This window comes from Frankia sp. AvcI1, assembly GCF_001420875.1.
In the GTDB taxonomy this organism is placed as follows: Bacteria; Actinomycetota; Actinomycetes; order Frankiales; family Frankiaceae; genus Frankia; species Frankia alni.
The window spans coordinates 1-115343 of sequence record NZ_LJFZ01000006.1; the positions used below are offsets into that span (position 1 = coordinate 1).

General features: G+C 72.4%; 52 protein-coding genes, 1 tRNA gene and 85 pseudogenes (1 of these 138 running past the window's edge). 70 read left to right on the forward strand and 68 right to left on the reverse strand.

What is annotated here, in order from left to right:
- Positions 1-3785 precede the first annotated feature (3785 nt).
- The gene (locus UK94_RS08100; protein WP_041939874.1) at positions 3786-4712 is read right to left on the reverse strand and encodes a hypothetical protein; all 927 of its coding nucleotides are present in this window, start codon (positions 4710-4712) and stop codon (positions 3786-3788) included.
- 790 nt (positions 4713-5502) lie between these two features.
- On the opposite strand from UK94_RS08100, the gene UK94_RS08105 reads away from it, so the two are divergent.
- The 15 genes and pseudogenes from UK94_RS08105 to UK94_RS44230 form a co-directional block, all read left to right on the forward strand.
- The gene (locus tag UK94_RS08105; RefSeq protein WP_050997270.1) at positions 5503-5757 is read left to right on the forward strand and encodes a hypothetical protein; all 255 of its coding nucleotides are present in this window, start codon (positions 5503-5505) and stop codon (positions 5755-5757) included.
- A 201-nt stretch (positions 5758-5958) separates the two neighbouring features.
- Positions 5959-7434 (forward strand): MobF family relaxase (mobF, locus tag UK94_RS44180; RefSeq protein WP_235487026.1); only part of this gene is annotated, 1476 nt, incomplete at its 3' end.
- Between the two features lie 3349 nt (positions 7435-10783).
- Positions 10784-11071, forward strand: a pseudogene (locus UK94_RS73105) (helicase); the annotation flags it as partial.
- 1 nt (position 11072) lies between these two features.
- Positions 11073-11335 (forward strand): annotated as a pseudogene (locus UK94_RS44185) (hypothetical protein); the annotation flags it as partial.
- Between the two features lies 1 nt (position 11336).
- A pseudogene (locus tag UK94_RS44190) lies at positions 11337-11516 on the forward strand (hypothetical protein); the annotation flags it as partial.
- Position 11517: 1 nt separating this feature from the next.
- A pseudogene (locus UK94_RS73110) lies at positions 11518-12345 on the forward strand (C-terminal helicase domain-containing protein); the annotation flags it as partial.
- Positions 12346-18448: 6103 nt separating this feature from the next.
- A partial coding sequence (locus UK94_RS44200; RefSeq protein WP_235487130.1) for a DEAD/DEAH box helicase occupies positions 18449-20372 on the forward strand: 1924 nt, incomplete at its 3' end.
- Between the two features lie 836 nt (positions 20373-21208).
- A partial coding sequence (locus UK94_RS44205) for a helicase-related protein (RefSeq protein WP_268761255.1) occupies positions 21209-21671 on the forward strand: 463 nt, incomplete at its 3' end.
- A gap of 737 nt (positions 21672-22408) precedes the next feature.
- Positions 22409-22935 (forward strand): annotated as a pseudogene (locus tag UK94_RS73115) (hypothetical protein); the annotation flags it as partial.
- A gap of 1 nt (position 22936) precedes the next feature.
- Positions 22937-23428, forward strand: a pseudogene (locus UK94_RS44210) (DUF1998 domain-containing protein); the annotation flags it as partial.
- A 690-nt stretch (positions 23429-24118) separates the two neighbouring features.
- A partial coding sequence (locus tag UK94_RS44215) for a hypothetical protein (protein WP_235487028.1) occupies positions 24119-24619 on the forward strand: 501 nt, incomplete at its 3' end.
- A 68-nt stretch (positions 24620-24687) separates the two neighbouring features.
- Positions 24688-25185 (forward strand): annotated as a pseudogene (locus UK94_RS44220) (hypothetical protein); the annotation flags it as partial.
- 2407 nt (positions 25186-27592) lie between these two features.
- Positions 27593-27787 (forward strand): hypothetical protein (locus UK94_RS44225; RefSeq protein WP_235487030.1); only part of this gene is annotated, 195 nt, incomplete at its 3' end.
- Positions 27788-32356: 4569 nt separating this feature from the next.
- Positions 32357-32472 (forward strand): annotated as a pseudogene (locus tag UK94_RS73120) (hypothetical protein); the annotation flags it as partial.
- A gap of 1 nt (position 32473) precedes the next feature.
- Positions 32474-32586 (forward strand): annotated as a pseudogene (locus UK94_RS44230) (hypothetical protein); the annotation flags it as partial.
- 1507 nt (positions 32587-34093) lie between these two features.
- On the opposite strand, the gene UK94_RS08155 reads toward UK94_RS44230, so the two are convergent.
- Both UK94_RS08155 and UK94_RS08160 read right to left on the reverse strand, forming a co-directional pair.
- A tRNA-Ala gene (locus tag UK94_RS08155) sits at positions 34094-34167 on the reverse strand.
- A 95-nt stretch (positions 34168-34262) separates the two neighbouring features.
- Positions 34263-35009, reverse strand: a complete 747-nt coding sequence (locus tag UK94_RS08160; RefSeq protein WP_235487032.1) for a hypothetical protein — start codon at positions 35007-35009, stop codon at positions 34263-34265.
- A gap of 1181 nt (positions 35010-36190) precedes the next feature.
- Between UK94_RS08160 and UK94_RS73125 the strand changes: the two genes are divergently transcribed.
- The 3 genes and pseudogenes from UK94_RS73125 to UK94_RS08170 all read left to right on the forward strand — a co-directional run.
- The coding region (locus UK94_RS73125; protein ID WP_268761256.1) for a hypothetical protein at positions 36191-36279 on the forward strand (89 nt) is incomplete at its 3' end.
- A 1-nt stretch (position 36280) separates the two neighbouring features.
- Positions 36281-37776, forward strand: a pseudogene (locus tag UK94_RS08165) (phosphoribosyltransferase family protein); the annotation flags it as partial.
- A gap of 146 nt (positions 37777-37922) precedes the next feature.
- Entirely contained in the window at positions 37923-38909 is a 987-nt protein-coding gene (locus UK94_RS08170) for a DUF1918 domain-containing protein (protein ID WP_055749335.1), read from the forward strand.
- A 24-nt stretch (positions 38910-38933) separates the two neighbouring features.
- Here the strand turns inward: UK94_RS08170 and UK94_RS08175 are convergent, their stop codons facing one another.
- The 4 genes and pseudogenes from UK94_RS08175 to UK94_RS44235 all read right to left on the reverse strand — a co-directional run.
- Complete coding sequence (locus tag UK94_RS08175; RefSeq protein ID WP_041939866.1) at positions 38934-39668, reverse strand: ATP-binding cassette domain-containing protein; 735 nt, start codon at positions 39666-39668, stop codon at positions 38934-38936.
- A complete protein-coding gene (locus tag UK94_RS08180; RefSeq protein ID WP_011607360.1) occupies positions 39665-40618 on the reverse strand; it encodes an ABC transporter permease in 954 nt (317 codons plus the stop codon). Before UK94_RS08180 ends, UK94_RS08175 begins: the two co-directional genes overlap by 4 nt.
- Before the next feature lie 72 nt (positions 40619-40690).
- Positions 40691-41033, reverse strand: a 343-nt coding sequence (locus UK94_RS08185) for a TOBE domain-containing protein (RefSeq protein ID WP_235487033.1), incomplete at its 5' end; no start/stop codon positions are given.
- Position 41034: 1 nt separating this feature from the next.
- A pseudogene (locus tag UK94_RS44235) lies at positions 41035-41098 on the reverse strand (MerR family transcriptional regulator); the annotation flags it as partial.
- A gap of 238 nt (positions 41099-41336) precedes the next feature.
- Here UK94_RS44235 and UK94_RS08190 point away from each other — a divergent pair.
- The 4 genes and pseudogenes from UK94_RS08190 to UK94_RS44240 all read left to right on the forward strand — a co-directional run.
- Positions 41337-41846, forward strand: coding sequence for an NUDIX domain-containing protein (locus UK94_RS08190; protein WP_011607358.1), 510 nt, complete (start codon positions 41337-41339; stop codon positions 41844-41846).
- Positions 41847-41992: 146 nt separating this feature from the next.
- The gene (locus tag UK94_RS08195) at positions 41993-42973 is read left to right on the forward strand and encodes a zinc-binding dehydrogenase (RefSeq protein ID WP_011607357.1); all 981 of its coding nucleotides are present in this window, start codon (positions 41993-41995) and stop codon (positions 42971-42973) included.
- Between the two features lie 290 nt (positions 42974-43263).
- Positions 43264-44607, forward strand: a complete 1344-nt coding sequence (locus UK94_RS08200; protein WP_268761249.1) for a crosslink repair DNA glycosylase YcaQ family protein — start codon at positions 43264-43266, stop codon at positions 44605-44607.
- Between the two features lie 17 nt (positions 44608-44624).
- Positions 44625-44897, forward strand: a pseudogene (locus UK94_RS44240) (hypothetical protein); the annotation flags it as partial.
- A gap of 2851 nt (positions 44898-47748) precedes the next feature.
- On the opposite strand, the gene UK94_RS44245 reads toward UK94_RS44240, so the two are convergent.
- On the reverse strand, positions 47749-48255 hold a 507-nt coding region (locus UK94_RS44245), incomplete at its 5' end, for a TetR/AcrR family transcriptional regulator C-terminal domain-containing protein (RefSeq protein WP_235487035.1).
- A gap of 36 nt (positions 48256-48291) precedes the next feature.
- A pseudogene (locus UK94_RS73130) lies at positions 48292-48636 on the reverse strand (helix-turn-helix domain-containing protein); the annotation flags it as partial.
- A gap of 58 nt (positions 48637-48694) precedes the next feature.
- Here UK94_RS73130 and UK94_RS44255 point away from each other — a divergent pair.
- The 4 pseudogenes from UK94_RS44255 to UK94_RS44265 form a co-directional block, all read left to right on the forward strand.
- A pseudogene (locus tag UK94_RS44255) lies at positions 48695-48870 on the forward strand (MFS transporter); the annotation flags it as partial.
- 1 nt (position 48871) lies between these two features.
- Positions 48872-49995 (forward strand): annotated as a pseudogene (locus UK94_RS08220) (MFS transporter); the annotation flags it as partial.
- Between the two features lies 1 nt (position 49996).
- Positions 49997-50055, forward strand: a pseudogene (locus UK94_RS44260) (hypothetical protein); the annotation flags it as partial.
- Between the two features lies 1 nt (position 50056).
- Positions 50057-50353 (forward strand): annotated as a pseudogene (locus UK94_RS44265) (MFS transporter); the annotation flags it as partial.
- Positions 50354-50498: 145 nt separating this feature from the next.
- Here the strand turns inward: UK94_RS44265 and UK94_RS08225 are convergent.
- Positions 50499-51233: a thioesterase family protein gene (locus UK94_RS08225; protein WP_313949466.1), complete on the reverse strand. Its 735-nt coding sequence runs from the start codon at positions 51231-51233 to the stop codon at positions 50499-50501.
- 646 nt (positions 51234-51879) lie between these two features.
- Here UK94_RS08225 and UK94_RS44270 point away from each other — a divergent pair.
- From UK94_RS44270 to UK94_RS44285, 4 pseudogenes are all read left to right on the forward strand, one after another.
- Positions 51880-52004, forward strand: a pseudogene (locus UK94_RS44270) (cysteine hydrolase); the annotation flags it as partial.
- A 1-nt stretch (position 52005) separates the two neighbouring features.
- Positions 52006-52332 (forward strand): annotated as a pseudogene (locus UK94_RS44275) (isochorismatase family protein); the annotation flags it as partial.
- Between the two features lies 1 nt (position 52333).
- Positions 52334-52599 (forward strand): annotated as a pseudogene (locus tag UK94_RS44280) (isochorismatase family protein); the annotation flags it as partial.
- A gap of 51 nt (positions 52600-52650) precedes the next feature.
- Positions 52651-52851, forward strand: a pseudogene (locus UK94_RS44285) (regulator); the annotation flags it as partial.
- Positions 52852-54647: 1796 nt separating this feature from the next.
- Here UK94_RS44285 and UK94_RS73135 read toward each other — a convergent pair.
- From UK94_RS73135 to UK94_RS44350, 19 genes and pseudogenes are all read right to left on the reverse strand, one after another.
- Positions 54648-54788 (reverse strand): annotated as a pseudogene (locus tag UK94_RS73135) (YceI family protein); the annotation flags it as partial.
- Position 54789: 1 nt separating this feature from the next.
- Positions 54790-54976: pseudogene (locus UK94_RS44290) on the reverse strand (YceI family protein); the annotation flags it as partial.
- Between the two features lies 1 nt (position 54977).
- A pseudogene (locus tag UK94_RS44295) lies at positions 54978-55135 on the reverse strand (YceI family protein); the annotation flags it as partial.
- 1 nt (position 55136) lies between these two features.
- Positions 55137-55328 (reverse strand): annotated as a pseudogene (locus tag UK94_RS75885) (YceI family protein); the annotation flags it as partial.
- Between the two features lie 180 nt (positions 55329-55508).
- Positions 55509-56357 (reverse strand): family 43 glycosylhydrolase (locus UK94_RS08245; protein WP_235487037.1); only part of this gene is annotated, 849 nt, incomplete at its 5' end.
- Between the two features lies 1 nt (position 56358).
- A pseudogene (locus tag UK94_RS44300) lies at positions 56359-56723 on the reverse strand (glycoside hydrolase); the annotation flags it as partial.
- A 188-nt stretch (positions 56724-56911) separates the two neighbouring features.
- Positions 56912-57096, reverse strand: a pseudogene (locus UK94_RS44305) (sodium-independent anion transporter); the annotation flags it as partial.
- 1 nt (position 57097) lies between these two features.
- Positions 57098-57187 (reverse strand): annotated as a pseudogene (locus UK94_RS73145) (hypothetical protein); the annotation flags it as partial.
- Between the two features lies 1 nt (position 57188).
- Positions 57189-57509 (reverse strand): annotated as a pseudogene (locus UK94_RS44310) (sodium-independent anion transporter); the annotation flags it as partial.
- 1 nt (position 57510) lies between these two features.
- Positions 57511-57852: pseudogene (locus UK94_RS44315) on the reverse strand (SulP family inorganic anion transporter); the annotation flags it as partial.
- A gap of 1 nt (position 57853) precedes the next feature.
- Positions 57854-57992: pseudogene (locus UK94_RS44320) on the reverse strand (hypothetical protein); the annotation flags it as partial.
- A 1-nt stretch (position 57993) separates the two neighbouring features.
- Positions 57994-58448 (reverse strand): annotated as a pseudogene (locus UK94_RS44325) (SulP family inorganic anion transporter); the annotation flags it as partial.
- A 363-nt stretch (positions 58449-58811) separates the two neighbouring features.
- On the reverse strand, positions 58812-59711 hold the full coding sequence (locus UK94_RS08255; protein ID WP_235487039.1) for a DUF305 domain-containing protein: 900 nt from the start codon (positions 59709-59711) through the stop codon (positions 58812-58814).
- 93 nt (positions 59712-59804) lie between these two features.
- Positions 59805-59998, reverse strand: a 194-nt coding sequence (locus UK94_RS44330) for an FHA domain-containing protein (RefSeq protein WP_235487042.1), incomplete at its 5' end; no start/stop codon positions are given.
- A 1-nt stretch (position 59999) separates the two neighbouring features.
- A pseudogene (locus tag UK94_RS08260) lies at positions 60000-61343 on the reverse strand (FHA domain-containing protein); the annotation flags it as partial.
- A gap of 235 nt (positions 61344-61578) precedes the next feature.
- Positions 61579-62079 (reverse strand): glycoside hydrolase family 15 protein (locus UK94_RS44335; protein WP_235487044.1); only part of this gene is annotated, 501 nt, incomplete at its 5' end.
- Between the two features lies 1 nt (position 62080).
- A pseudogene (locus tag UK94_RS44340) lies at positions 62081-62345 on the reverse strand (glycoside hydrolase family 15 protein); the annotation flags it as partial.
- A gap of 1 nt (position 62346) precedes the next feature.
- A pseudogene (locus UK94_RS44345) lies at positions 62347-62718 on the reverse strand (glycoside hydrolase family 15 protein); the annotation flags it as partial.
- Between the two features lies 1 nt (position 62719).
- Positions 62720-63350: pseudogene (locus UK94_RS44350) on the reverse strand (trehalase-like domain-containing protein); the annotation flags it as partial.
- Between the two features lie 427 nt (positions 63351-63777).
- Between UK94_RS44350 and UK94_RS08270 the strand changes: the two are divergent.
- Entirely contained in the window at positions 63778-64341 is a 564-nt protein-coding gene (locus tag UK94_RS08270) for a hypothetical protein (protein WP_011607342.1), read from the forward strand.
- An 18-nt stretch (positions 64342-64359) separates the two neighbouring features.
- Here UK94_RS08270 and UK94_RS08275 read toward each other — a convergent pair whose 3' ends face one another.
- From UK94_RS08275 to UK94_RS08280, 5 genes and pseudogenes are all read right to left on the reverse strand, one after another.
- Positions 64360-64560: a hypothetical protein gene (locus UK94_RS08275; protein ID WP_009741926.1), complete on the reverse strand. Its 201-nt coding sequence runs from the start codon at positions 64558-64560 to the stop codon at positions 64360-64362.
- Positions 64561-64940: 380 nt separating this feature from the next.
- Positions 64941-65295 (reverse strand): annotated as a pseudogene (locus UK94_RS44355) (phospholipid carrier-dependent glycosyltransferase); the annotation flags it as partial.
- 1 nt (position 65296) lies between these two features.
- A pseudogene (locus tag UK94_RS44360) lies at positions 65297-65421 on the reverse strand (hypothetical protein); the annotation flags it as partial.
- A gap of 1 nt (position 65422) precedes the next feature.
- Positions 65423-65552 (reverse strand): annotated as a pseudogene (locus tag UK94_RS44365) (hypothetical protein); the annotation flags it as partial.
- Between the two features lies 1 nt (position 65553).
- Positions 65554-66743: pseudogene (locus UK94_RS08280) on the reverse strand (phospholipid carrier-dependent glycosyltransferase); the annotation flags it as partial.
- A gap of 40 nt (positions 66744-66783) precedes the next feature.
- On the opposite strand from UK94_RS08280, the gene rsmI reads away from it, so the two are divergent.
- Positions 66784-67911: a 16S rRNA (cytidine(1402)-2'-O)-methyltransferase gene (rsmI, locus tag UK94_RS08285; RefSeq protein WP_055749350.1), complete on the forward strand. Its 1128-nt coding sequence runs from the start codon at positions 66784-66786 to the stop codon at positions 67909-67911.
- Positions 67912-67985: 74 nt separating this feature from the next.
- Here the strand turns inward: rsmI and UK94_RS08290 are convergent, their stop codons facing one another.
- Complete coding sequence (locus UK94_RS08290) at positions 67986-68540, reverse strand: hypothetical protein (RefSeq protein ID WP_055749351.1); 555 nt, start codon at positions 68538-68540, stop codon at positions 67986-67988.
- A 168-nt stretch (positions 68541-68708) separates the two neighbouring features.
- Positions 68709-69833: an ABC transporter substrate-binding protein gene (locus tag UK94_RS08295; protein WP_041939864.1), complete on the reverse strand. Its 1125-nt coding sequence runs from the start codon at positions 69831-69833 to the stop codon at positions 68709-68711.
- 114 nt (positions 69834-69947) lie between these two features.
- On the opposite strand from UK94_RS08295, the pseudogene UK94_RS75890 reads away from it, so the two are divergent.
- From UK94_RS75890 to rsmA, 5 genes and pseudogenes are all read left to right on the forward strand, one after another.
- Positions 69948-70100: pseudogene (locus UK94_RS75890) on the forward strand (AraC family transcriptional regulator); the annotation flags it as partial.
- Between the two features lie 20 nt (positions 70101-70120).
- Positions 70121-70322: pseudogene (locus UK94_RS44380) on the forward strand (TatD family hydrolase); the annotation flags it as partial.
- Position 70323: 1 nt separating this feature from the next.
- Positions 70324-70527 (forward strand): annotated as a pseudogene (locus UK94_RS44385) (TatD family hydrolase); the annotation flags it as partial.
- A gap of 42 nt (positions 70528-70569) precedes the next feature.
- Positions 70570-70772: pseudogene (locus tag UK94_RS44400) on the forward strand (TatD family hydrolase); the annotation flags it as partial.
- Between the two features lie 50 nt (positions 70773-70822).
- Positions 70823-71704 carry a 16S rRNA (adenine(1518)-N(6)/adenine(1519)-N(6))-dimethyltransferase RsmA gene (gene rsmA / locus UK94_RS08305; protein WP_256788006.1) on the forward strand — a complete coding sequence of 294 codons (882 nt, stop codon included), beginning with the start codon at positions 70823-70825 and terminating at the stop codon, positions 71702-71704.
- Between the two features lie 113 nt (positions 71705-71817).
- Here rsmA and UK94_RS44405 read toward each other — a convergent pair.
- The 12 pseudogenes from UK94_RS44405 to UK94_RS44460 all read right to left on the reverse strand — a co-directional run.
- A pseudogene (locus tag UK94_RS44405) lies at positions 71818-72205 on the reverse strand (tryptophan--tRNA ligase); the annotation flags it as partial.
- A 1-nt stretch (position 72206) separates the two neighbouring features.
- Positions 72207-72250, reverse strand: a pseudogene (locus UK94_RS44410) (hypothetical protein); the annotation flags it as partial.
- A 1-nt stretch (position 72251) separates the two neighbouring features.
- Positions 72252-72552 (reverse strand): annotated as a pseudogene (locus tag UK94_RS44415) (tryptophan--tRNA ligase); the annotation flags it as partial.
- Between the two features lies 1 nt (position 72553).
- Positions 72554-72843 (reverse strand): annotated as a pseudogene (locus UK94_RS44420) (tryptophan--tRNA ligase); the annotation flags it as partial.
- A gap of 118 nt (positions 72844-72961) precedes the next feature.
- Positions 72962-73172 (reverse strand): annotated as a pseudogene (locus UK94_RS44425) (ribose-phosphate diphosphokinase); the annotation flags it as partial.
- A gap of 1 nt (position 73173) precedes the next feature.
- Positions 73174-73546: pseudogene (gene prs, locus UK94_RS44430) on the reverse strand (ribose-phosphate diphosphokinase); the annotation flags it as partial.
- A 1-nt stretch (position 73547) separates the two neighbouring features.
- Positions 73548-73936, reverse strand: a pseudogene (gene prs, locus UK94_RS44435) (ribose-phosphate diphosphokinase); the annotation flags it as partial.
- 202 nt (positions 73937-74138) lie between these two features.
- Positions 74139-75062: pseudogene (glmU, locus tag UK94_RS44440) on the reverse strand (bifunctional UDP-N-acetylglucosamine diphosphorylase/glucosamine-1-phosphate N-acetyltransferase GlmU); the annotation flags it as partial.
- Position 75063: 1 nt separating this feature from the next.
- Positions 75064-75223: pseudogene (gene glmU / locus UK94_RS44445) on the reverse strand (bifunctional UDP-N-acetylglucosamine diphosphorylase/glucosamine-1-phosphate N-acetyltransferase GlmU); the annotation flags it as partial.
- Position 75224: 1 nt separating this feature from the next.
- Positions 75225-75605 (reverse strand): annotated as a pseudogene (locus tag UK94_RS44450) (sugar phosphate nucleotidyltransferase); the annotation flags it as partial.
- A 1-nt stretch (position 75606) separates the two neighbouring features.
- Positions 75607-75699 (reverse strand): annotated as a pseudogene (locus UK94_RS44455) (hypothetical protein); the annotation flags it as partial.
- Position 75700: 1 nt separating this feature from the next.
- Positions 75701-75826: pseudogene (locus tag UK94_RS44460) on the reverse strand (hypothetical protein); the annotation flags it as partial.
- Positions 75827-76813: 987 nt separating this feature from the next.
- Here UK94_RS44460 and UK94_RS75895 point away from each other — a divergent pair.
- From UK94_RS75895 to UK94_RS44485, 4 pseudogenes are all read left to right on the forward strand, one after another.
- Positions 76814-77051, forward strand: a pseudogene (locus tag UK94_RS75895) (acyl-CoA desaturase); the annotation flags it as partial.
- A gap of 30 nt (positions 77052-77081) precedes the next feature.
- Positions 77082-77210 (forward strand): annotated as a pseudogene (locus UK94_RS44475) (acyl-CoA desaturase); the annotation flags it as partial.
- A 1-nt stretch (position 77211) separates the two neighbouring features.
- A pseudogene (locus tag UK94_RS44480) lies at positions 77212-77363 on the forward strand (acyl-CoA desaturase); the annotation flags it as partial.
- A gap of 1 nt (position 77364) precedes the next feature.
- Positions 77365-77683 (forward strand): annotated as a pseudogene (locus UK94_RS44485) (acyl-CoA desaturase); the annotation flags it as partial.
- 51 nt (positions 77684-77734) lie between these two features.
- Here UK94_RS44485 and UK94_RS44490 read toward each other — a convergent pair.
- The 3 genes and pseudogenes from UK94_RS44490 to UK94_RS08340 all read right to left on the reverse strand — a co-directional run.
- A partial coding sequence (locus tag UK94_RS44490; RefSeq protein WP_235487047.1) for an ABC transporter C-terminal domain-containing protein occupies positions 77735-78176 on the reverse strand: 442 nt, incomplete at its 5' end.
- A gap of 1 nt (position 78177) precedes the next feature.
- Positions 78178-79702 (reverse strand): annotated as a pseudogene (locus UK94_RS08335) (ABC-F family ATP-binding cassette domain-containing protein); the annotation flags it as partial.
- Positions 79699-80745, reverse strand: a complete 1047-nt coding sequence (locus UK94_RS08340) for a 4-(cytidine 5'-diphospho)-2-C-methyl-D-erythritol kinase (RefSeq protein WP_095212614.1) — start codon at positions 80743-80745, stop codon at positions 79699-79701. The pseudogene UK94_RS08335 and the gene UK94_RS08340, both read right to left, overlap by 4 nt.
- 665 nt (positions 80746-81410) lie before the next feature.
- On the opposite strand from UK94_RS08340, the gene UK94_RS08345 reads away from it, so the two are divergent.
- From UK94_RS08345 to pth, 12 genes and pseudogenes are all read left to right on the forward strand, one after another.
- The coding region (locus UK94_RS08345) for an Asp23/Gls24 family envelope stress response protein (protein WP_235487049.1) at positions 81411-81791 on the forward strand (381 nt) is incomplete at its 3' end.
- A 1-nt stretch (position 81792) separates the two neighbouring features.
- Positions 81793-81935, forward strand: a pseudogene (locus UK94_RS44495) (Asp23/Gls24 family envelope stress response protein); the annotation flags it as partial.
- 20 nt (positions 81936-81955) lie between these two features.
- Positions 81956-82546 (forward strand): hypothetical protein, encoded by a 591-nt coding sequence (locus tag UK94_RS08350; protein WP_235487051.1) that lies wholly within the window; start codon positions 81956-81958, stop codon positions 82544-82546.
- A gap of 538 nt (positions 82547-83084) precedes the next feature.
- Positions 83085-83273, forward strand: coding sequence for a DUF2273 domain-containing protein (locus UK94_RS08360; RefSeq protein ID WP_011607321.1), 189 nt, complete (start codon positions 83085-83087; stop codon positions 83271-83273).
- Positions 83270-83701 (forward strand): Asp23/Gls24 family envelope stress response protein, encoded by a 432-nt coding sequence (locus UK94_RS08365; RefSeq protein WP_011607320.1) that lies wholly within the window; start codon positions 83270-83272, stop codon positions 83699-83701. The genes UK94_RS08360 and UK94_RS08365 overlap by 4 nt, the downstream gene beginning before the upstream one ends.
- Before the next feature lie 199 nt (positions 83702-83900).
- A pseudogene (locus UK94_RS44500) lies at positions 83901-84224 on the forward strand (hypothetical protein); the annotation flags it as partial.
- Position 84225: 1 nt separating this feature from the next.
- Positions 84226-84680, forward strand: a pseudogene (locus tag UK94_RS44505) (hypothetical protein); the annotation flags it as partial.
- Positions 84677-85270, forward strand: coding sequence for a hypothetical protein (locus tag UK94_RS08375; protein ID WP_055749361.1), 594 nt, complete (start codon positions 84677-84679; stop codon positions 85268-85270). The pseudogene UK94_RS44505 and the gene UK94_RS08375, both read left to right, overlap by 4 nt.
- A 178-nt stretch (positions 85271-85448) precedes the next feature.
- Positions 85449-85585, forward strand: a pseudogene (locus UK94_RS44510) (50S ribosomal protein L25); the annotation flags it as partial.
- Between the two features lies 1 nt (position 85586).
- A pseudogene (locus UK94_RS08380) lies at positions 85587-86072 on the forward strand (50S ribosomal protein L25); the annotation flags it as partial.
- 69 nt (positions 86073-86141) lie between these two features.
- Positions 86142-86314, forward strand: a pseudogene (locus tag UK94_RS44515) (aminoacyl-tRNA hydrolase); the annotation flags it as partial.
- A 1-nt stretch (position 86315) separates the two neighbouring features.
- A pseudogene (gene pth / locus UK94_RS08385) lies at positions 86316-86735 on the forward strand (aminoacyl-tRNA hydrolase); the annotation flags it as partial.
- A gap of 45 nt (positions 86736-86780) precedes the next feature.
- Here the strand turns inward: pth and UK94_RS08390 are convergent.
- Both UK94_RS08390 and UK94_RS44520 read right to left on the reverse strand, forming a co-directional pair.
- A partial coding sequence (locus UK94_RS08390) for a glycosyltransferase family 4 protein (RefSeq protein WP_235487053.1) occupies positions 86781-87680 on the reverse strand: 900 nt, incomplete at its 5' end.
- A 1-nt stretch (position 87681) separates the two neighbouring features.
- Positions 87682-87874: pseudogene (locus UK94_RS44520) on the reverse strand (glycosyl transferase family 1); the annotation flags it as partial.
- A gap of 416 nt (positions 87875-88290) precedes the next feature.
- Here UK94_RS44520 and UK94_RS08395 point away from each other — a divergent pair.
- The 3 genes and pseudogenes from UK94_RS08395 to UK94_RS08400 form a co-directional block, all read left to right on the forward strand.
- Entirely contained in the window at positions 88291-89538 is a 1248-nt protein-coding gene (locus UK94_RS08395; RefSeq protein WP_011607313.1) for a glycosyltransferase family 2 protein, read from the forward strand.
- Between the two features lie 85 nt (positions 89539-89623).
- Positions 89624-89848: pseudogene (locus UK94_RS44525) on the forward strand (glycosyltransferase family 2 protein); the annotation flags it as partial.
- Position 89849: 1 nt separating this feature from the next.
- Positions 89850-90535, forward strand: a pseudogene (locus tag UK94_RS08400) (glycosyltransferase); the annotation flags it as partial.
- A gap of 72 nt (positions 90536-90607) precedes the next feature.
- On the opposite strand, the gene tyrS reads toward UK94_RS08400, so the two are convergent.
- From tyrS to UK94_RS08410, 3 genes and pseudogenes are all read right to left on the reverse strand, one after another.
- Positions 90608-91424, reverse strand: an 817-nt coding sequence (gene tyrS, locus UK94_RS44530) for a tyrosine--tRNA ligase (protein ID WP_235487056.1), incomplete at its 5' end; no start/stop codon positions are given.
- Between the two features lies 1 nt (position 91425).
- A pseudogene (locus UK94_RS44535) lies at positions 91426-91897 on the reverse strand (tyrosine--tRNA ligase); the annotation flags it as partial.
- Between the two features lie 9 nt (positions 91898-91906).
- On the reverse strand, positions 91907-93580 hold the full coding sequence (locus UK94_RS08410) for a S8 family serine peptidase (protein ID WP_235487057.1): 1674 nt from the start codon (positions 93578-93580) through the stop codon (positions 91907-91909).
- Between the two features lie 562 nt (positions 93581-94142).
- Between UK94_RS08410 and UK94_RS08415 the strand changes: the two genes are divergently transcribed.
- The 13 genes and pseudogenes from UK94_RS08415 to UK94_RS44585 form a co-directional block, all read left to right on the forward strand.
- Positions 94143-96320, forward strand: coding sequence for an HAD-IIIC family phosphatase (locus UK94_RS08415; protein WP_011607309.1), 2178 nt, complete (start codon positions 94143-94145; stop codon positions 96318-96320).
- The gene (locus tag UK94_RS08420; protein ID WP_041939858.1) at positions 96320-96556 is read left to right on the forward strand and encodes an acyl carrier protein; all 237 of its coding nucleotides are present in this window, start codon (positions 96320-96322) and stop codon (positions 96554-96556) included. The genes UK94_RS08415 and UK94_RS08420 overlap by 1 nt, the downstream gene beginning before the upstream one ends.
- Positions 96546-97214: a serine acetyltransferase gene (locus UK94_RS08425; protein WP_235487060.1), complete on the forward strand. Its 669-nt coding sequence runs from the start codon at positions 96546-96548 to the stop codon at positions 97212-97214. Before UK94_RS08420 ends, UK94_RS08425 begins: the two co-directional genes overlap by 11 nt.
- A 598-nt stretch (positions 97215-97812) precedes the next feature.
- Positions 97813-98048: NAD-dependent epimerase/dehydratase family protein (locus UK94_RS44540; RefSeq protein ID WP_268761250.1), on the forward strand; the 236-nt coding region annotated here is incomplete at its 3' end.
- A gap of 1 nt (position 98049) precedes the next feature.
- Positions 98050-98357: pseudogene (locus tag UK94_RS44545) on the forward strand (SDR family oxidoreductase); the annotation flags it as partial.
- Position 98358: 1 nt separating this feature from the next.
- A pseudogene (locus tag UK94_RS44550) lies at positions 98359-98841 on the forward strand (NAD-dependent epimerase/dehydratase family protein); the annotation flags it as partial.
- Positions 98838-99395 carry a dTDP-4-dehydrorhamnose 3,5-epimerase family protein gene (locus tag UK94_RS08435; protein WP_041939856.1) on the forward strand — a complete coding sequence of 186 codons (558 nt, stop codon included), beginning with the start codon at positions 98838-98840 and terminating at the stop codon, positions 99393-99395. The pseudogene UK94_RS44550 and the gene UK94_RS08435, both read left to right, overlap by 4 nt.
- 152 nt (positions 99396-99547) lie before the next feature.
- Positions 99548-99954 (forward strand): annotated as a pseudogene (locus UK94_RS44555) (methyltransferase); the annotation flags it as partial.
- Position 99955: 1 nt separating this feature from the next.
- Positions 99956-100207 (forward strand): annotated as a pseudogene (locus UK94_RS44560) (methyltransferase); the annotation flags it as partial.
- 1 nt (position 100208) lies between these two features.
- Positions 100209-100867: pseudogene (locus tag UK94_RS44565) on the forward strand (methyltransferase C-terminal domain-containing protein); the annotation flags it as partial.
- A 1828-nt stretch (positions 100868-102695) separates the two neighbouring features.
- Positions 102696-102938, forward strand: a pseudogene (locus UK94_RS44570) (hypothetical protein); the annotation flags it as partial.
- Between the two features lie 2448 nt (positions 102939-105386).
- On the forward strand, positions 105387-105803 hold a 417-nt coding region (locus tag UK94_RS44575), incomplete at its 3' end, for a Wzz/FepE/Etk N-terminal domain-containing protein (RefSeq protein WP_235487064.1).
- A 670-nt stretch (positions 105804-106473) separates the two neighbouring features.
- Positions 106474-106958 (forward strand): annotated as a pseudogene (locus UK94_RS44585) (lipopolysaccharide biosynthesis protein); the annotation flags it as partial.
- 270 nt (positions 106959-107228) lie between these two features.
- On the opposite strand, the pseudogene UK94_RS44590 reads toward UK94_RS44585, so the two are convergent.
- The 3 genes and pseudogenes from UK94_RS44590 to UK94_RS08465 form a co-directional block, all read right to left on the reverse strand.
- Positions 107229-107531 (reverse strand): annotated as a pseudogene (locus UK94_RS44590) (O-methyltransferase); the annotation flags it as partial.
- Position 107532: 1 nt separating this feature from the next.
- Positions 107533-107912, reverse strand: a pseudogene (locus tag UK94_RS44595) (class I SAM-dependent methyltransferase); the annotation flags it as partial.
- A 67-nt stretch (positions 107913-107979) separates the two neighbouring features.
- Positions 107980-109273, reverse strand: a 1294-nt coding sequence (locus UK94_RS08465) for a hypothetical protein (protein WP_235487066.1), incomplete at its 5' end; no start/stop codon positions are given.
- Between the two features lie 690 nt (positions 109274-109963).
- On the opposite strand from UK94_RS08465, the gene UK94_RS08475 reads away from it, so the two are divergent.
- The coding region (locus UK94_RS08475) for a glycosyl hydrolase (protein ID WP_313949467.1) at positions 109964-110874 on the forward strand (911 nt) is incomplete at its 3' end.
- 442 nt (positions 110875-111316) lie between these two features.
- On the opposite strand, the gene UK94_RS44605 is transcribed toward UK94_RS08475, so the two are convergent.
- The 9 genes and pseudogenes from UK94_RS44605 to UK94_RS08500 form a co-directional block, all read right to left on the reverse strand.
- Positions 111317-111656, reverse strand: a 340-nt coding sequence (locus UK94_RS44605; RefSeq protein ID WP_235487071.1) for an SDR family NAD(P)-dependent oxidoreductase, incomplete at its 5' end; no start/stop codon positions are given.
- 1 nt (position 111657) lies between these two features.
- Positions 111658-112090, reverse strand: a pseudogene (locus UK94_RS44610) (SDR family NAD(P)-dependent oxidoreductase); the annotation flags it as partial.
- Positions 112087-112758: hypothetical protein (locus UK94_RS08485; protein WP_235487073.1), on the reverse strand; the 672-nt coding region annotated here is incomplete at its 5' end. The gene UK94_RS08485 and the pseudogene UK94_RS44610, both read right to left, overlap by 4 nt.
- A gap of 217 nt (positions 112759-112975) precedes the next feature.
- On the reverse strand, positions 112976-113830 hold the full coding sequence (locus UK94_RS08490; RefSeq protein WP_055749372.1) for a 2-C-methyl-D-erythritol 4-phosphate cytidylyltransferase: 855 nt from the start codon (positions 113828-113830) through the stop codon (positions 112976-112978).
- A partial coding sequence (locus UK94_RS44615) for a DUF4910 domain-containing protein (protein ID WP_235487075.1) occupies positions 113823-114194 on the reverse strand: 372 nt, incomplete at its 5' end. The genes UK94_RS44615 and UK94_RS08490, both read right to left, overlap by 8 nt.
- 1 nt (position 114195) lies before the next feature.
- Positions 114196-114666, reverse strand: a pseudogene (locus tag UK94_RS44620) (DUF4910 domain-containing protein); the annotation flags it as partial.
- A 79-nt stretch (positions 114667-114745) separates the two neighbouring features.
- Positions 114746-114817 (reverse strand): annotated as a pseudogene (locus UK94_RS44625) (DUF2172 domain-containing protein); the annotation flags it as partial.
- A 1-nt stretch (position 114818) separates the two neighbouring features.
- Positions 114819-115281 (reverse strand): annotated as a pseudogene (locus UK94_RS44630) (DUF4910 domain-containing protein); the annotation flags it as partial.
- Positions 115282-115304: 23 nt separating this feature from the next.
- A protein-coding gene (locus UK94_RS08500) for a sugar phosphate nucleotidyltransferase (RefSeq protein WP_011607290.1) crosses the window boundary here: on the reverse strand, positions 115305-115343 show its final stretch. Its footprint extends 792 nt past the window's final position; the window shows 39 of its 831 coding nt (coding positions 793-831); the start codon falls outside the window, past its right edge; the stop codon is at positions 115305-115307.

Sequence of the window (115343 nt, forward strand, 5' to 3'; positions counted from 1 at the left end):
GTCGTCGGGCAGCGGCACCACCGCCAGGGCGTTCACCCGGCCGGTATGGCCGGTGAGGGTGGCGGTGATCGGATCCCACAGCCGAACCGACCCGTCGGACCCGGCGGAGGCGAGCAGCGTCCCGCCGTCGGGCAGCGGCACGGCCGTCAGGGCGTTCACCCAGTCGGTGTGGCCGGTGAGGGTGCCGGCGGGGGNGCCCTCAATCGGATCCCACAACCGCACCGCTCTGTCGTCCCCNGCGGTAGCGAGCAGCGTCCCGCCGTCGGGTAGCGGCACTGCTGTCACCGCGCGCACCCAGTCGGTGTGGCCGGTAAGAGTGCCGGCAAGGGTGCCGGCGACCGGATCCCACAGCCGCACCGCCTTGTCGGCCCCGGCGGAGGCGAGCAGTGTTCTGCCGTCAGTCAGCGGTACCACGGCCAGCGAGAATCCTCCGACGGTGTGGCCGGTGAGGGTGCCGGCGGGGGTGCCCTCGATCGGATCCCACAACCGTATGGATCCGTCGTCGCCAGCGGAGGCGAGCAGCGTCCTGCCGTCACGCAGCGGTACCACGGCCAGCGCGAACACCCTGGCGGTGTGGCCGGTGAGGGTGCCCGCGGGGGTGCCCTCGATCGGATCCCACAACCGTATGGATCCGTCGTCGCCAGCGGAGGCGAGCAGCGTCCTGCCGTCACGCAGCGGTACCACGGCCAGCGCGAACACCCTGGCGGTGTGGCCGGTGAGGGTGCCCGCGGGGGTGCCCTCGATCGGATCCCACAACCGTATGGATCCGTCGTCGCCAGCGGAGGCGAGTAGCGTCCTGCCGTCACGCAGCGGCACTGCCGTCACCGCGCGCACCGTTTTGGTGTGGNCGATGAGGGTGCGGTGGCTGTTACCTGTCCACATGGCCCGGATTGGATGCCAGGTCTCGTCGACGAGGGACGCGGCGCGGTCAGCAAACGTGTCGGCGCGCATCTTGCGGGCAGACACCTCTATCCATCGCAGCCACAATGCGTCATCGTTGTTATGGCCGGCTGCCAGTTCCAGTGCGGCAAGTGNCTTCTTGGCCTCGGCTGTGGTCAGGTGCCGGCGCTGACGCAGCAGGCATGCCACACCAACAAAAAGTCCGAACTGCGGGTCGGTGATGAGCTCGTCGAGTTGGCCGCCGAGCGCGGCATGTTCGGCGAGATACGTCCGGGCGTACCGGCCCGCGACAGCCCAGTCCCGTCGCCCCACCGGACCCGACGGTTCCACCGCCACGGCGATACGACGATGGGCCGCACGAGTCGCTGCAGCCAGATCGTAGGCCAGCTCCCGCAATCCATCGTCGTCGCTGTCGAGCAGGGACGTGCCGTCGCAGAAGTCTCGGAGGCTTTGATGCCGCGGTACGTACAGGTCTGGGTCACCGCCGCGACGGACCGCTAGAAAAGGTTTCAACATTCCTCGAAGGATCGTGCGCGTCATTGCCGGAGGAACATCGGCCCATGCGGCGATCCGCGCCACGGACATAGGCTCTCGGATTGCCGTGACCGTTGTCAGTACCGGTAATCCGGCAGTTTCCCACAGATGGTCACCAAGTTCATCTTGCCAGCGTCGCACGTTTTCTGCATAATACCCCGCTAGGCTCGCTGGCAGCCGGTCCACTCCCTTAGGCGACCGGCCGTGGTCCCGGATCTGATCGAGGATCGATAGAGCGTAGATCCACACTCCGCCGGACCTCTCCACCAAGGTCCGGCAGAACCGGTGAGAATCCATCTGGGCACGATTCAGTGGCTCGGAGAGCAGCGGATCCCGTGNGGTCACCACAGTCAGATAGTCTAGTAGATCCGTCCGGTTCGCCTCACTTTCCACATCGATGCGTTCCNCCNCCCGGGATCCGGCCGGTATCCGTATCGACTTCGGTCGGGTCGTCGCCACGATCACCGTGCCCGCCGGCAAGTTCGGCGGCAACCCCAACGGGAGCTCACCACCCACCGAGACCGGTGCCTCGTCCAAGCCGTCGATAAGCAGTACCACCGGTACGCCGGGATCGTCTCGGTCCCGCGCTGTGGCCGAGTCGCACAACCGGCCGTGCAACCACCCCGTAGTCCCCGCGCCCTCGGGAAGAACCCCGCCCGGCGCCGCATCTGTCAGCTTCCACCGCGCGATGAGCTGTGCGGCCAGGTTCCGCCGCGCCGTCGCCGAATCTCGCCCCTCTGCCAGCCGGGTGAAATGCGCCGGCCACGCTCGAGTGAATGCCAGATAGGCCGCCAGGGCTGACTTCCCCATCCCCGCCTCGGCCTCGACTAATAGGAATCCNCCCCGCCGCCGCTGTACACACAAGGCCAGGAAGGCGTCGATCTTCCCGATCAGCTTTTCCCGACCCCGGAACAAGCCTACTGGGTTAGTCGGCTCCTCGGGATCGACGAGCCGTAGATCACCTGGTAGCGGATCAAGGTCGATCACGGCCTGTCGTAACAACCGGAATGGCCCCTGGAAATATTGCTGAACCGCCGTGCCGTAGTTGATGCCGACAGCCTGCCCGCCACCTGGTGCCGACAGGTCACCTACCTTGATCTGAGCATCGTACTGCGACGCCCGGTCATCGCCCGAAGCCGTCGAGAAATGCTGCGGCGTCTGCGTCACGAGCCAGCACCATCTCGATGTTGGATCATTTGCCCGAAGTTCACTCCCGCAACCTGACCGCCATCTGACGCCGACACGCCACCGATCCGGACGTCCCCGACGCGCGGGCTACCTGACGGCGGCGGAGACGGAGGATCGTCCGGCGGCGGGACAGGATCCGGATCCGTCGTCCGCCACGCCACCCACCCTGTGACCACGCCACCGACGAGCACGGCGACTAGCAGGCACACCCACGCCCACAGTGCATGGCCGCCGAGCTGGCCGCCCGCGGCCCCCGCCGCGCCCGCCATCGCGAATGTGATGCCACCACCGACCGCCGCGACCTGCCGACGTGACATTCCCGCCCCCGTATAACTATCAGGCACACACGCTGACGGCTACGATCGTAACCCCTCACACGAACCCACCGATCTCCCGCACGCTTGCGGAAGCCAACAACACCAGGCCTCACTGGCCGTTGAAGAGTCTCCTGCGGTCCGGTGATCGCCGAGTGGTACTGTTCGCCTCGAAAAACGCCGCCGTCTCGAGATGCGGTAGAGATCGTCTGGGTCATGATCGGATTGCTATATCGGCGGCAACACAGGCCGGTGTAGCTCGCCAAGAGTCCACGGGGAAACACTAAAACTAACTCTCTGACCTGGACGTTCTCCATATCAGCTGATCGGAGGATCGCCAAGTTAGGGTTCAAGTTCTATCGCCCGGCGCCGGTCGGGCAGCTACCTCGGCCGGAGAGTCTCGGCCCAAAAGCCGCGGGAACGCTCGCGGCGCTCCTGTCAGGGTAACCGGCGGGGCTCGCGTGGCCGTTGACAGCGATCAACGGGGTGGGTGACCGGCGCCGCCGAAGAGGTTCACTGACGGACTCTCCCANCCGGACAGGCGCGAGGTCGCGCCCGGGAAGCCGGTGTCGTCCGACAGTGATTCATCTGTCCGACATCCATCACAGTCTTGCTTTGGCGCCGCCCCAGTCCTCCCGGTCGAGTAGCCACAGCAGCAGGCGGGGGCGGTGAGGCTGGCCCAGCTCAGACGCGGGGGCCACGTGGCCCCCGCGTTTCCGATCTTCCCTGAAGGTTCTCGGCCGCGTCAGCGGCGGGAACCTTCCCATGTGCCTACACGAATCATCTACACGATCGGTGGCGCTCGACGGGTCGGAGTGATCACGATGCCGTTCCGTCGCGTGCTGGACGTCAGCCCTCCCGGGGCGCTGGTGAAGAGATGGCCGCATGCGCATCAGCTGAGGAATCGGGCACGGAGTCGCTGCTGGGGGCACCGGGAGCGCCATTGTCGTCGCCGGAGAGGCTGCCATCCTGGGGCCGCGCCTGCTCGGCCCGCAGCGTATCGAGCTGGGCCCGGAGCCGATCAACCTCGGTATGCAGGCGGGTGTTGTCGGCCGCCAACGAGTCGGCGTGGGCTTCGGCCCGTTCGGCGCGGCCACGAGCATCCGCCCGCGCCTCGGCGGCTGCCTGGCGTTCCGTTGCCAGCACGGCTGCGTGATCGACTCGGAGGTCAGCGAGGGCCTGCGCGTGGTCGCGGTACAGGTCGTGCAGTTGCGCGGCGTGCTCGGCGCGCAACTCGGCCAAGGCGTGTGCGTGGTCGCGTTCGAGGGAACTGACCCGACCCGATGTCTCGGCCTGGACACGGTCGCGGTCGGCCTGCGCTTCGGTGGCCGCGCGGTCGGCATCGTCGGCGCGGTTGGTCGCCTCGACGGCGCGGTGCTCCGCGGCTTCCGCAGCCTCGGCGGCGGAGGCCGCGTCGGTGTCGGCTTCATCGCGGGCACGCAGCGCGGCGCGCAGCTCGTCCTCGGTGTGCCGCAAGGTTTCGCGAGCCTGGCGGGCCTGGTTCTCGGCGGCTTCGGCGCGACCGGTGGCCTCGGCGGTCACTGCCTCGATCCGCCGGAGAACGGTGTCCTCGTCGAGCGCGGCAGCGCGGCGCCCGACGAGGGCCGCCAGCCCCCCAACGTCCCCGGCCAGGACGGCAAGCCGTTCCGCGAGTCCGATGACCGGGGCGTCGGCCAGCCCGAGGCGCGCAAGCAGGTCCTCGGCGGCGCCGTCCTCGCGTTCGCCGTCGGCGTTCGCCCGGCGGCGGGAGTATTGGGCGCGGGCCCGATGCCGCATGCGCTCCGTCTCCCCGGCCCCGGCGTAACGACTCCCCTGACCGGCTGGCTGGCCGCACCCACAGACACACGGGTCCTCTGACTGCTTCTCCACCACAACCTCCGTCCCACAGTGCATCGCTTACGTAGTCTATGTCTACGTAGATTCTACGTCTATGTAGCGATGAGGTTGGGCTCGCTGCGTAGCCGAATGGCAGCTCATGGACGCCGGAACCAGGCGACGTGCTCGTGCCAAATTTCTGCCGCGTATCGAGGACGCTCGTCGTGACCCCCGCGGCGGGGATCGGCCGAAGCCGACCGGCTGGGCCGCAGTGCCGGACGGCGGGTTGAGCCGGNGGCGCGTCCCGCGTTCTCACCTGTCCGGTGGGCACGGCCGACGCCGTTTTCGGCGACGTGGCGGTGCGGGGAACGTTTCCCGGCTCTCCGGTCGACCTTCCCGGAGTTCTTCCCGACAAGGTTCCCCATGGCTGGTCAGCCGCTGATCGCCGGTGACATCCCGAGCCGCCGCCTTCTTGGAGTGGAACGACGGATCGGACCCGCTACCGAGAGACTCTGCGCAGGGNGGATGGCGTCCGCGATGGCCTCGACGATGACCTGTCAGATGTGCGGGACGCGCCGCCGGCCGGGGCTATCCGGGACCGAAAAGGCGGTCTCGACGAGGCGACGGGTTGGAGCGTGACGGATCCCGCCAGGTCAGCGGTGGTGTCCGCTTCCGCTGGCGTGCTCCGCGGCACTCCAGCGAGGTGACGGCACGTCCGGCTCTCCGGAGGGGTTGCCCCATGGGATCAAGCATGTCGCGGGATGAGGTGCTGGCGCTGCCGGCGACGATCGATGTGCCGACTGCCTGCCGTGCGCTGGGCCTGGGTCGGACTCTGGGCTACGAGCTCGCTCGGCGGGGCGAGTTTCCCTGCCCAGTGCTGCGCGTGGGCCGGCGGTACGTGGTGCCCACCGCCGGCGTGCACGCCTTGCTCGGTCTGGGTTCCGCTACCCGGCCGCACGGATCGGCGGCTGTCGACGGCGGGGTCGAGCCGACGCAGGGTGCGTGAGCTTCATGTCTTTGGTGAGCCGGACGGAAAAGCAGCCGACGACATTCAGCGGAATTTCCAATCACCGAGACGGACGGGCCGGCCGGAAATGATACCCGGTGGCCTGGAAGTAGCCCGTTGCTTTCCTTCTTGGTTGAGCGGATAAACGGAGTCGGGTGCATCCCGGGTTTGGGTTGGAGGCCGCGTCCGGTGATTGTCACGGTGAAGGTGCTGGGTTTGCGCGCCGCCGCCGGGACGACGGTGGCGGGCGCGGTGTGGCGAATCGTCGACTACCTGCACGGCGGCACGCCCGGTGAGGCCGCCCGGTTCGCCGCGGTGGGCGGTACGCAGTCGGCCAAGAGTTCCGGCCTGGCGCGCTACTACACGGGCGGGGTCGCGCGGGGTTCGGCGGCTGCGCTGGTCGGCCTGCGGCCGGGAGCCGCTGTGCCGCGCGAGCGCCTCGCCCGGTTGCTCGCTGGTCAGCACGCCACGAGCGGGAGACCGCTCGTGCCGGCGACCGGATCGGCCGGCCGCGCCGCTCACAGCAGGCGCCTTGACGGCGGCCGGGGATCCGGCGAGTGGTTGTCGCTGGCGGAGGCTGCCCGGATCGCCGGTGTCAGCGCACGTTACCTGCGGCGGCTCGCGGCGCGGACCAGCCGCGATGACGCTGGGACCGTCGACGCCGGAGCATCGGACACGGCGGGCCGTCCGGCGGCCGACGACGACGGGACCGACGCTGGGTCGGACCGGGATCGGCTGGCGGCGGCGAAGGACTCCGCCGGCCGGTGGCGGGTGCACCGCGACGAACTCGCCCGCTTCCTCGAGGAACGCGAGCCGCCCACGGTGGTGCTTGGATTCGACGTGACCGCCTCGGCGCCGAAATCAGTGAGCCTGCTCTGGGCATTCGGTGACGATGACCTGCGGCGTGACCTCGCCGAGGCGATGAATGTCGCGGTGGATGCGGCGATCGGCTATCTGGAGCGGCAGGCCGGAGTCGGGCTGGTCGACGGCCATAACCGGCCTGGGGTGGGCCTGGCCGGGGTGTCTTTCCTGCACGACATTTCCCGGGCCGAGGAACCCCATCTGCACATCCACACCGTGCTGGCGAACGCGGTTCCCATCCCGCTCCTCGACGAGGACGGCGAGCCGCTGCGAGATGGCGCCGGACGACCTCGGATGGTGTGGCGGACGGTCGACAGCGAGCTGCTGCACGCACACGTGAAGACCGCCGGCTATGTGGCGGCGGCGGTGCTGCGCCACGAACTGTCGGCCCGTCGGGGGCTGCAGTGGGGACCGGTCCGGAACGGAGTCGCCGAACTGGCCGGGCTGCCGGCGGACCTGCTGGCGGTGTTCTCCTCGCGGCGGGCGCAGATCGACGCGGAACTCGCCGAGCTGGTCGCCAGCGGCGCAACCGACGGCCCGGCTCTACGCGAGGCGGTCCAGAGGGGGACCCGGGCGCCGAAACGGGCGCAGGCCGACGCGGAGATCCGCACCGCCCAGCACGCCCGGCTCGAAGCCGCGGGATGGACGGCGGCGGACGTCCTGGCAGCCGGCGCGCGGACCGACTACCGGCCGACGGCCATCGGCCCCGACGATCTGGCCGAACTCGCCGAGCTGCTCACCGGACCGGACGGACTCACCGCGCGGTCCGCGACCTTCACCGCCCGTGATGTTGCCCAGGCTGTGGCCGCCTGGGGCNTGGACCGGCTCGACGCCACCGACATCGACCGGCTCACCGCCCACATCCTCGCCGATGCCCGGCTGGCCATGGTCGACGAGGACNCCCCCCGTCGGCGCCGCGATCCCGAACCCATCTACACCACGCTCGATCTCCTCGACGCCGAGGACAACGTGCTCGCCCTCTGCGAGGCCGGGCGCACCGCCTACGCCGGCCGGGAGCATCGGCTCATCGGACCGGACGAGCTGGAAGCCGCCCTGGCGGGGCACCTCGACCCGCGCCGCGAGTACGGCGCGGGGCACGTCGAGCCGGCGGTGCTGGCTGTTGAGCAGGTGGACGCGGTCCGGGCGCTGCTGACCTCCACCGATCTGGTTCGGGTGCTCGTCGGACCGGCGGGCTCGGGCAAGACCGAGGCGATGCGGCTCCTGGTCGCCGTACTACGGGACGCTGGGCGGACCGTGCTGGGAGCGGCGCACGGCGGCCGGCAGACCGAGGAACTCACCGGCCGGCTTGGCATCGACGGTCGGGTGGTCGCCGGCTGGCTCACCCTCCTCGACCACGCCGACCGGCCGGCAGACATCTGGCCGCCCGGCACGATGCTCATCCTCGACGAGGCCACCCACGTCACCACCCGCAATGCCGCGCGCCTCCTGCGCTACGCGACCGACACCGGCACGGTCATCCTCGCCCTGGGCGACCCCGCCCAGCTCGGCGCGATCGGCCCGGGCGGCTGGTTCGCCCATCTCGCCGCCACCCTGCCCGACGTCGCGACCCTGACCACCGTGCATCGCCAGGCCGGAGCGGGCATGAACGGGGTGCGCGCCGCCCTGGCCGGCCTGCGCGCTGGAGCACCCGACCAGGTGCGCCGCGCCATGGCGCGGCTGGCCGCCGACGGCCGGCTCCACCGCTTCCACGACCGGCCGAGCCTGCTCGCCGCCATCGTCGAGGACTGGCACGACGAACGAAGCACCGTCCGCAGCGCGGCCACCGGCGCGAACCGCGCCAGAGTCGACGCGAACCGCGCCAGAGTCGGCGCGGCATCCGGCGCGGACCACGCGCCGGGGAGGAGCCGGCGCGGCGCTGACCACTCGCGGCACGTCGATCTGCCGCGGATGATGGCGGGCGATCACGGGACGGTCGAGTGGCTCAACCGGGCCGCGCAGCTTCGCCGGATGCAGGCCGGTGAGCTCGACCCGGACCTGTTCCTGGAGGTCGCCGGCCGCCGGTTCCACGTCGGCGACGAGGTCATCACCCTCACCCAGGCCGGCCACACGCTCATCCCCGCCGGCAGACCGGCGTCGGCCTACATCCGCACCGGCACGATCGNGACGGTCCTCGCCATCGACTCCGGGCCGGCTACGGACGACCGGCCGGAGGGCCGGACGCTGACTGTCGACTTCCCCGGCAAGGGCGTCGTGAGCATCGGCTGGGACTACCTCACCCACGTCTTCCCCGACGGTCGCGACGGCGGGCTGACGCACGCCTACGCGATCACGGCGCACAAGGCGCAGGGCAGCACGATGGCCACCGCCCGACCGGTCGTCACTGACCGCACGAGCCGACCCGGCCTGTACGTCATGCTTTCGCGCGCCCGCACCGACCTGGCCGCCTACCTCATCGACAGTGACGAGCTTGCTGCGCCGGGCGACACCGAGGATCTGCTGCCCGTCGTACCCACCCGCGGTGACCCGCTCGACCGGCTCGCCGGCCGCCTGGCCGCCTCCCGGACCGACCGGCTCGTCCAGGCCCTCGACCCGGCCGCGGCGGCCGTCGCCCAGCTGCGCCGTGAGTACACCCTGGCCGAGCTGACCGCCCTGCGCCGCCAACTCCGCCCTGCCACCGGCGGTGGGCAATCCAGCAGGACCCCGTCGTTCAGGTCGCGCCCCGGCGCGCACAACAGCGGTCTCCTCGGCGCGGATGGCGATCCGATCATCGGCGCGGTCAGTGCAGGGCGCGGCGCGGTGGAGGTGGATCGTGGCGCGAACGGCGCGAGACCCGGCGCGAACAGCGCGGGTGACTGGCCCTCGAGGGCGCTTGACGGGGACGGCAAAGAGATCGATCCGGTGGTGCTCGCGCGGGCGGAGCGGTCCGCGGAGGCCGCCGTGGCCGCCGCGTCGCTCGCCGATCCACCGGCCATCCTGCTCGAACGCATCGGACCTCGTCCCGCGGGTGGACCGGTCCGCCGGGCCTGGGACGACGCCGTGGCGAGTCTCGCGATCTACCAGGTGCGCCACGCTGCTCACCTCGAACCGGGAGATCCCGGACCGCCACCGCCCGACGACCACGACGGCGACGTTCGCCACCGCTGGGAGGAACAGCACGACCTCGCCGCCGCTCTCGTCGAGGCATGGGCATCGGCGCTGCACCCCACCGGCCGGCCGGACATCCGTGGTCCGGCGGCCGAACGCGCAACCGCAGCAATCCACGCCTTCCTCGACGCCGGATCGACCCCCGCCGCCCTCAGCCGGGCCCTGGCGGCGATCGACCATGGTGCCATCCGCGACGGTCTCGCCATCGTCGACCATCGGCTCGCCCGGCTCTGCGAGACCGCCGACGTTGACCCGGCTGCCTACGCCGATCCGCCGTCGCCCGGAGCCCGCCACGACTGGCAGCGCACCGTGCACCTCCTCGACCGCGCCGAGATCCACCACCTGGCCAGCCGACCGAACGCTGAGCTGGCCTTCGAGCTACGCACGCTCCGGGCGGCGGGCGGACTACCCGCGTCCACAGAGCCGGACTGGGCTCAGGGCAGACGAGCACGGCTCCTCGGCGCCGCCCTCGGCCTGCAAGCTGACGCCGCGACCCTCCACGCCGAGCTCGGACCGCCCACCGACCCGTCCGGCCACGCGGGCGCAGCTACGCACTTCGAGCTCTGACTCACCGATTCACCCGCCTTGAGCTGGGCTTAGTCGAAGTTGGACAGGGTAGCGCCCGTTGCCGCGCCACACGACGCATCGTGATTTCGAGGTCGAACAAACGTTCCCGCCTTGAACGATTCTGAATTCTCTACTGACACCCGCTATTTGAAAAATGCGCAGTTCAGGCCATCTTTTCGGGCGTGNTGGCCCCAAGCGGGCGCCGCCATGCCCGCCGGAGGGGTCGCGCGGCGGCGGGAACCCCTGGCGTCTCGCGGATCGCGGGTTCGGGCTCGTGCGCGGACCGGATGGAGCGATCCGCGTACAGAAGGGATTAGGCAGGCGAATATGGTCGTTGCTCGCGGATAGTCGCTCAGCCGGGGGGCAGCAGATGCCGTCGTTGATCACGCCGGGCACGCAGGNCGTCGTTCGTGACGAGGAATGGCTGGTCAAGGCGGTCGTGGATACCTCCGCGGACGGCCAGCGAATCGAGGCGATCGGCGTCTCGGAGTTCGTGCGGGAGACCGAGGCGGTCTTCTTCACCGGGATCGACGACGTCGTCCCGCTGGATCCCGCGCAGACCGAGCTGGTCGCGGACGACAGTCCGGGCTTCCGTCGCTCGCGGCTGTGGCTGGAGGCGCTGCTGCGGCGGACGCCGCTTCCGCTGGACGACGCGCGGATCGCGGTCGGGCACCGGGCCCTGCTGGACGACCTGAGCTACCAGCGGCGTCCCGCCGAGCGGGCCCTGTCGAACCTGCGTCCACGCATCCTGGTCGCGGACGCGGTCGGGCTCGGCAAGACGNTGGAGATCGGCATCATCCTCGCCGAGCTGATCAAGCGCGGCCGGGGTGAACGCATCCTGGTCGTCACGCCGCGGGCCATCCTGGAGCAGTTCCAGCGGGAGCTGTGGACCCGCTTCTCGATCCCGCTGGTCCGGCTCGACACCCCGGGTATCCAGCAGGTTCGGCAGAAGCTGCCGGCGTCGCGCAACCCGTTCAGCTACTACCGTCGGGCGATCATCTCGATCGACACATTGAAGAACCCGGACCGCTACAAGCATCACCTGNCCGGTCAGCGCTGGGACGTGGTCGTCATCGACGAGTGCCACAATCTGATCAACCGGGGTACCCAGAACAACGAGGTCGCCCGCCTGCTCGCGAAGCAGGCCGACGCGCTGATCCTCGCCAGCGCCACCCCGCACAACGGCAAGCCGGAGTCATTCGCCGAGCTGATCAACCTGCTGGACCNGACAGCCGTAGCCGATCCGACGGCCTACACCGAGCAGGACATCGCGCATCTCTACGTCCACCGCCACCGCGGCTCGGACGACGTCCGCCTGGAGGTCGCGCACAACTGGAAGAAGCGCGAGCCGACAGACGTGCAGGCGGTGCCGCCGACGGCCGCCGAGGAGGCGGTGCTCGACGAGTTGGCCGCGGTGTGGCTGCGGCCCGAGGGCGGACGGTCGCCCGTGTCGGGCGCGGGCCGGTCGCTGGTGCCCTGGAACCTGTTCAAGGCGTTTCTCTCTTCGACCCCGGCACTGCGGGCGAGCATCGACGCCCGCCGGCGCACGCTGCGCAGCGCCACCGCGACCGACCCGGCGGTGAGTCGCGAGCGAGACGCCCTCGACCGGCTCGACGAGCTGGCCGCGAAGGCGGAGGAGGACGGCTCGTCGAAGCTCGCGGCCCTGGTCGCCCACCTGCGCAAGATCGGGGTCGGGGCCGGTTCACCGACCCGCGCGGTGGTGTTCTCCGAGCGGGTGGACACCCTCGAGTGGCTGCGGGACGAGGTGCCGGGCCGGCTGGGGATCCCGCCGAGCGCGGTCGCGATCATGCACAGCAAGGTCCCGGACAAACTCCTACAGGACACCATCGAGGACTTCGCCCTGGCCGGCGGCACGACGCGGCTGCTGCTCGCCGGCGACCTGGCCTCGGAGGGCATCAACCTGCACCGCCAGTGTCACGACCTGATCCATTTTGATCTTCCCTGGAGTCTGATCAGGATCCAGCAGCGCAACGGTCGCATCGACCGGTACATGCAGCTGAGCACCCCGCGGATCGCAGCGCTGGCGATGGCCTCNGACAACCCCGACGTGCTCAGCGACATCCGGGTGCTGACCAAGCTGCTGGCGAAGGAACACGCCGCGTACACGGTGCTCGGCGATGCCGGCTCCCTGCTCGGGGTGCACGACGAGGACATCGAGGAGGACCGGGTCCGGGACGTGCTGCGCAGCCGGGCGGACATCGACACGGTGGTCCCGGATCCCGAGCCGGCGGCGCTCGACCCGTTCGAGCAGCTTCTCGCCTTCGGCGGGACGCACGCGGCCGAGGCGCCGCCGCCGCTTGTCACCGAGCGGACGCTGTTCGACTCGGACGCTGCTTACCTCACCGAGGCGCTCGCCGAGGTGTCCGACGGACCGCCCGAACAGGTCTACGACCTGCGCCACGAGGCGGACACCGGCCTGCTGGCGTTCGCGCCACCGGAGGACCTCAAGCGTCGACTCGACGATCTGCCCGCGGACTACCTGGCGGACCGGGCGGTGACCACCCGGCTGAAGGTGACGACCAGCCGCCGCTTCGCCGATGCCAGCCTCGCCGCCGCCCGGGACGACGACCGGATCGAATGNCCCGAGGTGCAGTACCTCGCCCCGCAGCATCCGGTGCTGGAATGGGTCACCGACCGGGCGCTGGCGCAGCTCGGCCGCAACGAGACGCCGGTGCTCGCCGGCACTGTCGAGACCCCGGTGTTCCTGACCCAGGGCGTCTGGTGCAACGAGCGCGGCCAGCCGGTGATCGTGCACTGGGGTGCGGTCTCCGGGCTGCCGGACGCCCCCGTCGTGGGCGACGCTACCGGCGTGCTGGAGGCCGCCGGCATCCGGGCGGGCACGACCAACTCCGGTCGGGCGAGAGCCTGGATAGCCCAGCTGCAACCCCTGGTACCCGCCGCTTTGGACGCCGGACGGAGGCATCTCGAGGCGCTGCGGGCCGAGCGGGACGGGCGGATCGCGGACCGGATCGCGCAGCAGAAGGCACGTCTCGGCCAGTGGGCGGACCAGGCCGAGCAGCTCACGTTGGAGCTGACCTCCACCGGACGCCAGCGGCTCNCCCGCGAGCGCATCGCAGGTGAGCGTTCCGAGGCCGAGCGCCTGATCGATTCCCTGACCCCGAGCGGCGACCCGTTGGTTCGCGTCGTCGCCGTGATCGTCCCCCTGGAGCGCTGAAGCCGTGTTCGACTCGATCCACAACGTCGGCGAGTTCCTGTCGGACCACTGGCTGGCTTCGGTCTTCCCGGGACAGCTGCGCACCCTCACGAAGGAATGGTCCGAGCGGGACGCGCACGGCAAGCCCAGCCCGCTGCGGGGGCTGGTTGCCGCGTCCGGCCCGTTCGCCAAGGCGAAGGGTCGGCTCCCCGAACCGCGCCAGGACGCCGAGGCCCGCGTCTCGCGGGCGCGGGCGGTGGCGGGCGCGGCCGAGCTGGTCGAGGCGGCCGGGGCGCTGCACGACCTGCTGCTGACGGCGGCCGGCTTCGATGTGAAGCGCCAGGAGCTGACGACCGAGCACGGCGGCCTGGAACTGGCAGNCCCCCTCACCGTCCGCGCCCAGAGCCACAGCGGCGAGGCGCTGCACATCCTNGAGGCCCTCCCTGCGGCCGGCGAGGACGACCTGTTCGACCGCGACGGCGCGGGACGGCTGCTGCGGCCCCTGCGGGTGATCCGCAGCGCGGAGAACGTCCAGGAGATCGCCGCGGTCACGGAGGCGCTCTCCACGCTGTTCCTGTCGGCGAGCCCACCGCGTTACGCGATGGTCGTCGCCGGCGGGTGGCTCCTGCTGACCGATGCCGCACGCTGGAGTGAGGGCCGCTACCTGGTCTTCGACGCCGACACGGCGCTGGCCCGCCGGCAGGACACGGCCAGTGGCGAGCTGGCCTGGCACGCCGGGCTGTGGTCGGCGGACGTCCTGCTCCCCGCCGGGGACGAGCCGGCCTCCCGCCTCGACGGCTACCTCGACGAGTCGGTGAAGCACGCGGTCGGCGTCAGCAAGGACCTGCGGGAGGGCCTGCGCGAGTCCGTCGAGATCCTGGCGAACGAGGTCGTCGCCCAGCGGCGCGCCCAGGGCCTGCCGGTGGAGGACCTCCCGGAGCTGCCGCGGGAACTGGTCGCCCAGAGCCTGCGCTTCCTCTACCGGATCCTGTTCCTGCTGTATGCCGAGGCCCGGCCCGAGCTGGGGGTNCTGCCGGTCGGCGCGCCGGAGTACGGCGCCGGCTACGGCCTGGACCGGCTGCGGGACCTCCTCCAGGTCAAGCTGACCTCCCCGGCCATGCGCGACGGCCGCCACCTGCACGAGTCGCTGAAACTCCTGTTCGGCCTGGTGAACAACGGCCACCGCTACCGCAACGGCGCCGGTGACGACCGGGCCGACGACGGGCTGCGCTTCGAGCCGCTGAAGTCGGACCTGTTCGACCCGGGGCACGCGCCGCTGGTCGACTCGCTGCCGCTGCGCAACGAGGCGCTGCAGCAGATCCTCGCCCTGCTGCTGCTCTCCAAGGAACGCAAGGGCCGCGACCGCGGCTTCGTCTCCTACGCGCAGCTCGGCATCAACCAGCTCGGCGCCGTCTACGAAGGCCTGATGTCCTACAGCGGCTTCTTCGCCGAGCGGGACATGATCGAGCTGGCCAAGGACGGGGAGCCGGACAAGGNCTCCTGGTTCGTCCCGGCGGAACGCGCCGGNGAGTACGACGAGAAGCACCTCGTGATNCGAGTCGACCCGGTGACCGGNCATCGTCGGAAGATCACGCACCGGAAGGGCAGCTTCGTCTTCCGGCTCTCCGGCCGCGACCGCCAGCGCAGCGCCTCCTACTACACCCCCGAGGTGCTGACCCGCTGCGTCGTCAAGNACTCCCTGGCCGAGCTGCTGCCCGACGACAGTGCGGACTGGGACGCGCAGCGGATCCTCGACCTGACCATCTGCGAACCGGCGCTGGGCAGCGGGGCCTTCCTCAACGAGGCGATCAACCAGCTCGCCCGCAAGTACCTGGAGCGCCGCCAGGAGGAGCTGAAGACCTCCATCCCGCCGGACCAGTACGCCGACGAGCTGCAGAAGGTCAAGGCCCACCTCGCCCTGCACCGCTGCTACGGCGTCGACCTGAACCGCACCGCGGTCGAGCTGGCCGAGGTCTCGCTGTGGCTGAACGTGATGCACCCGGGTCTGCAGGGCCCGTGGTTCGGCCTGCACCTGCGGCGCGGCAACTCCCTCGTCGGCGCGCGCCGCGCCACCTACGACTTCACCGCTCTCAACAAGGCGAAGCAGAGCTGGTTGAAGACGCNGCCGACCGACCGGCATCTCGCCGAGGGCGACATCGAGTTCGGCGAGATCCACCACTTCCTGCTGCCGGCACATGGCTGGGGGGCGGTCGCCGAGACCAAGCAGGCCAAGGAACTCGCCAAGGACGCAGCCGACGCCCTGAAGTCGTGGTCGAAGGAGATCAAGAAGAAGCCGGCGACCGGCCAGCTCGGCCGGCTGCGCGCCCTGGCCCGCCGGGTCGAGCGGCTGTGGGAGCTGACGATCCGCCGGCTGGAAATCAGCGAACGCGAGATCGCCCGTCACATTGACGTCTGGGAGGCGGAGCGGCTGCCCGAGACCGCCGGTGCCGTCTCCCGCCAGGAGGTCGAGAGCGCCCTCAACGACCCGGAACGGCCCTATCAGCGGCTGCGCCTGGTGATGGACGCCTGGTGCGCCCTGTGGTTCTGGCCGCTGAACTCGGACGCACCGCCACCGAGTCTCGACGAATGGATCGCCACCCTCGAGGACCTGCTCGGCACAGAGCCGAAGGCGGCCCCGAAGGCGAAGGGCGACCGGCTCGGCCTGTTCGGCGAGATCGAGTCCTTCGCCGACCTTCAGGACGCCGACGACAACGAGCAGATCATGCACCAGATGAAGCCGGTGCTCCAGACGATGCTCGCCCGCCCCTGGCTCGGCGTCGTCCGCGAGATCGCCGACCGCGAGGGCTTCTTCCACTGGGAACTCGACTACGCCCACATCTTCAAACAGGGCGGCTTCGACCTCCAGGTAGGAAACCCCCCCTGGGTCCGCCCCACCTGGGAAGACGACACCGCCCTAGCCGAGTTCGACCCCTTCTTCAAACTCGAAGACCGAATCCCCGAAAATACTCTTCGTGACCGTCGGAGGCTGGTCTTGGCCTCCCATAGTAGAACGNCCCGCTACCTCGCCGACGTCACATCCTGGTCGGGTCTTCTGGAGGCTCTGGACTCCTCGGTCGAGCATCAGATTCTGGCGGGGATGAGACCGAATCTCTACACTAGCTTCATTGAAAGGGTGTGGCGTTCGCAGAGTGAGCATTCAATTGCATCACTTCTTCATCCCGAAAGTCATTTCACGAATCCTGAAGGTGGTCGATTTCGCGCCGAAGTCTATCGGCGCCTNCGTCGACACGGGCAGTTTGGAAATAACCTTCTCCTTTTTAATGAGATCGACAACAATGTAACTTTTGGTCTTAGTGTATACGGAACCTTTGGTCGAATCAATTTTCTTAATGTTGCCAGTGTTCTGCATCCTTCTGTCTTGGATGGATCGTTGGTGCATGATGGCTCAGGCGAGGTTCCGGGGGTTCAGTTCGAATCTGGTGGATGGGATTTAAGGCCGCACGCCACGCGGGTTCTTCAGATCGACGAAATGACGTTGACCGCCTGGGCGCAACTCTTTGACGCGCCAGGGACTCCCGGTGCTCATGCGAGGCTTCTTCGGCCGCTGACCGTTCAGCACCTTGCGGCAATCGCGAAGGTGGCGGAAGGGGCTGACAGAATGGGCGATTTCGACTATCACTGGACCCGGGGTTGGAACGAGCGAGATGCGAAGNCTGTCGGTGACATTGTGTGGTCAACGCGGACGGTCGATGACTGGCGGGATGTAGTCCTTCAGGGGCCTCATTTCTCTGTTGGTACGCCTTTCGCCTCTCAGCCTAACGTGCCGTGTCGAAGCAACAAGGACTACGAGTCTTGGGACCTCGAATCTCTACCGGAATCGGCCGTGCCGCGAACCAATTATATCCGATCCGGTCGCGCTAAAGATCTCGATGAGAGTGTTGTCTCCTGGGAGGGGATGCCATATACGCGGTATTGGCGCCTTGCGTGGAGAAATATGATCACCGTGAACACGGAGAGATCGNTTCAGGCTGTCANATTTCCGCCAGGCCCNACTCACGTCCACACTGTCCACACACTGAAAATGGATTCTGACAGAAATATAGCGGTGACTGTCGGCCTATGGTCTTCGTTGCCTTTTGACTACCTCGTAAGAATTAGTGGAATGAACAAGGTCAACAAGGAGACTGTCGACCATTTCCCTGCACCCTTGCGTCATCCGGCTGCACCTTTTCTTCTGCTACGGGCACTGCGGTTGAACTGCCTAACGCGGGACTATNCACCGCTGTGGGAGGAGCTGCACGAGACAGGGCATGCCGAAGACGGGTGGACGCCGCCGTTTGCGGATCGGCCGGGGCTTGGGGTGGCGGAGCGGGAGTGGACGATGGGGACGCCGTTGCGGTTGGACTTTGATCGGCGGGCGGCGTTGGTGGAGATCGACGCGCTGGCGGCGTTGATGCTCGGGCTGACCGCGGAGCAGTTGTGTCTGATGTACCGGGCGCAGTTCGCGGTGCTGCGCAAGTACGAGTACGCGATGTACTTCGATGCCCAGGGTCGCAAGATCGCGAAGGATCACCACGCGATGGGGGTCAAGCAGCAGAAGGACGACTACAAGATCCTGCATGCCTGGGTTGCGGATCGTGGGTTGGCCTGTGAGGCGCCGCCGGAGTTGGCGGATCGGTATCGGGGGCCGTTCCGGAAGCCGGATCGGGAGGCGGAGATGCGGGCCGCCTACGCCGAGTTCGCGCGGCGGCTCGGGCTCGACCCGGAGACCGGGGCGGAGTTGGCGGAACCACCGGGTGGGGTGAAGTTGACGGGGACGCCGGTCGGGGCGGTCGAGCGGGCCGGCGCGTGATTCCGTCGTTGTTGGCGGGGGAGACGCGGGCCGGGGNCCTCGAATACCTGACGACGACGTTCGCGCTCGCGGACGATGAGGCCAGGGCGGCGCTACGGCAGTTCCTGGAGGACCGCGAGCACGGCATCTTCCGCGGTCCGTACCTGCGGCTGCGCACACCGTTCCGGTCGGTGGACGAGCACTGGCGCTCGCCGCTGGGCTGGTTGCCTCGGGACTTCCGGCCGCACATCCACCAGGCCCGGGCGTTCGAGCGGCTGTCCACCGACAGTCACAACGCCCAGCCGACGATCGTCACCACCGGGACCGGCTCGGGGAAGACGGAATCGTTCCTGATCCCGATCCTCGACCACTGCCGCCGGGCCCGGGAACGCGGCGAGGACGGGATCAAGGCGATCCTGCTGTACCCGATGAACGCCCTGGTCACCGACCAGGCCCGCCGCATCGCCCGCCTCCTGCACGACGAGCCGGCGCTCACCCGGGTGACCGCCGGCGTCTACATCGGCGGCACGGGAACGCACGCCGCCAGCTCACCGGAGCATCTCGTCGACCGGCGGGACGTCCTGCGGGAACACCCGCCGGACATCCTGCTCACGAACTACAAGATGCTCGACTTCCTGCTGCTGCGCCGCGAGGACGCGACGCTGTGGCAGCGGTCGGCGGCGTCGCTGCGGTTCGTCGTCCTCGACGAGTTCCACACCTACGACGGCGCCCAGGGTACCGATGTGGCGATGTTGTTCCGCCGGCTCGGCGCGACGCTGCGGGTCGCGGAACCAGGCCGGCCGCTGGGCCGGGTCGTCCCGGTGGCGACGTCGGCGACGCTCGGTAGCGGCACCCGGCGCGAGGACATGCGCGTCTTCGCCGAGCGGGTGTTCGGCACCCCGTTCGACGCCGACGCGCTGATCGGCGAGGATCGCCTCGACCCCGCCGAGGTCGTCGACCGCATCGACTTCACCCTGCCGGTGCCGAAGCCCGACGAGGTCGTCGCCGTCACCGAACCGGCCGCCGACGAGCCGGCGAGCTGGGCGGAGCTGGCCGCGGTGTTCGCCGGCCACGAGGACAGCGGCGCCGGCGCCCCCGGCGCCCCCGGCGCCCCCGGCCCCTCCGGCCCTGCCGACGGGGGCGGACTCGACCTCACCGACCCGGTGGTGCTCGGCGAGCGGCTCCGGACCCACTTCATCACCCGGGCCGCCCTGCAGGCGCTGTCCGCCACCCCGCTGACCCTGCGGGACGCCGTCGACCGGGTCGCCGAGGCGGGCGTGCTGTCCTGGGGGGTGCGCAAGGCCGAGCGGCCGGACGAGGTCGCGAGCGCGCTGCTGCGTTTCCTCGCGTTGCTCTCCTACGCCCGGGTGCGCGACAGCGCCGGCAACCCGCGGCCGTTGCTGCAGGTCGAGGTGCAGCTGTGGATCCGGGAGATCCGGCGGATGCTGCGGGCCGTCGACACCCGCCCCGAGTTCACCTGGTGGCACGACGGCGCACTGGAGATCGAGCGGACCTGGCTGCCGGCCGCCTACTGCCGGCACTGCGGCCGGTCGGGCTGGCAGGCGGTGGCGCCCGAGGTCGGCAACGTGCTGCGCCGCTCGCCGCTGGAGGTGTGGCAGGCCAGCGTGCGCGACCGGGCCCGGGTGCGAACCCTGCTGCTCGCCCGCGACGGCGAGGCCGACGTCCGCCACCTGGTGACGAGCACGCTGGAGCTGCTGGACACCCCGGACGAGGGCACGATCCCGGTGCTCGCGACCCCGGACGCGGAGGCCGCCGCCGATCAGCGCTGCCCGGCCTGCGGGGCCGACGACGCCGTCCGGTTCCTCGGCTCCAGCGTCGCCACCCTCGTCAGCGTCGCGTTGACCCAGCTCTTCGGCTCGGATCTGGCTGCCAACGCCGAGAAGAAGACGCTGGTCTTCACCGACTCGGTGCAGGACGCCGCGCACCGGGCCGCCTTCATCGAGGGCCGGGCGTTCCAGTTCAACCTGCGGTCGGTGCTGCTGGGGGCGATCGGGGAAGGACCGACGAGCCTGCACGCGGTCGCCCGCGGGCTGGCCGGGGCCCCCGCCGCCGACCTGTACGCGGTCACCCCGCCGGACTTCCCCCGCCGGCTCGNCCTGGAGGGGGAGTGGTTGCACCGGCCGACCGCCACCCTGCGCCGCATCCTGAACAGCCGGCTGGCCTTCCAGGCCCAACTCGAGTTCGGACTGCGCAGCCGGTTGGGCCGCACCCTGGAGCTGACCGGCGCGGTCGCCGTCGACTACGACGTCGACCTCGACAGGCTGGCCCTGCTCACCCGGGNCGTCCACGAGCAGCTGCCGGAGCGGGGCCTGGACGGCCTGCTGCCCGAGCCCGCCGGTTACGTGCCGTGGCTGTGGGGCCTCCTCGACCGGCTGCGGACGGGCGGCGGGATCATGCACGACTCGCTCGTCACCTACGTCAACCGCGACGGTGACCGTTATCCGATCTGGGGCGGCAGCCGCAAGGGGATGCCGAAGTTCCCCCGGGGCATGGCGGCGCCGACGTTCTTCACCTCCGGCTCGGGCGGACGGTGGCGGCAGTTCGCCGCCCTCAACCCGGCCGGGGACACCGCGACCTGGCTCACCGACTGGACCGTGCGCTGCCTCGGCGTGCCGGCCCGGGAGGGAAAGGCCCTGCTGCTGCGGGTCGCCGCGATGCTGGCCGGCGACGAGGTCGGCGTCTGGGCACGGCGGACGACGGGCAGCGGAGCCGTCGTGTACGGCTGGGATCCGGAGCGGATCCTGCTGCTGCCCGTCGAGGACGACGCGCTGGCCGGCGGGCGGGCGCGGATGCGCTGCGGCGTGTGCCGCTACGTCCAGCCCATCGCGCCGCATCGCCGGGCGGTGGTGGACGGCGCGCCCTGCCCGCGGTTCCGCTGCCCGGGGGTGCTGGCGGCCGAGGCCGGCGAGCCGGCCAACTTCTACCGCGGCATGTACCGCTCGGGCCGGGTGCGGCGCATCGTCACCCACGAGCACACCGGCCTGCTCGACCGGGCCCTGCGGGAGGACGTCGAGCGGCGGTTCAAGGCGAACAGCTCACCCATCGACCCGAACATCCTCGCCTGCACGCCGACGCTGGAACTCGGCATCGACATCGGCGACCTGGGCGCCGTCACGCTGGCGTCGCTGCCGCGGACGACCGCGAACTACCTGCAGCGGGTCGGCCGGGCCGGGCGGGCGACCGGCAACGCGCTCGTCCTCGCCGGCGTGCCCAGCGGGCCCCGGGATCTCTACTACTTCGCCGAGCCGTCGCATCTGCTCGACGGCGAGGTGACCCCGCCCGGCGCCTACCTGAACGCCACCGAACTGCTCTACCGCCAGTTCTTCGCCTACTGCCTGGACCGCGTCGCCGCCGGCGACCTGGTGCTGCCGAGCCCGCCGCCGAACCTGACCGNCCAGCTCGTCCGGCACGGCCTCGACCCCGGCGGCTGGATGCGCCGGCTGCTCGACGCGATCGCCGCGGCGGCCGCGGACCTGGCGGACGGCTTCCTCGACCTGTTCGGCCCGCACCTGGATGCCGCCAGCCGGGACAGCGTCCACCTGTTCGCCGCCGGCGGGGTGGAGGGGATGGTCTCGCGGGCGTTCGGCGACTGGCTCCGGNGCGAACGCGAACTCGGTGACCGTCTCGTCACCCTGCAGCAGGCGATCAACGATCTGGAGCGGCTGGGCCACCTCGACGACGAGCAGAAGGCCGACCGCCGCCGCTGGATCGGGGAGCGCAAGGCCGTCCGGTTCATGCTCGACCGGATGCGCGACACCCCGCTGCTCACCGGCCTGGAACAGATGGGCCTGCTGCCCAACTACACCCTGATCGACGACCGGACCGTCCTCGACGTCTCGCTGTGGTGGACCACCGACGACGGCGAGAAGGAGTACCAGACCGCCGAATACCAGTACGAGCGCGGCAGCATGACCGCCGTCGGGGAGCTCGCGCCCGGCGCGGCCTTCTACGCCCGTGGCCAGCGGATCCGCATCGACGCCGTCGACATCGGACCGCTCGACGAGCCGCTGTGGCAGGCGTGGCGACTGTGCCCGAACTGCGGATGGGNCACCTCCGACGCCGACGCGGCCGTCACCACCTGCCCCCGCTGCGGCGGCAGCGGCGTCGCCGACACCGGCGCGGTGCACCGGATGCTGCCGCTGCGACGGGTGTCCGCGCTGCACAGCCGGGACGACTCCGTCATCGACGACGACGCGGACGACCGGGAGCGGGTGCCGTTCACCCTGGTGTCCAGCGTCGACGTCGACCCGGAGCACGTCACGCGGGCCTGGCGCCTGAGCGGTGTCGCCTTCGGCGCGGAGTACGTGCGCCGCGCGGTGGTCCGCCGGATCAACGTCGGGCCGCGGGGCCGGTTCGGGCAGCGGCTGTCCATCGCTGGCGAGGAGGTGCAGGTACCGCGGTTTCCCACCTGCGTCTACTGCGGGGTCGTCAACGGCAGCCAGACCGACAACCCGCGCGGTACCACCCGGCACCGCGGCTGGTGCGCGACCCGCGGGGGCACCGCCGAGCGGTGGGAGGACCTGCTGCTGCATCACGACCTCGCCACCCAGGCGGTCCGGTTGCTGCTGCCGGTCTCCACCCTGCGGGTGTCCGAACGGCTGGTGTCGTTCACCGGCGCGCTGCTGCTCGGGCTCCGCCACGACTTCGGCGGCGACCCNCAGCACCTGCGGGTGGTCGCGGTCAGCATGCCCGACCGGCAGGGCGGCACCCGGCGTTACCTGGTCCTGCACGACATGGTGCCCGGCGGCACCGGCTACCTGGACCGCGTCGGTGATCCGGAGCGGCTGCGCGCCCTGCTGACCGCGGCGCGCACCCATCTCACCGACTGCCCGTGCCGGTTGGAGGGCCGGGCGGCCTGCCACCGCTGCCTGCTCGGCGTCGTCGAATCGCGTGACGTCGAGTACGCCGACCGGGCCGTCGCGCTCGACCTGCTCGGCCAGGTGCTCGACCACTGGGACATCGACGAGATCACCAGCGTCGCCGACATCAACATCGACCAGGTTGAACTGACCGAGATCGAGCTGCGTTTCGCCGAGCTGGTCCGCCGCTGGGTGGCCGAGCAGGCCGGCGCGGACAGCTCCGCGACGGCGCTGGCCGGGCCGGCCGGGCGGCCCGAGCTCGACATCCGGCTGCGGCTGCTCGACGGCGGCNCCATCCGGTGGCGGATGCAGGCCCAAGTGCCGGTCGACCTGCCCGCCGGGCGCACCATCCCCGACTTCCTGTTCACCCGGCAGGACGCCCAGAGCCTGCCGATCGCCGTCTACCTCGACGGTCGGCGCTATCACGCCTCCGTCGAGCACAACCTCACCGACCGCGACGCCCGGCAACGGCGCTCCCTGCGGGCTGCGGGCTACCGGGTCTGGTCGCTGACGTGGGACGACGTCGAAGGCTTCGCGCGGATGCTCGACGACCTCGGCGCGGGTGGGGACGTCGACGACAACCTGGTCGACGTCGTGACGCAGAACCGGATCCGGGAGCGGGTGGCCGACCCGCGGCTGCCGGTCGTCTGGGGGAACCCGATGACGACGCTGGTCACCTACCTGACCGACCCGGAGGCCGCGCTGTGGGCGGAGGCGGCGGTGGCGGCGGCCCTGGCCCTCGTCGCGTCGAGCACCGCGCTGCCCTCGGTACTGACCCGGGCCGGCCTGGTGAGCCACCTGGNCGCCGCGGGGCGCGGGGACGCTTCGCCGCAGCCGGCCGGTGCTGCCAGCACACCGGGGGTCGGCGCCCCTGGCGCGGCTGGCACCGGATCGATGGTGTGGGCGGCTCGGACTTCGCGCCGGGGCTGCCCGCTGTACGTGATGGCCGAACGCGGCGACGTGGCCGGTACGGTCGGGCTGGTGGGCGTTCTCGATGACCGGGACGAGGTCGTCGGTGGCACCGACCATCGCGCCGCGTGGATGGACTGGCTGCGGTGGGCCAACCTCGCCCAGTTCCTGCCCCGCCCCCGCTCGGACAGCGTGGCCTCGCGGCAGTTCGCGGACTTCGTCACCGTCCGGGAAGCAGACACCTATGATCCGTCGCTGCATCCGCTGGCGGTGGCTCCCCGCAGCGAGCCCGGCCTGGCGGTGCTGCCCGCCGGTTGGGAACCGGTGCTGGACCTGGTCGACCCGACGCTGCGCCCGCTCGCGCTTCTCCTCGTCCGGGGCCGGCCGGAACTGGCCGTGCCCGAGCCTGGCTGGGAGGTCGGACCGGACAACGCGGCCTGGCAGCTCGAACTCGCCTGGCCCGACGACCGGGTGGCCGTGGTCCTGGACGCCGAGCCGGCCCGGGACGCCTGGCTCGACGCCGGCGGCTGGCTGATCGTGACGTGGCAGGAAGGAACCGATCCGGGACCGGCGNCGGCCCAGATCATCGACCGGCTGGGTGGCCAGCCCAACGAAGGCAACGACCTGGAGGTGGAGGCCCGGTGACCGTCAGCGTCATCCTGTCGGACCTGTTCCAGGCGTCGTACGACGCTCTGGACGGCAGCATCAAGACCCGGGTCATGGACTTCCTGATGAAGCTCCAGCGCGCCCCCGACACACCCGGGCTCGACCTCAAGCAGCCGAAGGGCGCCATCGACCGGCGGGTGCGCACGGCACGGGTCAACGACAACTTCCGTGCCGTCCTCCTGGAACTGCCCAAGTCGGCCGGGTTCGTCCTCGCCGCGGTCAAACCGCACGATGACGCCTACACCTTCGCCAGCCACGTCCGGTTCGGCATCAACGAGGTCACCGGCGCGCTCGAACTGACCGACACCCTGGCGCTGAGCGAGGCGACCGCGACGGCCGTGGCGCATCCCGTCCCGGCCGGCAAGCCGCCGATCCTCGGGTCGCTGCGCGAACGCGACCTGGTCCGGCTCGGAATCGACAGCACGGTCGCCGGTGACCTGCTGCGCATCGCCGACGAGGACCGCCTGCTCGACNTCGCCAGCAAGCTGCCCCGCGCCCAGGCGGACGCGGTGCTCGACCTCGCGGCCGGTCGCAGCGTCGACGAGGTCTGGGCGGACCTCGTCGGCGACGAAGCCGGNGAACCGGCCCCCGCGACCGACGATGTGCTGGTCGCGCTGGAACGGCCGTTGTCGCGGCTGAGTTTCTCCAACCCTGCCAGCGAGGCGGATCTGCGGGCGGTCCTGGAAGGTTCGTTCGAGAAGTGGCGGGTGTGGCTGCATCCGCTGCAGCGCCGGATCGCCTACCGGCACGGCTACGGCGGCCCGTTCCGCGTCACCGGCGGGGCCGGCACCGGGAAGACGGTCACCGCTCTGCACCGGGCGGTGCACCTGGCGGGCGCCTACCCGAATGACAAGATCCTGTTCACGACCTTCACCCGGACGCTCGCCCAGTCCATCAAGGAGAACCTGGTCAAGCTGGCCGGGCCGGCGATCCTGCAGACCGTCGACGTGCTGACCATCGATGGCCTGGCCCNCCGGGTTCTGGCGGCGACCGACACGGACCGCGAGAAGATCCGCAAGGTCACCGTCCTCGGTGACACCGATCAGAAGATCCGCGACCTGTGGGAACAGGCCGCCNCCAGCGCCGCCGGAAACGCCGCCTCGACCGCCTGGTCCGTCGACTTTCTCATCACGGAATGGTCGACCGTCGTCCTCGCCCAGGGCATCACCGACCGGGCCACCTACCTCAAGGCCACCCGAGCCGGCCGGGGCCGGCGGCTCAGCCGGATCGACCGGGCCGCCCTGTGGCAGATCTTCGAGCGGTTCGCCCTGCTCCTGGACGCGCATGAGCGGACGACCTTCATCCAGATCGCGAGCCGGGCCGCGCAGGTGCCGACCAGCGGGGTTGTGTACCGGCACGCCGTCGTCGACGAGGCNCAGGACCTGCATCCCGCCCACTGGCGGCTGCTTCGCCACGTGGTGCCGAGTGGACCGGACGACATCTTCCTGGTCGGCGACGCGCACCAGCGGATCTACGCCTACAAGGTCACCTTGTCGACGCTCGGCATCGAGACGCGGGGTCGTTCCCGCCGGTTGACGGTCAACTACCGCACCTCCCGGGAGATCCTCCGCTGGTGCATGGGCGTGATCGCGGGCACGACCGTCGACGACCTGGAGGACGCCGCGGACACCCTCGCCGGTGCGCGCTCGGAGTTCACCGGACCGCCGCCGAGAACCCGCGGCTATGTTCGGCGCGAGGACGAGCTGTCCGCGCTGGCGTCGGCGGTCCAGGAGTGGATCGGCAGCGGGATCTTGCCGAACGAGATCGGCGTGGTCGCGCGGACGCGGCAGTTGGTCGAGGAGGCGGAGAAGGCGCTGCGGGGCGCCGGGCTCGACGTACTCGTGCTCGCGTCGGATTCACCAGACGACGCCTTGCGGCCGGGCGTGCGGCTGGTGACCATGCACCGCGTCAAGGGCCTGGAGTTCCGCGCGGTAGCCCTGGTCGGTTTCGAGGAGGGCATCCTGCCGTTCCCCGTCAGCGACATCGACGACGCCGAGGAACTAGAACGGCGCTTGGCCCAGGAACGATGCCTCGCCTACGTAGCCGGCTCCCGCGCCCGCGAACACCTCCAGGTCACCTGGACCGGCCGCCAGTCGCCGCTCCTGCCTCCGTCTCCGGAGGAACGGTGAATCCGGAGCCGGCGGGGTTTGCTGAGATAGAGCCATCTGCCCCCGTCTTGCCGCCGCTTATACCCGATGACGGGCGAACTGGTCGTACATCCNCTGACCGAATCGCTCGGCCTCCGCCTCGCTGCCGCCGTGACCGACCGCCAGGTACGACCGGTGATGCGCGATCTCGTGGAATACGGTGACCACCGCCGTCTCGATGTCCTGAAGTCCAAGGCTGGATACTTGGATAAGAGGGCGGCGGCGCGGGCCGAGGAGTGCCCGGCCGTGTCCGTCGCGCGGGCTGGCGCCAAACGCGGGGAGGCCGTGCGGGCCTGCCAGCACGGGCACATGCTCGATGTCGTAGCCGCGCACGCTCATGCCGCGGCGCCCCAACGTTCTCGTCACGTGGCGGATACTCAGCGCCGGCTGGACCCTACCCGCCGACCGTCTTCGAGCTGACCGATCTTCCATCGCGAACCTCGCTGCTAGCCACCAAATCTTCGTCCGATCGGGATTCAGATCAGCAGGACCGGCATCGGTCGGTCGATGCTTCCGGACGACCTCGGATGAGCTCGGAAGGGTCGGACGGTGTTCGTCCAAGGAGGCGGGCCTATAGCGCAGAACGGCTGCCTCTCGTATGCTGTCCGGGAACGTCCGACCGGACGCCGGAGGGGTGATCACGCTGACGTCGGCCGATGTTGCCGATCTCTCAGNCGTTCGCACGTGGCTCGATCTCGCGTCGTATCTCAAGGGCATCCACCGACGAAGCGGAATGAGCCTCACCGAGCTCGAAAAGGCCGGGAGATCCCTGGCCCGGACCGATCAGGGGCGTCGCGACCTGCCGACCAGCAGCGTCAGCGATGCTCTGAACGGCAGGCGGCAGGTCAAGAAGGACCTGCTGGAGAGCCTCCTTGCTGCATGGCGGGTGTCGCCGGAGGAGCGCGGGCGGATAGTCGACGCGTGGAAGNGGATCAATGCGACCGTCGGCCAGGGTCCCGCCAATGCCGGACGCGTCGATGAGGCGTCCCCTCGCGAGCTGGGAGTTCATCCCGCGATTTCGGCGCCCGGAGCGATTGGCCAGCTCCCTAGCTACGTGCGGCGGGACTTCGACGGCCAGCTCCGCGATCTGGTNGCGCGAGGCGTCGAGGAGGGGTGCTTCGTCCTCCTGGTGGGCGGATCATCGTGCGGCAAGACCCGATCCCTCTACGAGGCGGTCAGCGACCTTGTGCCTGAGCGGTGGTTGGTACAGCCGACGAGGACTCAGGAGATCCATGATCTCCTGGAGATGCNGACCGAACNCACCGTGTTATGGCTCGACGAACTCCACCGTTTTCTCGGCGCCGATCCGCCGCTACGTAGGGCGGACATCATCACCCTCGTCCGGCGGGCGAAGATGATCGTCGTGGGTACCCTCTGGCCGGACCACTATTTCGCACGGAAGCGGCTCAGCCGTGGGGACGGCGGCGATGTCTACGCCGAGGACCGACTGCTACTCGATTTTGCCGACGTGATTTCCGTGCCAGAGGCCCTGACCCCGGACGAAAGGGTGCGGGCGAGCACGCTCGCCGCTACCGACAGNCGAATTCAGGTCGCTCTCGCGGCGGCGGACGCCGGACTCACTCAGGTGCTGGCCGCGGGACCTGACCTGGTGAACCTGTGGGAGCAGGCACCAGACCCGTACAGTACGGCGATCCTTTCGGTCGCGGCCGATGCTCGCCGGCTTGGCGTCCGAAGCGCACTGTCCTCGCGGTTACTTACCGAGGCAATGGCCGGTTATTTGTCCCGGACCCAGCGGGTGCCACATCCTGAATCCTGGCTGGACCGTGCATTACGCCATGCCACGAGTGAGTTGTACGGGGAGGTGTCGGCCCTTCGCCCGGTCAGCGGCAAGCAGGTGGGAAGCGCAGGAAGCGTCGAAGGCTACGAGGTGGCGGACTACCTGACCCAGTACATCGGCCGCGTCCGCCGCTGCGAATGCCCACCGCACAGCCTGTGGGCGGTCCTGGTCACCGCGACCCGCGACCCCGATGACCTGCGCCGGCTGGCAAGCACGGCCCTCGCTCGGATGCGCTACGAGTACGCCGAGCCGGCTCTGCGCAAACTTCACCAGGCCGGCGACCAAGGTGCCACCATCGAGCTGATGACGTTGCTCCGGCGCCAGGACCGACTGGGGGAGGNGATGGTGGTGGCCGACGACTGGGTGGCGGCCGATCCAAGGGATCAGCATCGCCGCGGCGCGCGCGCGGAACTCATCCGGCTGCAAGTCCGAGTCGAGCAGCTGCGGGAACAGGCGGCGAGCGACTCTGGTGCCGGGGATTTGCTCGCTGAGCTCCTGGCCGACGGTGGACAAGCCGATGCGATGCGTGCCCGTGTCGCCACAGGCCACGCCGTCGCCGCCGAGGACCTCGCCGATCTGCTGNCCGAGCGCGGATGCGTGGAGNAACTGCGGGAGCTCGCGGACAGTGGCCGTCGATTCGCCGCCGAGCGTCTCGCTGAACTTCTGTCGAGCCTGGGGCGAGCCGACGAGCTACAGAAACGGGCCGACCGCGGTGACCCTGCGGCCGCACTTTATCTGACTCGGCCGGTGGGGCAGAACGCGGCGAGCAGCGGCGGCGACTTCGCGCAGCTTCGGGCTGCCGCCGACGGCGGCGACGAGGAAGCGGCCAGCGAATTGACCGCGCTGCTTTTCGATGCGGGCGACCAGGCCGGCCTGCTGGACGAGGTCAACGCCGGCACCTATCTGGCGGCGGAGCGGTATCTCGCCCTGCTCACTGCCGCCCCCGAGGTCGACCGCCACCACATCCGGACGATCCGGGCGTTCGGCCTGCGGGCCGACGGACGGCCTGCCGACCCCGCAGCGACGCTGTGACAGGCCGCCGCATCGAGCGCCGCGCTTCACGCGCGCCGGCCGCCGCGCGACGACACGATTCCGCGAAAGGGACACCGTGGCCAACGATGAACTGACTCCCTCCGACAATGCGATCCTCATCACGCTGATGGCAGAGGCCCGCGCGATGCTTAACACNGAACTTATCGAACGCTACGGGATTGATGTCGAGAAGTCGAGACGGGAGAAACTAAATCGGTTGAGGCTGGTGCGTAGTGTGCGGTCTGGCCGAACCTATCTGCATGAACTGGACGACAAGGGCTGGGTATGTATTCAAGATCAACTAGATGTCAGTAGTCCGAAGGCGAGGGCCATCGGGGGAGCGCTGGCCGCGGTCCACATAAACCTTGTGGAACGGGTCATGCCACGTAGCGGTTACCGCAGTCTCGGTGAGATGTTTGCTCGGGTGAATATCGCGTCGGGCGAGCGGCCCAGTAATCTGGAAATTCGTCTGCGCAATACATATGCAGCGCTGGCCACCGAGCCGGCGGCATGGGTCGCCTTGGNCAGGCTTCGNCCGTTCTTCGCCGACGTGGATGATGCTGACTTGGATGAGGCACTGCTCAGGCTGAGCCGGGCCAGCGACGTCGACCTCGTCCCGGAGAACAACCAGAAGATACTCACCGACACCGACCGGGCCGCGTCGATCCGCGTTGGTGGTCAGGACAAGCACCTGCTGGCGATCGGGGTGCGATGAACGATGAGGAGCGGGCCGCCCTGGCCTCGNTCAGGCTCAACTGGGCACCAGTCCCCGACGATGTGTGGNGGCCGTTGCCGTTCCACGTNGAAGGGCTGCACGCGGGCGCTGTCCAGATGGTGCGGGCGGGTCTTCTCGAGGCCGCCGCCAGCAGGGACGGCAGCCCGATCGGCCTGGTACTGGAAGGACAACGCGGCTCCGGCAAGACCCACCTGCTCGGCTGGTTACGGGAGCTGGTCCAGGCCGACGGTGGTTACTTCTTCCTCGTCAGCCTGCTCAGCGCGAAGGATTTCTGGGCGAGTGTCCTGGCGTCGATGCTCGATGGACTGGCCCGCCCGGTGNCCGGCGGCGAACCCCAGCTCCGGCTGCTACTAAGGCGGCTGTCGTCTCATGTCGGTGCCCCGCGTTCGGCTCGGCGTGCCTTCATGGGCGAGATCGGTCTGACCAGGGACGCCTTGGATGCCTTCATCGAATGCCTGGGTGCGGTGGACGACTACGTCGCCCGCACGAGTCGGGAGACCGCTCGCGCGTTGGCGCTCAGCGCATCGGCCGACGTCGCCCACCAGGATGTCGCGGANAATTTTTTTTCCTGCGACGACGAAGGGAGTCCCGGCGAACGTGCCGCCTGGGGAATGCGTCGGGCTCCGCGCACGCCAGAGGAGATAGTCCGAGAGCTGTCGTACCTGCTCGCGTTGACTGGGNCGGCCGTGGTGGCGTTCGACCAGATCGACGTGTTGCTGGCCCAGTCGGCGCTGGGTGGCGACCTGGCAGCCCGGCAGCCGGCGGACAGTGCGGACGAGTGGCAGCAGGCCATGGTGCTGGAGAGCGTTGCCGGCGGACTCATGACGCTGCGGGAACGGACCCGGCGCACGCTTACCGTGGTCGCGTGCATCCCCACGTCCTGGACGCTGATCAAGACGAAGGCGACCGACACCGTGCGTGACAGGTTTCGGGAGCCCGGCCGCCTGTCCACGATCAAGAATGCGGAGCTGGCGCAGGAGATCATTGCGCGCAGGTTCGCACCGCACTTCAGCGAGCTCGGATTCGCACCGCCGTACCCCACTTGGCCAGTGCACCCAGAGGCTTTTCGGGACGCGGGCGACTTTACGCCGCGGCAACTGCTGATGGTCATCGACTCGCATATCCACGCCTGCCTGTTGGCCGGCGAGGCCCGGGAGCTGCTTCGGCTCGGCGATCCGCCGACGGGTGAATCGCAGCCGACCCGGGTGCCGCCCTTGACGATCGGCGCGGACGCTCTCACGCAATACGATGAGCGCTTTGACGCCTTGAAAAAGGCCGCGGATGTGACCATACCGCTGGAGGTCGACGCGGAGGACACGGTGGTCCCGAAGCTGCTCGAAGCCGGCTTGGCCGCGTGGATGCTAGAAAGGGCAGAGAACGCGGACTCATTCACCCTCGATCCGCCGCCCAGCGCGAAGCCAGATCTGCATGCGCGNCTCCGGCTGACCCTAAATGAGAACACCGAGGACGAGGTCCACTGGTGCTTCCGGGCAATCAGCGACCGGCATCATGGTAATGCGGCTCTACATCGGTTGCGGCGAGCCCGCACCGCCGCCGGTCTGGACCCGGCGGTGCCCAAACGGAAGCTCTTTCTGCTGCGGAACGAATCGTGGTCGAACAGCATCAAGACCAGGCAGGAACTTGATGCACTGGCGGCGGCCGGCGGNCAGACCCTGAAGCTAGACAACGAGGACCTGCGGATTCTCACCGCGCTGCGCACGCTGTTCGAGGAGGACCCGGTCGGCGTGCGGCCTTGGCTGACGGCGCGACAGCCCGCTCAGCAGATCACGGTGCTTCGGGTGGCGCTCGGGGACACCCACTTCTGGCTGCCGTCCGCGGCTACGCCCTCCGAGGTAGCCGGCTCGTCACGGTTCGCGCCGGCTCGGGGAGAGGGCCCAACATCAGTCACCGAGCCGGCCGAGGACCCGCCNACGGGCGCCCCGCCGGCACTCACGGTCGGGCGCGACTATCACACCCGTGAAGCCGTCACGCTTGAGCTCGAAGCGTTGCGCAAGCACACGACCATCTTCGCGGGGTCGGGTTCGGGNAAGACCGTGCTGATCCGTCGGATCGTGGAGGAGTGCGCACTACAGGGTGTCTCATCAATCGTTCTTGACCCAAATAACGACCTCGCGAGGCTCGGTGATGGTTGGCCGGAACCNCCGCCGCAATGGGGTGACGGCGACGNGGCCAAGGCCGCGGATTATCTGGAACGCACCGATGTGGTGGTCTGGACGCCCCGTCGGGATGCCGGTCGGCCACTGAGCTTTCAGCCACTGCCTGACTTCCGCGCCACCCTGGATGATCCCGACGAGTTCGGNGAAGCCGTCGAGTCGGCCGTCGCAGCGCTGGCGCCCCGGGCGATGCTGAGCGGACGCGCCGCCAAGGCGCATCTTGGCCGGNCTGTGCTCCGCCGAGCGGTCGAGGACTTCGGACGACGCGGAGGTGGTCGGCTCACCGGACTCATCGACACTCTGGCCGATCTTCCAGAAGGCANCATCGACCTCGACGGAGCCGAAAAGATCGCCGCAGGACTGGCTCAGGCGCTNAGCGCCACCATGGTCAACGACCCGCTGTTCGGTGGGACGGGTACGCCGATCGATCCCGGGCTGTTGCTCACCCCTGCGCCAGGTAAACGTGCCCGGATCTCGGTCATCAGCTTCATCGGCTTGCCGGACGACGAGNCACGNCAGAGTTTTGTCAACCAACTGCAGATGGCCCTCTTCGCCTGGATCAAGAAGAATCCGGCCGGCGACCGCCCGCTTCTCGGTTTGCTCGTGATGGACGAGGCACAGACTCTTGCCCCGTCGGGCGGCATGACCGCCTGCACCCAGAGCACCCTTGCTCTGGCCTCACAGGCCCGCAAGTACGGTCTTGGCCTGGTCTTCGCCACTCAGGCACCCAAGGGCCTGCACAACCGCATTCCCGGAAACGCCGCCACCCAGTTCTACGGCCTGCTCAACAGCCCGACGCAGGTTGAGGCGACCCGGGAGATGGCTAAGGCGAAGGGTGGGGACGTCCCGGATATCTCCAGACTGCGAAGCGGCGAGTTCTACCTGGCCGCCGAGGGTGGGGNGCCGCNCAAGATCCGTACACCCCTGTGTTTGAGCCACCACCCGCGCAGCCCGCTCACCACCGAAGCAGTCATCGCCCGCGCCCGCGCCAGAAAGTAATATTCATACGGTGTTGCGTTGGAGTCGGGAAGTGCCAGGTGGGACTGGATGCCGGAGTGCTGGCCTGTCCTCCGACAAGCCAGACGGCCCGTCCTGCCGGGTGATGGTGGCCATCGGCGGGAAGGGTCTGGGCGGACCAGTTCCGTAGAGCCGAGGTGCATCGCCGCTACCAACCCGCCGCCCCTCGCCGTCTCAGATCACCTGGGACGTGCCAGTGGACTCGAGCGCCGTCCGCGCTCGTCGACATGCAGCTCGTGCTCATCGGTAGGCGTCTCACCCGCAGTCGTGCCGATAGCCGTGGCCGTGTGACCGGCGGCATGCCGAGCCTGCGGCGATCAGACCGCAGCGATTGACATCTCCTGTGTGGCAGATCACAGCCGTTCTGCGCCGTTGGCTGTCGCTGGGTGACGTCCAGTCCCACGGACGAATGACGGACAAATGATCAAAGGCCTTGATCGAATCTTTCCGATCAAGGCCTTGACCTGCGAGTATCTGTGGAGGTGAGGGGACTCGAACCCCTGGCCTCCTCCGTGCGAGGGAGGCGCTCTACCAGGCTGAGCTACACCCCCTGGAAGTAACTGAAGCTTACAGGACGGCGAGGACCATGTGACGACCACCCCCGGTCGGAGTGCCTCGCCGTCCATCTGCCGGTCCGGAGCGCGGGTCAGCCGATCCGGACCGTGCGGTCGCTGTGGGCCTCGGAACGGGCCTCGCTGCCGGACTCGGAGCGCGCCTTGGAGCGGGCGGCGGGGAGGGCCACCTCGGTGAAGTCCGCTCGGCGGCCGGGGTGCTCCGCGGCGCCAATCGGGACAGCCGCGGCTGCCGGGACAGCCGCGCCCGCCGGGACAGTGGTGCCGGCCCGGAGCGGGGCGCCTGGACGCCGCGCCGGGGAGCCTGTGCGGGCGGGCGTCGCGCCGGGGCCGACGGGACGATCGGGGCTGGCCCAGCCGCGATGGTCGCGAATGCCGGGGGCCTGCTGTGCCCCGGAGCCGAGGAGGGTCGCGAGGAGGTGGTCGAACAGGTAAGCGGCGGCGGTCGGTCGCAGCAGGCCCGCCTCGTGGCGGGACCAGCCCCAGGCGCGGGCGCCGTCGACGACGAGTTCCTGGTCCGGCCCGGCGCCGCCGGGGAAGGCCAGCCGCGCGTCGGCGGGCGGCGGTGAACCGTCGAGGGGACGGTGGGCCCACAGTTGCAGGGCCTCCTCGGGGCACCATCCCTCATCGCGGACGGCTACCTGCCACGCCGCCCGACCGGGCCGGTACACGGCGAGCCGGACGGACGTGCCCCGGCAACGGAAGTGCAGGCCGACTCCGTCCGGGTGGACGCCTCGTATCTCGACCGGTACCGCGGAGCTGCCCGGGCAGACGAGGTATCCCTCGTCCCGCAGACGGGCCATCCACGCCTCGAAGGACACGGCGGATGCTGCCTTCCTGATCGATACGCACGTCGGGGGACTCCCACCGGAGGATCGGCGAGCTGCCGGNCGGACCTGGGCCGGGACATCGCGCGCGGCAGGCCACCGTTGAGCCGATCCGAAGACTGATCGGTCGACGTCGCCTGCAGTGCGTCGCGGATCCTCGGGGACCTCGGCGAACGCCGGATGCCCGCGTTCGGTGGGAGATGGCGGAGCGGTGCCTCTCGCCATCTCGACCGGAGGTGGCGGTCAGGGGCGCGGCCGGCTCGTTGCGGGGCCGGTGACCGGGACGGCGGACGATCAGCGGGAATCGGCCCGCCGGTCAGAATGGTCCTGCGCCCAGGTTCGATGCACCGAACTCCGAGGCCCCTCGCACCCGGGCCGGCCCTGAAACTAGCGGGCCGACCGGCTCGTCACGCTGGCGGCGNGCCTTAGTGGGCGCGAGGGCTGGGACAACACGGACAGCTCCCGGGACGACAGACCACTCGCCACGCCCAGTGAGGGGCGGCGCTGTGCTGCAAACGGAGCGTCACCTCTCCATTATGCATGGGGGCCGATTCGGGTGCCGGCTCGCGGACACCCGGTGGGCGGTTCGGGGCTGACCGGGACGAGGCCGGGCGGGGTGCTCGGGCGGCCGTNCCGGGCGTCTCCCGGCGGTCCTCCCGTAACGGTTCCGGTGGGGCATCCCGTCGGCCCGGCGGTTTCCGGACCCGGCGGCGAGGACTCCGCGGCCGTGCCCGTCCGCGCAGTTCCGGTGGGTGCCGTGGCCCCCGCCGGCCGACGCTCGGTCGACTGCCCGCCGGCGGGCGGTCAGCGGTCGGCGCCCGGCGGGCCGGCTGCGGCAGGGGGCCAGGGCGGACCGGGCCTCGTCGCCGACCGTGTTGGAGCAGGTACGGCCGATCGTGCGGCCGTCTCGCGGGCGGGGACCCCCATGCCAGCCTGGCAAGGCGGCTGGCGTTTGGCACCGGGTCGGGGATCACCTCGCTCGGTGGGAGGAGCGCCGATCGGCGCTGGGGGTCCGACCGGGGGATACCGGGTTGGTGGCGCCGCCCCGCGGGCGTCGGACTCGGTGGGGCCCGATCGGGTGGTGCGGATGTGGCCCAGGGACGGATCGAACCTGGNCTTCCCGGGAATCACGACGACACAGACGTCCAGTCCGATCGGGGGACGGTGAGAGCGCCGTGATCTTCAACACTCGTGTGGACGCGGGCCGGCAGCTCGGCGACCGGCTGGCCCACCTGCGTGGCCAGGACGTCGTCGTCGTGGGGCTNCCCCGCGGCGGGGTCCCCGTCGGGTATGAGGTGGCGCGGGCCCTGGCCGCGCCACTGGACGTGGTCCTCGTCCGCAAGATCGGTGTTCCGTTCCAGCCCGAGCTCGCCATGGGCGCGATCGCCGAGGGCGGGGTGCGGGTCGTCAACGAGGAAACCCGGCGGCTGGCCGACGTCGGTCCGGAAGCGTTCGCCGAGGTCGAGGCGCGGGAGGCCGCCGAGCTGGAGCGGCGCGCCCGGCGCTTCCGGGACGGTCGGCCGCGGATACCCCTCGCCGGTCGCACCGTGGTCATCGTCGACGACGGGATCGCGACCGGTTCGACGGCGCTGGCCGCCTGCCAGGTCGTCCGGGCCCAGGGGGCGCAGCGGGTCGTGCTCGCCACCCCTGTCGCCGCCCGTGACCGCGTCGACTGGCTGCGCCGGCAGGCCGACGAGGTGATCTGCGTCCAGGAGCCGGCGAGCTTCTTCGGGATCGGCGAGTTCTACGCCGACTTCGATCAGACACCGGACGAGGAGGTCACCGATCTGCTGCGCCGGGCCGCCACCCGCAGGTTGGAGGGTGCGGCCGGGCCTCGCGCCACCGAGTCGGCGGAGCCCGTCCGCGAGGAGCCAGCCTGCACGGAGGGTGTCCGCGAGGAGCCCGCCCGCGAGGAGGGTGCCCGCTCGGCGGGTGTCCAGGCGGAGGGCGCCGGTTCGGTGGCCGCCCGTTCGGAGGGTGTCGGTTCGGTGGCGGGAGGCCCGGTGGCTGCCCGTGCTGAGGCTGACGGTTCGGTGGCTGCCCGTTCGGTGGCTGCCCGTTCGGCGGCTGCCCGTTCGGAGGGTGCCAGCGACGGTGGGGGCCCCGGGGCGGGCCGGGTCGTGGAGGTGTCGATTCCCGCCGATCTGGTGCGGCTCGCCGGCCGGCTGAGCGTGCCCCCCCGGCCGGGCGGGGTGGTCGTCTTCGCGCACGGCAGCGGCAGCAGCCGCAGCAGCCCGCGCAACCGCTTCGTCGCCGACACCCTGGCGTCCGCGGGGCTGGCCACGCTGCTGTTCGATCTGCTGACCCCGGACGAGGAGCACGACGTCGGGAACGTGTTCGACATCGTCCTGCTCGCCCGGCGCCTGCTTGCCGCGACCGCGTGGCTGCGGGAGGTGCCCGCGACCGCCGCCCTCCCGCTGGGCTACTTCGGCGCGAGCACCGGCGCCGCGGCGGCTCTGTCGGCCGCGGCCCTGGCCAAGGCCGCCGGGCACCCGGCCCTCGACATCGCCGCCGTCGTCTCCCGGGGCGGGCGGCCGGACCTGGCCTGGGATGCGCTGCCGGCCGTGCGGGCGCCGACCCTGCTCGTCGTCGGCGGGCTCGACGGGCAGGTCCTCGAACTGAACCGGCGGGCGCGGGAGCGGCTCACCGGCTGCGTGAGTCGCCTGGAGATCGTGCCGGGCGCGACGCATCTCTTCGGCGAGCCGGGTGCGCTGGAGCGGGTGGCCGCGCTCGCCCGGGACTGGTTCGTCGACCACCTCACNCTGCTGGGGNATGCACACCGGGCCTGACCTGTCTCGTTCGTCAAGCATCTGTGCGTAATCGGGTGCGTGCTCCTCGAAATGGGGGAACGACGTCAGGGGGAGCGCATGGCCCACCCGGGNGGGGCGCCGGGCGAGAGGGGCAGGCATGGCCTACATAGGTTCGGTGGTCAGCGGGCCGCCGGTGACCGTGGCGAGAGCCACGACGATCAGCGAGGCGGCCCGGAAGATGGGGCGAACGGGCGTCGGCGCCCTGCTCGTCGTCGACGATGATCGGCAGACCGACGAACAGCAGCTCAGGGACCGGCAGGCCAGTGATCGGCAAGTCGGGGATCGGCAAGTCGGGGACCGGCTGGTCGGGGAGCCGCAGGCCGATGATCGACAGGCCGGGGATCGGCGGGCCGATGATCGGCAGACCCCCGGGGATCGGTTGGTCGGCATCGTGACCGACCGGGACATCGTCCTGCGCGGGGTCGCACGGGGGATCGGGCCGGACGGCCGGATCGACGCGCTGATGACCACGGAGGTCATCACCGTGCCCGCCGGGATGGGCGTCGAACGGGCCTACGAGATCTTCCGGGATCATGCGATTCGCCGGCTACCAGTGCTGGACGGCCGGCGCATCGTCGGTCTGGTCTCCGTCGACGATCTGCTGATCCGCAGCGAGCGGGAGATCGCCGATCTGGTGCATCCGCTGTGCGAGGAGACGTTCGCCCCGCACCGCGAGGCGGCGGCGCCGGTCGTGACGGAGCAGACGAGCGCCATGACGGCGACAGCAGCCATGACGGCGACAACAGTCATGACCGCGACGGGCATGGCGGCGGCGACGGCCATGACGGGCGGGGCCACCGGAAGCGGGGGCACGACGGTCGCCGTCCGCATGGATGGCTTCGCCGCGCCCGCCCACCGGCGTACCCCGCTGCACGCCCACCCCGGCGACACCCTGGTGGTCCACAGCCACATTCCGCGGGCGCCGGACCGGCTCGGGGAGATCTGCGAGGCGCGGACGGACGCGGGCGACCCGCCGTTCGCCGTGCGTTGGTCCGACACGGGGCACGTCAGCTTCGTGTACCCGGGCCCGGACGCCGAGGTCCGCCGCAGCGGTGCGAAGCCGGTCGCGGATCGCGTCCGCTAGACGAGTGTGTCCGAACCGCCGGGGTCAGGCTCCGGCCGCCACCACGTGGCCGGCCTCGAAGGCGATCGTGCGGTCGGCGAGGACCTCGGCGTCGGTCGGGTCGTGCGTGACGATCAGCACGGGTGCGGACAACGTCGGCAGGACCGTGCGCAGGAAGGTGCGAACCTCCCCCCGCGTGGTGCTGTCCAGCGCGGCCAGCGGCTCGTCGAGCAGCAGCAGGCGGGGCTCCGTGGCCAGCGCGCGGGCCAGCGCCACCCGCTGGCTCTGGCCGCCGGACAGCGCGCCGGGGCGGCGGTCGCCGAGTTCGCCGATCCCGAACCGTTCCAGCCAGGAGTCCGCCCGGTCGCGGGCGTGCCGGCGGCTCTGGCCGAGACGGGCCCGCAGACCGAACGCCACGTTGTCGCGGGCGCGCAGGTGCGGGAACAGCAGGTAGTCCTGGAACACGACACCCACCGGGCGGCGCTCGGACGGGACGAAGCGGTGCTGCGCGGGGTCATCGAGGACCTGCCCGGCCAGCGTGATTCGGCCCTCGTCGAGCGGGAGCAGCCCGGCCAGCGTGCGCAGCAGAGTGCTCTTGCCGGCTCCGCTGCGGCCGAGGACGGCGACCGTCTCCCCCCGGGCGACCTGGACGTCGACGGCGAGGACGAACTGGCCGCGGCGCACCGTCACCCGGGCATCGAGGCCGCCCGCCTTCGACGCCGGCTCGGGCCCACCCTCGGACGGCCCCAGGTCCGCGGTCCTCGGTGTGCCGGCGGTCACCCGAGGCCGCCCTCGGGGCCGACGGTCACCGGTGTCGGGCGGGACGCCCGGCCCCGCAGCAGCCGCCGGGCGCCCGGGAACCACCGCGCGCGCAGCGCCACCAGCACCGCGACGCAGACGGCGAGCAGGACGAGGGACAGTGCGATGGCGGCGTCGGTGTCCGTCTCCAGTGCCAGGTAGACGGCCAGCGGCATCGTCGTGGTGGTCCCGGGGAAATTGCCGGCGAAGGTGATCGTCGCGCCGAACTCGCCGAGGGCGCGGGCCCAGCACAGCGCGGCTCCGGCGGCGACGGCGGGCGCGACCAGCGGGACGGTCACCCGGCGGAACGTCGTCCAGGGGTCCGCGCCGAGAGTGGCGGCGGCGTCCTCGAAGCGGCGATCGGCGCTGTTCAGCGCGCCCTCGACCGAGACGATGAGGAAGGGCATGGCCACGAAGGTCTGCGCGACCACCACGCCGGCGGTGGTGAAGGGCAGAGTGATCCCGAACCAGTCGTCCAGGCGCTGGCCGACGATGCCGCGCCGGCCGAGCGCCAGCAGCAGCGCCACCCCGCCGACGACGGGCGGCAGCACCAGCGGCAGCGTGACCAGCGCCCGTAGCAGGGAACGGCCCGGGAACCTGGTCCGGGCCAGCAGCCAGGCAAGCGGAATGCCGAACACCAGCGACAGCGCCGTCGCCGCGGTGGCGGTCTCCAACGACAGCAGCAGCGCCTCGCGGACGCTGTGCTTGGTGATCAGATCGGGCAGGCCGGACCAGGGGGCCCGGACGAGCAGGCCGACGAGCGGCAGGAGCAGGAACAACGCGGCGATCGCCCCGGGCACCCACAGCGCCCACGGCGCCCGGCGGCGGGTCTCCCGGCGGGCGGTGCGGCCCGGCGTCCACAGGCGGGGTCGCCGGTCCGGAGCGTGGTCCGGGACGGCCCATGGGGCCGAGGTGTCACCTGGACTCGTCATCGCCGGCGCGGCCCCCTCTCGCTGGTGACATCGGTGACGGTGGCGAAGCGGGTGACCGGGCCCGCCGGGCGGTCAGCGGCGGTCGGGCATCTCGATGACGACGTTGGTCGACTTCACCGCGCCGACCGCGAGGACGCCGGGTTCGAGCCCGAGTTCGTCGGCGGCCTCCCGGCTCATCAGGGAGACCAGCCGGTGCGGCCCGGCCTGGATCTCGACCTGGGCCATCACCGTGTCCCGGGTGACCCGGGTGATGATCCCGGGAAATCGGTTGCGGGCGGACTCGGCGACGACGGGCGTCGCTGTACTGCCCTGGTCTCCTGCCATATCCTTGGCGAACTCGGCCAGGTTGGCGCCCTCGATCGCTCGGCGACCGGCGTCGTCCAGGACGGTTGGCAGTCTGCCGCTGTCCGCCCATNGGCGGATGGTGTCGTCGCTGACACCGAGCAGCGCTGCCGCCTCACTGATCCGGAATCTCGGCATGCTTGTGATGGTAGCCCGGTAGCTTCGGCGAGTTCGACGTGCACAACCCGAATTTGCGGTGATTTCGGCGGCGTTTCTTCCGTTTACGCGGAGCTCCTGCGGTGCGGCGGGGTCGGCCCGTTCGTGGCCTCGGCCGACCCGTCCCCGGCGGGATGACCGGTTGGCGCCCAAGCATCCGCCCCGACGGGGCACCATGCGAAGGTCGCCCCGTCCGCCGATCACCGTACCTGGAGCGCCCGTGACACCGTCCGCTCGCCCGTTCGCCACCGCCACCAGCACCGCCGGTGGTCCGGCCGTCGACCCCACGGATCCGGTCGCGGCGCCGGTGCGGATCAACGTCCGCGCGCTGCTCGTCGAGGGTGACCGGATCCTGCTCGCCAACGAACGCGGTCAGACGTGGTTCCACCTGCTCGGTGGTCGGGTCGAGGCCGGGGAGACGGTGCAGGGGGCCTTGCGCCGCCTGCTCGACGAACAGGCCGGCATCGAGCTGGACCACGTCACGTTCGCCGGCTGTCTCGAGGGCACCACGATCGAGCACGGCGAGCGGGTCGGGGTGCTCGACGTCGTCTTCGCGGCCGACCGGTCCTGGGCCGGCGAGTTCGGCACCAGGCTCGACGACCTCGACATCGTCTCGGCGTCCCTCGTGAGCCTCCCCGACCTGGACCTGCGCCCGGCCACCCTGCGTCAACTCATCCCCGAGTGGCTGCTGCACGCCCGACCGGCCTGGTACGGGGCGAGCGAGCGCTGACCGCCGGGCGGGATTGGCGGGGAAGCGTCATTGACCTCAATCCGAGTTCAGGTTCTAGCGTTCGGTGACGGGCCGGCGCCGCCTCGTGGGTGCATCGGCGGCAGCCCGTGGGCACCTCGCCCCGACCGCGACCTGGAGGACGGAACATGTACGCAGTCCGGCTGCACGAGTTCGGCCCGGCGAGCAATCTCCGCCACGAGCAGGTCGACGATCCGGTGCCGGCGGCCGGCCAGGTGCGCATCGCGGTGGCCGCGGCCGGCGTGCACCTGGTCGACACCACTCTGCGGCAGGGCTGGGCCGGCGGCCCGTTCCAGCGCCCCGAGCTGCCGACCATCCCGGGGCGGGAGGTCGCCGGCACGGTCGACGCCGTCGGGCCGGGTGTCGACGACGGGTGGCTCGGCCGGCGGGTCGTCGCCCATCTCGGCCAGGCCGGCCAGGGGTACGCCCAGCTCGCCGTCCGCGAGGTGGACAACGTCCATCCCATCCCGCCCACCCTCGACGCCCCCGCCGCCGTGGCGATGATCGGTACCGGTCGCACCGCGATCGGCATCCTCGACGTCGCCGAACTGACCGCCGAGGACGTCGTCCTGATCACCGCCGCGGCCGGCGGCATCGGCAGCCTGCTCGTCCAGGCGGCCCGCGGCGTCGGAGCGACCGTCGTCGCCATCGCCGGGGGAGCCGTGAAGGTCGCCGCGGCGCGCCGCCTCGGCGCCGACCTCGCCGTCGACTACACCCTCGCCGACTGGCCGGACGCCGTCCGGGCCGCCCTCGACGGCCGCACCGTGACCGTCACCCTGGACGGGGTGGGCGGCCCCGCCGGCCGCGCCGCCCTGGAACTGATCGGACCGGCCGGCCGCTACTACACGTTCGGCTGGGCGGCCGGGTCGCCCACCACCATCACCACCGAGGACGTGACGGAGCGTGGACTGCTCGTCGCCTCCGTCCTCGGCCCACGGATGTTCCGCCGGCCAGGCGGGCTGGCGGCGCTGGAGGAGGCCGCGCTCGCCGCGGCGGCCGCAGGCACCCTGGTACCAGCCGTGCAGACCTTCCCGCTGGCCGAGGCCGCCGCGGCACATGCGGCCCTGGAAGGCCGCGCGACGACGGGCAAGGTCGTCCTGCTCCCCTGAAACCCGCCGCACCGTGCGTCCCGGCCCGTGCCTCCCGGCCCGCGTCCGCGGATCGTGCCTCCTGGTCTGCGCCCGCGGATCGGGCCCGCTTCCCGGACCACGCGGTGATCTCCGCAGGGGCCTCGGCAGGGGTGGGCGGGGGTCGTAGGGTGGCGTGGATGGCGGTGCGGAGGAAGGGCGACGCGCTGGCGCTGCTGACCGGATCCCAGGCGCGCCGAGCGGCCCTCGCGGCCCAGGGGCTGGCCCGTCCGCGGCCGACCGGCCGGCTCGATCGTCGGCACCTGCGAGCNCTGTTCGCCCAGGTCGGGGTCGTGCAGATCGACTCGGTGAACGTTCTGGCCCGGGCACACTACCTGCCCGGCTGGTCGCGGCTGGGACCGTACTCCCGGGAGATGTTCGATCGGCTCGTTCGGGTCGAGCGGTACGCCTACGAGTACTGGGCGCACGAGGCCTCCCTCGTCCCGGTCGCCTGGGAACCGCTGTTGCGCTGGCGGGCGGCGGCGGCGCTGGCCGGCGACGGCATGTGGCGGGGGATCGCCGCGTTCGGTCGGGAGCGCGCCGACTACGTGGCCGACGCGCTGGCCCAGGTCCGTGACCGCGGGCCGCTCGCCGCCGCCGACCTGGCCGAACCCGGCCGCGGTGGTGGTGGCTGGTGGGGATGGGCGGACGGCAAGCGGGCCATGGAGTACCTCATGTGGACGGGGCAGCTCTGCGTCGCCGGCCGCCGCCCCTCCTTCGAGCGCCTCTACGACCTGCCGGAGCGGGTGATCCCACCGGCCGTTCTCGGCCTGCCGACCCCCGACCCGCACGACGCCGTCCGGATCCTGCTCGGCCACGCCGCCGACCGCCTCGGGGTGGCAACCGCGGGTGACCTCGCCGACTACTTCCGGCTGCCCGCCGCGGTGGCCAGGCCCCGCCTCGCCGAGCTGGTGGAGAACGGGGAGCTGGTGGAGGTGGGGGTGGTCGGCTGGTCCGCGCGGGCGTACGCCCGCCCGGGGCTCACCGTCGCCCGTCGGGCCGCCGGTCGTGCCCTGCTGTCCCCCTTCGACCCGCTGGTCTGGGAGCGTGCCCGCACCCGTCGCCTGTTCGGGATGGATGTGGTCCTGGAGCTCTACACGCCCGCGCCGAAGCGGCGCTACGGCTACTACGTGCTGCCCTTCCTGCTCGGGGATCGGCTCGCGGCCCGGGTCGACCTCAAGGCGGACCGGGCGGCGAGGGTCCTGCGGGTCGCGGCCGCCTGGCACGAACCCGATCCCGGCTCGGACATCCCGGCCCCGCGCCGTCCGGGGCGGCCCGGTCGGGCAGGTCGGGCAGGTCGGCCGTCGGACGTCGCGGCCGATCGAGTGCTCGCCGGTGCGGATCCGGAGGGTGTCGATCTGGCCGATCGGGAGTTGGCCGATCGGGAGCTGGGCGGTGCGGAGCTGGAGGGTGCGGAGCTGGAGGGTGCGGATCCTGGCGGCTCCGCGTCGGAGGGTCCCGATCCGAGCAGTCCGGCGGCGGTCGCCGCCGAACTCGCCGCCGAACTCGCCGCGCTCGCCGGCTGGCTGGGCCTCGACCGCATCGAGGTCGTCGCGAACGGGACGTTGGCCCCCGCACTGACCCGGGCGGTCGCTGCCCTGGGCGCGGCCGGCTGAGCGTGGTCGTCGTCGGCGTGACGGGCCACCGGGGGCTCACCGGGGATCAGGCCCGCTACGTGGCCGCGCAGGCGCGCAGGCTGCTCACGCCTCTCGCCGACGCGGGCTTCGCCGGGATCACCTGCCTCGCCGAGGGAGCGGACACCATCGTCGCCGACGTGATCCTGGCCCTCGGCGGCCGGCTGATCTCCGTGATCCCGGCGGACGGGTACCGCGACTTCCAACCCGCCGCGCACCGCCGGGACTTCGACCGGCTGCTGCGCTGCTCCGCCGAGATCCGTCGACAGGACNGCCCGACCCCGGACCTGGCCAGCCTGATGGCGGCGAGCCGGATGCTCGTCGACGCCTCAGACCGGATCATCGCGGTCTGGGACGGTCGGCCGGCCCGCGGCTACGGGGGCACGGCCGACGTCGTCGACTACGCCCGGCGGCGGCGCCGAGCCGTAGAGATCATCTGGCCGGCCGGTGCCGTGCGTCGTACGCCGAAGCCCGGCGCCGAGGACTGATCTCGCCGCCCGGCCGGNGGCACCGTCAGCGGGGGGTGAGCGGGACGATGCCCACCTGGACCGGGGTGAGNCCGCTCCTGGGCGCAGCCGAGGAGGTACCGGCGGCGGGCGGCTGGCCCGGTGGCTGCGTCTGGGGCTGCGCTGGGGTCTGCGCCTGAGTCTGGGTCGGCGTCTGGGTCTGTGCCTGGGGCTGGCCCTGTGCCCGGGTCTGGGCCTGGCTCTGACCCTGCGGCCGGGCCGGCTTCCGGGCTTGCGGCTGGGCGGCCGGGGCCGCGCCGCCGCTCGCGGCCGGCAGGGCCGCCGCGGCTACCGGCAGTGCCGCCGCGGCGGCCACCGGGACCGCCGGGACGCGGTCCGTGCCGGCCGTGCCCGGCGTGGTCGCGCCGGGCTGCCCCGTCGGTGCGGTCTCCCGAGACGCCGGAGGCTGAGCGGCAGGCCGTCCGGTCGGCGTGAGGGGAGTGACGAGGAGCCCCTCGGGCAGCTGGACGGAAGGGTCCGGGGCGCTGCCCGGGGCCTGCCCGGCGCCCTGCGCGGGATGGCGACCGGCCGAGGCCGACGGAGCGCCGGGCACGTCGGCGGCCCCGGCGCGGCCGGCCGCGGCGAGCCGCAACGTGTGCAGCGCGAAGTCCTCGGCGGCGAGATCCTCCTGCTGCTCGTACTCGGTCGGGGCGAGCACCGTCGCGCCGTCGGGTCCGGTCGCAGCGCCGGTGCCCGTCCCGGCGGGATCGACGGGGGCACCGCGGTCGGTGGCGCCATCGGGATCGGCAGCGCCTGCGGGATCGGCAGGGGCGACGGGGTCGGTGGAGTCGGCGGGGTCCGCCGGAGCGGGCGCGGCGGACGGGTGCGCGGGCGGGACCCGGTCGGCGGACCGACTCCCGGCCGAGCCATCCCCGGAGCGATTCTCGTGCAGGGGCGCCTGCGCGCCGGTGGTCACGTCGTCGCTGGAAGCGCCCAGCCCGGCCGCGGTCGCCGCCGCCGCGACCGCGGCCGCCGCCGCCACCGCGAGCGCGGCGACCGGGCGGACCCGCGGACGGCGTCGGCGCTGCTCCTGCGGGCCCGGCGAGTTCGGTGGCAACCGCCGCACTCCCGCCGTGGCCGCCGGACGTGCGGACGGGGTGGGGTCGCCGCCCGCCGCGGCGTCCGGGACGGGCGGGAGAGTCAGCGTCGGGTGCCTGCGGCCGGTACTCGGCTCCGAGCCGTCGGCCGCGGCGAACCGGCGGGGACCACGCCCCGCCGGCCGCTGCGCCGGTGACGGCACCGGCACCGGAGACGGGGACGGGGGGAGCACCGGCGGCGGCGGCAGAGTCGGCAACGGGGGCAGCGCGAGGCTGGCCTCGGAAAGTCCGGGCAGGTCCGGTAGGCCGCCTCTGGCAGCCTCCCCTCGTGGTCCGACATCGCCGCGTGGTCCGACATCGCCGCGGGGTCTGGTGTCGCCTCGCCGACCACCCCGGATCTGCGGGCCGCGCCGGTCCGGCGCGCCCTCTAGGCTGGTCGCGCGGGCCACGCTGTGGCGACCACCGGCCGGCCTGGCCTCCCCGCTCCCACCGCCGGATCGGGACGGGGCCGTCGCCGGGCCCCCGGCGACCCCACCCACGAGCCTGTCCCCACGCACCCCCCGTCGGGGCTCGGGTGCGACGGGCTGCTGGCGGGGGAGCGCGCGGGAGCGATCGCGCCCGGCGCGGCCCGAGCGCGGGCGTGTGCCGGCAAGCAGGGCCAGCAGTTCGGAGACGTCGGGCAAGGAGGCGCCGTCGGCCTGCCGCACCCGGGCCAGCGCGCGAGCCACCCCGGGGCTGGTCGGGTCGTTTTGCTCGGGCCGTTGTCCGCGCCGCCAGCCGCCGCGGCCCGCCGGCTCCACCGAGCCGGACGCCTTGCCCGTGGCGGCCAGGTCGACGATGCCGGCCCAGGCCACGATGTCCGCGGCCGGGCCGTCCCAGCCGCCCGCCGCCGGCCCGTAGCCGTACCCGGGCACGTAGCCGCCGCCGGCCGCGGGTCCGGCCGAGGCCCCGTGCCCGGCGGCGGCCGTGGACAGCAGCAGCGGGCGCAGGGCGGCGGCGATCCCCAGGTCGACCAGGCGGGGGCCGACGACCGACAGAACCACGTCCGTGGCCGTCAGGTCGCCCAGCGCGCCGACCGTGTGGTGGGCCGCGTCGATGGTTTCGAGCAGGGTGCGGGCGAGCCGGTCGATCTCGTCGGCGGACAGCGGCCCCCGCTCGGTGAGCTCNCGTGCCAGAGTCGGCCCGCCGACGAACTCGGTGACCACGTACGGGCGGTCCGTGTCGGGCGCGGCGTCGAGCACACCGCAGGTATGCGGGCCGGACAGCACGCCGGCCCGGTCGACAGCCGCCGCGAAGCGGGCCCGCATGTCGGCACGCAGGGCGTCGCCCGGGTGCAGCGCACGGATCGCCACCTGTGCGCCGCCCGGCGCGCGGCCCAGGTAGACGATGCCCGTGATGCCCGCGTCGAGACGGCCGAGCAGCGGGTAGGGCCCGAGCGCCGAGGATTCGCCGGCGGCGAGCGGTGCGACGTGGCGAGGTAGTCGAGCGGTCATGGTGGGTGCCCCGAATGCGACTCGCGGATGGCCGGCGGCGTGCGACCTCTCCGACGGTAGCTACTCAGGTCGTGTCCGTGAAGGCTGCTACGCCCCCTTCTTCGGAAGCATCCGGGTCGTGGCCGCCGTGCCCACGAGGTCCGGGGCCGGTGTGGCCGCCTCGACGGAACGCGGGCTGGCCTGCCGGGCCCCCGGATGGGCGGCCTCGATCCCGTCGAGCAGCCAGCCCAGGGCCTGCTCGAAGCGGGGCGTCAGCAGCCGGCACCCGGCGGTCTGCAGCGACCGCAGCCGCGGCAGCTCCTCGGCGGCGACGATCGCGTCGAAACCCGGTTGCGGTTCCAGCAGCGGCGCAGGACCATCGGCATGCTCGCCCGCGGGCTCGTCCGGGTCGCGGTACGCCTGGCCGCCGAGTTCGCGCAGCGTGCAGCCGACGACCAGGTCACTCACGGAGTGGATGATGCGCAGCTGTTCGTCCGGATCGTCGGTGATGCGCGATGCGACGGTGAGGTACTGCTCGAGGTAGCGCAGCTTGTTGGGGCCGAGGGCGGGGCGGACCGCGACGCCCAGCGCCCACGGATGACGCTGGAAGGACTGNCGGATCCGCCGGGCGATCTCGGTCAGCGCCGTGCNCCAGTCAGCGGGGATGTCGTCGAGCAGGTGCCCGCCGAGGAACTCGTTCCACATCAGATCGAGCAGCTCGTCCTTGTCGCGCACGTGGTAGTAGAGCGTCATCGTCCCGACGCCCAGGCTCGCGGCGAGGCGGCGCATCGACACCGCCGCCAACCCCTCGGCGTCGGCGAGTGCGATGGCCGCCAGCGCGAGCCGCTCGGGGCTCAGGCTGGTTCGGCACCCGGGTGGGGGAGCCTGCCCCGCCCGGCGCCTCCCGCCCGGCCCGACGGCCGGTTCCGTCGGCGCGGCCATGACCTCGTCACCTCCGAACACGCTGCCGAACAGCAGTTTTTGCCGTTGGTACATCGTACGGCGTAGGGTGGCCCCTAGTCCTCGTACGGTGTACGACGGCTGCTAGGAGGGGATGTTGGGAATGGCACATTCGGAGGGAACGGGCGCAGGCGGCGTCGGCGGTCCCGATCAGGCGGCGGGGGTGTCCGGGGGCACCGTGTCCGTCGAGGCCTCCGTCGAGGGTGGGCGGGGCGCGGTCGGCACGGCGCCGTCGGCCCCCCGGGCGAAGTGGGCCGTGCTGGCAGTGTGNTGCCTGGCCCAGTTCATGGTGGTGCTCGACATCTCGATCGTGAACGTCGCGTTGCCGGCGATGCAGACCGATCTCGGGATGTCGGCCAGTGGTCTGCAGTGGGTGGTGAACGCCTACACCCTGGCCTTCGCCGGGCTGCTGCTGTTCGGTGGCCGGGCGGCGGACCTGTTCGGTCGGCGCCGGGTCTTCGTGTTCGGGCTGGTGCTGTTCACGCTGGCAAGCCTCGCCGGCGGCCTCGCCCAGTCCGAGACGCAGCTCATCATCGCCCGGGCGGTGCAGGGCCTCGGCGGCGCCGTGCTGGCCCCGGCGACGCTGAGCCTGCTGATGACCTCGTTCGCGGAGGGCCGGGAGCGGACCAGGGCGCTCGGCGCCTGGGGCGCCACGGCGGCCAGCGGCGGCGCCTTCGGAACGGTCGTCGGCGGCATTCTCACCGACGTCGCCGACTGGCGGTGGGTGCTGTTCGTCAACGTGCCGATCGGGGTGGCGCTCGTCGTCGCGGCGCGCGTGGTGCTCGTGGAGTCGCGGGGGCAGGTCAGCCGCGTGCGCGACCTCGACCTGCCGGGCACGCTGACCGTGACGGGCGGCCTGGTCCTGCTGGTCTACGCCATCGTCCGCACGGAGACCTCGTCCTGGAGCTCGCCGCTGACGATCGGGTTGCTGGCCGCTGCGGTCGTGCTCCTCGGCGCCTTCGTCGCGATCGAGGCCACCACGGCCAATCCGCTGGTGCCGCTGAACATCTTCCGCTATCCGGGAATTGCGGTCGCCAACGTGGTCGCGGCGCTTCTCGGTGCGGCGATGTTCGCGGTGTTCTTCTTCCTCACCCTGTTCCTGCAACGGGTGGAGAACTACAGCCCGCTGCGGGCGGGGCTGTCGATGCTGCCGATGCCACTGATGATCATCGTGGCGTCGCAGCTCGTCACGCGGACGATCGGTCGGCTCGGCGCGCGACCGATCGTCATGTTCGGCGCCGCCGTGGGCTCGTCGGGCCTGCTGTGGCTGTCGGCGATCACGCCGGGCGGCTCGTACTGGACGCACGTGTTCGGCCCGCTCGCGGTGATGGGCTTCGGCATGGGAACCACGATGGTCTCGATGGTCTCCGCGGCCACCGCCGGGGTGCCGATCCGNCTCGCCGGCCTCGCCTCCGGGCTCATCAACACCGGGCGGCAGATCGGGGCGGCCGTCGGNCTCGCCGCCGTGACGACGATCGCCACGCACCACACCGAGGGTCGGCTTCGCCATGGGATCGGGCAGCCCGAGGCCCTGACCTCCGGGTACGCGCTAGGCCTGTTCATCGGCGGCTGCGTCTTCGCCGTGGGGGTCCCGGTGGCGTTCCTCCTGCCACGGCTGCGCCGGCCCGAGCCGGCCGCCGCTGGGTCGTCGCCGTCGGCGCAGCTCACCGCTGAGAGCGCCACCGCCACCGCCGACACCGTTACCGCCGACAGCGACGACGAGCAGGCAGTCGCCCGCACCGCCGAGGTCTGACCTCGGCGCCGGCCTTGTCTTTCCAGAGGGACAAAAAGCCACCGCCCTCTGGAAAGACAAGGAACGTCCCACGGCGGCCTCGGGGCCGGCGGGATGAGATCGGGGAAACGAGGTCGGCGGGATGGGTGGCCGGCCGGAGGTGAGGTCAGGGGCGGGCCGGGCGCAGCAGCCCGACGACCTCGGCAGCGGCCCGCTGCACCCCGTCCGGGCCGAAGACCTCGATGCGGCCGACCGCGCGGCCGTGGCCGGCGTGCACCGTGCGGACCTGGAACAGGTGCCAGTCCCGGACGTCCAGGTCATCGAGGAACGTGACGGTCTGGGACAGCACCGCCGCGGCGACCTGCGGTCGTTCGCCGGGCAGGGGCGGGATCCCCGCGGCCGCGAGCAGATCGGCCAGCGGTAGCAACTCGCAGGAATGGGCCAGCAGGGCCCGCCAGACTGTCGGATCCGCGCCGGCATCGGGGATCCGCTGCCACTGGTCGAGCCGGTGCGGCTCCGCCCGCGGCAGCACCCTGACCTCCCACGGCATCATCGGTCGGTCCGGGCGTGGCACCCCCGCCTCCGGCCCCGGCAGGTCCACCCGGCTCGCCTGCACGCTGAGGAAGTCGGCCTCCGCGGCCCGCAGCATCACGTCCGCCCGGCAGATGTGCAGCGAGCCCTGCCGGAAGGACAGCGCCAGCGCGTCGATCGAACCGCCGTGCGCGAGACGTTCGACGTCGACCCAGAGCGGCTGCCGGCAGTCCCCGGGGCGAGAGAAGATCGTGTGCAGCGAGTGCACCGTCTTGCCCGGCGCCAGGCGCTCCGCGAGGACGATCTGCTGACCGAGCAGCTGCGCGCCCAGGATCCCGCCGTGTGCGCTCACCAGACATCGGGCCGGCACCGGCGGGACGNCCCCGTCCAGGTCCAGCACCGCCAGCAGATCGCTCAGCGTAAACACGCCAGGCGCCTGGGCGTTGACCGGTACCAGCGGATCGGGCCGTGCGGACGGCGAACCGTCCCGCTGGGGATCGATGGTCTCCACGGACCGTCCACCCACATCGCACCCCTCTTCTGCGACGGCCGGTGGGCAGGGCCGCGAGGGACGCGATCGCTCCGCGCCGCGGCTCGGCGCGGGCAGGTGACCGGTCGCCGCGCCTGCCGGCGGTCCGTCGCGCGTGGATCACGACTCCGCCCGGCGCGGAGCCCCGCGGGCCAATATCGACCCGTTCGGCGCTGTGGGCGCCTTGCAGTGGCGTATGCCACGTCCCCCTGAGTCGCCGACCAGCACAAATGCCGCAATTCTCCGCGTCGATCACTCTCATGATCTGTATACGGGCCCGGATACGAGCTGGGATACAGAGTTCATCGCCGTGTTACGTACCGGGCGGTGATCTGAAACGACGTGCCCTGACCCTCGTCTCCAGACAAGGCGGGGGAGGCACCGGACGATCGGGCCGGGNGTGGCGAGCTCCCTCGACGCACTCCAGACGCGCGGATCCGACCCTGCGCGGATCCAAAACCTGTGGACTCCGATGGCGAGAGCTGGCATGAGCGAAACCGCAACGACCCCGACCCCGACCGCGCCCCTGACCGTGAGCGCCCGACCGTACGACTTCACCTTCGACCCCGCAACCACCGCGCTCGTCGTCATCGACATGCAGCGCGACTTCCTNGAACCGGGTGGCTTCGGGGAGAGTCTCGGCAACGACGTCAGCCAGCTGCGGAGCACGATCGAACCGCTGCAGGCCGTGCTGGCGGCCGTGCGGGCCGCGGGACTGACCGTCATCCACACCCGCGAGGGCCACCTGCCCGACCTGTCCGACCTTCCGCCGGCGAAGCTGCACCGCGGCGACGCCGCGCTCCGCATCGGCGACCTCGGTCCCAAGGGCCGCATCCTCATCCGGGGCGAGTACGGGCAGGACATCATCGACGAGCTCGCGCCGGTCGACGGCGAGTACGTCATCGACAAGCCCGGCAAGGGCGCCTTCTACGCCACCGCCNTCGGTGACGTCCTCGCCGAGAAGGGGATCACCAGCCTCGTCGTCGCCGGGGTGACGACCGAGGTCTGCGTGCACACGACCGTGCGCGAGGCCAACGACCGCGGCTTCGAGTGCCTGGTGCTCAGCGACTGCGTGGGCTCCTACTTTCCCGAGTTCCAGCGGGTGGCGCTGGAGATGGTCGCCGCCCAGGGCGGGATCTTCGGCTGGGTCGCCCCCTCCGCCGACTTCCTCGCCGCGCTCGCCGCCTCGACCCCCGCGGCCGACTCCNCCCTGCCCGCACCCGCCGTCACGGCCTCCTGAAAGAGGACGGGTCCCACCATGGTCAAGATCGGGAATCGACCGGCGTCGTCCGCGCCGGCCCTGCCCTACTGGACGAAGGGCGACACCAACGCCTTCTTCGGCCTGGGCGTCAACGTGCTGGTCAACGTCATCGTCCTGAGCTCGCTGTGCCTGTTCGTCGTCAACATTCCCAAGGACGACGTCTTCGGTGCGATCCTGCCCGCGCTCGGGATCGCGATGNTGCTCGGCAACCTGTTCTACGCCTACCTGGGTCGCCGGCTGGCGGCGAAGGAGGGCCGGGACGACGTCACGGCGATGCCGTACGGGCCGAGCGTCCCGCACATGTTCATCGTCGTGTTCGTCATCATGCTGCCGATCTACCTGAAGACGAAGAACCCGGTCGAGGCGTGGCAGGCCGGCCTCGCCTGGGCGTTCATCATCGGCATCATCGTCGTGATCGGCGCGTTCGTCGGGCCGATGATCCGCAAGTACGCGCCGCGGGCGGCCATGCTCGGCACGCTGGCCGGCATCTCGATCGCGTTCATCTCGATGCGGCCCGCCGCGCAGATGTGGGACNCCGCCTGGATCGCGCTGCCCGTCTTCGGCCTGCTGCTCGTCGGCCTGCTCACCGACCTGAAGCTGCCGTGGAACCTGCCGATCGGCGCGGTCGCGCTGGCGCTGGGCACCGCCATCGGCTGGATCGGTGGGTTCATGGACACCCCGGCGGTGTCGGAGGCGGCCAAGGACATCGCGGTGTCGCTGCCGACCTTCCACTTCGACAAGTTGTTCCACGGCCTGTCCGACATCTCGCCGCTGCTGGCCACGGCGATCCCGCTCGGCGTCTACAACTTCACCGAGGGCATGTCCAACGTGGAGAGCGCCGCGTCCGCCGGGGACAACTACAACCTGCGGCCGATCCTGCTCGCCGACGGCTTCGGCGCCATCATCGGCTCGGCGCTCGGCTCGCCGTTCCCGCCCGCCGTCTACATCGGTCACCCGGGCTGGAAGGCCGCCGGCGGTCGCACCGGCTACTCCCTGGCCACCGGCGTCGTCATTGCGGTGTTGTNCTTTCTCGGCCTGTTCGGCCTGCTCAATGNCGTGCTGCCGCTGCCGGCGATCGTGCCGATCCTGCTCTACATCGGGCTGCTCATCGGCGCCCAGGCGTTCCAGGCCTCGCCGAAGGCGCACGGCGCCGCCGTCATCGCCGCGATCATCCCGAACATCGCCTCCTGGGCGGCCGGGCAGATCGACAACACGGTGACGACAGCCGTGGGCGTGGCGTCGAAGATGAACCCGGCGGTCAACCTGAACGTCACCGAGGCCGACCTCGAGGGCAACAGCGTGCTGCTGCACGGCCTGCACCTGCTCGGGGACGGAGCGGTGCTGGCCGGCCTGGTGCTCGGCTCCATCGTCGCGTTCATCATCGACAAGCGGTTCGTCTCGGCGGCGATCGCGTCGGCCCTGGGCGCGGTGTTGTCCTTCGTGGGGCTGATCCACGCGGAGAAGGTCGAGTGGGATGCGGGTGGCGGACAGGTTGCTCTCGGCTACCTGTTCCTCACCGTGGTCTGCGTGGCCTGGGCGCTGACCAGGCCCGCGCCGCGGGTGCCGGACGCCGAGGAGATCGCGCTGGAGCGGGAGCACGGCATCCCGTCGCAGACGCGGCGCAGCGCTCCCGAGGAGGTCGCGCCGGCCGCCGACGCCACGAAGCCGCCCGCCGTGGACCCGACCCCGGACACCGCGCCCGCGCCCAGCACCTCGGCGACCGGCCCCAAGCCGGCGACCTCGGCACCCGCGGGCGCCTGAGCCGCCTGAGCCGCCTGAGCCGCCTGGGCCGCCTGGGCCGCCTGGGCGGCCGGAACCGCCGCCTGCGGGCGCCTCGGCACCCCGCCGCACCGCCGGTCAGCCACTCCGACCGGCGGTGCGGTCGTCCGTCCGCCGTGCGCCCCGTTTATCCAGAGGGTTCCGTGCCCGATTTATCCCTCTGGATAAGCGGGGGATGCGGGGGAGGGGGGTGGGACGGTGGGCAGTGGTGTGGATCAGGGGCTGGCGGCGGTGGTTGCGGGGGCCGCGGCGGAGCGGGTGAAGACCAGGGAGACTTCCATGATCCCGTGATCCTCGGTGGAGATGCCGGGGAAGCTCGGGTTCGGGATGTCGTAGTCGGCGAAGACGACCGGGAGNTGGCCGACGGTGCGGATGGAGGTGCCGTCCCAGCGGGACTGCAGCGTCATCGTGACCCGCCTGGTCTTGCCCCGCAGGGTCAGATCGCCCTTCGCGGCGACGGCCCGGGTGGTCTTCGAGTCGGTGGGGACGGCGCCGATGTCGACCGGTTCGGCGAGGGTGAAGGTGGCGGTCGGGAAGGTGTCGGNGTCCATGATCCGGCCGCGGAACTGGTTGTCCCGGCGGGCCTCGTCGCTGGCCACCGTGGCCATCTGCACGCTGAAGGATGCCTGCGAGGCCCGCGAGCCGTCGATGGTGAGCGAGCCCGACACCTGCTTCGTCCGCCCCGCCGCCGTCGTGTTCTGGCNGAAGAGGATCTCCTTGACGCGGTAGCCGACCTCCGAGCCCGGCGCGATCGTCCAGGTGCCGGCCAGCGAGCCGGTCGGCGCCACCGTCTCGTCGCCGCCCGGCTGGGCCAGGGAGAACTCCTCCGGTGCGTCCTTCTTGATCACATTGATGTAGAGGGCGGTGCCGCCCACGACCAGGATCGCCAGCACCACGACGGCGCCGATCAGGACGACGAGCAGCCGCGGCCGCCGTCGTNGGGACCGCGCGGCCGGGGCCTCGGGTTCGGTCATCGGAAGGTCGTCCCCCTCGCGGTCGGCCTCGGCGACGGGTGTCGCTGAGACTCGTTGCTGATGGTTGTCCAGACAACGATGTCGAGAGGGCCATTGTGCCTGTCAGCCGCCGGCGGTCATCCCAGGGCCGGCGTGACCGCCGCTGTCGGTGGCGTTCTGCTCGCGGGCGTGGTCGCCGTGGTCGCGGGTCTCGTGGTGACGGGTCTCGTGGTCGCGGGTCTCGTGGTCGCGGGTCCCGTGGTGACGGGTCTCGTGGTGACGGGTCTCTTCGTGACGGGTCTCTTCGTCGCGGGTCTCGTGGTCGTCGCGGGTCTCGTGGTCGCCGAGGTGGGAGTCGTGCTGCTCGGGCGGGCGGACCCGGCCCTGGGTGAGCGACTTGACCTGCACGGACAGCTCGTCGTCGCGCACCCGCAGGGGGACCACGACGAATCGTCCGGTGGGCAGGTAGGCGCCCGCCGGCGGCGCGTCCCAGCTGTGCAGGCCCAGCCACCAGCGATGACGGGAGTCGGTGAAGGCGTGGGCGCCCCCGGGGCCGAAGCCGACCTTGCCCCCGGTCAGCATCGGCTTCGGCGCCGGGTGGCAGGGCCCGAGGGGACCGGTGCACGAGGCGCTGGCCACCACCTGGCGTCCGTTGAGCTCCGGGGCGGCCGAGTACACCAGGTGGTCGTTCCCCTGATCGACGATCATCGAGGGGCTCGCCACCCGCTTCTGCTGCCAGGGCAGGCTGGGGCGCAGCAGCACCGCCGGCTCGCCGGTGAGCACCAGTCCGTCCGAGCGCAGCCGCTGGGCCCACAGCGTCGGGCCCGCGCCGCCGGACCGTCCCGGGCTGCTCCAGGTCAGGTAGGCGCGCCCGGCGTCGTCGACGAAGGGGCTCGGGTCGGTGCTGCCCCCCTCGTCGGTCTGGCAGACGAACGGGGCCAGCGACGTGTCCACGAACGGTTCGTCCAGGTGNGCCGAGGTCGCCGCCGAGATGCAGCGGATGCCGAGCCCGCGCACGGTCGTCGTGTAGTAGAGGACGTACGAGCCGTCGAACGTGCCGATCGCCGCCGGTCCCAGGCCGCCGCCCGGGTCGGCCCAGCCCGGCGGCGTCTTCAGGGCGTCGGGCAGGGTGGTCCAACTCCGGCGGTCCCGGCTGGAGAGCAGGCTGATCGCGTCGGGGGTGCGTGGGTCCACGCCGACGGCGTAGGTCGTCCGGTTGCGGGTCAGCAGGGACGGCGCCGAGAAGTCGACGCCGGGGACAAGCACGGCCCGGGTCGCGGCGCCCGAACTGGCCTTGGACAGGTACAGCCCGACGAGGACGACGACGATGACGACCACGGCTGGCTGGNGTCGGGCGAAGTCGACCAGACCACCGGTAAGGCCCTTCTCGCCCATGCCGCCACCATCCTCATTGTGAGTATCTGATGGCGGAGTGTATTCACGGAGGGGTGAAGGTGGGCGTCAATCGACTCTGNGGACACTCCCTGTCGCCCTGGAGGTCGCTTCGGTAGTCGTCTCGGTAGTCNTCTCGGGTGGCGGCTCGGCGGACAGCTCCCGCAGCAGGTCGGCGCTGCGCGGGTTCAACCCGACGATGGTCACCTCCGTGCCACGTTCGCGGTACTTCGTGCGGACGTCGTCGAGGGCGGCGACCGCAGCGGAGTCGAGGACGTCGGCCTTGGACAGGTCGATGACGACGCGAGCCGGGTCGCGGNCGTAGGCGAAGGCGTTGACCAGGTCGCCCGTCGAGGCGAAGAACAGCGTGCCCCGGACGGCGTAGATCCGTTCACCGCCCTCCGGGTCGANCACGCTGGTCACCAGGGCCAGGTGGGCGACCTGGCGGGTGAACAGCAGGGCGGACAGGACGACGCCGACGAGCACGCCGTACGCCAGGTTGTGGGTGGGCACCACGACGGCGACCGTCGCGACCATGACGGCGGTCTCGCCGCGGGGCATCCGGCGCAGGGTGGACGGCGCGACGCTGCGCCACTCGAAGGTCATCACCGCGACCAGGACCATCACCGCGACCAGCGCGGACATCGGGATGTGCCGGACGAGATCGCGCAGCGGCACGACCAGCATCAGCAGGAAGCCGCCCGCGGCGAAGGTCGACAGCCGGCCGCGACCNCCGGAGTTGACGTTGACGATGGTCTGGCCGATCATCGCGCAGCCGCCCATTCCCCCGAAGAAGCCGTTGACGACGTTGGCGATGCCCAGGCCCCAGGACTCGCGGTTCGGGTCGTGGGTGGTGTCGGTCATCCGGTCGACGATCTGGGCGGTCAGCAGCGTCTCCAGCAGTCCCACCGCGGTCAGCGCGACCACGTAGGGCGCGATGATCCGCAGGGTCTCCCAGGTCAACGGGACGTCGGGGAGGCCGGGCACCGGCAGCGAGCTGGGCAGCCGGCCCTCGTCCCCGACCGTCGGCACCGAGACGTGGAAACCACACGTGACCAGCGTGAGGACCGCCACCNCCACGAGCGGCGCCGGGATCGCCTTCGTGACCCGGGGGATCGTCAGCAGGATCGCCAGTCCGCCCGCGACGAGGACGTAGACCTTCCACGACTCGCCGATGACGTGCGGCATCTGGGCGGTGAAGATCAGGATGGCCAGNGCGTTGACGAAGCCGATCATCACGGTGCGCGGCACGAAGCGCATCAGCCGCGCGACCCCGAGCACGCCGAGGACACCCATCAGCAACCCGACGCCGATTGTGGTCGCGAGCAGGTAGTTCAGCCCGTGCTCGCGGACCAGCGGCGCGGCCACGAGGGCCATCGAGCCCGCGGCGGCGGAGATCATCGCTGGTCGGCCACCGGTGAACGCGATGATCACCGAAATGGTGAACGACGCGAACAGGCCGACCTTCGGGTCGACCCCGGCGACCACCGAGAACGAGATCGTCTCCGGGATCAGCGCGAGCGCCGTCACCAGGCCCGCGAGCAGCTCCACCCGGACGTAGCGCGCGCCCGGCCAGCGTCGGGCCAGCGCGGGCAGGCGCAGTCCCCCGACGACCGCACGACCGCTCCCGGCCACCACGCCGGCGGCCTCGCGGGGGGAAACACCTGTCATGGAAGCGGACCTCGAGGATCGACGGCGGCGTCGGCTCAGCGCCGAAGCCGCCGTGGCGGGACCGGACCCCTACTCGCCCGCCGCCTGTCGCCACCCCGCGATGCATCGATCGGACGGCGACGCGTGAAGCGGGAGACGGCGCACCTGTGACAGACACGACGGATCCCCGGGGGAAACGCGGCGTGGCGGCATCATCGCCCTGGGAACGACGGTGGGGCGGCGTTCCCCACGCCTCGGGTGCACGACCGGCGGTACGGTCCGGTTAATCGGATCTGACGATACAAAGTCAGTTTCGGTAAAGCGATGGCCGGGTTCGGTAAAGCGATGGCCGGGTTCGGTGAAGCATTGGCCGGGTTCGGCCGGTCATGCCCGGGGCGCCCCGAGCCGGGCCAGGGCCTCCTGCATCTGGTCGATCTCGATCGACTGGTTGAGCACCATCGCCTTGGCCAGACTGCGTGTGCGGTCGGACCCGGCGTGCTGCGCCGCGTACTGGGCCATCGCCAGCCCCCCACGATGGTGGTGCACCATCAGGGTGAGGAACAGGACGTCGAGGTCGCGGCCGTGGATCGTCGCGAGCCGTCGCAGCTCGTTCGGGGTCGCCATGCCCGGCATCCGGGCGGTGTCGCCGGCCGAGGCGGCGCCGCCGACGGTGCCGTTCATGCCCGCCATGTCGGCCATGGCCGCCGAGCCGGTGTCGCCGTGCGCGTCGTGGCCGCCCCCCGCCGCCGCGCCCGTGCCGCCCATCCAGCGCATCGGCGCGCCGGCGGCGCTCTGGGCCCGCCCCCAGCCCGACAGCCACGCCGACATGACGCCGATCTCCCGCTGCTGGGTCAGCGCGATGTCCTGGGCGACGCTGCGGGTCGACGTGTCGCCGCCGCGGTCGAACTCGATCATCGCCATCTGCACGGCCTGCGCGTGGTGCTCGGACATGTCGCGGGCGAAGCCGACGTCGACGGAGCTCTCGCCGGGCGGGCGGTCGCGCAGGTCGCCCAGCGCCGCGCCGGCGGCCAGCAGCCCGGCCACCAGCACCACGACGACCGGGGTCCACCACAGGGCCGCCCGGCCCCGGCGACGCCGACGCGGGGCGTCGGCCTCGCCCGGCGAGGGCGCATCCGGTGCGGACACGCCCGGTCGGGCTCTGGCGGGGCCGGGTTCGTCGCGTGCGGGCCGGTCGTCCTGCCTGCGCGGCTCGGCTGGGGCCTCTGCGGGCGCGCTGGGGGAGGCGGGCAGGCCACCCCCGGCGCGCAGCTCTGAATCGCTCATCGTCCGTCAAGTCTGACGTAGGTGCCGACGTTTCGCGCGCCACCCCCGCCGGACTTCTCGCGTCGCGCAGATCACCGGGCCGGGCGGGCGGCCTCAGACGTGTAGGTGGGAGTTGAAGACGAAGGTCCTCTTGCCGACCTGGACGCGGGTGCCGGGCACCAACGGGGCGGGCTGGTGCGGGTTGAGGGGAGTCCACACGGTCGCCTCGGGCGGGGCGATGTAGGTGCCGTTGGCCGAACCCTGGTCGGTGATCACGGCGTCCCAGCCGGTCAGGGTGATCACGGCGTNCACCCGGGAGACGGCGCTCTCGCCGTCCTCGACCGGCAGCGCCCGCGCCTTGCCGGCCCGGACGGCGTCGTCCCGGTCGGGCTGACGGCCGATGACCAGGTCCATGTCGACGTTCATCGTCTGCCCGTCGTCGAACACGAGCACCCCGACCGTCGGACGCGGGCCCCAGACCGTGCGGGAGCTCTGCTGGGCCAGGGACAGGCCGCACTCGGCGCAGTAGGGCGCCTGCGGGTGGTTGAAGTGCCCGTTCGCGCACAGCACCCCCTCGACCTGGGGCTCGGATCCGCTGGGCAGCATCGTCGGGGCCTCGTCGTCCTCGATGAGGTCGGAGACGGTGAAGGTCTGCCCGGGAAGCTGGGTCATGGCGTCGTGCTCGTCGTCGGTGAGGTCGTCGCCGAGCCCGTCGCCGAGCCCGTCACCAAGGCCGCCACCGAGGCTGTCCGTCAGGGGCTCGGCGTGCCCGCCGAGCGGGCCGAGCCCCTGACGGAGATGGCCGTTCGGCCCGGAGTCGACCGCGGCGTGGCCGAGCGCCTCGCGCCCGGCGAGCTCGGTCGGCGGGTCCTCGTCGAGTTCGTCGAGTTCGTCGAGGTCGGCGGCCTGGGTGGGCTCCGCCGCCGCCCGGCGACGCCTGGCCTCCTCCTCCTCGCTGAGCAGCGGGGCCAGCGCCGGCGGGGTGGTCGACATCGGGTCGGGGGCACGCGAGCCGGGCGTGGGGATCGGCGCGGCGCCGGTCATCGGGTCGCGCAGCGGATCGAAGCCGGCGAGCAGCTGGTCGGCCGACGCCTTGGGGGCGGGCAGCGCGGGCGCGTCGCTGAGCGACAGGCTCGCGCCGATCCCGGGCACCGCGCCGATCCGCAGGTCGAGAGGGAAGCCGAGGTCGCCGAGGCCGCCGGGGAAGCCGGTCGGGCCGACGATGCCGGTCGGCCCGACGTCGATCCGGGCGATCTCCGTCGGCAGCAGGCGGTCGACCCAGGTGGCCGAGTCCACGCCGGACAGCGTCACCCCGGAGGTGCCGGACGCCACGACGTCCATCGCCCCGTGGACGAGCGCCGCGACGCGGTCGTTGACGGTGGTCAGCAGGCTGAAGTCGGGCACCCGGTCGGGGTCGGCGTCGGCGAGGAGCCCGGCGACCCGGCGCACGAGCCGGCGACCCATGGTCGACGCGGTCGTGCCCACCTCCGCGGCCACCTCGGCGCACAGCCCGAGCAGCCTGTTGGTGATCTCGGCGGTCTCGGGCCGGCCGGCACGGGCGACGATGAGCGCGCCGGGCAGCCGGACGACCACCCCGGTCCGATCCGGGTGCCCGGACTCCACGACCACCCGGAAATGGTCCAGTCCCGCCATGACCTCGCCCCTCGTCCCCACACCCCGCGCCGCGCCGGTCATCACCGCCGGCGGCCTCGTGGCACATCCTCGCCGCTCGGTGCGGCCCGTCCGGTACGGTCCTATCCTGCCGTGCCCGCGGGCCGGCTGGTACCGCCTTACCGCTACCGTGGCCGGCGTTGTCCGGGTCCCGACAGGCGAGCGCGCGCCGCGGGCGCGCCACCCGCCCGCCGGGTGGTCGAGGGCGGGGCGGCGGTCAGGCCAGCGCGCGGTCCAGGTTGATCGCCGCGCTGATCAGCGCGAGGTGGGTGAACGCCTGCGGGAAGTTGCCGAGCGCCTCGCCGGAGGAGCCGATCTCCTCGGCGTAGAGGCCCACGTGGTTGGCGTAGGTGAGCATCTTCTCGAAGACCATCCGGGCCTCGCTCACCCGGCCGGCCCGGGTCAGTGCCTCCACGTACCAGAACGAGCACAGGTTGAACGTGCCCTCGTCACCGGTCAGCCCGTCGCTGCCGTCGGCGGCGTAGCGGCGCACCAGGCTGTCGCTGACGAGGTCCTCGCCGAACCGGTCCAGGGTCGAGAGGAACCGCGGATCGGTGGGCCCGGAGAACTTCACCAGCGGCATGCACAGCAGGGACGCGTCCAGCCGCGGTGAGCCGGGGAACTCCATGTAGGCCCCGCGGGTCGGGTTCCACGCCTCGTTCTGGACGAACCGGTACGCCTGACCGGCGAGGTCCTTCCAGTCGTTCGTCGGGCCGGGNAGGCCCCGCTGGCGCGAGATGCGGCAGGCCCGCTCGAAGGCCACCCAGGTCATCAGCGCCGAGTAGGTGAAGCGCTGGCGCCCGCCGCGGGTCTCCCAGATCCCCTCGTCCGGGGTGTCCCAGTGCTTGGCCAGCCAGTCGAGCTGGCGGCCGAGGGCCTCCCAGAGCTGGAAGGAGATCGGGACCTTCTTGTTGTACAGGTAGACCGAGTCCATCAGCTCGCCGTAGATGTCGAGCTGGAGCTGCTCGGCGGCGGCGTTGCCGANGCGCACCGGCTTCGAGCCGCGGTAGCCGGAGAGGTGCTCCAGGACGATCTCGTCCAGGTGGGCGTTGCCGTCGACGCTGTACAGCACGTACAGCCCGGAGTCCTTCGGCGCCTCGTGGCAGCGCTGCTCCAGCCAGTCCATGAACGCCGCGGCCTCGTCGGTGAAGCCCAGGGCCATCAGCGCGTAGGTGGTGAACGCCGCGTCCCGGATCCAGGTGTAGCGGTAGTCCCAGTTGCGCACCCCGCCGAGTTCCTCCGGCAGCGAGGTGGTCGGCGCCGCCACCAGTGCGCCGGTGGGCCGGTAGACCAGCAGCTTCAGCACCAGCGCGCTGCGTAGGACCATCTCCCGCCAGCGGCCGTGGTAACGGCTTTGNCGCAGCCACGCCTGCCAGTAGTTCAACGTCCGGGTGAACAGCGTGTCCGCCTCGCCGATGATCAGCGGCCGGATCGTCGAGTTCCACTCGAGCACGATGTCGGCGGTCTCGCCCATGGGCAGGTCGAACTCCGCGAACACGGCGGTGCCGTCGACCCGCAGCGGCAGCGAGGTGCGCAGCACGAGGGTGCCCTTGACCGATTCGAACACCGCACCCGAGCCGGGGATCAGCGTCACCGTGTGCGCGGCCCGCCCGTAGTCGAACCGCGGGTCGCAGCGCAGCCGGAAGGTCGCCGTCCCGCGCACGGCGCGGGCCTGGCGGACGACGACGTGCGGCGTCTCCGCGACGTCGCTGTCCACCGGGACCATGAAGTCGACGACCTCGCCGACCGCCCGCGGGGTGAGGAACCGGGTCATCAGGATGTTCGAGTCGGGCAGGTACAGCTGCTTCGCCCGCGAGTCCGGACAGTGGATGCGGAACGACCCGCCGCGGTCGGCGTCGAGCAGGCTCGCGAAGACCGACGGCGCATCGAAGCGTTGTGGGCAGTACCAGTCGATCGTGCCATCCGTGGCGACCAGGGCCACGGTACGCAGGTCGCCGATGACCGCGTGCTCCTCGATGGGCGGGTAGTNGGTGTCGGGCATTCGTAGGCTCCGCGAGGCGTGGCTGGCCGAGGGTCCGACCAGGGATTCTGCGGGGGACGGACCAGGGAGGACGCCACCGCGCGAGCACAACCCGACGCCGAGCCGCTCGCGTCCTCCCGGCCGCCGCCGGTCGCCACCCGAGCGATGGCAACCAGGCGAAGGTAACCCGCCGGGGCGGTCCACGCCCATCACCGCCGATAGCCGAATTTAGGGCCCGACCCGCCGTGTGAACTCGCGATGTCGGCGAGGCGTCGGCGCTGGGTCCACACTGCCTCGACGGAGGGCACGGGAGGGGTGGAACCCCCGTCGCCACCGGCGGTCCGCGGTGGCCGCGGGCGGCGGCGGGACCGGCGTTCGCACCCCGGTGGGGGTCTCGCCGCGCGGGCGTCCGAGGCCGCCACCTACGATCACGCCATGGCCGCCCACCCTCCGACCGCCGAGGACGGTCGTGCCGCGCTGGTGATGTTCGCTCGGGGCGACCGGGTCTTCCCGGTCGACGACCTCGGCGGCGGGATCTGGTCGCGGCGCGGCACCGTGCTGGCCGTGCACGCGGCCGGGCGCCGTGAGCCGGCCGAACAGGCCGGGCCGGTGCGCGTCGAGTCGACCCGCAGCGCGGCGCCGGTCACCGCGCGGGCGACGGTGCTCTGGGACGACGGCAGCGCCGAGGTGCTGGCCGAGGATCAGCTCTGCCTCGTCTACGACCAGGAGGCCCCCGTCGGCGTGCGGGTCGTCACCCTGCCGATGGCCGAGCCGGTGGATGTGGTGCAGCACGGCGGGCACGTCGTGCTGGTGCTGCGCGACGGCCTGGTCTCGCCCGCGGTCGTGGACTCGCTGCGCGACAAGTTGCGCCGGGTCAGGGCGGCGCTGACCCCGGCGCGGCCCGACCCCGCCTCCGCGGCCGAGCTGCGTCGGCGGGACCTCGACCTGCTGCGGGCCCTGATCGCGCAGCTCACCGGGGGTGCGCCCGAGCCTCGCTGACGGGCGCCGCCGGGCGGGTCAGGACGTCGAGTACGGACCGGGGCGGACTCCGCCCGGGCCGTAGGCGTTGCCGTTCATCCCGGCCCGCGGCTGCTCGGTCATCGCCTGGCTCACCTTCGACGCGATCGCCTCGGTGAGCCGGATCGCCTGCGTGAGGGACAGGTTCAGCACGATCTCGCTGTCATCGGTCATTGCGAAGCGCACCGACACATCGGCCATGGTGGTTCCTCCCAGTCTCGGTCCGCCCGACACCCGGCTCCGGTGGTTGGAGGTCGGAGGGAGACCCGCACGGGCGCTGCCTGCCGTGCGGCCTCGGGGCATGGTGACCGCCCCACCATCCCCGATCGGGATCTCGCGCCGTACGTGACCCCCCCTGTCGCCTCCACCGGTGAGGCTGCTAGCGGTGTGCTGTTCCGACTCTGGGTGATCAGTCAACTTCGTTTGCCCCCGTGCCTGCGTGCCGATCCGGGCGGGAACGCCCCTTTGTGAGGATGGCATCGCTCTGGGTGGCTGCGGGGGAAGTTGGGCCGGCTCTCGTGAGAGAGATCACATCGAGCCCACTTTGCTCGGTCAGTGCGCCCGCACGGGGGGCTCCCGGCTCAGATCCAGCCGGGGAACCACATCCTGGCCCGCCACGAGGAGTAGGGGATCACCTGCGCGGCCAGGATCGGGTAGAAGTACGCGAACAGCAGGACCACGACGATCGTGTAGATCCCGACCGTCAGCGCGCCGGTCAGCCGGCGGGCGTCAGAGGCCTCCCGCGGGCCGAGCGCGAGCCCCGCCAGCGCCGTGATCCCGAGCACGAGGAACGGCAGGCACGGCAGCGCGTAGAAGAAGAACATCGTGCGGTTCGGGAACAGCAGCCACGGCAGGAACGCCGAGCCGAACCCGACCAGCACCAGGGCGGCCCGCCAGTCCCGCCGAGTCACCCACCAGGCGAGCATCCCGAGCAACNCGGCGGTGCCCACCCACCACACCGCGGGGTTGCCCAGCGCCAGCACCTCCCGGGAACAGCCGGCCGGAGCATGGCAACCGGACGTCCCGTAGGCGGGCGACGAGTAGTAGTACGCCACCGGCCGGNCCATCACCAGCCAGCTCATCGGGTGCGAGGCGAAGGCGTGCCCCTGGTCGAGGCCCTCGTGGAACTTCAGCACCGCCATCTGGTACTTCCACCAGCCGTGCCACGCCGCGCCGAACCCGTTGCCGTAGAANTGCCGGTAGTAGCCGCCGTCGGTGACGAACCAGCCCGTCCAGGTGGCCAGGAACACCCCGATCGGGACGACGACGAACGTCGCCGCCCACGCGGGCAGGTCCCGCCGCAGCGCCCCCAGCACGGGCCGCTGCGCGCCGCCGGTGCGCCGCGCACCGATGTCCCAGGCGATCGCGAGCGCCGAGAGGCCGATGATCGTGTAGAGCGCGCTCCACTTCACGCCCATCGACAGGCCGAGCGCCACCCCGCAGGCCAGGCGCCACCGGCGAAAGCCCAGCCGGGGCCCGTAGAGTTCGCGCAGCCGATCCTGCCGGCCGGCCGTGGCCGTCGAGGCCTCGGAGCCCGCCGTGGCCGCCGTGGCCGGAGAGACCGCCCCGCTTGCGGCCGCCGTGCTTGCGGTGACCGCGGTGCTTGCGGTGACCGCCGTGCCTGCCGTCGTGACGGACTGCGCCGAGGCCGCCCCCGGCGAGCCGTCGGCCGTCGGGGGCGGTGAACCCGAGCCGCGGGCCAGGGCCGCGTTCAGGCGGTCGGCAAGCCGGGCCCGGCCGTCGTCACGGTCGAGCAGCAGGCAGGCCAGCGCCACGACGACCCCGGTCATCAGGAAGATGTCGAGGATCCCGATCCGGCTCTGCACGAACTCCAGGCCGTCCATGGCGAGCAGCAGGCCGGCGAAGCAGCCCAGCAGGGTCGAGCGGAACATCCGCCGGGCGGCGCGGGCGAGGACGAGCACGGCCAGCGTGCCGAACAACGCCGAGGAGAACCGCCAGCCGAGCTCCGGGTCGCCGTGCGGAACTCCCGAACAGTTCGTGTACCCGAACAGGCCCTCGGAGGCGGCCATCAGCCACTTGCCGAACGGCGGATGGACGACGTACGCCGGCCCGGAACAGTCGTTCGAGTTGATTTCGTAACCGGCGGTGAGCAGGCCCCAGGCGTCCTTGGTGTAGTAGACCTCGTCGAAGTACACCCCGCGCGGCTGGGTGATGTTCCAGAACCGCAGCACCCCGGCCAGGACCGCGACCGACAGGGTCGCCAGCCAGCCGGCCAGCGGCGAGCCCGGCATCGGCGGGCACAGCCGCTCGCGCAACGCCTCGGCCCGCGTCCGCTGTGGACCGAGGGGGTCCGGACCGGTCACCGGCGGCGTGTCGCCTCCTCCGCTCGCACTCCAGGGCACGTGGGCCGTCGTCGCCGTCACACCGATCAGGGTAGGTCCTGGCTCCTGACACACTGGGCGGGTGTCCGGGACCCTGGTGCTGTGCGGCGCTCCGATCGGTGATGTCCGGGACGCGAGTCCGCGTCTCGGTGAGATCCTCGCCACTGCGGATGTGATCGCGGCCGAGGACACCCGGCGGGTGCTCCGGCTGGCGCACGCCCTCGGCGTCACCATCTCCGGCCGGATCGTGTCCTGCTACGACGCGGTGGAGGGCGCCCGCGCCGCCCTCCTGACCGACTACCTGCGCGAGGGGGCCACGGTCGCCCTGGTCACCGATGCCGGGATGCCGGCGGTGTCCGATCCCGGCTTCCGCGTGGTCGCCGCGGCGGCCGCCGCCGGCATGGCCGTCACCGTCGTGCCCGGTCCGTCCGCGGTGACCGCCGCCCTGGCCGTCAGCGGCCTGCCCACCGACCGGTGGACCTTCGAGGGCTTCCTGCCGCGCAAGGGCGCCGACCGGCGTGCCCGGCTGCGCGAGCTCGGCGGCGAGACCCGCACGATGGTGTTCCTGGAGTCCCCGCACCGGCTCCCCGCGGGCCTGACTGACCTGATCGCCGCCTTCGGTGCCGGCCGCGCCGCGGTGCTCTGCCGAGAGCTGACCAAGACCTTCGAGGAGATCGTCCGCGGCGATCTCGCGGCCCTGCTCGCCTGGGCCACCGACGGCCGCGTGATCCGCGGGGAGTTCACCCTGGTGATCGCCGGCGGCGCCGGGCGCCGCCCGGTGACCGTCGACTTCGCCCCCGCGCAGGCGGCGGCCGACCCCGCCCCCGCGGCCAACCTCGATTCCGGGTCCGCGGCCGACCCCGACTACGCCGCCGACCCCGACTACGCCGCCGACCTCCATTCCGGCTCTGCGGCCGAGGGCGGCTCTGCCGCCGACCCCGCGGTCGCTTCCGGGTCTGCGCCCGGTTCCGGCTCCGCTGCCGGCACTGACCCCGCGGCCGAGAGCGGGGCCTTCGAGGTGGGATCCGTCGACACAGTGGACGCGCGGGTCCTGGCTGCCGACGTGGTCCGGCGCACCGCCGCCGGCATGCCGCGCAAGGAGGCCCGTCGGGCGGTCGCGGCCGACTACGGCGTATCCCGCAACGATGTCTACGCCGCCGAACTCGCCGCCCGCGAGCCCCGCCCCGCCCCGACCGACCGCCCCCGCTAGGTCGACCGTCGTAGGGGCGCGGTTCCGCGGAACCCCAAGATCGCTGGGGCTGGGGCTGGGGGTCGCGGCGTGGGTCAGCAGCCTCGCTGGAGCAGCAGGGCCTTGCCCATCGCCGCCCACTCGTAGGTGATCATGTAGGGCCACATGCGGCGGGGTGGCGGCACCCCGATCATCCGGACCTCGCCGGGATAGCAGCGGCCGAGCCGTAGCCGGGCCCGGGTGCTCTGCGACGTGGAGGTGATCACGATCAGGGAGTGCCAGCCGCGCCGGGCCGCCGCGGCACCCACCCAGCGGGACTCCCCCTGAGTCGTCAGGGGGCTGGGCGCGAAGCAGATCACCTCCACGCCGGGGATGGTGCCGGGACAGGGATCGTCGGCGGTCGGGGTCGAGACGGCGAGGACCGGGGCGTAACCGGCACGGGCCAGGGCGACCGCCCGTTCGAGCCGGCCAGGACTGCCGGCGAACATGACGATCGCGTCGACCGGCGCCGGCCGGTCGCGATGGGGGAAGACGAACAGCCGTGCGGTGGCCGCCGTGAACGCGACCGCCAGGACGCCGACCAGGGCGATGGTGATGGCCCGGCGGCGCGATGTACCGGCCGGCGCGCGCTCGAGCGGACCCGCCGCCATGGACCTCCCTTCGCGGCGGCACGACGCCGCCGTGGCCGTCGTGGAGCCTCGTTCCACCGCGTGACCCGAGCCAACCACGGCTCACCCGCTCCGGGCGGGCGCACCCGCCGCAACCCGCCGCTACGCCGACGCCGTCCTACGCCGACGCCGTCCTACCTCGGCGTCGGCCTACGTCGACGGGGTGGTGGAGGTCGGCCGGGCGGTCGGGGGCGCCGAGGCCGGCCGGCTGGTGATCCGGCGGGGGTGGGCGAAGGTGGCCCGGGCGGCCTCCCGTGGCCACACGGTGCGCGACGCGCCGTCCTGCCACTGCACGATCGGGATCTGGTGGCCGACCTGCAGCCCGGTCGCCTCGTCCAGCCGGAACCGGCCGAGCAGCGTCGTCGTGTCGATGCCGCGGGCGGCGGCGAGCACCGAGGCGTCCTGCACGCCCCCGCAGAACCGGATCGCCCGCCCCAGGATCAGACCGGTGACGTAGGCCCAGGCGGCCGTCTCCGTCGGCGCAACGCCGTGCAGGGCGGTGTAGTCGGCGGTGAACTCGCGTGCCGTCGGCCCGGTGGCGGTCGGCTGCGTGCTCTCCGGCATCCAGCTTCCCGGGGCGAGCAGCTGCTCGCGCAGGTCGCCGAGGCTGGCGGTGGCCTGCGCGCTGACGGCGGTGGAGAACGCCGCCGCCCGCCACGGCCGGCGCAGCAGGATGTTCGCCGCGGCCAGCTCGTCGTCGGGGCTCGCATGCACGATGAGGACGTCGCCCGGGGGCAGCCGGGTCGCGGCGAGCGTGGCCTTCCCCGGCGCGAAGACGTGCGAGGCGACCTCGAACGCCTGGGAGATGGCGGCAGCCCTGGCCACCGAGGTGATCTCGACCGCGGTGTCGCCCGAGGCGAGCAGGACGACCTTGCGGGCCCGCCGGTCGGCCGCCCGCACCGCCGCCAGGACCCCGCGCGGCCAGGTCGAGGTGGCGGCGGCGATGTTGACGATGTTGGGGAAGGCCTGCCGGACGAACCTGGTCGACGGCGCCCCCGTGTTGAACACCACCCGGTCGGTCGCCGCGCAGGCCGCCAGGGCCGCCCGGTGGCCGTAGGGCCCGAGCAGGGCGTCCGGGCGGGCGGCGACGGCGGCGCGCATCGCGGCCGCGGGGTCGGGGTAGGCGTCGTACGCGGTGAGGCTCACCTCGTCCCAGGGCGCGGGGAGGCGCTCGTCGCGCGCCCACAGGGTGACGCCGCGCAGACCGGCGAGGCCCTGGGCGGCGTCCGGCCCGGTCAGCGGGGTGACGAGGGCAACGGTCAACGGCGTCGTCATCGNCAGGAATCCTCGCAGTCGCTCACGAGATAAGCGTCCCATGCTTGATGGGCGCATTCCTCGGCGCGCCCGGCGTCGGCCGTAGACTTCACCGGACGCGGAAGGATGGGTGAGGTGGCGCGAAACTCTGACCGGGCGGGCGATCCACCGCCGCCGCCCGATCCCCTGCCGGTGGCCGTCGTCGACAGCCACTGCCACCTCGACCTCATGGACACCGAGGTGGATGCCGCGATCGCGGCCGCGGTCGCCGTGGGTGTCACCCGGGCCNTCACCGTCGGCGTGGACCNGCCGACCAGCCGCTGGCAGGCCGACGTCGCCGATGCCCACCCGGAGCTCTACGCCGCCGTGGCCATCCATCCCAACGAGGCCGCCCACGGGGTGAGCGAGGAGACGTTCGCCGCCGTCACCGAGTTGGCCCGCCGGGACAAGGTCCGGGCCGTCGGCGAGACGGGGCTGGACTACTTCCGCACCCCGCCGGAGGCGCACGCCNCCCAGCAGGAGAGTTTCCGCCGGCACATCGCGATCGCCAAGGAGACCGGCCGCGCGCTGATGATCCACGACCGGGACGCGCACGAGGACACGCTGCGCATCCTCGCCGAGGAGGGCGCTCCGGACACGGTCGTCTTCCACGCCTTCTCGGGCGACGCCGAGATGGCGAAGGTCTGCGCCGACGCCGGCTACGTGATGTCCTTCGNCGGCAACGTGACCTTCANGAACGCGGCGAACCTGCGCGAGNCGGCCGCCGTGGCGCCGGCCGAGCTGCTGCTGGTCGAGACCGACGCGCCGTTCCTCACCCCGGTGCCCTGGCGGGGTCGGCCCGGCGGCCCCTACCTGATCCCGCTGACGCTGCGGGCGCTCGCCGAGACCCGGGGCGTGGGCGTCGCCGAGCTCGGCGCGTCGATCGCGGCCAACGCCGAGCGGGTGTTCGGGCCCTGGTAGGCACCGATGCGCTGCTCGCGCCGGCCGAGCTGCGGGCGCTGGCGCACGCGCTGGACCTACGGCCGACGAAGCGTCGCGGGCAGAACTTCCTCGTCGACGCGAACACCGTGCGCCGGCTGGTCCGGCTGGCCGAGGTCGGCCCGGACGACACAGTGCTGGAGATCGGTCCGGGTCTCGGCTCGATGACCCTGGGGCTGCTCGGCACCGCCGGCGCCGTCGTGGCCGTCGAGGTGGACCCGCCGCTGGCCGCCGCCCTGCCGGTGACCGTCGCCGCCCGGCTGCCCGCCGAGGCCGCGGCGCGGCTGCACGTGGTGCTCGCCGACGGGCTGCGGCTGGGACCGGCGGACCTGCCCGCGGGCGTGCCCGCCCCGGACGTGCTCGCCGCGAACCTGCCCTACAACATCGCGGTGCCGCTGCTGCTGGGCGTGCTCGAACGGCTGCCGTCGCTGCGCCGCGGCCTGGTGATGGTGCAGGCGGAGGTCGCCGACCGGCTCACGGCGCCGCCCGGCAGCCGGGTGTACGGCGCGCCCAGTGTGAAACTGGCCTGGTACGCGCGCAGCCGCCCGGCCGGTGGCGTGCCCCGCCCGGTCTTCTGGCCGCAGCCGAACGTCGACTCCGGGCTGGTCGCCTTCACCCGCCGGACCCCGCCGGCGCCGGCGGAGCTGCGCGCCGAGGTCTTCGCCGCCGTCGACGCCGCCTTCGCCCAACGCCGCAAGACGCTGCGCACGGCCCTGGTCCCCTGGGCCGGCTCGCGCGACGCCGCGACGGCCCTGGCGGAGGCGGCCGGGGTGGATCCCGGCGCCCGCGGCGAGACCCTCGACGTCGAGGCCTTCTGCCGCCTCGCCGCCGCCCGCCGCGCCGCCGTCGCCGAGCCCGCCGCGGCTACTCAGCTTGCCGGGGCCCCTGCCGCCGAGCCCGGTCCGCCCGACTGACGAGGACGCGCCGTCGGGACCGCGCCGGGTTCCCTGCTTGTCCAGAGGGTTCCGTGCCCGATTTATCCCTCTGGATAAGCATGCGGACGCCCCGGCAGCGGCAGCGGAGTCGGTCAGAGGGGGGAGATGCCGACGGCGCGGCGGACGCCCTGGAGGACGGGGCGGGCGCGGTCGCGGGCCTGCTCGGCGCCGGCGTCGAGGATCGCGTCGAGCTCGCTGCCGGGGGCGACGAGGGCCTCGTACTGCTCGCGCAGCGGCGACAACCAGGCGTTGACGGTCTCGAACAGGGCGTTCTTCAGCTCGCCCCAGCCGGTGCCGCCCTGCTCCAGACGGGCCCGCATGTCCTTGACCGCCTCGGGGGTGGCGAAGTTCTCGAACAGTGCGAACGCCGCCGAGGCGTCCGGGTCCTTCGGCTGCTCCACCGGTGTGCTGTCGCTCACGATGCCGCGGATGAGCTTCCGTAGCTGCTTCTCGGGGGCGAACAGCGGGATCGTGTTCTTGNAGGACTTGCTCATCTTGCGGCCGTCGGTGCCGGGTAGGGTCCGGNCCGAGCTGCCGGCGGGGTAAATTCCCTCCGGAATCCTCAGGCTGAACACGTCGCCGAAGAGATGGTTGAACGAGCCGGCGATGTCGGCGGCGTATTCGACGTGCTGCGACTGGTCCTGCCCGACGGGCACCACGTCGGTGTTCATGATGAGAATGTCGACGGCCATGAGAATCGGGTAGTTGAACAGGCCCATGTTGATCCCGGCGTCCAGATCCGCCACGCCGGACTCGGCGTTGCGGTCGCGGGCGGCCTTGTAGGCGTGCGCCCGGTTCATCAGGCCCTTGCCGGTCACGCAGGACAGNACCCAGGACAGCTCGAAGATCTCGGGGACGTCGGACTGGCGGTAGAAGACCGTGCGCGCCGGGTCGAGGCCGAGCGTGATCCAGGTGGCCGCCACCGACCGGGTGTAGCTCGCCAGCTCCCTGCGGTCGCGAATCGACGTCAGGGCGTGGTAGTCGGCGATGAAGTAGATCGACTCGTAGGTCGACGTGAGCTCCAGCGAGGGCCGGATCGCTCCGATGTAGTTCCCGAGATGCGGCTCGCCCGTCGGCTTGATGCCGGTCAGCGAGACCTTCGGCTGTTGCGCTGCCATGCCTGCGCAGTCTACGGAGGCGACCCGCAGCGGCGGACCGCCGGCGCCGTGCCGACCCGCGTCGCGCGGACCCAGGCGTCCCGGGACGTGCCCGGGACGCGCGTCGCGGCGGGGCTGTCTAGGCGTCCCCGCCGAACAGGCCGGTCACGGAGCCGTCCTCGAAGACCGCCTTGATCGCGGCGGCGAGCAGCGGGGCGATCGACAGTTCGGTGATCTTGTCGATCCGTGCCTCGCTGGGCAGCGGCAGCGTGTTGGTGAGGACGACCTCGCTGATCTCGGAGTTCTTCAGCCGGTCGGCCGCCGGCCCGGACAGCACACCGTGCGTCGCCNCCGCGATCACGTCGGTCGCGCCGTGCTCCTTGAGCGACTCCGCGGCCTTCGTGATGGTGCCGGCAGTGTCGATCATGTCGTCGACGATGACACAGGTGCGGCCGCGGACCTCGCCGACCACGTCGAACATCTTCACCTGGTTGGGCACGTCCGGGTCGCGGCGCTTGTGGATGATGGCCAGGGGGCAGCCCAGCCGGTCGGTCCAGCGTTCCGCCACCCGGACCCGGCCCGAGTCGGGGGCCACGACGGTGACCTCCGAGGTGTCCAGCTTGTTCTCGATGTAGTCGGCGAGCAGCGGCAGCGCGAACAGGTGGTCCACCGGGCCGTCGAAGAAGCCCTGGATCTGTGCGGTGTGCAGGTCGACCGACATGAGNCGGTGCGCGCCGGCGGTCTTGAACAGGTCGGCGACGAGCCGGGCGGAGATCGGCTCGCGGCCGCGGTGCTTCTTGTCCTGGCGGGCGTACGGGTAGAACGGCGCGACCACCGTGATCCTTTTGGCGCTCGCCCGCTTCAGGGCGTCCACCATGATCAGTTGTTCCATCAGCCAGGTGTTCACCGGCGCCGAGTGGCACTGCAGGACGAAGGCGTCGCAGCCGCGGACCGATTCGGAGAAGCGAACGAAGATCTCGCCGCTGGCGAACTCGTAGGCGTTCGTCGGCACGGGTTCGACGTCGAGTGCGGCCGCCACCTCCGCCGCGAGGCCGGGGTGCGAGCGTCCCGCAAAGAGCATCAGGTTGCGCCGGTTCTCGGTCTGGTAGGCCACCGCGTTCTCCTTGGACGGGACGGATGATCAGGCTGGGGTGCCGTCGGCGGCGTGCCTGCGCGCGCAGAGGTGCTGCCCCGCGCGGCCTGCCGGCGCGGCCGGACCGATGGGGCGNTGTGCATCCCCCCGCTGGTCAGAAGGTTGGGACCGACCCCTCTACGTTCTGCTTCCCGCTCCGGGAACGCCAGCGATCCCGGCCTCNCCGCTGCCGGTGTGCGTCAAGTCACCCCGACCATGCGGGCCGGCATCGGGCGTGCCGACCCCGTGCGCCTGTGCTGCGAGGGAGTCGGCCGGGATGGGGCCGGCGGGGATGGAGTCGGCCGGGATGGAGTCGGCGGGGATGGGGTCGGCCGGGATGGGGTCGCCTGGGCGGGACTCGGCCGGGAGGAGGTCGGTCGGCGTCGCCGCGTCGGCGACGGCGGGCCCCGGCGAGGCACCGGCGGCGGCCGCGGCGGCCGCCGCGGCGGGGCTGCCGGGCCGGCGCCGCTGCGTCCAGCCCTCGATGATCCGCTGGCGCCCCTCGCGGATGGCCAGCGCGCCCGGCGGCACGTCCTCCCGGATGACGGACCCGGCACCCGTGTAGGCACCGTCTCCGACGGTGACCGGGGCGACGAGCATCGTGTCGCTGCCGATGCGAACGTCGGAGCCGATGACGGTGCGGTGCTTCGCGACGCCGTCGTAGTTCACGAAGACGGTCGTGCAGCCGATGTTGCTCCGCTCGCCGACGACGGCGTCGCCGACGTAGGCGAGGTGGGGGACCTTCGTGTGGTCGCCGAACTCGGCGGACTTCGTCTCGACGAAGGATCCGATCTTGCCCTCCCGGCCGAGCCGGGTGCCGGGGCGCAGGTGGCTGTAGGGGCCGACGGTGGCGCCGGCGCCGATCTCGGCGCGGTCGGCCGTGGTCCGCACGACGCTCGCCTCCGCGCCGACGATCGTGTCCGTGAGGGTGCACTCGGGGCCGACGGTGGCGCCCCTCGCCAGGTGGGTGCGTCCGTGCAGGAAGGTGTGGGGGGCGATCGTCGTGTCCGGCTCCAGGGTGACGTCCGCGTCGATCCAGGTGGTGGGCGGATCCACGACGGTGGTCCCGGCCTTCATGGCCGCGACGACGATCCGGTCGCGCAGCGCCNGGCCGGCGGCGGCGAGCTGGACCCGGTCGTTGACCCCGGCGGCCTCGGCCGGGTCGGCGACGACCCGCGCCGCCACCGGGCTGCCGTCGCCGACCAGGAGCCCGACGACGTCGGTCAGGTACTCCTCGCCCTGGGCGTTATCCCTGGTCAGCCGGGCCAGNGCCGCCTGGAGCGGGCCGGCGCGGAAGGTGTAGACCCCGGTGTTGATCTCCCGGATGGCGGCGGTGGCCGCGTCGGCGTCGCGATGCTCGATGATCGCCTGGACCCCACCTGCGGCATCGCGCACGACCCGGCCGTAACCGGTGGCGTCGTCGAGGACGGCGGTCAGCACCGTCGCCGCGGCGCGCTGGGCCTGGTGATGGCCGGCGAGGGCGGCCAGCGTCTCCCCGGTGAGCAGCGGGGTGTCGCCGGGGAGCACGACCACCGAGTCGTCGGGGGCGAGCCCGTCGAGCGCCGCCAGGGCGACCCGAACAGCGTGGCCCGTACCGTGCTGACGGTCCTGCACGACGGGGACGACCGTCGGGGCCTGCTCGGCCAGCATCNCCGCGACCTGCTCCCGGCCGTGGCCCACGACGACGGCGGTGCGGGGCGCGGCCAGGGTGCCGGCGGCGTGCAGCACGTGCCCGAGCAGGGTTCNCCCAGCGATACTGTGCAGCACCTTCGGTGTCGTCGAGCGCATCCGTCGACCCTCGCCCGCAGCCAGGATGATGACGGCGGCCGGACGTGGTGAAGTCACGCGATCTCCCGGATCTTCGGCCTGCACGACGATGGGGCGACGGGCACCACACTACCGCGACCTGCTGACCGGGCCCGGGGAGGTGACGGCGGCCGGTAACACGCCGGGCGCCGTCACCGGAGGAGGGCCTCGACCGGCCGGCGGGGAACGACCCGACCGGTCCCCGCCGAAGCGTTCGGCCGCTCGCGGAGAAAGGATCGCGATGGCGGTCCGGCCGGCGCGGCGGTACTTCCCGGCGATTCTTTGTGATGGTATTACTGGTGGTACTCCAGTAGTGCTCCGCCGCCACGACTCGAACGTGGACTAAGAGAACCAAAATCTCCTGTGCTGCCGATTACACTACGGCGGACCGCGGGGAAAACATGCCAACTCTACCATCGTGGGGTGGCGCGGATGGTAAAAGCAGGGTCGCGGACCACTGTCCCGCGGGTCGGGCCGCGCCGCGGTCCCCGCCGACCCCGCACAGCCCGATGCATCGGGCGCCCGCGGCGATCGGGGCGCACCACACCACCGCGGCGCCATTACGGGGCGTGCCGCCCGAGGTGAGCGGTGTCGGGTGCCGTGCTGGTCGCCGGGCGAGGTCCGAGCACGTTCTGCGGGATGCCCGTCGGGGTGGCCCGGGTGGTGACCTCGGTGGGGCGGGTACCCCCACGAGACGTAGACCATTCGGGCGGGTGCCGGCCGGTGGGCATACAGCGATGTACAGCGATGCCGGCAGGCCGNCAGGCTGGGCCGCCCTGCCGAGTGGCCCGTTTGCGTGGTGGACGCCNGCAATGGGGACTGTTGTCACATCGGCGGGCTACCGTGGCCGGTGGAGTGCCGGCGCAGTGGACCTGCCGCGATGGACGGGACGAGGCGATGACCGCTACCGACACGGTGACACCGAGCAACAATCGGGCGCCGGATGACGACCGGGAAACGACTGCGGGGCTCGGCCGCGCCGATCCCGCCAACAACCGGGGCAACGCCACCAGGCCCAGGTCGATGGCGAAGGCTCGGGCCGAACAGATCATCATGGTGACGACGATCATCATTCCGCTTGTCGCGGTGGTCGCCGCGATACCCGCCCTGTGGGGCCGGTGGATCTCCTGGCATGACGTCGTCCTTGCCCTGATCTTCTATGCCATCAGCGGGCACGGGGTGACGGTCGGATTCCACCGTTACTTCACCCACCGTGGATTCAAGACGTCCCGGCCGGTGCGCATCGCGCTCGCCGTCGCCGGAAACATGGCGATCGAGGGCCCGGTGATCCNCTGGGTGGCCGACCACCGGCGCCACCACNCCTTCAGCGACGCCGAGGGCGACCCACACTCGCCGTGGCGCTACGGCCCCGGCACATGGTCGATGATGAAGGGCCTCTACCACGCCCACGTCGGCTGGCTGTTCGACGTCGAGCAGACCGACCAGCGCCNCTTCGCCCCCGACCTGCTCGACGACCCGGACATCGTGAAGGTCAGCCGCTCGTTCGCCGGCTGCGCCTTCGTCAGCCTCGCCGCGCCAGCGATCATCGGCGGCCTCTGGGGCGGCTCGTTCGAGGCGGCCGTGCAGGCGTTCTTCTGGGCGGNCCTCGTCCGGGTCGCCACGCTCCACCACGTCACCTGGTCGGTGAACAGCATCTGCCACGTGCTCGGCTCCCGGCCGTACCGCTCGCGGGACCGCTCCGCCAACGTGTGGCCGCTGGCGCTGCTGTCGATGGGGGAGTCCTGGCACAACCTGCATCACGCCGAGCCGACCTCGGCCCGCCACGGCGTGCGCCCCTGGCAGATCGACACGAGCTTCTACATCATCAAGCTGATGGAGACGCTCCACCTGGTCTGGGACGTGCGCTGGCCCGACCCGGCCCGCCTCGCCACCAAACGCGTCACCGCCGACGCTACGGCCTGAGCCGCCTCGGCTGACTGGTCCGCCTCGGCAGGCTGAGCCACCTCGGTCGGCTCAGCCTTCGAGGTCGGCGGCGAGGGTCAGCCAGGCCTCCTCGGTGGCGTCCTTGTCGGCGACGACGGCGCGCAGCTCGGCGTCCAGCGCCAGCAGGCGCTCATGGTCGGTCGCCGCCTCGGCGAGGGCCACGTGGAGCTCCTGCTCGCGGCGGGTCAGCCGATCGAGGGCACGTTCGAGGCGGGTCAGCTCCTTGCGGGCGGCCCGCAGCTCGCTGCCGGATCGGGACGGTCCGGTCGTCGCGCCGATGGCGGCCGCTGCCGTGCCGGATCCGGCCGTGCCGGCCGCTGCCGTGGCGGCGGCGGGGACACCTGGCGCGGTCCCGTCCGCGCCACCCGCTGCACTCCGGCTACCCGTGCCACTTCGGCTACCCGTGCCACTTCGGCCATCCGTGCCACTTCGTCTACCTGCGCCATTCGTTCCGCCCGCGGTGGCTGCTCGGNCCGGCGGAGCCGAGGTGGCGGCCTCCGAGCCGGCGGCGGCTCGGCGGGCCAGGTACTCCTCGATGCCGCCGGGCAGCATCCTCAGGTGGCCGTCGCCGAGCAGAGCCAGCGTCACGTCACAGGTCCGCTCGAGGAAATACCGGTCGTGGCTGACCACGACCAGGGTGCCGGGCCAGGAGTCCAGCAGGTCCTCCAGCGCGGTCAGCGTGTCCGTGTCGAGATCGTTCGTCGGCTCGTCCAGGAGCAGGACGTTCGGCCGGGCCATGAGCAGGCGCAGCAGCTGCAGCCGGCGCCGCTCGCCACCGGAGAGGTCGCCGACCCGGGTCCACTGCCGCGACGACGGCAGGCCGAACTGCTCCAGCAGCTGCCCGGCGCTGCGCTCCCGACCCCGCTCGACCTCCAGCACCCGGCCGACCTGCTCGACGGCCTCCAGCGCGCGCAGCGACGCCGGTAGCTCGGCGACCTCCTGGGACAGCAGCGCCGGTCGGACGCTGGCCCCCACCTTCACCCGCCCTCCGTCCGGGACGACCTCGCCGAGCAGGGTGCGCAGCAGCGTCGTCTTGCCGGCGCCGTTGACGCCGACCAGCCCGATCCGGTCCCCCGGCCCCAGCAGCCAGGTGATGCCGTCGAACAGGGTGCGGTCCCCGATCCGGACGGTGATGTTCTCGGCGTCGTAGACGTCCTTGCCGAGCCGGGACGCCGCGAAGCTGCGCAGCGCCATCGTGTCGCGGGGCGGCGGCTCGTCGGCGATCAGGGCGTTGGCGGCGTCGATGCGGAACCGCGGCTTGCTGGTCCGGGCGGGGGGCCCGCGGCGTAGCCAGGCGAGCTCCTTGCGCAGCAGGTTCTGCCGGCGGGCCTCCGTCGCATCCGCCCGTCTGGTCCGTTCGGCCCGGGCGAGGACGTAGGCGGAGTAGCCCCCCTCGTAGGCGTCGACCCGTCCGTCGACGACCTCCCACACCCGGCCGCACACCTCGTCGAGGAACCAGCGGTCGTGGGTGGCGACGAGCAGGCCGCCGCGCCAGCCGGCGAGGTGGCCGGCGAGCCAGGCGACGCCCTCGACGTCGAGATGGTTCGTCGGTTCGTCGAGAATCAGCAGGTCGAGGTCCTGGACCAGCAGTCGCGCCAGCGCCACCCGCCGCCGCTCGCCACCCGACATCGGGCCGAGCACGTCGTCGAGGCGGTCCAGCAGGCCGAGGCCGGCGAGCACACCGCGGCGGCGCGGGTCCGCCGCCCATTCGTGTTCCGCGCCGGTGCCGACCACGACCTCGCGGACCGTGCGGTCGGCGGGCAGCACGTCCGCCTGCGCCAGCGAGCCCACCCGGGTCGAACCCGCGTGGACGACCCGGCCGGCATCCGGCTCCGCCTCGCCCGCGATGATCCGCAGCAGGGTGGACTTGCCGGCGCCGTTGCGCCCGACCACGCCGATCCGCTCGCCGGTGCCGACGCCGAGACTCACCTGGTCCAGCAGCGTGCGGGTGCCGAAGGCGGCGTCGATGTTCTCCAGGCTGACCAGGACGGGGCTCACGGTCCGCCGCCCGACCCGTCCGCGCCGTCCGGCCCCTCCAGCACCCGGGCACCGGCCGCCGGCCCGGACGCCCGGCGCACGGCCCGGGCGACGCCCATGCCGGCCAGGCTCGCGGCCAGCTCGACGCTCTCGGTCGCCCCGGCGGCGAGGAAGGCGCAGGTCGGCCCGGAACCGCTCACGATGGCCCCGACGGCGCCGAGCTCGCGGCCGGTCTCCAGGACCCGGCGCAGCGCCGGCCGCAGCCGCAGTGCCGCCGGCTGCAGGTCGTTGACGAGGGCCGCCCCGAGCTGGGCGGGGTCGCCGGTGCGCAGCGCCGCCAGCACGTCGTCGGCGGGGGTGGGCCCCGTGCGCAGCCGGCCCTCGGACAGCTTGTCGAACTCGGCGTAGACGGCCGGAGTGGACAGGCCGCCGTCGGCGAGGGCGAACACCCAGTGGTACTCGCCGGTGGCCAGGACGTCGGTGAGCTGCTCGCCCCGGCCGGTGCCCAGCGCGGTCCCGCCGGTCAGCGGGAACGGGACGTCGCTGCCGAGCCGGGCGGCGAGGCCGGCGAGGGCGACCCGGTCGAGGCCGGCCTGCCACAGCGCGTCGAAGGCGACCAGCGCCGCCGCCGCGTCCGCGCTGCCGCCGGCCATGCCCGCGGCGACCGGGATGCCCTTGGTCAGGGTCAGGTGCACCCGCTCCGAGGTGATGCCCGCAGCCTCGGCGACGAGGTGCGCCGCCCGGACCGCGATGTTGTCGCGGCCGGTGGGGACGATGGACACGTCGGGGGTGGTCGTGGCCGGGCCGCGTGCGGTCGGGTCGGCGCCCTCGCCGGAGACCTCGACGGTGACCACGACCCCGTCCTGGTCGCCGGAGGGCACCCCGTCGATGGTCGTGGGGTCGGCCGCCGTGGGGTCGGCCGCCGTGGGGTCGAGCGTCGTGGCGGTCAGGTCGTCGAACAACGAGACGGCCTGGAGCACGGTGATCACGTCGTGGTAGCCGTCCGGCCGCAGCGGCCCGACGCCGAGATGCAGGTTGACCTTGGCCGGGGCCCGGACGGTCACGGCGGCGATGCCGGCTCCCGCGCCTTGGCGCGGGCCCGGGTGGGATCGAGGCAGCGGATGCTCCTTCGCTCGGACTCACTCAGGCTGGTCTGTGCGGGCGGCTCTACTCGGGCGGGCGGCCTCTACTCGTGCGGGCAGTCGTACTCGTGCGGGCGGTTGTCCTCGTGCGGGCGGTTGTCCTCGTGTGACGGTCGTGCTCACGTGGCGGTCGGGCTCGTATAGCGGTCGTGTTCGTGCTGGTCGTCCTCGTGCGGCGGTTCCACACGCTCAGCGTTGCTACGCGTGCTGAGCGGCACCGCCCGTCCGGGCGGGGGCAACCGGCCGAACCCAACCTATCCGCGGGTCCGGAGCGTATGACCGTCCACCCGCGGGGTACATGAGAGGTCGGGATGCCTGGCTGGTGAAATCGGGCGACTCGCGGCGTGGGTGACCCCGTCGGANAGGGCCCGCACGTGCTTCGTGATGCCCCCTCGCCCGGTTGGACCTGGCCCTTCACACCTTCCCCAGGCTTCCTTGACGTCCGGCCTGCACGTGCGTCGCCGCCGCGTCCCAGCTGACCCGCGGTGACCCGGTCGGACCCGACCCCAGCGGGCCGCGGCCTGACGGCGGGTGCCCCGCGACCACGGCCCACTCGGGGGGCGCCGAAAACCACGAAGGGGACCACCATGACCACGACCACCAGCTCCGGAACCGCGACCACCGGTGCCGGAACCTCGACCAGCACCGGCCAGGCCGATTCGTCGGCGACCGGCGCCGGTGGCGCCAACCGGACCACCGTGCCGGACCGGAAGCACTCCACGGAGCTCACCACCGAGCGAGGCCGCACGTCGATCGCGGATGCCGTGGTCCGCAAGATCGCCGGGGTGGCGGCCCGCGAGGTCGCCGGCGTGCACAAGCTGGGCACCGGCGGCGCCCGGGCGGTCGGTTCGGTGAAGGCCCGCATCCCCGGCGCGTCGGCGAGCGTCGCCCAGGGCGTCGCGGTCGAGGTCGGCCAGCGGCAGGCCGCCATCGACCTGGACGTGGTCTGCGACTACGGCGTCTCCATCNTCGACCTGTCGCAGTCGATCCGGCGCAACGTGGTCAGCTCCGTCGAGGGGATGACCGGGCTGGAGGTCACCGAGGTCAACGTCGCCATCGACGACGTCTTCATCGGCGACGACGGCCAGGAAGACACCCGGCGGGTCGAGTGAACCTGGTCGGGACGGGTGACGTGACCACCTGGTTCCGCTGGGATCCCGACCGGGTGGCGGCCGCGGTGGCCGCCTGTCCAGAGGTGACCCGACTGGTCGCCGCCCCGACGCCCTCGCCCCTGCGCATCCCCGAGCGCCCGGGCTGGCCGTTGCCCGACGGGCCTGACGCGGCGGTCGCCGCCGGTTCCGGCGGGGCGGTCGAGGACCGTGGGGTGGAGGCGGCCGATTACGGCGGGGGGGTCGTGACCGAGGAGCGCGGGGTGGACGACGCGGCGCGGGACCGCCTCGAGGTGGCGGAGGTGGCGACGTATCTGCCCGGCCGCCGGGTCGCGGGGGTGCGAGTGCGCGCCGACCGGATCCTCGTGCAGGTCGACTGCCGCTACGGCCCGCGGCTGGCCGATCTCGCCGACCGAGTCCGGGCCGCGGTGCTGCGCGCCGCACCCGACTGCCCCCGGGTGGATGTGATCATCCGCGATCTGGATCCACCGGACGGGTTGGTCTCGGTCGACCGGCCTGCCCCGGTCGACCCGGCTGCCCCGGGCGATCAACGGCGCTCGGTTGGTCCGGCGCAGGTGGGGGATGGTGACCAGCCGTGGGCCTGGTCACCGTGACCCCGCAGGAGGCGGGTGACGCGGCCCGTCCGGACTCCCGGGCTGACGCCGACGCGGCCCGGCGCCGGGCGGAGATACGCGCGTTCGTCCGGACGCACCACCCGGACCGCGGTGGAGATCCCGACGCCTTCGCCGAGGGCCTGCGGGCGCTGCGCGCGGGACAGCCGACCACCGGCCGCTCGACCACCGGCCGGTGGGCCGAGGCCGACTCCGGTCCCACCGCCTACCGCCGGCGCACCGTGGCCGAGCACCTCGCCGGTTGGCTGGCGGAGCGCGGCCGAGGATGGCGCGGTGCGGCGCGGCGGCAGGTCGTCACAGCGCGATGGGGCCGTCGGCTCGGTGTCCGATGGGTACACCGACGACAGGCCCAGAGAGCACAGCGTGGCCCTCGAGTCCNGTGACCCGACACCGCCCGCGTGGAGCGTGGCGGCGCCTCACCCCATGTGACGATCACCCCCCTTGCCCCTTCCCGGCCCGTCCGAGGGGCACACCGGACGTATCACCCGACTGGACGGGTCGGACCGGAAGGGACGTCACCATGCGAGCAGCAGCACTTGGTCTGATCACCGGCCTGATCGCCGGGCTCGCGCTCGCCTTCGGCGGGTTCAGCGAGTTCCTGATCGTCCTCGTGTTCGGGGCGATCGGGCTCGTCGTCGGCAAGGTCGTCGACGGTGACCTCGACATCACCCGCTACGTGGGCGGGGACCGGCGCCGGAGCCGACGGTGACCACGCCGTCCCGGCCCGGTGCCTCCGCCGATGCGGGCGAGCCGGCCGGCACCAGGCGTGCCGGCGGGGGAGCGGGATCGCTGCGCGTCGCCGACCGGGTCGTGGAGAAGATCGCCGCGATGGCCGCCGCGGAGGTGCCCGGGGTCACCGGGCCGCCGCGGCGGCTCTCGCGCCGCGGCGGCGCCCGCCGGGGCGGGGCTCGGTGGCGCGGCCATGCCCGCCGGCCCCGGGTGGATGCCCGGCTCGAGGGCAGCACGGCGCGGCTGACCATGACGTTCTCCGTGCGTTACCCGAACCCCGTCGGCGAGACCGCCGAGCGGGTGCGGGGCGAGGTGCAGGAGCGGGTCGCGGCGCTGGCCGGTGTGCGCGTCGCCCATCTCGACATCGAGGTGCCCTCCCTGAGCCCGGGCGGCGGCGAACCGTTCTAGAGCCGACCAGGTCTCGTCCGCTCCGCGGTGCACGTGAGGCGTGTGCGGTGCGATGCGCACGGTCTGCGGACTCAGACCGTGCAGAACGCACCGCAACTCGCTCCGGCGGCGAGACCGACCAGAGACGGTGTCTGTTCGTACGCGCGTGGGCACGAGTAGTAGACGGGGGCGGACTCGGTGGGGGGTGGACATCGTGCGGATGGGACGCCGGGTCGTCGCGGGGCTGCTCGCCACACTGATCGCGGTTGCCGGTGTGATCGCCGTCGTCGAGATCATCGCGGCGGCGGTGGGTGAAGGCCAGGTCCTGATCAACTGGCGGAGCTGGGCGAACGGCCTGAGCGACACCGCCTGGTCCCGGGGGCCGGCGTTGCTGGCCGCCGGGTTCGTCGCGCTGGTGGGGCTGCTGCTGATCGGGATCGCGCTTCGGAGCGGCACGCCGGCCCGGCTGCGAACTCGCTGGGGATGCCCGCGGGCCGGAGTGTTCGTGGACCGGCGCGGGCTGGCACGGGACCTGCGGGCCACGNCGCTCGCCGTCGACGGAGTGGACCGGGCCCGGGTCCGGGTGCACCGGCGCGTCGCGGACGTCCGGCTGCGCCTGCGCCCCCGCGTCGCCGGCGACACCCCGCGGCGGGTAGCCGCCGTGCTGAGTGAGGAGCTCGACGCCTTCGCGTTGGTCGAGTCGCCCGATCTGACGATCCGGGCGACCTCCACCGGGCGCCGGCACGAACCGGCCGCCGTCGACGGGCCGGCTAGGCATGACGGCCCGGCCGGGTGGGGCGGTCCGGGTGGGCACGCCGGACCCTCCGGAGGTGACGGTCGGCCCGCCTCGGGTGGTGCGGACGAGTCGGGTGGTGCGGACGAGTCGGGTGGTGCGGACGAGTCGGGTGGTGCGGACGGGTCACGGCGGGCGGTCGGGACCGGACCGGACGGCACCCGCCGGGTGGGTGCCGCGGCGCGGCGGGGAGGCGAGGCGCCGTGACCAGGCCTGGGCCGCGCGTGCCGCCGACCGACCGGCGCAACCGGGTCATCCTTGCCGCTCTGGGGGTGCTGCTCACGGCGGCCGGCGTGCTGGCGCTTCTCGTCGGGGTCGGCGTCTTCGGTGACAGCCGGTCGGACCAGCCCGTTCTCGACCCGACCGTCCGTGGCTTCGCCGCGGGGCACGGCTGGTTCTGGCCGGTTGTCGGGGTCGCCAGTGGGCTGGTCGCCCTGCTGGCACTGGCCTGGTTGGCCCAGCAGGCGCGTACCGACAGGTCCCCGGGGCTGGACGTGACCCACGATGCCCTCGGCGACGTGCACCTGCCGGCGGCCGCGCTGACCGACGCCGTCGCGGACGACGTGGCCGCGATCGCGGGCGTCGAGGGCGCGCGGGCCGAGCTGCGGGGCAGGCGTGAACCGTCGCTGGACATCGCGGTCAGAGTGACCCGGGGCACCGACGTGCCCGGCGTGGTCGGGGAGGTCTGCGGCCCGGTGCTGGGACGGGCCCGGCGCGCCCTCGGCCGCCCCGACCTGCCCGCTCAGGTGAACATCCGGCCCGTCGGTGTGGCCCGGCGCCGGCCCCGCGTCCGCTGATGCGCCGGTCCGGTCGGGACCGGTGCCCCGCGGCGGTCCGCATCTGCGCTGGGTCTTGACAGATCGGGGTGGCCGTCCACCTCTCGCGAAGCGTCCGGTACTGTGAAGGACCGCGCCGCGGTGGTCCTCCCGCCCTCCGGCGATGGAATCCCATGTTCTGGAAAGGATGAGCGCCGCCATGTCCGAGGTCCGCATCGCCGCGGAGCCGCGCACCGAGTTCGGTAAGGGCGGTGCTCGTCGCACCCGCCGCGCCGGCAAGGTACCCGCTGTTCTCTACGGTCACGGCAAGCCGCCGCGCCACATCGCCCTGCCCGCNCACGACCTGCTGCACGCCTTCAAGACCGACGCCGGCACGAACGTCCTGTTGACGCTCGAGCTTGCCGACGGCACCGAGCTCGCGCTCGCGAAGGACGTCCAGCGGCACCCGATCAAGGGCAGCTTCGAGCACATCGACCTGGTTCTCGTGAACCGGGGCGAGAAGGTCGTCGCTGACATCCCGGTGCAGGTCGTCGGCGAGCCCCACCCCGACACGCTGGTCGACCAGCAGGTCACCTCGATCGCGTTGAGGGCCGACGCCTCGCGTCTGCCGAACGCGATCGAAGTGGACATCACCGGCCTGGAGCCGGGAACCGCGGTGCTGGCCCGCCAGCTGGCGCTGCCCGAGGGCGCCGAACTCGACGCCGATCCCGACCTGGCCGTCGTGCAGTGCCTGGCCAAGCGAACCGTCGCCCAGCAGGACGCCGAGCTCGGCGAGACCACCGAGGCGACCGAGGAGGCCGGCGCGGCGAGCGCGTCCGCCTAGGCGGACGGCTCTCCCCGTCGACCCCCTCGACTCCCGGCACCTGCCGGATGACCTGCGGATGAGCTGTCGATGACGAACGTGCCGACCGACGACGGGCCGTGGCTCGTCGTCGGACTGGGCAATCCGGGTCCGGGCTACGCCGGCAACCGTCACAACGCCGGATTCATGGTCGTCGACCTGCTCGCCGAGCGGGCCGGGTCACGGCTGAAGTCGCACCGGTCCCGGGCGGATGTCGCCGAGGTNCGCCTCGCCGGCACGCGGGCGATCCTGGCCCGCCCGCTGTCCTTCATGAATCTCTCCGGTGGGCCCGTCTCGGCGGTGCGCACCTTCTACAAGATCGATCCGGCCCGGGTCATCGTCGTGCATGACGAGCTGGACATCCCGTTCGGGAGCGTCCGGCTCAAGCGCGGCGGCGGGGACAACGGCCACAACGGGCTGCGATCGATCTCCTCCGCCCTCGGCACCCGCGACTACCTTCGGGTCCGAGTCGGCATCGGTCGCCCGCCCGGCCGGATGGACCCGGCCGACTACGTCCTGCGGGACTTCGCCGCCGCGGAGCGGCGCGAGCTGCCGCTGCTGCTGGAGCACTCCGCCGACTCGGTCGAGATGCTCATCACGGACGGCCTGGAGCCCACGCAGAACCGCTACCACGCCCTGCTCTGACCGCGCCCCCGGCTCTGCTCGCTCTGACCGCCCCCGGCCCGGCGGTCAGGACGGCGTCAGGTGCTCCTGGATGCGACCGATCAGCGCCGCGTGGTCGAGCTCCCGGCGGACGAACGCCCGGCCGGCGAGCCCGATCTCGGCCGCCCGCACCGGGTTGTCCAGCAGCTCGCACGCGGCGGCGGCGAAGGCGCCCGGCTCCTCGGCGACCAGCAGGTCGGTGCCGGGGGCCCAGTCCAACCCACGACTGCCGGTCGGGGTGCTCACCACCGGGGTGGCGGTCGCCATCGCCTCAATGGCCTTGATGTTCACGCCGGAGCCGGAGCGCATCGGGTTGACCGACAGTGTCGCCGCGGTGAGGTAGCCGGCGACGCTCGGCACGTCGGTGTGCAGCTCGACGCCCTCGAAGCCGGCGAGCCACGCGGCCAGGCCGTCCTCCGGGCGCCGCCCCACCACCTGGAAGGTGGCCTTCGGGTGGTGAACCCGGATCATCGGCCAGCATCCCCCGAGGAACCAGCGCAGCGCCTCGATGTTCGTCGGGGTGTCCAGCGAACCGACGAAGATCAGCCGCTGGTTGCCGGCCACGACCGCGCCGGCCGCCGCGGACAGCTCGCCCGACGAGGACGCGCTCGCCCGCAGCGCCCCCACAGGCAGGAACGGCGGCAGGTGGAACGTGGGCACGCTCGCCCGGGTGCGCCGCCACTCGTGGTCTTCCAGCGAGATGTCGGCGATGCAGGTGACCAGGGGGGAATGGTGCATCGCGAGTTCGGCCAGGCGCAGCTTGTGGTACTCGAGCTCGTAGGCCACGGCCCGCGGGCCGGAGCTGCTGCGTGCGAGCACCCGGAAGAACTCCGAGTCGACGTTGTGCGCGCGCACCAGGTGCGGCAGCTTCCAGATCCGGGCGATCTCCTCGCCGAGATGCGAGGACCGGCAGCTGTAGCTGATCACNGCGTCGGCGCGGGGGGGCGTGGACTCCAACGCCCGGCGCAGCGGCCCGACCGGCCGCGAGGCGTGCATGAAGGGCCTCGGCGTCAGGTGGGCGCGCGGACTGTCGTCCCGGGGCAGCCGGATGACCGCCGAACCGGGAACCGCCTCCTCGTAGGCGGCGATGTCCAGATCCTCCCGCGAGGGGACCAGGATCTNCATCCGAATACCGGCCGCGGAGGCCGCGGTGAGGAAGCTGAATGTCTCCACCCGGCCGCCGGCGTCCGCCGGGAGAAACGGTTCCTCGACAACGACGATCCAGCGCGTGGAGTCGCTCACCGGTCCCACTGTAACGACCCGGGTTCACCCGCATGGGGGAGGGTCGGCCCGGTCACCCGGCCGAGGAATGCGTCGCGTGGCCGGGTGGTCACGATGGCGTCAGGTAGTGCGATGAATAGACCGGACGGTTTCCCGTGGCCCTCCTCGCGCGGCCGCGGGGCCGCGGGGCGCACCGGACTGCCGCGCAGGTCGGGCCGTGCATCACGGCCGCGCAGCGTCATGGGGTCAATCGCGTGACCCGACGGGCCAGGAGCCGTTCGCCGTGGCGTTCCGGCGGAACGCTACGGTTACTGTCATGACAGGTGTCCGGACCATCGGTCGAGGAGCCGCCGTCGCGGCGCTCGGAGCCGTAACTGTTTACGGTCACGTTCTGTATCCGGTTTATATCGGACTGCGCAGCCGTGGCCTGGAACCGACGACACCGCCGGAACCTGAGATCTGGCCGGGCCTGAGCGTCGTCGTCTCCGCGTACCGGGAATCCGCGGTTATCGGCACGAAACTTGATGAACTTGCCGGCACGGACTATCCCGGGCCGATGGAGGTCATCGTCGTCGCGGACGACCCGGAGACCGCGGAGGCCTCGCGCCGGCCCGGCGTGCGGGTGCTGTCCTCGGGGGAGCGGCTGGGCAAGGCCCGCGCGGTCAACCGCGGCGTCGCCGCCGCCTCCCACGAGATCGTCGTGCTCACCGACGCGAACGCGGTGCTCGCCCCCGGCGCGCTGCGTGCCGCCGCCCGCCACTTCACCGACGAGACCGTCGGCGCGGTCGCGGGGGAGAAGCAGGTCGACGACCCCGACGGCGCCCAGGGTTTCTACTGGAAGTTCGAGTCGTGGCTGAAGCGCTGCGAGTCGGCGACCGGGGCGACGATCGGCGTCGTCGGCGAGATGCTGGCCTTCCGCCGCCAGGCGTTCCGGCCGCTGCCCGCCGACACCGCGGTCGACGACGCCTGGCTGGCCCTCGACATCCTCGAGGGCGGACTGCGGGTCGTCTACGAGCCCGAGGCGTACTCGATCGAGTCGGCGGCCCCCGACTACAGCGGTGAGTGGGAGCGGCGGACCCGGATCGTCGCCGGCAACCTGGACATGCTCTGGCGCCGCCGGGCGGCGCTGGTGCCGGGAGCGCTGCCGGTCACCCCGCAGCTGTGGGGGCACCGCCTGGTCCGCTCGTCGTTCGGGCCGATGGCCCACGTCGTCCTCGTCGGCCTGGCCGTCCCGGCCGCCCGGCACAGCTGGGCCGCCCGGGTGTTCCTGGCCGGCAACGCCGCCGGCGCCGCGAGCGCGGGCGCCCTGATGACCGGGCGGACGCCGCCGGGGCCCAGCCGGCTGGTCGCGCAGGTCTTCTTCCTGCAGGCCGTCGCGCTCGGCGGCGTGCGCCGCTTCGCCGCCCGGGACCGTCCGGCCGTGTGGCCGAAGCCGGATCGCCAGCCGGTCGCCGCGGCGTCCGGTGCCGGTGCCGGTGTGCCGTCCGGCGCCGACCCGGCGAGCCCGGGCGGCTCGTCCAGCCCTTCCAGCTCGTCCAGCGCGCTGACCTCGGCCGGCGGCTGAGTCGAGGATGGCAGCACCCTCGGCAGCCGCGCCGTACGGTGCATCGGAAGTTCGCGTGAACACACGCAGTGAGGAGCGTGCCGCCGTGTCGGTCGAGCAACCCAAGCGGTCCACGTGGCAGTACGAGCTCGTGCTGGTCAGCTACCACAGCCGGGAGCAGCTCGAGGAGCTGTTCGCGACGCTGCCGCTGGACATGCCGGTGGTGGTCATCGACAACGCGAAGGGTGCCGACCGGGTCGACGAGCTGCTCGCGGAGCGGCCGAACAGCCGCTACCTCGACTCCGGCGGCGGCAAGGGCTTCGCGAAGGCCNCGAACATGGGCATCCGCTCGTCCAGGTACGACTACATCGTCCTCGGCAACCCGGACAGCCGGCCCACCGTCGACGTCATCGACGTGCTCGTCGACGACCTCATCGCCGATCCGGAGCTGGTCACCAGCGCCGCGACGATGAAGGGCCACGACGACAGGCCCGAGCTGGGCAACGGCGGGTGGGAGCCGACGCCGCGGCGGGTGCTGCTGCATGTCCTCGGCGCGCACAAGGTGGCACCGACCTCGGCGCTGTTCGCGCGCCCGACCCCCGGTCGGCCGATGAACCCCGAGTGGCTGACCGGCGCCTGCATGGCCGTGCGCCGCGCCGCGTTCCTCGACCTGGGCGGCTTCGACGAGACGTTCTTCGTCTACAACGAGGACATGGCGCTCGGCCGGGCGATCCGCGAGGCCGGCCTGCGCCAGAAGCTGCACACCGATCTGCTGGTCCCCCACGGCGCCGGCGGCAGCGGCGCGGGCAAGACCTGGATGCTCCAGATGCGCGGCGCGTCCATGGTCCGCTACCTGCGCAAACACAACGCCCCGGCCCGGGTGAACGTGATGCGCTCGATGCTCGTGGCCGGGTACGCCGGGCGCACGGTGCTCTCCCGGGCCCGTGGCAGGAAGGCGGTGGCCGACGAGCACGCCGCCTACATCAAGGGGCTGCTCGTCGGTCCACCCGCCCCCTGAGGGCCGCCCCCTGAGGCCCGCCCGCCTCCTGAGGCCCCGCCCGGCGTGGCTGGGGCCGGGCGAGGCGGGCGCTCAGGTGAAGCGGGCGACCCGCCACTCGCGGCGGCCGCGGCGGACGAGGATGACGGAACCGTGCAGCAGGTCCTTCTCGGTCACGGTCGCCTCGGCGTCGATCCGGTCGCCGTTGACGAGCACCGCGCGGTTGCCGAGGTGCTCGCGGGCGTCGCGGCGGCTGCTGGCCAGGCCGGTGGCGAGCAGGAGGTCGACGACGGGCCAGCCGCCGTCGGCCGCGAGCCGGGCCAGCGGCTCGGTGACCGTCGGCACGTCGGCGAAGACGTCGGAGATCAGGTCCGCCCCGATCGCCTTCACGTCGCCGCTGAACAGCGCCGCGGACGCGGCCTCCGCGGCGTCGACGGCGGGCTGGCCGTGCATGAGGGCCGTCATCTCCCGGGCGAGATGGCGCTGCAGCGCGCGGCGACCGGGCGCCTCGGCGTGCTCGGCGAACAGCCGCTCCAGCGGCTCGCGGTCGGTGAGCGAGAAGAACAGCGCGAACCGCCGCGCCTCGTCGTCGGACAGGTTGATCAGGAACTGGTACAGCGTGTACGGCGAGGTGCGGTCGGCCGTCAGCCACACCGCGCCCTTCTCCGACTTGCCGAACTTCGTGCCGTCCGCGCGCAGCAGCAGCGGGCAGGTCAACCCGTGCACCTGCGTGCGCAGCACCCGGCGCACGTAGTCGATCCCGGCGACGATGTTGCCCCACTGGTCCGACGCCCCCATCTGGAGCGTGACGCCGTGGTCCTCGCACAGCCGGCGGAAGTCGTACGCCTGTAGCAGCGAGTAGCTGAACTCGGTGTAGGTCAGGCCGACGTCGGGGTCGTCGAGGCGGCGGNGAACCGAGTCCCGCCGGATCATCTCGGTGACGGGGAAGTGCTTGCCGACGTCCCGCAGGAACTCGATCATGCCGAGCCCGCCCAGCCAGTCGCCGTTGTCGACGAAGGCGGGGATCTCCTCGGCGGCAAGCGCCCGCCCGAAGATCGTCTCCATGATCTCGCGGTGGCGGGCCACGTTGGCCCGCACGTCCTCGACGGTGAGCAGGCTGCGCTCGGCGGACTTGCCGGACGGGTCGCCGATCAGCCCGGTGCCGCCACCGAACAGGGTGACGGCGCCGAGCCCGGCCCGCGCGGCCCGGATCAGCAGCGTGATCGGCAGCAGATTGCCGATGGTCAGCGACGGGGCGGTCGGGTCGAAACCGATGTAGCAACGCCGCCCGCCGCTGTCGAGGTGGTCCCGTAGTTCGGCGGGATCGGTGCTGTCGTGGATGAGTCCACGCCAGGACAGCTCGTCCAGGAGCGCGTGTGTCATGTGGCCATGTTAGGAGTGGCCGCGTGGGCCCCCGTGCGTCGTGGCCCGCCGGGCGGACAGCAGATGCGCACTCACACCGAGCAGGCCGCCCAGCCAGACGGCCAGGGCCAGCCCGCCGACCCACACCAGCGCGGCGAGGAGGCCGGATCGGCCACCCGGGCCGCCGGACCCGCCGGATCCGCCGGCCGCTGCCAGCGAGCCGCCGGCTCGGTCCTGGCCCGACCCGCCACCCGCGGCCGCCCCGCGCTCGCGGCCGTCCGCGGGATCGGTGGGGGCGCCGGCGGTCAGGCCCGGCGGCGTGGCGGCGCCGTCCGCTGGTTCCGCCCGCCCATCGGCCCCCGTCGGCGGCACCGCGGCGGCCGACGAGCCGAGATCACCGCCGCCGTGCGAACCGGCCCCGGAGCCGTCCGCGCGGCCGGCCCCGCCGGAGCCGACGGAACCGCCGTCTCCGGTGGTGCCGCCGGGGCTGCCGGAGCCCGACCCGGCCCCGGCGGGGTCCGCGCCGGCGGGTGGCTGGCCGGCCGTGCCCCAACGGGTCGGGGTGGCCAGCAGGGGATTGGCGGCGACGGCCGGTACCGGTCGGGTCAGCGCCGCGGCGGGGTCGACGATGCCGAAGCCGAACTCGACGTCGCGGCCCGGCGGCCCGGCGTCACGCGCGGTGTAGATGAGCCGCTCGATGACGTTGGGTGCGTCCAGGTCGGGCCAGGCCGATCGGATGAGCGCGACCACGCCCGAGACGATCGCGGCCGAGTTCGAGGTGCCGGCGCCGGTGTCCAGGCCGTCCGGGGACACCCTCGTCGGCACCGGCGCCCGGATGCCCGGGGCCGGGGCGGCGATGACGGCCCGCGCTCCGCGCGACGAGCCGCGCCAGAAGTCGCCCCGCGCGGTCGATCCGGTCACGGCGACGACGCCGGGGATGTTCGCCGGCGAGTTGATCTCACTGTCACCGGTCTCGACGTTGCCGGCGGAGGCGACCACGACCACGTCGTGGGCGAAGGCGTAGGCCACTGCCTCCCGCTCGTCGCCGGTCGCGGCCCCGGCCGAGCCGAGGGAGAGGTTGATGACGTCCGCACCCAGGTCGACGGCCCGGTGGATGCCGTGGGCGACCTCCGCCGAGTCCGCCTCGGCCCCGGTCGAGACGGGCAGGATCCGGGCGGCCGGGGCGATGCCGCGCACCTCGGGCCGGCCGTTGTCGTTGCGCCCCGCGATCAGGCCCGCCATGGCGGTGCCGTGGCCGTCGGGGTCGTCGTCACGCCACCCGTCGGGAGCCGCCCCCGGCCCGACGCCGGCGCCGGGCAGGACCTGGCCCTGCAGCTTCGGGTGGCCGGCATCCACCCCGCCGTCGATGACCGCGACCACCGCCCCCGCGCCCTCGCTGACCTGCTGCGCCTGGGCGAGCCCGAGCACCGCGTGGTACCACTGCGAGCCCTGTGCGGGGGCGACGGGGGCGGGAAGGACGACACCCGGGCCCGCGGCGGCCGGGTCGGCGACGGCGGGCGCGGCGAGCAGCGGCCCACCAAGGACGGCCAGGGTCAGTAGCGCCAGGACGGCCGGCAGGCCCGGTACGCAGGGCAGGCCCGGGACGACCGGCACCGCCCGGCGGGCGCGGCGCGGCGCGGCCGTCCCGCCGGGACCGCGGGGCTCCGTCCCATCGGGACCGCGGGTCATGGCGCGGTGCTGCATGAGGGGGGTCCTGCCTCCCGGGACGTGCCACTCGGCGCGTTGAGGGGGATCACGGGCGGCCGGGGTGGAAAGGCGCGATCGGCATCGCCGTGTGAGGCAGTTTTCCATAGTGCCGGCCCTATCCGCGCCGTTGTCGGAAAGTAAACAGATACACCCCAGTTGACCTGGTGCGGCGCAAACGTCGGCGCGTCTCGGGATCGGCCCGAGGCGCGCCGGGGAGCCGGACGCGGAGGGGCGGCGCCGTTGCGGCGGAACGGATACCACAATCTGTGTTGTGGCGATTACGATTTCGGATTGGCCGCCTCGGCCGTCCCGTCGCGGCGGCTCGGCGCGGTTACGTCCGCCTCCGGTGGACCGCCCCAAGCCGCCGAGGATGCCGGATTTCGGGTGGAACATCCGTGGTGTTCCGGTTGTCGCCGCGGCCGCGACCGCCGTGGATATCCGGCGGATATCACCGCCGCCCGACCCCACCGTTCCGTTCGAACCAACTCTCACGTGAGGGTAGAGTTTGGGTGGCCGGATGCGGTGGCCGTGACGGGCCACCACGAGAGGGGCCACAGGGATGACCGAAAGAGGGGACACCGGCGCGGAGGTCGGGCCGGACCGGCCGGCGCCGCGCGACGGACGCATCGCCGAGCTGACCGCGCTCGCCGCCGCAAGCGAGATCCCGACCGCCGCGCTGTGCCGCGACCTCGCCGTCGCGCACGAGCGCGCCGGGGACCCGGACGGGGCGGTGCGCTGGGCGCTGGCGCTCACCGACACCGACGCCGACCTCGGCGCCTGGTCGGCGGCGGCCGGCGTGCTGCGCCGCTGCCTGCCCTCCGTCGCGCCGCTGCCGCGCTCGGCCCGGGTCGCCGTCCTCGGCAGCTACACGACGTCCCAGTTCGCGGCGCTGCTGCCGCTCGCGGCCGCGCGGGCGGGCGTTGCCATCGAGACCTACGAGTGCGGCTACGGGCAGTACCGCCAGGAGATCCTCGACCCCGCCAGCGGGCTGTACAGCTTCGCGCCGGACGTGGTCGTGCTCGCCGTGCACGCCGGCGAGGCGGCGCTGCCGACCTTCGGGGAGATGCCGGCATCCGGCGATGTGCCGGGGACTGTCGATCCGGCGGACGCCGCGGTCGCGACCGAGGTGCGCCGCTGGACGGCGCTGTGGGAGACGATCCGCGCACGCTGCGGCGCCCGGGTCGTCCAGCACACCTTCGCCATACCCGGCGAGGTCGCCCTCGGGCACCTGGCGCTGCGTACCGGCGGCGCCCGCCCGACCCTGCTCGCCCGGGTCAACGCCGAGCTCGGCCGGGCCGCCGGAGACGGGATCGGCCTGGTCGACTGCGAGCGCCTCGCCGCCGACGTGGGCAAGCGGGCCTGGTTCGACGCGCGCTACTGGCACCGCTCCAAGCAGGCGGTGTCGCTCGCGCAGGTGCCGCTGCTCGCCCGGCACACCGCGGCGGTGATCGGCGCGCAGCTCGGGGTCAGCCGCAAGTGCCTGGTCCTCGACCTCGACAACACCCTGTGGGGCGGCGTGCTGGGAGAGGAGGGGCTCGCCGGCATCGCGCTGGGCGACGGCCCTGTCGGCGAGGCCTTCGCGGCCTTCCAGGACTACGTCGTCGAGCTGAAGGACCGCGGCGTCGTGCTCGCCGTCTGCTCCAAGAACAACGACGCCGACGCGCGGGAGGCGTTCGAGCGCCACCCCGGCATGCGGCTGCGCCTCGCCGACATCGCGATGTTCAGCGCCTGCTGGGACGACAAGCCGACCCAGCTTCGCCGAATCGCCGCCACTCTCGGCCTCGGCCTCGACGCCCTCGTCTTCGTCGACGACAACCCGGCCGAGCGCGAGGCGGTGCGCCAGCTCGTCGGCGAGGTCGACGTCCTCGCGCTGCCCGCCGACCCGCACGGCTACGTCCGGGCGCTGGCCGACTACCCGTTCTTCGAGACGGCGGCGCTCACGGCGGAGGACACCGCGCGGACGGCGACCTACCGGGCCCGGGCCGAACTCGCCGCCGCCGAGGCCGCTGCCGGCTCGCTGGCGGAGTTCCACCGCGGGCTGGACATGACGGCCACCGTCGTCGGGCTCGACGAGCTGACCCTGCCTCGGGTCGCCCAGCTCGTCGGCAAGACCAACCAGTTCAACCTGACCGGGCGCCGCCGCAGCGCCGACGAGATCGCCCGGCTGGCCGCCGACCCCGGCACGGCCGTGCTCTGTGTCCGCCTCGCCGACCGGTTCGCCGACCACGGCCTCGTCGCCGTGGTCATCGCGGTCGAGGCGGGGGACGCGTTGACCGTCGACACCTGGCTGATGAGCTGCCGGGTGATCGGCCGGACCCTCGAGGACGAGGTCGCCGGGCTGATCCTCGCCGAGGCGCGCCGGCGCGGGCTCGCCCGGGTCGTCGGCGAGCACCGGCCGTCGGCGAAGAACGCCCTCGTCGCCGGCCTCTACGAACGCCTCGGCTTCACCCGGGTGGACGGGCCGGACGGAGCGGGCGATCCGTCCGCGCCGGGCGCGACCCACTGGTCCCGGGCCGCGGACGCGCCGTACGCGCCACCCGCCCTGATGCGCGTCGTCGTGGCGGCGACCGGCGTCGATCCGGACGGTGCCGACCAGGCGGGTGCACCGGGCGTCCCGGGTGCGGGCGTCCCGGGTGCGGGCGTCCCGGGTGTGCCGCCCGCCTCGCTGCCTCCCCACGTGTTCGCCCAGACGCGGCCGCAGGACCGCAGGATGGAAAGGGAAAGGGTGCAAAGGTGATGGTGCAGGACCGACTCCAGCAGATCTTCCGGGAGATCTTCAGCGACGACGACCTCATCGTTTCCGACACGATGACCGCCGACGACGTCCCCGGCTGGGACTCGCTCGCGCACATCAACCTGATCTACGCCGTCGAGCGGGAGTTCTCGATCCAGATCGCCGACGACCGGCTCGCCAGCTTCGCCACCGTCGGTGACATGCGCGAGCACATCGAGGAGCTCAGCGGTGTCCACTGAGGCCGGCGCGGCCCGCAACGGAACGGCCCCCCGCGAACCCGGGAGCCCCCCGCCCACGCCCAACGGCTCCACCGCCCACGGCCCCGCCCCGGGAACCCCGGGCGGTGCTGCCGAGACCGACCGCCGGGAGGCGTCCGAGCTGGGCCTGCGGGAGATCCTGCGGGAGGACCTCCGGCGGCACTACGGTTCGTTCGCCCACCCGGGCCTGCACGTGCTCGCCGTCTACCGCCTCGGGCAGTGGCGGCGCACCCGGCGCCAGCCGCTGCGCGCCGCGCTCACGGTGGTCTACAAGGTGCTCAACAACCTCGTCATCCGCAACCTCTACGGGGTCGAGCTCTCCGAGAAGGCCCGGCTCGGCCGGCGGGTCCACATCGGCCATCACCAGACGATCCTGATCCCGCCGTTCTGCGAGATCGGCGACGACTGCACGCTGCGGCACAACCTGACCATCGGCTACGCCGGCGGCTCGGCGTCGCCACGGGACGTGCCCAGGATCGGTGCCCGAGTCGAGCTCGCCCCCGGCGTCCACCTCCTCGGCGCGATCACCATCGGCGACGACGCCCGCATCGGCCCCGGCTCGATCGTGATGACCGACGTGCCTGCCGGTTCCACCGTCTTCGCCGCCCCCGCCCGCGTCATGAAGCCCCCCACCCCCTGATCACCGCACCCCGGTGAGATGCCGCTCGGCCCAACGGCGCGGTTCCGCGGAACATCTGGATCACCGGTCGGTGGTTGCGGTCGTGCGTGGTGCGGTTCCGCGGACATCACGATCAGGTAGCGGGACCGCGGGGGCTGGGTTGACGGACGGATCGCAGGCCGGTTACGCAGAGCGAGACGAGGGGCGAGTCCCCGGACAGCCCCGATCACGCCGGAGTACTCCCGTGGCTGATCGGCAGGCCCGCTCACGGCCAGTCGCGTGCTGTGAGAGTTGCGGTGCGAAGCGCACGGTTTGCGAGTCCAGACCGTGCAGAGCGCACCGCGGTCGGCCACGCCTCGGCTGAGCGGGCGGGCGGGCGACGGTCGACCTGACCGCAGACGACCCGTCGGGGCCTTCCCCCGTCAGTCTTCGGTGACGGTGGATGACGAGGTCCTGCGCGGTCGGTGGNCGGGCGGGCCGGGCTCGTGGGACGAGGGCTGGCGCGGGAGGTCGGCGGTCGGGTCGCGGGACGCGAGCCCGCACCGGGTCGGTACGGTTTGAGGCCGGACCGTCTGGCCCGATCGGGCCACCCCGCGGCCGAATGGGAGAGGACTCGCGGATGAAGGTGCTCGTGACGGGCACGGAGGGGTACCTGGGGTGCCTGCTCGCGCCCGAGCTGATGCGCGATGGCCACGAGGTCATCGGCGTGGACACCGGTTACTACAAGTACGGCTGGCTGTACCGCGGGACGGACCGGACCCCGCTGACCCTCGACAAGGACCTGCGCCACCTCACCGTCGAGGACCTCGCCGGCGTCGACGCCGTGGTGCACATGGCCGAACTGTCCAACGACCCNCTGGGCGCGCTCGCGCCGGACGTCACGTACAAGGTCAACCACCTCGGCTCGGTGCGGCTGGCGAACCTCGCCAAGCAGGCCGGCGTCGAGCGGTTCGTCTACATGTCCTCGTGCAGTGTCTACGGCGTGGCGACCGGCGAGGACGTCACGGAGACCTCGCCGGTCAACCCGCAGACCCCGTACGCCGAGTGCAAGGTCTACGTGGAGCGCGACGTCGCCCCGCTGGCCGACGACTCCTTCTCGCCGACCTTTCTGCGCAACGCCACCGCCTACGGTGCCTCGCCGCGGCAGCGGTTCGACATCGTGCTNAACAACCTCGCCGGCGTCGCCTGGACGACCGGTGAGATCGCGATGACCTCGGACGGCACCCCCTGGCGCCCGCTGGTCCACGGCCTCGACATCGCGAAGGCGATCCGTCTCGCGCTGGCCGCGCCGCGCGACGTCGTCCACAACCAGATCTTCAACGTGGGCGACAGCGAGCAGAACTACCAGGTCAAGGAGATCGCCGACGCGGTCGCCAGCGTCTTCACGGGATGCAAGCTGAGCTTCGGCGACAACGGCGGCGACAACCGCAGCTACCGGGTGTCCTTCGACAAGATCGCGAACACCCTGCCCGGGTTCTCCTGCGACTGGAACGCCCTGCGCGGCGCCGAGCAGCTCCACGAGGTGTTCAGCCGCATCCAGCTCGACGCGGAGACCTTCACCGGCCGCGGGCACACCCGGCTCAAGCAGCTCCAGTACCTGATCGGTACCGGGCAGCTCGACGCCGACCTGTTCTGGGCGCATCCGTGATCGTCACCCCGACGTCGATCGCCGGGGTGTGGATCGTCGACGTCGAGGCGTTCACCGACGCCCGGGGCCTGTTCGCCCGGACGTTCTGCGCCGAGGAGTTCGCGGCGGCGGGGCTCGCCGTCGAGGTGGCCCAGTGCAGCGTGGCCTTCAACGCCGCGGCCGGCACGATCCGCGGGATGCACTGGGCCGGCGAACCGGTGCGCGAGACCAAGCTGGTCCGCTGCACCCGCGGCGCGCTGCTCGACGTCGTCGTCGACCCCCGGCCCGACTCGCCGACGTACCTGAGCCACGTCGCGGTCGAGCTGTCCGCCGACAACCACCGGGCGTTGTTCATCGACGCGGGGCTCGCGCACGGCTACCAGACGCTGGCCGACGCCACCGAGGCGACGTACCAGATGAACGTCCCCTTCACCCCGGGGCACGACCGCGGGCTGCGCTTCGACGACCCGCGCCTGGGCATCGCCTGGCCGTTGCCGGTGTCCGTGATCTCCGACAAGGACCGGGCCTGGCCGCTGCTCACCGGCGTCGGCGGTCTGACTCCGTTGTCGTCGTAACCGCCCCCCGTTGTCTGATCACTCCCCGGGCCTGCGAAACTCAACGCCGCTCGGCCCGCTGGGCCGGCCGGTACCCCCGCGTCCGGCCCGTCGGGTCGTGCACCAGCACCGACGCGGGCAGATCGATGCCGACATCTCACCAAGGGGAGCGCATGTCATCCGGAAACCCGGCCCAGGGCGGTAGCGGAACCGTCGCGGCCGACGCGAACCAGTCGCCGGCCGCCTCCGGCGGCATCGCCACGCCGGTCACCGCGTGCCGGTCCTGTGGCGGGGCCGCCCCGCGGCTGTTCCTCTCCCTGGGGTCGACGCCCATCGCGAACCGGCTGGTGCGCGCCGACGCCCTCGACGCCACCGACCCGTCGTTCCCACTCGAGGTCGGCTTCTGCGAGTCCTGCGCGCTGGTCCAGCTCACCCACGAGCTGCCCGCGTCGGAGATCTTCGACGAGGACTACCCGTACTTCTCGTCGTTCTCGGACATGCTCGTCCGGCACGCCGAGAAGCACGTCATCGACCTGATCGCCAGTCGCAACCTCGGCCCGGACAGCCTGGTCGTCGAGGTNGCGAGCAATGACGGCTACCTGCTCAAGGCGTTCGTCGAGCGGGGCATCCCGGTGCTCGGCATCGAGCCGACGCCGGGTCCGGCCGCCGCCGCCCGCGAGGCCGGCGTGCCGACCCGCGAGGAGTTCTTCGGCGCGGAGCTGGCCCGCCAGCTCGTCGCGGAGGGCCTGCGGGCCGATGTGATCATCGCGAACAACGTGATGGCCCACGTCCCCGACCTCAACAGCTTCGTCGAGGGCTTCTCGATCCTGCTCNCCGACGGCGGGCTCGTCGACGTCGAGAACCCCGGCGTCGGCGCCCTGCTGGCGCACACCGAGTTCGACACGGTCTACCACGAGCACTTCTGCTACTTCTCCACCATCGCGGTGGACGCCCTCATGCGCCGCCACGGCCTCGCGCTCGTCGGCGTCCAGGAGTTCCCCGAACTGCACGGTGGGACGCTGCGCTGGAGCATGCAGCACGCCGCGGCCGCCGAGCCGACGGAGTCGGTCGCCGCCGTGCTCGGCGCCGAGCGGGCCGCGGGCCTCGACACGTTCGCGCGGTACGCCACCTTCGGCGACGACGTGCGCACGGTGCAGGAGGAGCTGGTCGCGCTGCTGCGGTCGCTGCGGGCCGAGGGGAAGACGGTCGCCGCCTACGGCGCCGCGGCCAAGGGCGCGACGCTGCTGAACTCCAGTGGCATCACCACGGACCTCCTCGACTTCGTGGTCGACCGCAACGTCCACAAGCAGGGCAAGTACATCCCGGGGGCGCGGCTGCCGATCCTCGACCCCGCCGTCCTGCTGGAGCGCCAGCCCGACTACCTGCTGCTCCTGGCCTGGAACGTGAAGAAGGAGATCATCGCCCAGCAGGCGGAGTACGCCGAGCGCGGCGGTTCCTTCATCGTGCCGGTACCCCGGCCGGTCGTGCTGTAGGCGGGTCCTGCATCGTGGTATGGGGTCGTCGTCATCTCCGCCCGCGGCCATCCGGGTCGCGGGCGCCGGGCCGGCGTCGTCGGTCGGGAGAGCGAGCATGACGGACATCGATCCGGACGTACGGGCCTCGGGCTGGCCCGGCGATCCGCCGCCCGAGGACCCTCACTCCGTCGAGCGGACCCCGCACGCCCCCCGGCCGGGCGCGTCGGCGGCGGACGGATCGCCGGCTGCCGGCGGCCAGCGCGGCCCCGCGCGTGCGCACGATCCGGCGTTCGTGGGCTTCGAGGTGTCCTCGGCGATCCCGCCGCAGAGCTGGGCCGCGCCCGCGCCGCCCCCGGCGCCGCCGGTTCACCCTGTCCCCCCGGTTCACCCTGTCCCCCCGGCTCACCCTGCGCTACCCGCTCACCCTGCGGGTGCGGATTCCCGGGGTTCCCGCCCCGGCCGGGGAACCGGACCGGAGGGGCGCTCCGGGGCGGGCCCCGCGGGCCCGCCCCACGACCGAACGGGACCGGCCCCGGGCGGGCGACAACCCGACCGCCCCGGCGCAGGACCGTGGGGTCAGCCCCACCGGCCCCCGGGGCACCCGGGTACGCCCGAGCCGGCGCCCGGCGCACCGGCCTGGCCGGGCCAGCCGCCCGCGTCGCCGCAACGCCAGTTCACCGGGTCCGGAACGTGGCCCCCACCGTCTGGTCAGGGGCAGCAGCCCACGGGGGGACAACTGCGCGGCGGCCCGTCCGGCCCCCGTCGGACCCCGCCGGCCCCGACGTCCGGCGCCGGGCCCCCTGACCGGGCTCCCACGCCGCCGCCCGCCGCCCGTCGGACGCCGCCCGCCGGCCACCCGGCGGCCGGGCCCCCTGCCACGGACCACCGGCCACCGGCGTCGCCGAACGGCGGCCCTGCGGGATCGGGCACCTCCGCTGGTCGGCCGTCGCCGCCGGACGGAGCTCGGCGGGGACGGATCCCCACGGCGGGCCGCGTCCCGACGTCGCCGCCGGCCGGCTACCCGCCGGGCCAGGCGCCAGGAGGGCAGACCTCCTCGGGTCACGCCCCGGCAAGCCAGGCCAGATCGGGCCACGTCAGGCCTGGGCCGTTTCCGCCGGTCCCGACGCGGGACCAGTTTCCGCCGCGCGAGACTCCGCCGAGCTGGGGTGCGGCCCAGACCCGGCCGGGCCAGACCCGGCCGGGCCAGACCCGGCCGGGCCAGACCGGACCGGGCCAGAATCCGCCGGGCCAGACCGGACCGGGCCAGAATCCGCCAGGCCAGACCGGACCGGGCCAGAATCCGCCAGGCCAGACCGGACCGGACCAGAATCGGCCAGGCCAGAATCCGCTAGGCCCCCCAGGGCCACCCGATGGTCCGCCCACGGGGCGGGCGCCCTGCGCGATCACCGTGGAACCCGGCGTGCGCTCCGTCCCGCCGGCCTCCGCCGGGTCGTCGGCGCCCGGCTCTCCTTCGGGTCCGCGCGGGTCAGGGGAAGGCCGTGCGCCGTCGGGTTCTGCCGGGCCGTCGGGTTCTGCCGGGCCGTCGTCGGATTCGGATCCTCGACCTGGGGCGCGGCCTGCACTGGTAGCTCGAACACCCGCGGAATCCGCCGGTCTGGGCTGGATCGCGGTCAGCACGGCGCCGCGAGCTTCCAGCCGGACCGCCGAGGCCGGCGGTCCCGAGGCGGGCGGCAGCCTGCCCGGGTTCGGACCCACCTATCCGGCCCCAGACCCAAGCCCCGTCGTAGCTGCAGGCCCAGGCCCGGCCCCGGCTCTGGGTTCAGCTCCGGTTCCCGGCTCGGCTCCGGTTCCCGGCTCAGTCCCGGCTCCAGCCGCGGCTGCAGGCTTGGGGACGGGGTCCCAGCCGGGGCCGGCAGACGCCCGGGGCGGTGCGGGTGCGGGGCCGAGCGCGCCGGAGACCTCGGCGCTGCCGGGGCTGCGCCGGTTGCCGGGCGGTAGCCCGCTGCCGCACACGATCACCTCGACGATCGACCTGAGCGCCCTGCAGCACCGCCTCCGCATCGAACAGACCGAGGTCATCGCTCGGGTCGAGGATCCCGCGCCCCGTTCGCACCGGCGCCGCCGCCGANCCGCCCCGGCGGACGTGGAGTCCACCCAGGTGGTCGCCCGGGGGTCGTTGCCCGGCCGGCCGCGCCCCGGCGTCCGGTCCGATCCGTCGGACACGGGCGCGGCCCACGAGGGCCTCGCCGACGATCCGGCCACCGGACTCATCGATCGGCGTGGCGCGGGGGCGCGTGGCGCGGCGCGGCGCCGGGCCGACGGCAGCGGAGTGGTCGACGACCGTGGCCGCCGCGTCGACCGTGGCCGCCGCGTCGACCGCGTCGACCGCGTCGACCGCGTCGATCTCGATGATCTCGATGAGCTCGACGCTGTCGAGCGAGGGCCCGGCGCCGGCGAGGGCGGCCCCAGCACCCGCTCCAAAGCGATCTGGACCCTCGCTGACCAGGCCATCTCCAGCGCGACGAACGCCGCGATCTCGTTCCTCATCGCGCGCCAGGTCAGCGATGTCGAGTATGGCGCGTTCGGGATCGCCTACACGCTGTTCGCCATTGTGATCGGGTTGTGTCGCGGCGCGACCTGCATGCCGCTGAGCATGCACTACTCGGGCGCGACGCCGTCGTCGTTCAGGACGGCCGCCTCGGCCACGACCGGCTCGTCGTTCGTCTTCGGTATCGGGATCGGCGTCGGGTTCGTCGGCGTCGGTCTTGCCGTCGGCGGGCCCGTCGGATCGTCGCTGACGGCGATGGGCTTCGTGCTGCCCGGCCTGCTCCTGCAGGATGCGTGGCGGTACGTCTTCTTCGCCATGGGCCGGCCGTTCGGCGCGTTCCTCAACGACCTCGTGTGGGCCGGCGTCCAGATGCTCGGGATCTGGCTGCTCGTCCACCGCGGGGTGACCGAGTCGTCTCCGCTGGTGCTGGCCTGGGGAGCCTCGGCCCTGGTCGCCGCCCTCATCGGCATCGCCCAGGCCGGCTTCTGGCCGTCGCCCGGGGCGACCAGGAGCTGGCTGGCGGAGAACAGGACGGACTCGACCTATCTGGCGGCGGAGTTCGTCACGGTCCAGGGCGCCCTGCAGACNTCGATGCTGGCGATCGGGGCGGTCGGGTCGCTGTCGACGATCGGTGCGCTGCAGGGGGCGCGGACGCTGCTCGGCCCGACCACCGTGGTCGGGGTCGGGGTGGTCAGCTTCGCGCTCCCCGAGTTCTCCAAGCGGACCTCGATGAACGTGCACGCCCGGGAGCGGGCGGCGTACGCGCTGTCCGGGNTGGTCCTCGCGATCGGCGCCGCCTGGAGCCTGATCTTCTACTTCCTGNCGGAGCGCTATGGCCAGGCCCTGCTGGGCGACACCTGGGACGGGACGAAGGACATCCTGGGCCTGTCGATCCTGCACTATCTTGCGGCGGCGGTCCCGGTGGGACCGGCCTGCATGGTCTATGCGCTCGGTAAGACCAAGATCACCTTCAGGCTGAACGCGGCCTTCGCCCCGATGCTGCTCGGATTCCCCATCCTCGGGGCGGTTCTCGGCGAGGCCCGCGGCGCGGTGATCGGATTCAACATTGCTTTCTGGGCCATCGCTCCGGTGTGGTTCGTTCTGCTCCGTCGGCTCGGTCGCGAACACGACGCCGAGCAGGCGGCGCTGCGCGCGGCGCGGGGGGAGTCGGGAGACGCCGTCGATCCGGCGCGTCCGCTTACCGGTGAATCCGGCGGTGGTGGCGCCCGTGGGCGCACGTCGCGACGGCCCCGTCCGGGCGAGGGGCGTGACGGCCGCGCAGGGTGGTCGGACCGTGGCGCGAGGCCGCCCGCGCGGGCGTTGGCCGAGCCGGTGCCGGCAGGGACGCCGCGTGGCGGCGCCGATGCCGGCCTCGCGGGCGGCTGGTCGCCCGAACGGGGACGATCACGGTCGGATCATCGTTCTTCCGGGGGACGGCGACAGGCCGCGAGTCGCCCGCCCGTCGGCGGGTTCGACGAGGCGGAAATGACCGGCGGGTGGCAGTTGACCGAAGGTTCGGCGCGGCGTGATAGGTCCAGCACAAAACGACGGGACGGAAATAGCTCGACAAAAGTTCGGAAATCTGACGTCCCGGAAGAGTTGCGGCGGGAGCCTCCGCGACCGCGGCAGGTCCGCACGGATCGTGACCGTCCATCCCCGCGGGGGAAGTCGGGTGATTCCGAGCGAGGTATCGGGTCGGTGGATGATGTGGACGGTAGGGGTCTCGCCCGGGGAGGTCAGCGCGACGGTCATCGTCGCGGAACCGGCCCGCGGCGTGGCAGAGGCGACACCTGAACGCCATCGCGGCGCCAGTCATAGCTATGACCGTTTACTATCCGCTATCGGCTATGCTCACAAATCGGTTCGTCAGATCTAGACCGTGGTCCGGCAATCGGGCCGGATGCTCCTGTGGGGGGCCACTTTGAGTCCGCTTCACGTCCTGCTGGAGGTGTCGATGCGTCAGCTCGCCGACCCTCCGATCCGCGTGCGGGCCCGGTCCGCCCGTCCTGAGTCCGAGGCGGGCGCGTCATGAGCCGCAACGCACAGGCGGGTGGCGAGACCAGCCGGGCCCCGTCCGCTCCCTCGTTGTTCCGCATCATCCAGCCGCGCCTGCTGATCATCGCGATCGTGGTCGTGATCTTCGCGGCGCTGGCGGCGATCTACTCCAAGGCGCAGTCGGCCACCTACTCGTCCAGCGCGCGGGTGTTCCTCTCCACCACCTCGGACACGCTGGGCGCCAACTCGGTCGACGCCACCCGGTTCGTCCAGACCCAGGCGCAGCTCGCCCAGTCCTCGGCGGCGGTCGCGGTGATCGCGAAGGACCTCAAGCTGTCCGAGTCGGACGTGTCGAGCCGGCTGAGCACCTCCCCGTCGGACGCGGGCTACTTCTTCGTCATCAAGGGCAAGGGGCCGTCGCAGGAGGCGGCGAACTCCCTGGTCAAGTCCNCCGAGACGGCCTACAGCACGCTGCTGACGAGCTACGGCGCCAACAGCGAAGCTTCGGTGAACGCGCTGATCAAGCTTCGTGATCAGCTGGTCAACGAGGGGACCACGGCCAACCAGGGCGCGGATGCCGCAGCAGCAAACGATGTCACCGTGCGTAGTAACCAGATCTCCCAGCTGAACCAGAAGATCGCCGACGCCCGCACCGCCGCGGCGGTGGGCAGCTCCGCGGTGAAGCTGGCCGAGCCGCCGGTCGCCGACGGGCAGGGCGGTCCCAACCTGCTGCGCAACGTCCTCGTCGCGGCGATCGTGGGCCTGCTCGGCTCCATCGCCGCCATCTGGATCATGTACCAGCGGCGGCCGACCATCCTCGACCCGCACAACCCGTCGGACACCCTGGGCGTCCCGCTGATCGCGGCGCTGGAGCCGGGGCGCACGACCGCGAGCGCGGCCGAGACGCTCGTCTCGGCGATGTCGGCGGTGATGTCGCCGACCAGCAAGGTGGTCGCGTTCACCCCGGCGTCGCGCGGAGACCTCGCCGCCGACCTCGTCTCCTCCGTCGCCGCCGCCTGGTCGGACGACCAGGGCGTCGTGCTGATCCTCGACACCTCCCCGTCGTCGGAGGTGCGGGCGTCGCTGGAGGGCCTGCCCCGGGCGACCTCCGGGGAGCTGNCGCGCTGGGCCCACGAGCCCACCTGCCTGGCGCGCTCGTCCGGCACCGGCCGCGGTCACATCCTCTACAACCGGGTCTCGCCGGCCCGGGCCGCGCGCCCCGGCGGCCTCGCGCCGATCCTCGCCGACCGCGCGCCCGTCGTCGACCTGGTCATCCTGGTCACCTCGGCGCTGGCCGAGCTGCCGATGACCGCGGCGTCGGCGATCCAGGCCGACGCGGTCGTCGTCATCACGTCCACCGAGACGCACCTCAAGGAGCTCGAGCAGGTGCCGCGGGACTGGCCGGCGCTGGCCGAGCGCGTCGTGGGCGTCGTCCACGACGGCCGGACCGGCATCCGCCGGGCGACCGGCAGCGCCGTCCCGGAGCGTCGCTCCTCGGTCGACACGATCACGTCGAACTCGCCGGTGGGCGGCGAAGGCCCGCCGAGCAAGCGCGGCGGCATGGACCCCGAGGTCACCGACCGCTACGCCCGCCCCGCCCGGTAACCCGCCCCGCACAGCACTAAGCAGCCCCGGGCAGCCTCGCGCAGCCCCGCCCGGCGGCCAGCTCCGCAGGACGGCTCGCCCGGCGGCGCTGGCAGACCGACAGCAACGGCCCCGCTCCTCGCCAGGAGCGGGGCCGCGCCGGTTGTGCGGTGCTTTCGGTACGGTTTCGAGGCCTGGACCGTACAGGTCGTACCAGGGGCCCGCCCCTCGCGGCGCGGCAGCCGCGCAGGTGCGGCGCGGCCGAGGGGCCGGCCGCGAGTTCCTGTCAGGTCAGCGGGGCTGACCGACCAGCGCGAGGACGAAACCGTCCCAGCCCTTGCTGCCCACGGTCTGCAGCGCGGTCGCCGTCAGCCGCGGCTCCGCCCGCACGAGGCCCAGGACGGCCCTGGTCCCCAGAACGTCGGGGTCCGTGTGGGCAGGGTCGACGACAGCCCCGCGGCGCACCACGTTGTCGATCACGATCGCGCTGCCGGGTCGGGTCAGGCGCAGCGCGGCGGCGAGGTACCGCGCGTTGTTCTGCTTGTCCGCGTCGATGAACACGAGGTCGAACGGCTCGGGCCGGGCCGCGATCAGNGCGTCGAGCGAGTCGACGGCGGGGCCGAGCACGACCTGGGCGACGGCGCCGAGGCCGGCACGCTCCAGGTTGGCCCGGGCCACCTCGGCGTGATGGGGATCGACCTCCAGGGTGACCACCCGGCCGGTCGGCCCGACGGCCCGCCCGAGCCAGATCGTCGAGTACCCGCCGAGGGTGCCCACCTCCAGCACCCGCCGGCCGGAGACGAGGCGGACGAGCAGGGCCAGGAACGCACCCTGGTTCGCCGCGACCTCGATCGGCGGCAGCCCGGCCGCGTGGCTCGCGGCCCGCGCCTGCCGCAGCGTGTCGTCCTCGTCGACGAGGGTGTCGACGAGATAGTCGTCGACGGCTCGCCAGCCCTGTATCAGGTCGTCGTCCACCGGTCGGCACCTCCATGGTCGCCAGTTCGGGGCGCCGGGCTCACCGGGCGGGGCCGGCGAGGCGGTCTCAGATGCCGGCGAAGGACCTGCGCTGCGCGGGGGCCGAGGAGGCCGGCGGCGGTGGCCCGGGATCCTCCGCCAGCTGGAGCGACTCCTCCGGCGCGACCGTGAACCAGGCGACGAGCAGCAGGCCGAGACCGGTGACGACCGGGGCCAGCAGGCCGCCGGACAGCACAGTATAGAAGATCAACACCGAGCCGGAGAGCACGAACGACTGCGAGCCACGGACGAACATCGCCACGATGAAGCTGAGGAACGTCACCGTGCCGAGGACCCCGTACTCGAGGACGAGCTTCGGCACGAGCGCGTAGTTCAGCGGCAGACCGGTGCGACGGAAGAACTCGCCCGCGTCGCGGTCGGCGAAACCCGAGCCGGAGCCGAACGCGACCGTCGCCGGATCGCTGCCGAGCGCTTCCCAGGTGCGCTGGTAGGGCTGGACGAACCGCAGGCTGCCGCTGGACGTCGACGAGGACGTCTCCGTCGCCCGGGCCGCGAAGATGCTCGACGCCGGGGTGAAGCTGATGACCAGGGCGATGAGGCCCACGCCGACCAGGGCGGTGAACGCGAACTTGGCGCCCTTGTGGACGGCGAGCAGCACACCCGCGCAGGCCAGCAGCAGCAGACCGGTGCCGGAAACGGTGCTGAGAATCGCCAGCACGAACATGAGCAGCCGCCACCAGCCGCCGTTGCGCAGGACACAGACCACGATGCCGAAACCCAGAAACTGCGAGCAGAACGACGCTTCCAGGCAGACGAAGGCGTTCGACTTGTACAGCGACGATCCGTACTGGACCGGGTAGGAGGTGTTGAAGCCGTGCATCAGGAAGTTCGACGGCACGATGTTCTTGACCACGTCGGTGTAGGGAACGCCGACGAGCTGAATCGCGAACTGGAACAGGGCCAGCCCGGCCAGCACTGTGATCATGATGAGGAAGCGGTCGAGCAGCCGGGGCAGCAGTGCCCGGGCGTCGGCGGGGCGCAGGCCGAAGACGAACGGGACATACGTCGCCAGCAGCAGCAACAGCGACGTCAGAGACGTGCTGTCCTTCTGTCGCAGGAAGGAGACGAGAGCCGACAGCGAGCACGCCGTCATCGCCACCAGGTAACCGGTCATGCGGCCCGAGTTCCGGCTCAGGCCGCCACGCCTGACCATGATCGCCGCGCAGACGTAGGTGATCGGCAGGATCACCTGGACCTGTGAGCCGCCGACGGGGATGGCGATCCGCTGGAAGAAGATCTCGAAGAACAGCAGAATGGTGAGCAGCCGCAGCGTCGCGTCGTTGACCGTCCGGCTGCCGCCCNCCTCCTGGGTCGGGATCACCCACGACCGCGGAATCCTGGTCGTGAGGGTGGTGGTTACCACTGCTTCCCCGTCCCCCGTTCTCGGTCGGCGGGCGCACCGCGGCCGGGTGGGCGGCGGTGAACGCTGCGGACGATAGCCGGGTGGCCCCGCACGGCGGCCCGGTGCGCCGTGCGTGGACGGCACCGTCGGCAAGTCTAACCGGCGCCGATCGGACGCCCTCCACCGTGGTCTTCGGCCCTTTCCCGGGGCGCAGGGTCGCCCAACCGTCACCGCGCGCAGTCATCCTCGTGGTGTCTTCCAGGAACCTGGCGCGGTCGGGTGAATAATGACGCAGGTCGGNCGGACGACCGCGGTCGGAGAGGTTCTCCGACCTGAGAACTCCCCGGGTGAAGACCCGGGTTCCTGGTATCGGGGTGGCGTTATCGTCCGCGGCCGAAGCCTGTTCTCGTACCTGTGCGGCGGGGTCGGTCGTTCATTGCTGTCGCGATGACGTCCGGTCGTTCCGGCGCCAGGCGACCATCTGTCCACAGCGTGGAGGTGTAACGTGCGCTATTCCGGCATCGTGCCGGGAGGGCGTCCGCCCCCGTCCGACCGGTTCGGTCCGCGGCGGGGCGACACCTCGCCGACCCGCGCCGTTTCGATCAGGGGGCGTGGCGGGCCCGGCCAGCCCGGTGCCGACACCGGCACCATGCCGCTGCCGGGCATCCGGACCTCGGGGTCCGTGGACTCTGGCGCGTCCACGGGCCCCGGGTCGTCCGGTGACTCCGGCCTGTCCGGTGAATCGGGCGGGTCTGGCGGGTCTGGCGGGTCTGGCGGAATCGGCGGCTCGGGCGGATCGCGGTGGCGGCTGTTTCGGCCTGGGAGGCCGCCGTCACGGCGCGGACGGGCGCTGGCCGGTACCGCGCTCGCGGCGATCCTCGTGGTCGTGCTCGGTGCCGTGGGGCTGGTCACGCTCCGTGGCGGGGGTGATGGGGGTGCTGGCGGCGCCGGTGGTGGCGGCGGCGCTGAGCGCGGCGCCGGCCGAACGAACCCGACCGCTGCGGCGGCGGGCGGCGTCACCTGGCCCTCGGGCGCCAACGCCAACCCGCCCCACGATCTGGCCGGGTGGGAACGCTGGCTCGGCCGCCGGACCGACGTCGCCGTGGTGTTCACCGTCCGCGACAGCTGGCGGAAGATCGTCGCCGACGACTGGCCGCTGTCGGGGCTTCGCCCGGACGCCTACCCCGGGAAGGTGTCCATCGCCCAGCCGCTGTTTCCGCAGGACGGCAACGAGGCCGCCTGCGCCCGCGGCGACTACGACGCCAACTGGGCGACGTTCGGGCGGACGCTGGTACGCAACGGCCGCGGGGACGCCTACGTCCGACTCGGCTGGGAGTTCAACGGCGACTGGTTCTGGTGGTACCCGCGCGACACCGCCACCTGGCGGACCTGCTACCAGCGGGTGGTGACCGCGATCCGCTCCACCTCGCCCGGCGTCCGCATCGACTGGAACGTCTCGGCCCACCGGGACGCGATGCCCAACGGCGACAACATCTGGGCCGCCTATCCCGGCGACGCGTTCGTCGACGTCGTCAGCATCGACGCCTACGACTCCTACCCNCCGTCCTTCACCCGCGCGTCCTTCGACGCCCAGTGCAACCTGGATTCGGGCGCCTGCACGGTCGCCCGGTTCGCTCGCGAGCATGGCAAGAGGTTCGCGGTGCCGGAATGGGGCGTCGTCCGCTCGGCCGGCGGTGGCGCGGACAACCCGTTCTACGTCCAGAAGATGTACGAGCTGTTCCAGGCGAACCGGGCGAACCTCGCCTACGAGGCGTACTTCACCGCGACCGATGCGGGCAATGTGCAGTCCTCGCTGATCGACCCGCCGAGCAATCCCCGCGCCGCCCAGCGCTACCGAGCCCTCTTCGGCGCCCCACCGCCCCGGACGCCCACACCACCCCGCTGACCAGCCGCTTCGTCCGCTGCGTCCCTCCCCACCCGCGTCGGTCACGGCCGCTCGCGGCGCGCGTGACCGACCGCGGGCTCTGGGGACNCTCCGGGGCTAGTAGCTCTTCTTGGCGGGGCGCAGGTGCAGTTCGGTGATCTCGGCGGTGGGTGGGAGCCGGACGAGGTAGTCGACGAGGTCGGCGACGTCTTCGGCCTGGATGAGCAGCGCCGGCGCGTACTCCCGGCCCTCCCGCGCGTAGATCGTCTCCTGGCGCGGGGTGGCCGTGCGGCCGAGGTGGATCGTGGCGACCCGGATCCCGTCGGCGTTGATCTCCTGGCGCAGGCTGTCGGCGAAGCCGCGCATGGCGTGCTGGGTCGCGGCGAACTGACTCGCGCCGGCGCCCGCACGCACGCCCTGCGTGGAGTTGATGACGACGATGTCGGCGCCGCCGGCGNTCCCCGCGACCCGCAGTGCGGGCAGCAGTCGCTGGGTCAGCGCGTAGGGCGCCCGGACGTTCGCGAGGTACTGCGCGTCCAGATCGGCCAGCGTCGCCGCGTCCACCCGGGCGCTGGCGTAGGCCCCGGCGCTGTGCACCAGGTGGTCGACCCGGCCGTGGCGGGCGGTGACCTCGGCGACGAAGGCGGTGACGGCCGCGTCGTCGGTCAGGTCGAGCCGGACCGGCAGCAGCGTGCCCGGACCGGTCGCCTCCTTGCCGAGGCCGTCGAGCCGGGCCTGGTCGCGGCCGAGCGCGAACACCGTGGCGCCGTCGGCGGCCAGGCGCAACGCGGTGGCGCGGCCGATGCCGCTGGAGGCGCCCGTCACGACGGCGACGTGCCCGGCGAGCGGAACCGCGTCCGCCGCCGGGCCGCCCGCGGATCCGGCCGTCACGCGCTCGACGCCTGGGAGAACACGAGCACGGCGTCCTCCCGCGGGGGCGCGGTGTCGTAGCTGAGGCAGATGTCCTCGGGGATGCGGGCGAGGTCGGTGCCGCGCAGGTAGTCCCGCATCGTGGTGCCGGTGCACTCGGAGTCGACGTTCGGCGCCCCGACGTGGTTGACGACGTCGTCGAAGTGCACCGTGCGGAAGTCCATGCTGAACCGGGTGCGCCCGGAGTCGTTCGGCACCGAGGAGTGCAGCTGCGCCGCGGAGAAGATCAGCATCCCGCCGGACGGCGCGACCACCCGGGTCTGCGGGAAGATCTCCACCTCCTCCTCCGGCTTGGGCTGCTTGCGGGTGTCGGACTTGATGTGCTTCGCGGCGTCCGCCCGGCTCTTGGCGTTCCACTCGTAGTAGTCGTAGTCGCGGGAGCCGTTCTTCACGCCCTGGCTGAAGTAGCGCGGGTGGAAGGCCAGGCCGTTCTCCGGGACGATGTCGAAGATCGGCATCCACCAGTTGAGCTGGCAGAACGGCGCGGAGTACCAGGTGTCGCGGTGCGGGTGGAAGGCGTAGGCGATGCCGGAGGTCAGGTAGTCGTCCGACGTCGAGGTCCGCAGCCGCGGCACGTCGAAGTAGGTCTTCGCCGGGTCGGCGCCATGCTCGGCGAGGATCGCCGGCAGNAGCTCCTTGCAGGTCGGATGGTGGATGAACCGCGGCTTGAGCTCCGCGAGCAGGGCGGCGTACTCCTCGACGGGCATGTGGTANTGCGCGGTCTCCGGGTCGAGGCTGCCGAACGCCTCCCGGATCAGCGCGCGGCTGAACTCGANGAACTCGCGGGTCGCCGGCCTGGGTGNATAGACGAACAGGTCGCCCTGGTAGAGCTTGGTCCGACGCTCGTCATCGGACAGCGTGGACTCGACCAGTACCGAACTCATCGGATTCCCTCTCGGAACGGACGTGGGTGAGAAGAAGCCGGGCCATGGCGAGTTCGTCCGGCGTCGTGACATGGATGTTGGCGGGTTCGCCCGGTACGACGACGACCAGGCCGCCGGCCTCGGCGACCATCGCCGAGTCCTCCACCGCCTCGCGGGCCCCCGCGTGCACGGAGCGCAGCAGATCCGCCCGGAACGCGTGCGGCGTCTGCACCAGCCGATGGGTCTCCCGCGGCAGCGACGCCCCCGCGACCAGCCTGGGGGAGGGACCGATTCCACCCGCTTGCGGCTGGATCTCGTCGGCCACCCCGACCTCGTCCTCGTCGACTACCCGGATCTCCTTGACCACCCGGATCTCCTTGACCACCTCGGTCAGCGGCAGGCCGGGCACGGCGGCGTCGGCCCCGGCCCGGACCTCGTCGACCACGCGCCGGTAGAGCGCGGGGGTGGCCAGCGGGTGCGCGGCGTCGGTGATCACGATGACGCCGGCCTCCGCGGGCACGGCGGTCAGACCGGCCCGGACCGACTCGGCCCTGGTGGTGCCGCCGGTCACCTGACGGACGCCGGGTGGGGGCGACCAGCCTCCGGTCGTTCCCGCGGGCACGACCACCACGATGCCGTCGCTGGCGGCGCGGGCCGCCGCGACCGGGTGGGCGAGCAACGGCTCGCCGCCGAGGTCATAGAACTGCTTCGGGCCGCCGAAGCGGGTCCCGCCGCCACCCGCGAGGACGATGGTCCAGACCGGTCCGCGGCCGCCGGGCCGCTGCGGCGGCAGTTCGGTCCCCCCCGGTCCGCCCGGGGCGCGGGCGAGGTCAGCCATCGGTCGTTCCGGCGGAGCCGGCGGCCGCGTCGGCGAGCAGGTCGACGCCGGCCAGCGCGTCCGCGGCCTCGGCGACCGTGTCGAACGGCAGCCCGGCGCGCTCGGCGATGTCGAGCAGGCTGCGGGTTCCGTCGGCGAGGTTGAGCACCCACAGCAGGCCCATCTCGATGGCCTGGCGGTTCATCGTCGCGCCGATCGCCCGGTACAGCCCGCGCCGGCCGAGCTGCGGCTCGCCGTAGGGGGCGGTGTTGCGCCAGGTCCGGTCCCGCTCGCAGATCTCGATCGTGCGCCGCAGGATCGCGAACGAGTCGGCGAGCGACTCGGGCGTGACGAACTCGAGGTCGTCGGCCGAGGTGTGATACTGNGGGTACTCGCCGTGCTGACCCCGGCCGAACCGGCCGACGGGCAGGTCGAAGCCGGGCGAGCAGAACTGCCGCTCGTCGTAGCCGTAGGGGGAGAAGTCGACGACCCGGTGCGGCCGCCCGGTCTCGGCCAGCGCCACCGCGGCGGCCCGGTCGACGGCGGCGTCACCCCGGCGACTGCGCTTGTAGGTCGGGTCGCTGCGGTCACCGAGACCGGTCAGGACGAGCCCGTGGCGGATGCGGCCGACGGTGTCCCGGTTGCGGGCGAGCCAGGTGAGCGAGCCGATCGTGCCCGGAATGAACAGCAGCCGGAACGTGTGTCGGCGCGGACCGGCGGCCAGCGCCCGCGCCAGCAGGGTCGCGGTGGCGATGCCCGAGCAGTTGTCGTTGGCCATCGCCGGGTGGCAGGTGTGCGTGGTGATCAGGAACTCGTCGGACGTCTCGCCCGGCAGGACGATCTCGCCGTAGGTCAGCNACCCGTCCGTGAGCGTCGTGTCGATCTCGACCTCGTACTCGCCCTCGGGCAGTGCGCCGAGCTGCCGGTCGGTCAGGNAGAAGCCCCAGTTCTCGTTGTAGTACGACGTCCGGTAGGGCACCCAGTCCGGCCGGTCGGGCATCGAGAACANGTGCGGGCGCAGCTCGTCGAGGGTCATCCGGGCGCGCACCGGCGTGCTGTAACCCAGCAGGTGCAGCGGATTGTCGGCGGCGTCGACAACGGTCTTGCCGTCGGGGCCGATCAGCCGGGCCGAGTCGACGTTCCACTCCCGGGGGACGGTCCAGTCCAGCGCCGGGGCCCCGCTGGACACCTCGTGCACGGTGAGCGGCACGTCGGGGCCGAGCGCCCGCGCGACGGTGCGCAGCGTGGTGCGCACCCCCTCGCCGGTGATGCTGCGCATGGGCGGCAGCAGGTCGGCGACCAGATCGTGCAGCCAGCGGCCGGGGGTCGGCCGGGAGCGCGGTGCCGTCGCGGTCGCCGGCGTCGCCGACGTCTCTGGAGTGGCCGGAGTGGCCGGAGTGGCCGGAGTGGCCGGAGTGGCCGGAGTGGCCGGAGTGGCCGGAGTGGCCGGCCACGCTCGCGGATTCGGTCATCGTCGCGGATCCGTCCGGAGTTCTCAGTCGGCCCAGACGCGCCACGGCGCGGACCCGGAGTC

What these genes read in the sequence shown, in the direction of transcription:
- UK94_RS08100 (WP_041939874.1), bottom strand. Translation starts at nt 4,712, where the DNA reads ATGCGGCATCGGGCCCGCGCCCAATACTCCCGCCGCCGGGCGAACGCC.
- UK94_RS08105 (WP_050997270.1), top strand. Translation starts at nt 5,503, where the DNA reads ATGTCGCGGGATGAGGTGCTGGCGCTGCCGGCGACGATCGATGTGCCG.
- UK94_RS08170 (WP_055749335.1), top strand. Translation starts at nt 37,923, where the DNA reads ATGGCCTACATAGGTTCGGTGGTCAGCGGGCCGCCGGTGACCGTGGCG.
- UK94_RS08180 (WP_011607360.1), bottom strand. Translation starts at nt 40,618, where the DNA reads ATGACGAGTCCAGGTGACACCTCGGCCCCATGGGCCGTCCCGGACCAC.
- UK94_RS08195 (WP_011607357.1), top strand. Translation starts at nt 41,993, where the DNA reads ATGTACGCAGTCCGGCTGCACGAGTTCGGCCCGGCGAGCAATCTCCGC.
- UK94_RS08255 (WP_235487039.1), bottom strand. Translation starts at nt 59,711, where the DNA reads ATGAGCGATTCAGAGCTGCGCGCCGGGGGTGGCCTGCCCGCCTCCCCC.
- UK94_RS08270 (WP_011607342.1), top strand. Translation starts at nt 63,778, where the DNA reads ATGGCCGCCCACCCTCCGACCGCCGAGGACGGTCGTGCCGCGCTGGTG.
- UK94_RS08275 (WP_009741926.1), bottom strand. Translation starts at nt 64,560, where the DNA reads ATGGCCGATGTGTCGGTGCGCTTCGCAATGACCGATGACAGCGAGATC.
- UK94_RS08290 (WP_055749351.1), bottom strand. Translation starts at nt 68,540, where the DNA reads ATGGCGGCGGGTCCGCTCGAGCGCGCGCCGGCCGGTACATCGCGCCGC.
- UK94_RS08295 (WP_041939864.1), bottom strand. Translation starts at nt 69,833, where the DNA reads ATGACGACGCCGTTGACCGTTGCCCTCGTCACCCCGCTGACCGGGCCG.
- UK94_RS08360 (WP_011607321.1), top strand. Translation starts at nt 83,085, where the DNA reads ATGCGAGCAGCAGCACTTGGTCTGATCACCGGCCTGATCGCCGGGCTC.
- UK94_RS08395 (WP_011607313.1), top strand. Translation starts at nt 88,291, where the DNA reads ATGACAGGTGTCCGGACCATCGGTCGAGGAGCCGCCGTCGCGGCGCTC.
- UK94_RS08410 (WP_235487057.1), bottom strand. Translation starts at nt 93,580, where the DNA reads ATGCAGCACCGCGCCATGACCCGCGGTCCCGATGGGACGGAGCCCCGC.
- UK94_RS08415 (WP_011607309.1), top strand. Translation starts at nt 94,143, where the DNA reads ATGACCGAAAGAGGGGACACCGGCGCGGAGGTCGGGCCGGACCGGCCG.
- UK94_RS08420 (WP_041939858.1), top strand. Translation starts at nt 96,320, where the DNA reads ATGGTGCAGGACCGACTCCAGCAGATCTTCCGGGAGATCTTCAGCGAC.
- UK94_RS08490 (WP_055749372.1), bottom strand. Translation starts at nt 113,830, where the DNA reads ATGGCTGACCTCGCCCGCGCCCCGGGCGGACCGGGGGGGACCGAACTG.